Below are 115343 nucleotides of genomic sequence, written 5' to 3'. Positions count from 1 at the left end.
CAACGCAGGCGCACCTGCATGGCCACGCGCACGAATTCGGCGTCACGGCGGTTGTCGGTCAGTGGCGTACGGTTGCTGATGGTGCAGCTGCGGTTGCCCGGGCTGGCCATCGCCACCGCATCCTGCAGCTTCGCGCCCAGCGCAGCGGCCGCAGCTTCGGCGGTGGCTTCGCGCAGGAAGCCCGGCCGCTGCTGCAGTGCCTCGCGGGTGGCGCGCAGGCGCTGTTCGATCTGCGGCTGCTGCTGCAGCTGCGCCTGCACGCGCTGCTCGCGCTCGCGCAGGGCGGCCACGTCGGCGTCGATTTCGCGCAGTGGCTGGGTGAACCAGGGGTGCACCAGCAGCAGGTAGGCCAGGCCCAGCACTGCCAGCAGCAGCGCCAGTGCCAGCCAGCGGTCACGGCGTGCGCTTGGCATCGGCATCGGCCGCCTCCCGGGTCGGGGCCGCAGCCGGCAACGGCTGCAGTTCGGCGGTCATGGTGAAGCGGTCACGGCCACTGGCGGCGCCATCGGCCTGCAGTACGCCGGTCAGATTGACCTTGCGCCACTGCGGTGCGTCCTGCAGCAGCTGCACCAGCTGCGAGGCCTCGCGGCTGAGCCCGATCAGCTGCAGGTTGTTGTTCTCGATGGCCAGCTTTTCCAGGTAGGTGCCCTCCGGCAGGCGCCGGGTCAGTTCATTCCAGATTTCCACCGTTCCGGCGCGCTGGCTGCGCTGCTTTTCCAGGAATGCGGCACCATCGATCAGCGCCTGCAGCTGCGCGCGTTCGCTGGCGACACCACGCGCATTGCGTGCGCTGCGCTCGACCTGCGCACGCAGTTCGTCGGCGGCGGCGCGGCGGTTGTCGAGCAGCTGCAGGGCCGCCAGCACCAGCATCACCAGCGCGGCCACGGCCAGCAGCACATTCCAGCGCCGCGTCGGGTCTGCCCGCAGCTGGCGCTGCCCCGGTGGCAGCAGATTCACCTGCAGGGGTTCACCCTCGGTGTCGATGGCATCGACACCGGCCAGTGCATCGGCCCATTCGCCTACGCTGGCCCGCCACGCCTCAAGCTGGCGCAGTGGCCAGGCGATCAGTTCGACCTGCAGCTGGCCCTCGGCGGCGCCCCCGAGTTCACGCACGTCATAGCTGACCTGGCTGGATTCGAACGGCGTCTGGCGGTCAATCTCGAAACCGACCACGGCGCGCAGCCGGTCGGTCGCAGCCGCAGGCAGGCGCAGATGACGACGCAGTACCTCGCTGGCCGGCAGCAGCCACACCCGCGGCAGGCTGCGCAGTCGCGGTTCCAGCACGCGGTCCAGTTCGGCCGGCGACAGCGGCCATGGCACGCTGGCAACTGCTTCGCGGCGTTCTCCGGCCTCTCGCCAGACCTGCAGCTGCTCACCCTGGCGCTGCAGCAGCAGGCGCGCCTGTGCCCAGCCCAGTGCCCACTGCCAACGTGCCGGCACCCAGGCCAGCAGCGATTGCCGCCACCAGCGCAGGAAACGGCCGGCGCCAGGGCCGATCCGGCCCTGCACCTGCCGCACACTGTCCTGCCATGCCGTCATCTTGCTGTCATTCCCTGCTCCCAGCGAAGCACTGTGTAGGACCGCCCGGGAACCCCGCCCGAGCCATTGCGTACCACTGCCTGCAACACCGACCGGCGTCCACTGCCGTCGGTTGCACGAGACTCGATACTATAGGTGCCGCTGCTGCTGGCAAGCGTTGTCGCACCGCCAGCGGTATCTGCGTCACGCTCCTGCTGTGCGCGCTGCGCCAGCACGGTATCCGCATCCAGGCCCAGTGCGGTCAGCACCGGCGCGCTGGCGAACTGGGGATCCGGGCGTGCCTGGCGGCTGTACAGGGTCAGGTGCGGCAGCATGGCCTTGTACAGCGGGCCGCGCATGCCCAGTACCCGCTGCAGTTCACCGAGCGTCTCGAAACGCTTGTTGCGTGGGCCATACGGCAACCCCGCCGCCGCATAGTCCGGGGCTTCGGCACCGCCGCCCGGCTGCAGCAGGCTGTCTTCATCACGCCAGTCGACAATGGCACCGGCCAGCTGCCGGGCTGCCCCTTCGTCTTCGCCGAGCGCCTTGAGGAACGCGGTCAGCAAGGTCACGTCGGCCAGGTTCAGGTTGATCTTGCCGTTCTCGTCCAGCACCTTGATCTCGATGCTGGCGTCATCGAACTGCCAGCGGTAGGTTCGGCCATCAGCGCGCCAGGGCGCCCGCAGCGGATCGGCGGACAGGCGCAGCAGCGCGTACTCCAGGCCGGCGCGCGCCCGTTCCTGGCCGCGTGCATCGTCATCCAGCACCCGCTGCTGCAGATGCTCGACCCGTGCGCTCAGCGCGAACGCACCGACCAGCGCGGTCATCAATGCGATCAACCACAGCACCAGTACCAGTGCCGCACCGCGTTGCCGGTTCATCGCGCGCCTCCGCTGCCACCGTTGCGCGGCGCCACCACCAGCGTCGGCCAGGGCGCGCCCCTGGCCGGGACGATCTTGATCTCCACCAGCATCGGCAGGCGGCGGGTATCGTCCCAGCGCGGCATCCAGTCGCTCACCTGGCCGGTACTGGCATCGATGCCGCGATAGCGCAGTTGTACCGATTTCAGGTTTTCCACCAGCACTTCCGGCGGGCGCGGCGGGTTCTCGGCGATGCGCTCGCCTTCCTGCAGCAGCACCAGGTCCAGCAGCAGGCGCTGCTGGCCATCGCGGCCGTCCACCTGCAGCGCGTGCAGGTAGGGTCCGCCGCGGCCGAGGTAGCCCGGCAGATCGGCGGCGAACAACATGCGCTGCTCTTCGCCCTGGAAGAAGATCGGTTCGCGGGTGGGATCGGGCACTTCCAGCGGCGTGCGCAGCGCACCGGCCAGCTGCCGCCGCAACAGCGCCTGCACCGCGCGCATGCGCTCACTCTCGGCCGCGATCTGCTCGCCACGCTGACTGACCGCCATTGCCGAGCGGACGCTGGCGAACGCCAGCGCCAGGCCACCGGCCAGCAGCACCGTGGCCAGCATCACTTCAACCAGCGTGAAACCCGCGACGCGGCGCTTCATCGCGCGCTCTCCAGGTCCGGCGGCAGCAGGCGCAGGCTGCGCCAGCGCAGCTGCTCGCGTTCGCTGTCGCCCCAACGCACCTGCAGCTGCAGTTCGGCCAGCCAGGGGGCACCGGCCGACTGTGACTGCACGACGTTGCCGGCACGTGGCTCCACCCACGGCTGCACCTGCAGCTCCCAGTGGTAGCGTCCCTGTTCCCAGTCGCCCTGCTGGCTACCCACCTGCAGTGGCGTGGCGACACCGGTTTCGGCCAGCAGCGACTGCGCATGCAGTATCGCGCGCGTGCGCAGCTCGGCCTCGCGCACCTGCCTGGCACCACCGGACAGACTGCCCAGCAGCAGGGTCAGCGCCAGCCCGAGCAGGGCAAAGGCGATGATCACTTCCAGCAGGGTGAAGCCGCGAACGTGCCGCTTCATTGTGCCCGCCAGGGGCCGGAGCGGACCTCACCGGTCAGCCAGCCCACGTCGATGCGCCATTCGGCATCGTCACGCTGCAGCCGGATGCGGCCACCGCTGGAGCCACCATCGGGATGGAACTCGATCACGCCCTGCCCTGGCGCGGTGGCCAGCTGCGCAGCGCCTTCGAACTGCACCTGCAGCTGTGCCGGCACGTCACCATGGCGCTGGTTGGCACCTTCCCAGCGCCGCTTTGCCGGTTCGATGACAAAGCGCTGCGGCTCGCCGCGGGCGATCGCCTGCGCGCGTACCACCCGCAGCTGGTTGGCGATGTCCTTGCCGGCGCTGCGCAGCTGCATGCCGGCGAAGCCGCGCGACAGGCCGGCGGCGGTAATCAGGCCGATCGCTGCGATCAGCGCGATCACCAGCAGCATTTCCAGCAGCGACAGGCCCGCTGCGCGCCTGCCGTGCAGGCGCGGGCGAGGCAGCCGGCGCGGCAGGAAATACGTCATGCAGGATTACGGCTGGTAGCGGATGTCGGCATCGACGCTGCTGCCGCCGGCCTTGCCATCCTTGCCGAGGCTGATCAGCTCGTACGGCTGGCCTTCGCCCGGCGCACGGTACTCCAGCGCGTGGCCCCACGGGTCGTTCAGGTCAGCCGGCTTGGCATACGGCCCCAGCCAGCCACCGACACCCGCCGGTGCGGTCACCAGATCGTTGAGCGAGCCGGGCAGCTTGCCGGTATCGATCTGGTAGTTGTCGACCTTGGACGCAACGGTCTGCACCTGCGCCTTGGCGATGTTGGCCTTGCCGCGATCGGCGCCGCCCAGCACGCGGCTGGCGACCAGGGTCAGCACCGCACCGATCAGCACGATGACGATGATGATTTCCAGCAGGCTCATGCCCGACTGGTTGCGCGCGGCGGTGAAGGAAAGGCGGATCGGTCGACGGGAAGCAATCATGGTCGGTCCTTTCAGTTGCGGAGTATCGGGGTTGCGTAGGGATCCATCGTCAACCGATGGCATTGGTCAGGTCGTACAGCGGCACCAGCACGGCAACGATCACCGCACCGACCACCGAGGCCAGCACCAGGGTGATCGCCGGCACCATCGCCGCCAGCAGGCGGTCGATGCGCCGGGCGCTGTCCTGTTCGAAGGTATCGGCGGCTTTCAGCAGCATGGTATCGAGTGCACCGGATTCCTCGCCGACCTGGATCATCTGCAGTGCCAGGCGCGGGAAACGCTTGCCGCGCGACAGCGCCAGCGACAGGCCGGTACCGTTCTTCACTTCATCCGCGGCGGCTTCCACATCGGCGGCCAGCGCGCGGTTGCCCAGCACGTTGCGGGCGATGCCCAAGGCACCCAGCAGCGGCACGCCATTGCGCAGCAGCGTGCCCAGCGTGCGGGCCAGCCGCGCGGTTTCCAGTTCACCGAGCAGGCGGCCAATGCCGCGACGCTGCAGCAGCCAGCCATCCAGCGCCAGCCGGAAGGCCGGTTGCCGCGCCTTGCGTTCGAAGAACAGCGCAAGTATCCCTGGCACCACCAGCAGCAACACCCACCAGTCGCGCACGAACAGGCCCAGCTGCAGCACCGCGTTGGTGAACCACGGCAGCGCCACATCCAGGCTCTCGTACATCTGCGCGAACTGCGGCACCACGTAGCCGAGCAGGAACAGCAGCGCGCCGCCCACCACCACCAGCAGGATGGCCGGGTACACCAGCGCGTTGATCACCTTGCCCTGCAGCGCGCGGCTGCGTTCGAGGTAGTCGGCCAGGCGCTGCAGGGTTTCGTGCAGGCTGCCGCCGGCTTCACCGGCCCGCACCATGTTCACGTACAGGCGCGAGAACAACCCATGCTGGCGCTCCAGTGCGGTCGACAGCGGCGCGCCACCGCGCACCACATCGCGGATGTCGGTGATCGCGCGGCGCGAGCGTTCGTCTTCGGGCAACCCGAGCAGGATCGACAGCGCGCGATCCAGCGGCTGGCCTGCACCGAGCAGTGTCGCCAGCTGCTGGGTGAACTGCAGCAATGCAGCGCCCTGCAGCGGCCGTTGGCGGAACAGGTTGCGCCAGGTACTGCCACCGATCGCACCGCCATCGGCCAGCTGGGTCTCCATCGGCAGATGGCCCTGGTCCTGCAGGCGCGCGACCAGCTCGGCCTCGCTTGCCGCTTCCATCTGCCCGTCGAAGATCTCGCCGTGCGGATTCAGTGCCTTGTAACGGTAGGTCGGCATGTCAGCCCCGGCGTCCTGCGCGCATCAGCTTTCCTCGGTGACGCGCAGGACTTCCTCGATGGTCGTCTGACCACTGAGGGCCTTGGACAGGCCATCTTCGTACATCGTGCGCATACCGGCTTCGCGGGCAATGCGTTCGATCTCGCCCATGCCGTCGCGGCGCATCACCGCGCGCCGCAGCGCGTCGTTCATCACCAGGAATTCCATGATGGTGGTCCGGCCGAGGTAACCGGTCGGCGCCAGCGCGGAGGGCTTCGGGCGGTACAGGTAGATCGGTCCTTCCGGCTGCAGGCGGCGCAGCTCGAAGCGTTCGATCTCTTCCGGCGAGGCTTCATAGCGCTCGGCATGGGTCGGCTCCAGCCGACGCACCAGGCGCTGGGCCAGGATGCCGTTGATGGTGGAGGTAAGCAGGTAGTCTTCCACGCCCATGTCGAGCAGGCGGGTGATGCCGCCGGCTGCGTTGTTGGTATGCAGGGTGGACAGCACCAGGTGGCCGGTCAGCGCCGACTGGATCGCGATGCGCGCGGTTTCCAGGTCGCGCATTTCGCCGATCATGATGATGTCCGGGTCCTGGCGCACGATGCTGCGCAGGGCGTTGGCGAAGTCCAGGCCGATCTGCGGCTTGGCCTGGATCTGGTTGATGCCTTCGATCTGGTATTCCACCGGGTCTTCGACCGTGATGATCTTGACGTCGGCAGTGTTCAGCTGGCTCAGCGCGGTGTACAGCGTGGTGGTCTTGCCTGAACCGGTCGGGCCGGTCACCAGCAGGATGCCGTGCGGCTGTTCCAGCACCTTGCGGAACTGCGGCAGGAAGGCGTCAGTGAAACCGAGACGATGGAAATCGAACACCACCGTTTCGCGGTCCAGCAATCGCATCACCACGCTTTCGCCGTGCGCGGTCGGCACCGTGCTCACGCGCAGGTCCAGCTCCTTGCCCTGCACGCGCAGCATGATGCGGCCGTCCTGCGGCAGGCGGCGCTCGGCGATGTTGAGCCGGGCCATGATCTTGATGCGGCTGATCACCGCAGCAGTGAGGTTGGCCGGCGGGCTTTCGCCTTCCACCAGCACGCCATCGACGCGGTAACGCACCTTCAACCGGCTTTCGAACGGTTCGACATGGATGTCCGAAGCGCGCAGCTCCACTGCACGCTGGATCACCAGGTTGACCAGGCGGATCACCGGCGCTTCCGAGGCGAGGTCACGCAGATGCTCGATGTCATCGACCGCACCGCCCTCGCCATCGGCGGTTTCGACGATCGCGCCCATCGCGCTGCGGCCCTGGCCGAACCAGCGTTCGACCAGGTCATCAATTTCTGCGCGCATGCCCAGCACCGGTGTCACCGGTACACCCAGTGCCAGCTGCACGGCCTGCTGCGGATAAGGATCATGGGCATCGGCCAGCCACAGCCGGACCCCCTGTTCATCCAGCGCCAGCGGGCAGACATGGAACTGCTTGAGGAAGCGCAGCGACAACGGCAAGCCTTCCGCCAGCCCTTGTGGCGGTGCTTCCGGCAGCTGTTTGCCTTCCAGCAGCGGCAGCCCCAGCACTTCGGCGCTGGCCTGGGCCTGGTCACGCTCGGACACCAGCCCCAGCCGCACCAGCAGGCCCAGCAGGCTGCCGCCGGCCTCTGCATGCAGCGGCCGCGCACGTGCCAGATCGCCTTCCTTCAGCCGGCCGCGCGCCAGCAGCGCATCCAGGATGCGGCCTTCAGCGTCGTCGGCAGCGGCGGTAGCAGCAAGCGCGTTCACATGACTCTCCTGTCAATCGGCTCGACTTTAACAGTTAAGCCATGATTTCCGCCGCCCCTGCGCCACCTTTCGTAAAAAGACGAAGCCCGTCACATGGGATGACGGGCTTCGGCCATTCAACTACGACAGTTCAAGCTTACTGCGTGGCGAGAATGCTCACCCCGTTGTAGGCCGCTTCACCCACCACCTTGATGTAGTAGGTGGCCGCCACCGGCTTGGTCACCCGCACCGTCTCGGAGGTGCCCGGACGGGTCGACTTGGCGTCGTTGTCGCTGGCACTGGGCTCACGGCCTTCAGCCACGTAGACCGAAACGTTGCCGGTGCCACCGTAGGTGATCACGCTGAACTGCTTGCCGGCAGCCGCTTCGAAGCTGTAGAGCTTGCTGCTGCCGGCCGCACCGGACAGGCCACCGACGGCGGCCTTGTTGGTCAGCGGTGTGGCCACCGGCCCGCAGTTCTCGGTGCACGGTTCTTCCAGTGCCTTGGCCAGCGCAGCCTTGGCGTCGAGGATGCCGGTACCGATCGGGGTGGCCGCCGGGATGGCGACCGGGAACGGACGTGCGGTTTCCTTCAGCAGGGTACGCATCGCGGCCGGGGTCAACGGATCCTTGCCCTTGGCGATCAGCGCGCTCTGCACCAGTGCGGCAACGGCGGCCACATGCGGCGAAGCCATCGAGGTACCGCCCATGCCCATGTAACCCGGCGTGCCCGATTCCGGCGTGGTGGCCGCATTGGAGCCGGTCTGCCAGATGTAGCCACCCGGGTTGCCGTCGACACTGCCGCCGCCACCCGGACCGGACAGGTCCACGCGGGTGCCGTAGTTGGAGTAGTAGGTGATGCCGCCGGTGATGCGCGTGGCACCCACGGTCACCACGCCTTCGCAGCTGGCCGGACGGTACTTGGATGCGTTGTCGGCTTCATTGCCCGCCGCGACCACCACGGTGGTGCCACGCGAGATCGCGCCATTGATGGCGTCCTGGTAGGTGCTGCCGCAGGTACCGCTGCCGCCCAGGCTCATGTTGATGATCTCGGCCGGATTGGTGTTGGCCGGAATACCGGTCACCGTGCCACCCGATGCCCAGACCACCGCGTCAGCGATGTCGGACAGGTAACCGCCGCACTTGCCCAGCACACGTACCGGCAGCACCTTGGCCTTGTAGGCGACACCGGCCATGCCGACGCCGTTGTTGGTCTGCTCGGCCACGGTGCCAGCGACGTGGGTGCCGTGCCAGGAACTGTCCTCGGCCAGCGAGCCGTCATAGCACTCGTTGTCGTTCTCGACCCAGTCACCGTAGTCCTGCGCACCCGGCACACGATCGTTGGTCGGGCGCCGCGAGGTCTCCGCATCGCTGATGAAGTCGTAACCTTCCAGCAGGTTGCCGACCAGGTCCGGATGCTGCGGCAGGATGCCGGTATCGATCACCGCCACCACGATGCCCTCACCCTGCGAGACATCCCATGCCGCCGGTGCGTTGATGCCGCCGACGGCGTTGTGCAGGTGCCACTGGTTCTGCTGGTAGAAGGGATCGTTCGGCACCAGCGCAGGCTGTACGTCGCCGGCACGCAGCTCGGTGCGGCGCAGCTTGACGTCGGCTTCGGCGTACTGCACCGACGGGTCGGCCTGCAGTTCCTTCAGCACACGCTGCAGTTCGGCCGGGGCCAGGCGGCCCTGCACGCGGATCAGGTCCGCACCGGTAGCGAGCTTGCGTACCACCTGCGGGCCGAGGGTACTGGCACGTGAGGTACCGCCGGAGAGGCTGGCCCGGGTCAGCGCCGACTGCACGGTGGACAGCTTCGCCGAGCGGTCGGTGGCGGCGGCAGCGCCGGCCCGGTACTTGACGATGATGCGCTCGGCGCCCGGCTGGGCGGTGCTGGCCTGGCGCACCGGTTCGCGGGTCGGCAGGCCGGCGGCGTGGACGGCACCGACGGCCGTCATCGACAGCACGGCGGCGGCAAGCACATTGATGCGAAGGTTCTGCTTCTTGATCACGTCGAATTCCTCTTCTGGGTCATGGATCGAACCAACACTGCGGCCATCATTCCTTGACGACTCCCGGCCGGCCCAGCCGGGATTGCCGTGACCTCCCCCCAGGCCCTCATTGCAGGTGCTGCGCCGGCGTGGGTGGCCGCCGGCGCGATGGAGTGGCTTACCAGCCGAAGCCGGCACCGACGCCAACCGAGCTGTCGTCGCTGCTGAAAGCACCGCCGAAGGTCACCGTGGCGCGATCGCTGATCGCACGCTGGTAGCCCAGCGACAACGCCGACTCGCCGCCCTGGAAACCAATGCCGACGCCGACCCGGTTCTGGGTGCGGATACCGGCGGCACTGGTGGCCATGTTGAGCATCGCCGCGCTCATCGCACCCTGGCGGTCGATGCGGCGATCCATGTGGCGCAGGCGTCCGTCGATCTCGCCCTTGAACACATCGAAGCTGTCGGCGACGGCCTGGACGCGGCTGTCGGTGTAGCTGTTGGCTGTGGCCATGCCACGGTCGAGCTGGCCCTTGTTGACCGCATCGGTGGCCGTGGTACCCGCCGCCACATTGGTGACCTGGCGCTCGTTGCCTTCACTGCCCACCGAGACCGTGTTGGCACGATCGGCAACCGAGCCCTGGCCCAGCGCCACCGCGTTCGCCGCGGTGGCATTGGCGCCCTGGCCGATGGCCGTGGACGAAGCGCCACTGGCGACGGCGCCCTCGCCCATGGCGACGGCATTGAAGCCCGTCGCGGGAGTGCCAACCGGAATCCCGGCACCGGCGGCAGCAGCGGTCGGTGTGCCCTGCACACGCGCGGTGCTGGCCGGTGCCGCGTCGGCCGTTGCAGGTGCATCAGCGGTGCTTGCCAGCGGGCTCTCATCCAGCGAGGCACTCATCGCGCGCAGGTTGGCAGTCCCGGCACGCGAGCCACCGGCGGTTCTGCGGTCGATCTCGCTGACCTTGCGGTCCAGCGCGCCGAGCGCATCGCCGACGTTGCTGTAGGTGGCGCCCTGGATCACGTAGTTCGGGGCCACGAACACACCCTGCATGCCGACGCTGGCACCACCGCCGAGGAAGCTGGCGGCATCGCTGAGCGACTGGAACAGCTGGCCGCCGTTGATCGCCTGGCGACTGCCCGCGGCAATGCTGCCGGCACCGACGTTGTCGATGGTGGTGCCCTGGAAACCGGACAGGGTCAGGCGGTCACGGCTGGCGTCGTCGTAGCTGACCGCGCTGGCCGCGGTGGTTTCCACGGTGGCGATGCGCGAATCGAAATCGCCCACGCGCGTTTCCACCGCGCCCACCCGCTGGTTGGTGACGTTGAGCTGGGAGCCGGTGATGGCATCGCTGCTGCCGGCGGCGATGCGGCCATCGGCCACATTGACGATGCGGCGCGTGGCTGGACCATCGGTGCCATTGCCACCGCCGACCGACACCACGTTGGCATCGAGCGCACGCGAGCCCGCACCCAGCGCCACCGAGTTGGCACCAGACGCGCCGGCACTGTTGCCCAGTGCAAGTGCACCGTTGCCGATCGCCATCGCGTTGGCGCCCAGCGCATTGCTGCGTGCGCCGCTGGCACTGGCCGCCGAACCGATCGCGGCGGCATCACTGCCGCTGGCGCTGGCGATACCTGCGCCGGTGGCCTTGACGTAACGTGCCGTGCCATCGGCGGTCGCTGCGACCGCATCAAGCTGGCCGCGATTGACCGCATCGGTGCGCTCGGTACCGGCAGCGACGCGGGTGATCTGACGATCACTGGTGCTGCTGCCCACCGACACGGTGTTGGCACGGTCGGCCACCGAGCCTGCGCCCAGTGCGATGCTGCCGGCCGCCGACGCGTTGGCACTGACACCCACCGCAGTGGCATTGGCGCCGGTGGCCTTGCTGCCGTAACCCACTGCAGTGCCAAGGCGACCACTGGCTTCGGCATAGCTGCCCAGCGCCGAAGCGCCGTCGGCCGAAGCATTGGCGCGGAAACCACTGGCCTGCGACTGGGTGCCGCTGGCCGTGGCCTGCGCGCCGCTGGCAGTGCTGTAAGCGCCCTTGGCCTGGGCGCCGGCGCCGGTAGCACTGGCGCCGAGTTCGCTGGCGCTGGCGCCACTGCCCACGGCTACGCTGTCGACACCAGCAGCCTGCGCCGCGTTGCCGAGCGCCGCCGCATTGTTGCCGGTGGCGAGCGCATCGAAGCCCACGGCCGTGGCATTGGCGGCCATGGCGTTGGCACCGCTGCCCAGCGCGGTGGCGCCATTACCGATGGCGTTGGCCGCGTTGCCAGCAGCCAGTGCATTGTCGCCGTCAACGAGTGCACCGGCCTCGCCATCGGCATTGCCGCTGGCCTGGAACTGCCGGCTGGTCTTGTCGGCGACGCCGGCGACCGCATCCAGCTGGCCCTTGTTCACCGCATCGGTGGCTTCGGTACCGGCTGCGACATGGGTGACCTGGCGCTCACCGCCCGCCTTGCCGACGGCCACAGTGTTGTCACGGTCGGCCTTGGATCCGGCGCCGAGCGCGACGCTGTTGTTGCCATTGGCGGTGGCGTTGGCACCCAGCGCGGTGGCGCTGCTGCCTGCCGCCCACGAATTCCAGCCAATGGCGGTCGCGTAGTCTTCGGTGGCCCATGCACCGGCGCCGAACGCCGCGGCACCGGTGCCACTGGCACGCGACGGGATCAGGCCGAAGAAGGTGCTGCCGCCGATGGCCACGCTCTCCTCGCCACTGGCCTCGCTGGACTGACCCACGGCAACGGCACCGGTACCAGCCGCAGCGGCACCGAAACCGACTGCAGTGGTGTTGGCACCACTGGCTGCCGAGCCGTAGCCCAAGGCAGTGCCGAGGCGACCGCTGGCTTCGGCGTAGCCGCCGACAGCGGTAGTGCCATCGGCAGACGCGGCGCTGCGGAAGCCACTGGCCAGTGCCTGGGTGCCGCTGGCATTGGCTTCAGTGCCCGTGGCCGTGCTGTAGGCACCGCTGGCCTGCGCGCGCGCACCGACCGCGCTTGCACCGACCTCGCTGGCACCGGCACCGCTGCCCAGGGCCAGGCTGTCTTCGCCGGTGGCCTGTGCCGTGCTGCCCAGGGCCGCCGCGTTGCTGCCAGTGGCCAGCGCATCGATGCCCACGGCGGTGGCGTTGGCTGCCAGCGCATTGGCACCGCTGCCGAGTGCGGTGGCACCGTTGCCGATCGCATTGGCGGCGTCACCTGCGGCCAGCGCGTTGTCGCCCTCCACCAGCGCCCCGGTTTCACCATCGGCATTGCCGCTGGCCTGGAACTGCCGGCTGGTCTTTTCCGCTGCCGCGGCTACGGCATCGAGCTGATTCCTGTTGACCGCATCATTGCCCTGGGTGCCGTCGGCCACATTGGTGATCTGGCGGGTATTGCCACCGCCGCCCACCGACACGGTGTTGTCACGGTCGGCAATCGAGTCCGCACCCAGCGCCACGCTGTTGGCACCACGCGATTCGGCGGCGTTGCCCAGTGCGGTGCTGTTGATGCCCCCCGACCAGGCGCCACCACCCACCGCAGTGGAATAGTTACCCGACGCTTCGGTGGCCAGCACGCCAAACAGCGAGCCGCCGACGGCGACACTGTTGGTGCCGGTGGCCATGCTGCCCTGGCCGGTGGCTGTGCTGTAGGCGCCGGACGCTTCCGAGTCGCCACCCACGGCCACGCTGTTGGAGCCGGAGGCGTTGGCGAAGTTGCCGAACGCGGTGGCATTGAAGGCCGAGGCCTGTGCATAGCCACCGATGGCGGTGCTGTAACCGCCGCTGGCTTCGGCACCGATACCGAAGGCCGCCGACGCCGTACCACTGGCTACGCTCTCGCTGCCGACAGCGGTGGCCGCGTCGCCGCTGGCATTGCTGAAGTAGCCCACGGCCACGGCCTCTTCGCCGGACGCTTCGGACAGCACGCCATTGGCAGTGCTACCGGCGCCGCTGGCGATGCTGGCCGCACCGAACGCCGCGCTCTGCTCGCCGCTGGCTTCGCTTTCCGCGCCATGCGCGGTGGCGTACTCGCCCGTGGCCTGTGCGTTGGCACCAACAGCGCTGGCGTTGGCTGCGGTCGCCAACGCATTGAAGCCCAGCGCCTGTGCGTTGCTGGCCAGCGCGTTGGCGCCGCTACCCAGTGCGGTGGCGCCATTGCCGATGGCGTTGGCGGCATCACCGGCCGCCAGTGCGTTGTCACCTTCCACCAATGCACCGGCTACGTCGTCGCCGTTGCCGCTGGCCTGGAAGAAGCGGCTGGTGGTGGTGGCCGTGGTCGCCACCGCATCCAGCTGCGCCTTGTTCACCGCATCGGTGGCCTGGGTGCCGGCGGCGACGTTGGTGACCTGGCGTTCGTTGCCGGCGCTGCCCACCGACACCGTGCGCGCGCGGTTGGCGACCGAACCGGCACCCAGCGCGACCGTGTTGCTGGCGCTGGCATTGCTGCCGGCACCGAGCGCGATCGCACTCTCACCACCGGCCACCGTGTTGGTGCCGATGGCGATGCTGTTGATGCTGTTGCCCAGCGCCTGGAAACCCAACGCCACGCTGTTGTCGCCATAACCGAAGGCACCACGGCCGACCGCTGTGGAGCTGGCGCCGTTGGCCCAGCTGTTGTAACCGATGGACGTTGCGCCGCTGCCACTGGCCCAGGCCGCGTTGCCGAACGCCGAGGCATTGGTGGCAGTGGCCCATGCACCCGAACCGAATGCTGCTGCGCCACTGGCAGTGGCCCAGCTGTATCCGCCTACTGCGGTGCTGTCATCGCTGCTGGCGAATGCGCTGTCGCCGACCGCAACCGCATAGCTGCCGGTGGCGCGCGACTTGCCGCCTGCGGCGAAGCTGTTGTCACCACTGGCCTTGGCCGCGTTGCCGAAGGCGCTGCTGGCAGCCCCGGTGGCCTGCGCGCCGCTGCCGACTGCGGTGGCATCGGCAACAGCGGTGGTGCCCACCTGCTGCGCCGTGCCATCGGCACCGATGATCGGCTGGTTGAACTCGTCGTAGGCCTGGCCGAGGCCACCGATGGCGACACCGCCATTACCGGTGGCCGCGCTGTTGCGGCCCACGGCCACGCTGTCATCGCCGATGGCCGACGCGGCAGCACCCTGCGCGATGGCACCTGCGCCGATCGCATTGCTCGACGAACCTACAGCGATGGAGCCTTCGCCATCAGCCAGTGCGCCAGCATCACTGCCCGCCTCCGGCTGTGCCTGGAAGAAACGCGCGGTGGTGTCGGCAGTGCCGGCCACGGCGTCGAGCTGGGCCTTGTTCACCGCATCGGTGGCTTCGCTGCCCGCAGCGACGCTGGTGATCTGCCGCTCGTTGCCGGCGCTGCCGACGGCCACGCTGTTGGCGCGCACCGCTTCGGAGTTGGCCCCGAGCGCGACACTGTTGGCGCCGCGCGCAGTGGCGTAGTAGCCCACGGCCGTGCTCTGCGCACCGCTCGCCCAAGTCTGCGCGCCGAGGGCACTGGCGTTCTCGCCCGGTGCATAGGCGAAGTAGCCGACCGCGGTCGCTTCGGCGCCGGAGGCTTCGCTGAGGCTGCCGTTGGCCACGGCACGGTCGCCACTGGCGATGGCACCGGCACCGACGGCGGTGGCGGCTTCGCCACTGGCCTGGGTCTGCACGAAGAAGCCCAGGCCGGGGATCAGGTCAGCCGGACCACCGATGGCGACGCTGCTGGTGCCCGTCGCGTTGCTCTGCGTACCCAGCGCGGTGGAGTAGTCACCGATGGCATTGGCCACGGCGCCGAAGGCCGACGCCTGCGCACCGGCCGCATAGGCGCCGACGCCGTAGGACGACGCCGCAAAACCACTGGCTTCGGCACTGGCGCCGACCGCAGTGCCGCCGACGCCTGCGCTGGTTGCGCCGGTTTCCACCGGCACGCCGCCGCTGGTGATCAGCGGGTTGCCGTCGGCATCCACCGCCGCGCCACCCACGGCAACGCTGCCCGGACCGTTGGCCTGCGCGTTGTTGCCGAACGCGGCACTGTTCTGGCCCGAGGCCAGCGCGTTGTTGCCAACGGCAGTGGCGTTCTGCGCGATGGCGGTGGCGCCGGCACCGACTGCCGTGGTGCCGTTGCCGATGGCATTGGCGGCCTCGCCGGCCGCCAGCGCCTCGTCGCCCTCGGCCAGTGCACCGGCATCGCTGTTGCTGCTGCCGTTAGCCTGGAAGCGCTTGGCGGTGGCATCGGCCACGGCGGCAACGTCCTTCAGCTGACCGACATTGACTGCATCGTTGTCTTCGGTGCCTGCGGCCACGCTGGTGATCTGCCGGGTCAGGCCGTATTCGGCGGCACCAACGGACACGGTATCGACGCGGTCGGCCAGCGAGCCCGCGCCGAGCGCCACGCTGCCGGTGGCCACCGCCGCGGAATTCGAACCCAGCGCGGTGCTGTATTCACCGACGGCGGTGCTGAACGCACCCACCGCGATCGATGCTTCGTTGGCTGCGGTAGCGCCGCGGCCCAGCGCGGTGCTGCCCGGGCCCATCGCCACGGCACCGCCGCCAACAGCGGTGGCGCCATCGGCAGTCGCTTCGGACAGCGCACCCAGTGCGGTGGCTGCGCCGTTCTCGCTGGCGGCGGTCGCGCTTGCGCCAACCGCGGTGTCGCCGAGACCGAAGGCCGCAGCGCTCTGCCCGACCACCACGCTGGCATCGCCGATTGCCAAGGCGCCCTGGCCGAACGCGCTTGCGCCCAGGCCCGCGGCAATGGCCTGGGTACCGATGGCAGTGGTGGCATTGGCCAGCGACTGTGCGCCGGCACCGGCCGCGACTGCGCCCTGCCCGTCGATCTTCGCCGCGTCGCTGTCATCGCCTGCGCCATCGGCCTTGAAATAACGGTTGCCATCTGCGGCAACGTCGGCCAGCGCAGCCTGAGTGGCGCGCGCCTGCGCGTCCAGCTGCGCCTTGTTCACCGCATCGGTGGCCTGGCTGCCTGCGGCAACATTGGTGATCTGCCGTTCCTTGCCGGTATCACCCACGGACACCGTGTTGGCACGCGTGGCCTTGGAGCCGGCGCCCAGCGCTACGCTGTTGGCCGCACTGGCGCTGCTGTTGCTGCCGATCGCCACCGCGTTGCTGCCCTTGGCCGTGGCCGAGCCTTCGATCAGGCACTTTTCGAGCAGCTTGCCGCTGAATGCCACGCAGGTGGCGCTGCCGCCGATCTGCACCGACTGTGCTGCGGCGATACCGCTCATGCCCAATCCCAATACCAGGCCCAGTGCCATCGCCAACCTTGCGGGCGCAGCCTGCGTTGCATCGCGGCGCTGGTCGACGACCCCGCCGCCGCTGTCGGAGGAGGCCAGTTCCGAGGCCACCACCAACTGACCCAATGCTTTGTTCCAGACCTTGCGATAAATCCGATTCATCGGTACGGCTCCTGATTGGACTGGTTTTGGGCAAAGCAACGCCACCGCTGGGCTTTCCGGCCCAACGTCCCCTGGGGGCGTTTATTCGCGTGATTTACTGCGGGGTATTGCCGAACGGCGCGCAGCGACAGAAAACCGAGCGCGTGCGCCAAGCGGTTACTGCGAAATGAATGATTCTGAAACGGGGTTCAAGTGTTAACGGCAACTTTGCAGATCGTCAAGACTTTGACACAGCAAATCCTATTGCCGTGAAGCACATCACTATTTCACGTGTTTATGAAATGATTTTGTTATGCATGCGTGACGATTCCTCGACGCATGAAAATGCATGTAACTAGCGGTCGCGACTGGAGTTTCAAGCGCGCAAAGAAAAACCCGCCGATCAACGGCGGGTTTTTCCATACGCGATGGCATTGAGGCCTGCGCGATGCAGTGCGATCAGCCGCACCACACCCGCGCGTTGCGGAACATGCGCATCCACGGCGAATCGCCCTGCCACTCGGCCGGAGCCCAGCTCAGGTTGAGCGCGCGCGGGGTGCGTTCCGGGTGCGGCATCATGATGGTGACGCGGCCGTCACTGCTGGTCAGGCCGGTGATGCCGTCCGGCGAACCGTTCGGATTCAGCGGGTACTGGCTGGCGACGTTGCCATTGCCATCGATGTAGCGCAGCGAGACGCGTGCGGCGGCCTGGTCGACGGCGTTGTCGAACACCGCCTGGCCTTCACCATGCGCCACCGCCACCTGCAGGCGCGAGCCGGCCATGCCACGCAGCAGGATCGACGGCGATTCCACCACCTCCAGCAGCGCGGTACGGGCTTCGAACTGCTCGCTGGCGTTGCGGCGGAACTGCGGCCAGTGCTCGGCCCCCGGAATGATGCCCTTCAGCTGGCTCATCATCTGGCAGCCGTTGCACACGCCCAGCGCGAAGCTGTCCTCGCGGGCGAAGAACGCAGCGAAGGCATCACGCAGCGCGCTGCGCTCCAGGATCGAGGTGGCCCAGCCACGGCCGGCACCGAGCACGTCGCCGTAGCTGAAGCCACCACAGGCGACCAGGCCGGTGAAGTCCTGCAGGGCCACGCGGCCTTCGATCAGGTCGCTCATATGCACGTCGAAGGCGCGGAAGCCGGCACGTTCGAAGGCGTTGGCCATTTCAATCTGGCCGTTCACGCCCTGCTCGCGCAGCACGGCCACGCGCGGGCGCGCACCGGTGCTGATGAACGGCGCCGCCACGTCTTCGTTGAGGTCGAAGCTGAGCTTGGGCTTCAGGCCCGGCGCCGTGAAGGAACGCGCAATCTCGCGCTCAGCGTCGGCGTTGGCCGGGTTGTCGCGGCGCTTCTGCATCGCGTGGGTGACCGACCACCAGGCGTCGAACAGCGCGTCCCAGCGCCACTCGGCCAGGTTCTCGCCGCCCAGCGACACGCGCACCACCGGTGCGGTGGTCGGCTTGGCGATGCGCTGTGCGCATTCGGTCAGTGCGTGGCGTTCGACCAGGTCGGCGAACGCAGCACGGTCTTCGCGCGCGATCTGCACCACCGCACCCAGTTCTTCATTGAACAGGCTGCGGAACGGATCATCGCCCCAGGCATCGAGAGTGATGTCCAGGCCCAGGCGCGAGGTGAAGGCCATTTCGCACAGCGCAGCGAAGGCGCCGCCGTCGCTGCGGTCGTGATAGGCCAGCAGCAGGCCGGACTGGCGCGCATCGCGGATCAGTTCAAAGAAGCCACGCAGGCGCTGCGGGTCGTCCAGGTCCGGCGCGGCACCGGCGAAGGCCGGCAGATCGCCGTGGTCGGCATGCACCTGGGCCAGGATCGAACCGCCCAGGCGCTGCTTGCCGGCGCCCAGGCCGATCAGCCACAGCTCGCTGTCCACGTCGCGGTCGAGCAGCGGCGTCAGCTGCTGGCGCACGTCAGCCACCGGCGCAAACGCCGAGATCACCAGTGACACCGGCGACACACTCTTGTGCGCTTCGCCCTGGTCGTGCCACTGCGCCTGCATCGACAGCGAGTCCTTGCCCACCGGGATGCTGATGTCCAGCTGCGGGCACAGTTCCATGCCCACCGCCTTCACCGCGTCGTACAGCAGCGCGTCTTCGCCGGGGTGGCCGGCCGCGGCCATCCAGTTCGCCGACAGCTTGATTTCATCCAACGCATCGACCGGGGCCGCGCACAGGTTGGTCAGCGCTTCGCCCACCGCCATGCGTGCCGACGCAGCGGCGTCGAGCAGGGCCAGCGGGGTGCGCTCGCCGATCGACATCGCTTCGCCGGCCACGCCGTCGAAGTCGGCCAGGGTGATCGCCACGTCGGAAACCGGCAGCTGCCACGGGCCGACCATCTGTTCGCGTGCGGTCAGGCCGCCGACGCTGCGGTCACCGATGGTGACCAGGAAGTTCTTCGAAGCGACCGTCGGGTGCGCCAGCACGCGAAGGCCGGCTTCCTGCAGGTCCAGGCCGCCGGTCTTCAGCGCTGGCCAGCGCGGGGCCGGCGGGTGCGCGGTGTCGCGGTGCATCTTCGGCGGCTTGCCGAACAGCACGTCCATCGGCAGATCAATCGGCGCATCGGCCGGGGTGTGGCCCGGCACGGCACCGTAGGCCACCACCAGGTGTTCCTCGGCAGTCGCCACGCCAACCGCAGCGAACGGGCAGCGCTCGCGGGCACACAGCGCGGCGAACTCGGCCAGGCGCTCCTGGGCCACGCCGAGCACGTAGCGTTCCTGCGATTCGTTGCACCACAGCTGCATCGGCGACAGCGACGGGTCATCGGTGGGCACCTTGCCCAGGTCGATGACACCACCGACGTTCGAGTCGTGCAGCAGTTCGGGGATGGCATTGGACAGGCCACCTGCACCGACGTCATGGAAGAACTTGATCGGGTTGTTGGCACCCATTGCCACGCAGCGGTCGATGACCTCCTGGCAGCGACGCTCCATTTCCGGGTTGTCGCGCTGCACGCTGGCGAAGTCCAGGTCCTCGGCGCTTTCACCGGAGGCCACCGAACTGGCGGCGCCGCCGCCCAGGCCGATCAGCATCGCCGGGCCACCGAGCACGATGACCGCATCACCGGCCTGCAGCGGGATCTTGTCAACCTGTACGCGATCGATCGCGCCGAGGCCACCGGCCAGCATGATCGGCTTGTCGTAGGCGCGGACCAGATCGGCGCCTTCCGGCAGCTCGAAGCTGCGGAAGTAGCCGAGCAGGTTCGGGCGGCCGAATTCGTTGTTGAACGCAGCGCCGCCCAGCGGGCCGTCAGTCATGATTTCCAGCGCCGGCGCCATGCGCGGGTTCAGCGCGCGCGGCGCTTCCCACGGCTGCGGCAGTTCCGGAATGCGCAGGTGCGAGACCGAGAAACCGGACAGGCCCGCCTTCGGCTTGCCACCGCGGCCGGTTGCGCCTTCGTCGCGGATCTCGCCACCGTTGCCGGTCGATGCGCCCGGGAACGGCGCGATCGCGGTCGGGTGGTTGTGCGTTTCCACCTTGATCTGGAACGCGCTGGGCACCTGTGCTTCGCGGCGGTATTCGCCACTGGCCGGGTCCGGGCGGTAACGCGAGGCCGGATGGCCTTCAATCACCGCCGCATTGTCGCTGTACGCGCTGAGCGTGTGCTGCGGGGTCTGCTGGTGGGTGTTCTTGATCATCCGGAACAGCGAGCGGTCCTGCTCCTGACCGTCGATGGTCCAGCTGGCGTTGAAGATCTTGTGCCGGCAGTGCTCGGAATTGGCCTGCGCGAACATCATCAGTTCGACGTCGGACGGCGCGCGGCCCAGCGCGGTGAAGCGTTCGCGCAGGTAGTCGATCTCGTCCTGGGCCATGGCCAGGCCGAGGCGCTGGTTGGCGGCCTCCAGCTGGTCCACCGGCACGCGTTCCAGTTCGCCACGGGCCGGCGCCGAGAACAGCGCCTGGCCCTGCCCCACGGTCTCCAGCACCGACTGCGTCATCGGGTCGTGCAGCGCCTTGACCAGCGCCTGCTGGGCGGCGGCATCGGCCGGCCAGCCCTGCACGTCGATGCGCAGGCCGCGCTCGACCCGGCTCACCGGCTGCCCGGCACCACGGACCAGCTCGGTGGCCTTGCTCGACCACGGCGACAACGTGCCCAGGCGCGGCACCACGATGCGGCTGACCGCGCCTTCGGCCAGGGCCTCGGCCTGCGGCGCAGCTTCGAGGATGCGGCACAGCGTGGTCAGGTCGGGGGCGGAGCTGCCTTCGGGCTGCACGAAGTAGACGTGCCAGGCACCGCTGATGCGCAGGGAGGGCGCGATGGACTGCAGGCGGGATTCAAGACGTTCGCGGCGGAACGGCGACAGGGCGGGCGCGCCCTCGAGGACCATCATGTCCGGGGAACCGTAGTTGGGAAACGGGCCCGACATTGTACCGGAAGCGGGGGAAGGGCTTTGGCCGGGCGGCGCCCGGCACCCGCCTAGGCCAGGGCAACGGCAACAGCAACAGCAGTTGCCAAAGCAAAAACAGGATTTCCGTGGGATGGCGGGGTGGGTCCGGTGGCGGGGGACGCCGTAAACCCATCCCTGGGGGGGCTTGGCCGCGGCATCCATGCCGCGGACACCCCCGCCACCGGACCCACCCCGCCTTCGACAGATTTCCGCGATCTGCGGTAGATCCACGCCATGCGTGGACGCTCCCCGGTAGTGCCGGCCGCTGGCCGGCAACCAGGAAATGTCAGAAATCAGGCATTGAAGAGCGAAGCGACCGGCTTTTGCTTTTGATTTCTTGTTCTGTCTTTCGTGGCTGGCCGCGCAGGAACCTGTCCGTGGTCGGGCGGGTGGGCTCAGGCGGGGTGTCCGCGGCATGGATGCCGCGGCCAAGCCCCCATGGACGGGTTCACGGCGTCCCCGCCTGAGCCCACCCGCCCGGCCAACCCCCAGAAATCCGCTGTTCGCGGCAAGCCCCAGCCACGAGGGGGCTCCGCCGACGGCCGCCGACCGCGCGCCAGCGCCGCTTTCCGCCCAAATCCCCGAACCATGCGCTTGCTCACGGATTGACCACACGATTGATGACAACGTTGTCCCTACCTGGCGCCGGACTCTCTCCCCGGCCTCCCAGGTACCTCCGTCCGGCCCCTCCGTCGCCTTCCCGGGCGATGCCCGGACCTGCGTCACGCGCGGCGCCATCGGGGCCCGCGCGCCCTTTGATCGGAGACTTACCCATGTACGACCCGATTGTGCGCAGTGCCGAACGTTCGACCCGAAGCTGTCGTCCCCACCGCCTGGCCTGGCTGCTTGCCCTGGCCGCCGGTGCCGCCGCCCTGCCCGGCCTGGCGCAGGCCGCCAGCTGTGCCGGGGTGGCCCAATGGGACCAGGCCAAGATCTACCGGGCCGGCGATACCCTGCAGAAAGGAGGCGTCCTCTATCGGGCGAACCAGGACATCTGGAACGCGCCGCCGGACCATCCGGCCGGTGCGCCCTACTACACCAACCTCGGCGCCTGCGATGGCAGCGGCGCCAACCAGCCGCCGGTGGTCAGCCTGACCTCGCCGGCCAACGGCGCCACCTTCAGTGCCGGCAGCACGGTCAACGTGACTGCCAACGCCAGTGATCCGGACGGCAGCGTCGCCAAGGTCGAGTTCTTCCGCGATGGCAGCACGCTGGGCGTGGCCACCAGTGCGCCGTACGCGGCCAGCTGGGCCAATGCCAGCGCCGGCAGCCACACCCTGCGCGCGGTGGCCACTGACAACAACAACGCCACCAGCAGCACCGCGACCATCACCATCACCGTCAACGCCGCCGGTGGCGATACCACCGCACCGAGCGTGCCGGGCGGGCTGGCGGTCGGTACGAGCACCGCCAACAGCATCGCACTCAGCTGGAACCCGTCCATCGACAACACCGGCGGCAGCGGCGTGGCCGGCTACGACGTGTACCGCAACGGCAGCCTGGTCGGTTCACCGTCCAGTGCCAGCTATGTCGACGGCGGGCTGACTGCCTCCACCACCTACCGCTACCGCGTGCGCGCCCGCGACAACGCGGGCAATGCGTCGGCACAGGGCACCGAGATCAGCGCCACCACGCTGGCCGGTGACGGTGGCACCACCGGCAAGCGGGTCATCGGCTACTTCACCCAGTGGGGCATCTACGGCCGCAACTACCGGGTCAAGAACATCGACAGCAGCGGCTCGGCCGCACGCCTGACCCACATCAACTACGCGTTCGGCAACGTGCGCAACAACCGCTGCGAAGTGGGCATCACCCAGCCGTCGGATCCGAACAGCGGTGCCGGTGGCGACGCCTTCGCCGACTACACCAAGGCCTTCAGTGCCGCCGAGAGTGTCAGCGGCAGCGCCGATACCTGGGACCAGCCGCTGCGCGGCAACTGGAACCAGCTCAAGCAGCTCAAGGCCAAGTACCCGGGCATGAAGGTGCTGATCTCGCTCGGTGGCTGGACCTGGTCGCGCGGCTTCTCCAGCGCAGCGCGCCCGGAAAACCGCCAGGCCTTTGTCGCCTCGTGCATCGACGCCTACATCAAGGGCAACCTGCCGGTGACCGACGGTGCCGGCGGCGCCGGTGCGGCGCTGGGCGTGTTCGACGGCATCGACATCGACTGGGAATACCCGGTGGCCTGCGGCATCGAATGCGGCAAGCCGGAGGACAACGCCAACTTCACCGCGCTGATGGCCGAGTTCCGCCGCCAGCTCGATGCGGTGCGTCCGGGCCTGTTGCTGACGGTGGCGGTGGGTGCCGGCATCGACAAGATCCGCGTCACTGATCCGGCCGCGTACCACCCGTACCTGGACTACATCAACGTGATGACCTACGACTTCCACGGCGCGTGGGATGCGAAGACCAATCACCAGTCGGCGCTGTTCGATTCGCCGAATGATCCGTCCACCGGCGACCAGAAGCTCTACAACAGCAACGACGCCATCGAGGCCTTCATCAGCCGTGGCGTGCCCGCCGCCAAGCTCAACCTGGGCATCGGCTACTACGGGCGTGGCTGGACCGGTGTGACCAACGCCAACAACGGCCTGTACCAGACCGCGACCGGTGCCGCCCCGGGCACGTATGAAGCCGGCATCGAAGACTGGAAGGTGCTGAAGAACCTGGCGTGGCCGGGCTACACCGACAACACGGCCGGTGCCACCTGGATCTACAACGGCAGCACGCTGTGGAGCTTCGATACCCCGGCCAACATCACCCGCAAGATGGGCTACGTGAAGACCCAGGGCCTGGGCGGCGCGTTCGTCTGGGAGTTCAGCGGTGACGATGCGCAGGGCACGCTGACCAAGGCGGTCAGTGATGGCCTGAAATAAGAGAAAAGCCGGGGATGCGACACGCATCCCCGGCCTCGTTCGATTGATGCATCCGCCGGGCATGGCCCGGCGGCATTCCCGGTCAGCGCTTGGCCGACAGCTTTTCCAGCGCCGCACGCAGCTGCGCCGGCGGCAGGTAACCGCCCAGCTGGGTGCCATCCGGCGCGAAGATCGCCGGCGTGCCGTTCACGCCCAACTGCTGGCCCAGCGCGTACTGCATCGCCACCGGGTTGGTGCAGTTCTTGGCCGGCACACTGCCACCGCGCTTGGCGTTGGTCAGGGCCTGGCGGCGATCCGCTGCACACCAGACCGAAATCATGTCGGTGTAGTCCTTGCTGCCCAAGCCCATGCGCGGGAATGCCAGGTACTCGACCGAGATGCCGTTGCGGTTGAGCTCTGCGATGTCCTGATGCAGCTTGCGGCAGTAGCCGCACTCGATGTCGGTGAACACGCTGATGGTGTACTTGGCATTGGGCGCAGCGAATACGATGCGGTCGCCGTGGTTGGCCTTGGCCAGCAGATCGCGGCGGTAGCCGAGCAGGCCTTCGCTGTTGGCCGGGCCCTTGGCACGCGTGTCGTAGGGCTGCGACTGGAACAGGTAGCGGCCATCGTCGGACACGTACAGCAACTGGCCGGAGACCACGACCTCGCGGAAGCCGGGGAACGGCGCAGCGCCGATGTAGTCCACCTGGAAGCCGGGATTCAGGGCGGTCAGCGCGGCGCGTACGGCCTGGTCGGCCGAAGCGTTGGCGGCCGGGGCGGCCTTGGCCGCAGCCGCGGCGGGTGCCTTGGCGACCGGCGGAGCCGGCTGAGCGCAGGCGGTCAGGCTGAGCGCACCGAACACGGCGGCGATGGCAAATCGGAGCATGGAGCGGTCCGCGACAGAAGAAGACCCCGGATTCTGACACAGCCGCCGCTACCGGGCCGCGACACTGCCCACCGCCCGAGGCCGGGGTTCAGGCCGCTGCTCAGCCGCGCGGATGGTGGCGCGCGTGCAGCTTCTGCAGGTGTTCGCGGGCCACCAGGGTGTAGATCTGGGTGGTGGACAGCGAGCTGTGGCCGAGCAGCATCTGCAGCGCGCGCAGGTCAGCGCCACGGTTGAGCAGGTGGGTGGCGAAGCTGTGGCGCAGGCCATGCGGGCTGATCCGCACCGGGTCGATACCGGCCACCTGCGCGTGGCGCTTGACCAGGTGCCAGAAGGCCTGCCGGGTCAGCGCATGCAGCGTCGGCTCGACGAACAACGGCGTCTGCCCATCGGCCAGTGCCTGCACCCTGCCCCTGCCGACCAGCTGCGGCCGCGACTGCTGCAGGTAGCGTTCCAGCCAGTGCTGCGATTCCTCGCCCAGCGGCACCAGCCGCTCCTTGCTGCCCTTGCCCGTGACCCGCAGCACGCCCTGGCGCAGGTTGACTGCCGTGGCCGGCAGCAGCACCAGCTCGCTCACGCGCAGGCCGGCGGCATACATCAGCTCCAGCATGGCGCGATCGCGCAGGCCCAGCGGACTGTCGATGTCCGGCGCCGCCAGCAGTGCGTCGATCTGGCTTTCGGCCAGCGCCTTCGGCAACAGCCGCGGCAGCTTCGGCGGGTCCAGCAGTGCACTGGGGTCCTCGCTGCGTTCACCACGGCGCACGCCATCGGCGAAGAACGCGCGCAGCGCCGACAGCAGGCGCGCATTGCTGCGCGGCGACCAGCCATGCCGGGTGCGCCAGGCCAGGTAATCGAACAACCCCGGGCGCTCGATGCCGGCCAGGCCACCGTCGCGTCCATCCATCCAGCGCGCCAGCCCTTCCAGGTCGCGCCGGTAGCTGTCGAGGGTGGCGCGGGCCAGGCCGTTCTCGGCCCAGATCGCATCGAGGAAGCGCTGGATGCGCGCGCTGTCGTCGGCGCGCAGCTCGGGCAGTTGCTGCACCAGCTGGCGGCGTTCGGCGGGGGTGGAAACAAGGGCCATGGGTGCAGGATACGAGGGCCACTGCGGGCGCGGCCAGCTTTGCGTATGCTCGGCGCATGTCCCGCCCCGCCACCGACACGGCCCCTGCGGCCGCTACCGAAATGCCCCGCCCACGTGCCTTGTTGGCCTGGCGCGTGCTGGCGATGGTCTACGACGCACTGCCGGTGCTGGCGCTGTGGATGCTGGCCGGCACGCTGTTCACCCTCGCCTACACCTTCAGCGGCCACGCGCAGCGCGAGAACATCGCACCGTTCAGTGCCTGGCAGTGGCTGCTGTGGGCGGTGTGCTGGGGAATCACGGGGTGGTACGCCACGGCCAGCTGGCGCCGTGGCGGACAGACGCTGGGCATGCGACCGTGGCGGCTGAAACTGCAATCGAGCGATGGCACGCCGCTGCGGCGCGGCCAACTGTGGCTGCGCTTCGCGGTGGGCTCACTGTCGCTGCTGCTGGGTGGACTGGGGTTCTGGTGGGCATGGGTCGACCGCGACCGCCTGACCTGGCACGACCGCGCCAGCGGCACCCGCCTGATGCGCATGCCGAAGCGGTGATGCACCACGTGTAGAGCCGAGCATGGACTCGGCTCTACACGATCAACGCAGCGATCAGCCGGCTGGCGCCGGGTCCGGCAGGATCACCGCCGGCTGCGTCCAGAGGTCGAAGAAGGCGGACGCAAACGCATTGGCCTGCACATCATCGGCCACCGGCGACTGTCCGCTCAACTGCGCACGGGTCTTCACGAACTCCTGCCACAGTTTCAGGCTGGCCTTCTTCAGGCGCTTCTGCTCGCCTGCATCGGTTGCGGCAAGGTACTGCGCGTACAGCTCGCGCATCGGTTTGCCCTGGGCCTCATAGGCCGCCGGAAGCGGCGGCAGCTGGGCGGCAGTGAAAGCCACCGATGCTGCCGGCGGCCGGTAGCCATCCGGCCCGAAAGCCTCCTTCAGCTCGTCCCCGGCATCCAGGTATTCGAAGAAGCCAGGCACATTGTAGAGCTTGGTCCGGTAGTCGGACGAGGTATCCGGGCTGCTGGAGACCACCGTGTCAGGCAGTTCGTCCTTCAGTCCTGCGTCCCAACGGCGCGGAATGAAGAAGCCGGTCGCCTTCACGTAGGGACCCTCGATCTCCACATCGTTCAGTTCGATCTTCGATGCCAGGTTGCCGGTATTGGTTTTGCTGGTGACGTACTGCTCGGTGACGATCACGTACTCGGCCATGGCCGGGTTGATCAGCCCGCCGATCCCGTCGGCGTAGACAACCATGCGTACGCTGCCGATCTTCTCGCTCTGCAGCCGGTACTGGCCCGGCTCCAGGACCAGGGGCATGGAGGTATGCGGCGGCAGGGTATGCACCTGCTGGTCGACCGACAAGGTCAGCGGTGCATCCGTCGGGTTGTCGATCTCGAAGTCGACGGTGGACCGGCTGCAGCCGGCAGAAAGCAGCACGGCCGCGATGTACGGCAGAAAGCGTTGGAAGCTCATGTTCGTCCTTGAAGTGAAACGGAAACAGCCGGGCCTTGCCCGGCTCCCTGGGAATCAACCCGATTTGCGCCGGAACAGCAGTCCGGACACCGCCAGCATCACGATCGGTGGCAGCGCATAGGCAATGCGGTAATCGAACTTCAGCGCGCCGGCCATGCGGCCGAAGAACAGCTGCAGCAGCCAGAAGCCCAGCGCGAACAGGATGCCCAGGAACAGGCGCTTGCCCATGCCGCCGCTGCGCAGCGAACCGAACGCGAACGGCACCGCCGCCAGGCACAGCGCCAGCACGTTCAACGGGTAGAACCAGCGGCTCCAGTACACGTCCTCGAAGTCACGCGCGTCCAGCCCGTTGCGCTGCCGGTAGGTGATGCTGGTGCTCAGTTCGGCGAGGCTGAGGTTGCGCGGCTTGGCGATGCCGGTGGCCAATGCGGCCGCATCCAGCTTCGAATTCCACGGTTCGCGCGCCACTTCCTCACGCGTGGCCGAGCGTTCACCAAAGGTGTCCCGGCGCACGCCCGTCAATACCCAGCCATCCTTGTCATGCTCGACGGTGGCAGCATGGGTCAGCGAGGCGATCCGGCCGTCTTCAGCGATGTGATACAGGCGCACGTCGCGCAGGATCAGGCGCGTGCCCTTGTCGCCAACCAGCTGCTCCTCGCCGCTCTGCGCGTTGAGGAAGGTATCGCCCTCGCGTGCCCACAGGCCCGAGTAGCGGCTGGTGGCGATATCCCGCCCCCACTTGGCGCTGGACTTCAACGCATCGGCGCGGTCCTGGCCCCAGGGGCCCAGGGTCTCGGCGCTGAACACCATCACCGCGGTCAGCAGCGACAGCGCAATCGCCACTGAAACGCTCAGGCGCTTGCGCGACAGGCCCAGCGCACGCAGCGCGGTCAGCTCCGAGGTCGCTGCCAGCTGGCCCAGGCCCATCAGTGCACCGATCACCGCGGCGGTGGGGAACATGGTGTAGGCGCGGCGTGGCACCGTGTACAGCACCCATGCGGCGGCATGGCCCAGCGTGTAGCCGTTCTTGCCGATGTCCTTGAACTCGCCGGAGAACGCCATCACCACGTCCAGGCCAACCAGCACGGCCCAGGTCAGCAGCACCGTGGTGAACACCGACCGGCCCAGGTACAGGTCGAAACGCATCGGGCGCAGCCTCATGCGCGGGCTCCCTTCGGGCGGCCCAGGCGGCCATCACGTGCATACATCCAGATTGCCAGCGCCAGCAACGGCAGAGTCAACCACCACAGGCCGAGCGCTGGGGGGATCTTGCCGTTGGCGATCCAGCCGCTGCCGATGAACATCAGATTGGTACCGACCATGTAGGCCATCAGCGCCAGCATCATGCGGCCGTAGCGCTGCTGGCGCGGCGAGCTGCGGCCCAGCGGCACGGTCAGCAGGGCGAACGCCAGCGCGATCAGCGGCGGCGCCAGGCGGCGGTGCAGCTGCGCCTGCGCCTGCGGACGCTCATCGCCGATCAGCTGCAGGGTCGGCATCAGTTCCGGGTCATCCTCGGTGCGGGTCTGCGCGCCATCGGGCAGGGCCACGTCATTGCGGGCAAAGGTCGCCAGGCGGTAGTCCAGGCCACCAGCCACCGGCCCTTCCACCTGGTGGCCGTCATCCAGCTCCAGGAAGCGCTGACGGGTGCCCTCGAAGAACATGCGGCCGCCATTGGCCGACACCACCTCCAGGCGGTCATCCTTCTGGCGCTGCAGGAACACCTTGCCCAGCTGGGTGCCATCGGGCGAGATCGAGGACAGGTAGACCACGCCGCCATTGGGCAGCGGGGTGAAGCGGCCCGGCTCCAGACCGGCCATCAGCACGCTGCGGTTGGCCTCGATGATCATCTGCTCGGCCACCCGGCCGGCCCACGGGCCCAGCCACAGCGAGCAGGCGCCCACCAGTGCCACCACCGGCACCACCAGCATCAGCAGTGGCCGCAGCAGTCGCTTGGGGCCGACACCAATGGCGGTGATCACTGCCATTTCCGAGTCGCGGTACAGGCGCGCGATGGCCAGCAGCAGGCCCAGCATCAGCGCCAGCGGCAGGATCAGCGGCAGGTAGGCGATGAACTGCAGGCCCAGCTGCGAGAACAGCAGCTTGGCCGGCAGGCGCCCGTCGGCGATGTTGCCGAGGATGTCCACCAGCACGCCGCCCACGCTGACCACCAGCAGGACGATCAGGGTAGCCAGGAAACTCTGGACGAAATCGCCCAGCAGGTATCGGTCGAGCTTCAGCATGGGGCGGTGGTTTAAACTCTGGGGTTCGTTCGCGGTGCCGCCCAGTCTACTGTCTGGGCGTAAACGGCCTGCGATTGTACGGACTCGCCAATGGAATCTGCTCAATGGCCCTCGAATTCACCCTGAACCACGTTGCTCCGGCCGCCGCCACCGTCGATTGCCTGGTGGTTGGCGCGTATGCCGACCATACCCTGACCCCGGCCGCACAGGCCCTGGACGCCGCCAGCGGTGGCCGCCTGGCCGCCCTGGCCCAGCGCGGCGACCTGTCCGGCAAGACCGGCGCCACCACCCTGCTGCATGACCTGCCGGGCGTGACCGCCCCGCGCGTGCTGGTGGTCGGCCTGGGCGAAGCCGCCCGCTTCGGCGTGCCGCAGTACCTGAAGGCCGTCGGCGACGCCGTGCGCGCGCTGAAGGCCGGTGCTGCCCGCAGCGCACTGTTCACCCTGTCCGAAGTGGCGGTGAAGGACCGCGACGCGGCCTGGGCGATCCGCCAGGCGGTGATCGCCGCCGATCATGCCGCGTACCGCTACACCGCCACCCTGGGCAAGAAGAAGGCCGACGACGCCGGCCTGGCCCAGCTGGCCATCGCCGGTGACGACGCGCAGGCCCTGGCCCAGGGCCAGGCCATCGCCGCCGGTGTCGAGTTCGCCCGCGAACTGGGCAACCTGCCGCCGAACTACTGCACCCCGGCCCATCTGGCCGAGGTCGGCGTGAAGTTCGCCGGCGAGCACGACGGTGCCGAAGCCGAGATCCTCGACGAGCACCAGATGGAAGCACTGGGCATGGGCTCGCTGCTGGCCGTGGCCCGTGGTTCGGCCAACCGCCCGCGCCTGGTCGTGCTGAAGTGGAACAATGGCGGCGACGCCAAGCCGTACGTGCTGGTCGGCAAGGGCATCACCTTCGATACCGGTGGCGTCAACCTGAAGACCCAGGGCGGCATCGAAGAGATGAAGTACGACATGTGCGGTGGCGCCAACGTCATCGGCACCTTCGTCGCTGCGGTCAAGGCCAAGCTGCCGCTGAACCTGGTGGTGGTGGTGCCGGCGGTGGAAAACGCCATCGACGGCAACGCCTACCGCCCGTCCGACGTGATCACCTCGATGTCGGGCAAGACCATCGAAGTGGGCAACACCGACGCCGAAGGCCGCCTGATCCTGTGCGACGCGCTGACCTACGCGCAGCGCTTCGAGCCGGCCGCGCTGGTCGACGTCGCCACCCTGACCGGCGCCTGCATGGTCGCCCTGGGCCACCAGACCGCCGGCCTGATGAGCAAGCACGACGACCTGGCCAACGAGCTGCTGGCCGCCGGCGAGCAGGTGTTCGACCGCGCCTGGCGCCTGCCGCTGTGGGACGAGTACCAGCCGATGCTGGATTCGACCTTCGCCGACGTCTACAACATCGGCGGCCGCTGGGCCGGTGCGATCACCGCCGGCTGTTTCCTGTCGCGCTTCGCCGAAGGCCAGCGCTGGGCCCACCTGGACATCGCCGGCGTGGCCAGCGATGAAGGTAAGCGTGGCATGGCCACCGGCCGCCCGGTCGGCCTGCTGAGCCAGTGGCTGCTGGACCAGGTCGCCCGCGCCTGATGCCGTACCCGACCCTGGCCGGCGCCCGCCGGCCAGGGCCTCGCCCGGCACTGCCGGGCCCCTGCCTGACCCGGACCCTGCCATGCCCCGCGCCGACTTCTACCTGATCGCCAAGCCCCGCTTCCTGACCGAGCCGTTGCGCCTGGTCTGCGAGCTGGCGCGCAAGGCCAACGACGCCGGGTTGTTCACCCTGGTGCTGGCCCGCGACCAGGCCCAGGCCGAGGAGCTGGACGAACTGCTGTGGGCGTTCGACAACGATGCCTACATCCCGCACCAGATCGCCGGCGAGGACATGGACGAGGAAGAAGCCCTGGTGCTGATCGCCGTGCCTGGCACCGAGGCACCGGCGCGCCCGCTGGTGATCAACCTGCGTGATGAGCCCTGGCTGGGCGAGTGCGAGCGCGTGCTGGAAGTGGTTCCGGCCGACCCGGAAGCGCGCGAACCGCTGCGCGAACGCTGGCGCCAGTACAAGGCCGCCGGTTACGACCTGAACAAGCACGACATGTAAGTCCAGCGAGGACCCCTTGATGCGCCTGTTGATCGCCCTGATTCTTCCCTGGCTGTCCTTCTTCACCATCGGCCGGCCGTTTGCCGGCATTGTCTGCCTGATCCTGCAGATCACCCTGATCGGCTGGCTGCCCGCCGCCATCTGGGCCGCCTACGCGGTCAGCCAGTACCACACCGACCAGAAGATCCGGCGCGCCCTCGGGCCGCGCTGATCTCCCTTCCGCCTTGATTACCGGTTCCCCCGCATGACCCAACTCGCCTCCAGTTACGACCCGAAGTCCTTCGAGACCGACCTCTACGAGGCCTGGGAGAAGGCCGGCCACTTCAAGCCGTCCGGCACGGGCGAGCCGTACACCATCCTGCTGCCGCCGCCGAACGTGACCGGCACCCTGCACATGGGCCACGCCTTCCAGCAGACCCTGATGGACGCGCTGGTGCGCTACCACCGCATGCGCGGCTACGACACGCTGTGGCAGGTCGGCACCGACCACGCCGGCATCGCCACCGAAATGGTGGTCAGCCGCAACCTGGCGCTGGAAGGCAAGGGCGAGACCCGCGATTCGCTGGGCCGCGAAGGTTTCATCGGCAAGGTCTGGGAGTGGAAGCAGCAGTCCGGCGACACCATCGAACGCCAGATGCGCCGCCTCGGCACCTCCGCCGACTGGTCGCGCAGCACCTTCACCATGGACCCGCAGCCGTCGGCGGCGGTCAACGAGGCCTTCGTGCGCTGGTACGAGCAGGGCCTGATCTATCGCGGCCAGCGCCTGGTCAACTGGGACCCGGTGCTGAAGACCGCCATTTCCGACCTGGAAGTGGAAAGCGCCGAGGAAGACGGCTTCCTGTGGTCGATCGCCTACACGCTGGATGAGGGCCTGAGCTACGAGCACGTCGAGCGCGATGCCGACGGCGTGGAAACCCTGCGCGAAACCCGCGACTACCTGGTCGTCGCCACCACCCGCCCGGAAACCCTGCTGGGCGATACCGCGGTGATGGTGCACCCGGAAGACGCGCGTTATGCGCACCTGATCGGCAAGAGCGTGGTGCTGCCGCTGACCGGCCGCCGCGTCCCGGTGATCGCCGACGACTACGTGGACCGTGCCTTCGGCACCGGCGTGGTCAAGGTCACCCCGGCGCACGATTTCAACGACTATGAAGTGGGCGTGCGCCACAGCCTGCCGATGATCAACCTGTTCACCCCGGTGGCGGCGCTGAACGAGAACGCGCCGGAGCGTTTCCAGGGTCTGGACCGCTACGCCGCGCGCAAGGCCGTGCTGGCCGAGCTGGAAGACCTGGGCATCCTGGTCGAGACCAAGGCGCACAAGCTGCAGGTGCCGCGCGGCGACCGTACCGGCCAGGTGATCGAGCCATACCTGACCGACCAGTGGTTCGTGAAGATGGACGACCTGGCCAAGCGTGGCCTGGAGCTGGTCGAAGACGGCAGCATTTCCTTCGTGCCGCCGAACTGGATCAACACCTACCGCCACTGGATGAACAACATCCAGGACTGGTGCATCAGCCGCCAGCTGTGGTGGGGCCACCGCATTCCGGCGTGGTTCGACGAAGCCACTGGCAGCTGCTACGTCGGTCGCAGCGAAGAGGAAGTGCGGGCGAAGCACAACCTGGGCAGCGACGTGGTGCTGAACCAGGAAAGCGACGTGCTGGAGACCTGGTTCTCCTCGCAGCTGTGGCCGTTCTCCACCCTGGGCTGGCCGAACGAACAGGCCATGGCCGAGCGCGGCTTCGACCGCTACCTGCCGTCGTCGGTGCTGATCACTGGCTTCGACATCATCTTCTTCTGGGTGGCACGCATGATCATGGCCACCGACAACCTGGTCGGGAAGATCCCGTTCAAGGACGTCTACTTCACCGGCCTGATCCGCGACGGCCAGGGCCAGAAGATGTCCAAGAGCAAGGGCAACGTGCTCGATCCGCTGGACATCATCGACGGCATCACCATCGACGACCTGGTCGCCAAGCGCACCGGCGGCCTGATGCAGCCGAAGATGGTGGAGAAGATCGAGAAGGCCACCCGCAAGGAATTCCCGGACGGCATTGCTGCCCACGGTGCCGATGCGCTGCGCTTCACCATCGCCGCGCTGGCTACCCACGGCCGCGACATCAAGTTCGACATGAACCGCGCCGAGGGCTACAAGAACTTCTGCAACAAGCTGTGGAACGCCAGCCGCTTCACCCTGATGAACACCGAGGGTGCAGCGTTCACCGGCGTGCCGACGCCGCGCACCGATGCCGAGCGCTGGATCCTGGCGCGCCTGGCGGCGGTGTCCACCGAGGCGCAGGGCCACTACGCCAACTACCGCTTCGACCTGCTGGCGCAGTGCCTGTACGAGTTCGCCTGGAACGAGTTCTGCGACTGGTTCCTGGAGCTGAGCAAGCCGGCACTGAATGGTGCCGATGCCGCCGACGCCGAAAGCACCCGCCACACCCTGCTGTACGTGCTGGAAGCGCTGCTGCGCCTGCTGCACCCGCTGACCCCGTTCATCACCGAACAGCTGTGGCAGCAGCTGGCGCCGCGCCTGGGCCTGGCCGAAACCACGCTGTCGCTGCGCCCGTACCCGACCGCCGCCGAGTTCGAAGGCGATTTCGCCCAGGCCGAGGCCGACGTGGAATGGCTGAAGGCCGTGATCAGTGCCGTGCGCCGCGTGCGCAGTGAGCTGAACGTCGCGCCGTCCAAGCTGGTGCCGCTGCGCCTGCAGGCCGGTCTGGAGCAGGACCGCGTGCGCATCGAACGTTTCAGCGCCTCGCTGTCGTTCCTGCTGAAGCTGGACAGCATCCAGTGGCTGGCCGAAGGCGAAAGCGCACCGCCGGCCGCCGCGGCGATCGTCGGTGAGCTGAAGCTGCTGGTGCCGCTGGAAGGCCTGGTCGATCTCGATGCCGAGCGCGCGCGCCTGGACAAGGAGATCAAGCGCGTGGAAGGCGAGCAGGAGAAGAGCGAGACCAAGCTGGCCAAGTTCACCGACAAGGTGCCGCCGGCCGTGGTCGAGCAGGAGCGCGTGCGCCTGATCGACTGGAACACCCAGCTGGCCGGCCTGCGCGAGCAGCGCGCGAAGCTGTAAGTGCAGGGAAACGCCGGGTACTGCCCGGCGTTTCCTTTTGTAGAGTCGAGCCGTGCTCGACTCATGACAGCGGTCGAGCATGGCTCGACTCTACATTTCCCGCGCATGGCATCATCGGCGGATGCCGCTTTCCATCTTCCTGCTGGTTCTCGCCGCTGCAGCCCTGCACGCCAGCTGGAACGCGATCGTCAAGCGCGGGCCGGACAAGTTCCTCGGCACCGTACTGGTGACCGGCAGTGCCGCGCTGCTGTCGGCTGCCGCCCTGCCCTTCCTGCCATTTCCCGCCGCGCACAGCTGGCCGTGGCTGGGCGCGTCAGTGCTGCTGCAGGTGACCTACTACGGCCTGGTCGCACGCTGTTACCAGCAGGTCGACATGAGCCTGGCCTACCCGCTGATGCGTGGCAGCGCGCCGATCCTGGTCGCGTTGCCGGGCACCCTGCTGGGCGAGCAGCTGCCACCGGCAGCGTGGCTGGGCGTCGTACTGGTCAGCACCGGCATCCTGTGCATGGCATTGGGTGCACGTGGCGGCCAGCTGCGCCTGCCGCTGCTGACCGCGGCGATGATCGCCACCTACACCCTGGTCGATGCGCAGGGCGCGCGTCAGTCCGGCAGCGCACTCAGCTATACGTTGTGGCTGTTCCTGCTGTCGGGCATTCCACTGCCACTGTGGGCGCTGTACACGCGCCGCGGCGCGGTGTTGGACTATGCGCGACAGCACTGGCCGCTGGGGCTGGCCGGTGGCGTCGGCACCACCGCCTCGTATGCGATGGCGTTGTGGGCCATGACCCAGGCGCCGGTGGCGATGGTCTCGGCGTTGCGCGAATCGTCGATCCTGTTCGCGTTGCTGATCTCGGTGTTCCTGCTGCGCGAACGGATTCCGCGCGCGCGCTGGCTGGCGGCGGCGTTGATCGTCGGCGGTGTGTTGGCACTGCGGCTGGCGTGAGGAAAGCGTGCCAACCAAGGCTGGCACCTACCGGACAAGCCATTGCACGCCTTGGTAGCAGCCGACCTTGGTCGGCGCATTCCTGCCACCCCCGGTTGCCGGCTACCGGTAGTGCCGGCCGCTGGCCGGCAAACCTGCTCCGCTACAGCGGCGGCATCGCCTGCAGGTCGCCGTCGACCAGTTCGATCGCCATCACCACCGCGTCTTCGCGGCCCTGTGCGGCCGGGTAGTAACGCGGGCGGCGACCGATCTCGTTGAAGCCTTCGCTGTGGTACAAGGCCAGCGCGGGTGTGTTGGACGGACGCACTTCCAGGAACACACGCTGCGCACCCCGGTCGCCGGCCAGCTGTACCAGCGCGCGCAGCAACTGACGTCCGAGCCCACGCGACTGCGTCAGTGGATCGATGCAGACGTTCAGCACATGGGCCTCGTCGGCCGCGATGCTGAGCACGCCATAGCCGATCAGCTGGCCATCACGCTCCATGGCCAGGCCCGGATAGCCCGCACGCAGGCAGTCGACGAAGATGCCGCGGGTCCAGGGAAACGGATAGCCGCGTACTTCAATCGCCATCACCGCGTTGAGGTCGCTCTCGCGCAGCGCGCGCAGGCTGACCGGACCGGGCTGGCTGACCGCACTCATGGCGCGCCCCGCTTGCGCAGGGCGCGCAGCTGCGGCCACAGCGCGCGCTTGGCGGCCGGGTCCTGACGCAGCTGGTCCAGCGGCCAGCTGTCCATCAGCGCCTGCGTGGCCGGATCATTGGGATTGCAGCCGGACGCGCGCAGCAAGGCGATCTGCAGGCGATCCGGCAGGCGCACCACCGGCTGCCGGGCATTGCCGCCAGGCAGCGGCCGGGCAGCCGCGGGCGCGGTGTCCGGTGCGCTGACCGGGGTCTCGCGACGCGCTGGCGCCGGGCGTTCCTGGCGGGAAACCGGGGCGGCCGCAGCCAGAGGTTCGCGCGCGGGTGCGGTTGACGCCCGCGCCTGCTCCGCCGCTGGTGTGGCAGCCGCCTCGGCTTCGGCCACGCTCAGCTGCAGCGCGGCATCCAGCTCGGCGGCCAGCTGGCCGTCGTGATAGACGGTGTAGCCCATGGCCTGCAGCCAGGCCTGCTGGGCCGGTGACCACAGCACGGGCAGGTCCTCGCTCACGCGGCCTCGGGCTTCTTGCGCAGGCGCTGCACGGCCCACATCACCGGGCCCGACAAGGCGTACAGGATGCCCACCGCGAACAGCACGCGCGGCAGGTCGATGACCGCAATGGCGATCGCCACTGGCACCAGGGCCAGTACCAGGAACGGCACGCGGTCGGAGCGGGTGCCCTTGGCGCCGCCGCCCTTGAAGCTCCAGAAGCGGATGCGGCTGACCATCAGCAGCGCCGCGATGATCGTCACCGCCAGCGCCACGTAGCGCAGCTGGTTGCCGTCCCAGCCCAGGTTGCCATCGGCGAACGCCCAGACGAAGGACATCATCAGGCCGGCTGCGGCCGGGCTGGCAAGGCCGACGAACCAGCGCTTGTCGACCACCGCTACCTGGGTATTGAAGCGGGCCAGGCGCAGCGCCGCGCAGGCGGCATACAGGAACGCCACGGCCCAGCCGACGCGACCCAGCAGCGGGTCGTCGAACTTCAGCCACGACAGCGACCAGTGGTACATCACCAGCGCCGGGGCCATGCCGAAGCTGACCAAGTCGGCCAGCGAGTCGTACTGCACGCCGAATTCGCTGCTGGTGCCGGTCAGGCGCGCCACGCGCCCATCCAGGCCATCCATCACCGCCGCCACGAACACGGCGATGCTGGCGTTGACGAAGTCCCCGTTGGCCGCGGCGATGATCGCGTAGAAGCCGGCAAACAGGCCGGCGGTGGTGAACAGGTTGGGCAGCAGGTAAATCGTGCGCGAACGCGGCGGCGGTGTGATCGGGTCCATGGAATCCAGTTTAATCGACTTGCCAGTGCTCGGCGCCAATGCTGCAATCGGCGTTCTACGCCCATTCCGTGGAGTTTGCCATGCGTGCCCTGTCCTGCCTTGGATGCCTGCTGCTGTTGGCCAGTGCCAACGCCGTGGCCGGCCCGGTCTATAAATGGAAGGACGCCAATGGCGTGACCCAGTATTCGGAGACCCCGCCGGCGGGCAGGAAGTTCGAGACCCGGGCGCAGGCGCGCAGTCCCCAGGCGGCGGCCAGCGCCGAGACCCCGGCCGCGCCGGTGCCCGAGCAGTGCAGCACCGCCCGCGCCAACCTGGCCCTGCTGGACGGCGGCGGCCAGGTGATGCAGGACACCGATGGTGATGGCAAGGCCGATACCCCGTTGGCTCCGGAGCAGCGCAGCGCGCAGAAGGGATTGGCTGAAGCCGCCATCAAGGCCTACTGCCCGGCGGAGTGAGGGTTATCGGCAGGGCTTGCAGCCCTGCACCCGCAGAGGCAATGGCAAGGGCAACGTCAAAAGCGGGCATTCCGTGGAATGGCGGGGCGGTGTCGGATTGCGGGGACGCCGCAAGTACGTCCATGTAGGCTTGGCAGCCGCATCCATGCGGCTGACACCCCGCAACCCGACACCGCCCCACCCCCGACAGATTCCCGGTGGTCAGTAGATCCACGCCATGCGTGGATGAATCTCCATGGAAATCGAATAGTTCGAGAATTGTTCGAACAGCAGCCGAGCATGGCTCGGCCCTACAAAAGGGCGACAGATCGCGGAAAACTGTCGAAAGCGGGGTGGGTCCGGTTGCGGGGGCATGAGCGCCATGGATGGCGCGACCGAGCCACAGGGACGTATTTACGGCGTCCCCCGCAACCGGACCCACCCCGCCATCCCACGGGAAGCCCGCTGTTGCAGTTGCAGTTGACGTTGCTTGAGGCGGGTGCAGGGCGCAGCCCTGCCGATACCCCTCCCCCCGGCCGGGCTGGCAGAATAGGCGTCTCTGCCGTTATCCGAAGCCGACGATGCGCCTCTCCCAGTTTCACCTGCACACCACCAAGGAAACCCCCAGCGACGCCGAGCTGACCAGCCACCGGCTGATGCTGCGCGCGGGCATGATCCGCAAGCTGGCATCGGGCCTGTACACCTGGTCGCCGCTGGGCCTGCGCGTGCTGCGCAAGGTCGAGCGCATCGTGCGCGAGGAAATGGACCGCGCCGGTGCCGTGGAATTCCAGATCCCGACCATCCAGCCGAAGGAACTGTGGGAGCAGACCGGGCGCTGGCAGAAGTTCGGCCCGCAGCTGCTGAAGATCAAGGACCGCAAGGACCAGGTGTTCTGCTACAGCCCGACCGCCGAAGAAGCCGCCTGCGACTTCGCGCGCAGCGAGCTGTCCAGCTACAAGCAGCTGCCGGTCAACTTCTACCAGGTGCAGACCAAGTTCCGCGACGAGATCCGTCCGCGCTTCGGCGTGATGCGTTCGCGCGAGTTCCTGATGAAGGACGCCTATTCGTTCCACCTGCACGATGAGTGCCTGGTACGCGAGTACGAGAACATGAAGTCGGCCTACAGCCGCATCTTCACCCGACTCGGCCTGGATTTCCGCATGGTGCAGGCCGACTCCGGCGCGATCGGCGGTGATGCCTCGCAGGAATTCCACGTCATCGCCGATTCCGGCGAAGACGCGCTGGTGTTCTCCACCGGTTCGGACTACGCGGCCAACATGGAAGCGGCGATCGCTGCCGATCCGGCACCGCGTGCGGCCGCCAGCGAAGCCATGCGCAAGGTCGATACCCCCACCCAGAAGACCTGCGAGGATGTCGCGGCGCTGCTCGGCATCGACCTGCAGCGCACGGTGAAATCGGTGGCGCTGATCGCCGGCGAAGGCAAGGCACAGCAGTTCGTGCTGCTGCTGGTACGCGGCGACCATGAGGTCAACGAGATCAAGCTGGCCAAGGTTGCCGGCCTGGACGAACAGCGCTTCGCCAGTGAGGCGGAAATCGCCGAGCACCTGGGCAGCGTGCCGGGCTTCCTCGGCCCGGTCGCCCCGGCCAAGGCCATCCGCGTGGTGGCCGATCGCGAAGTGGCGGCGATGTCCGACTTCGTCGTCGGCGCCAACGAAGCCGGTTTCCACCTGGCTGGCGTCAACTGGGGCCGCGACCTGCCGGAACCGGAAGTGGCCGACATCCGCAACGTGCGTGCCGGTGACCGCGCGCTGGACGGTGGTGAACTGAAGATCGCCCGTGGCATCGAAGTCGGCCACGTGTTCCAGCTCGGCCGTAAGTACGCCGAAGCGCTGGATGCCACCGTTCTGGACGAGAACGGCAAGGCCGCGGTGATGGCGATGGGCTGCTATGGCATCGGCATCTCGCGCGTGGTGGCTGCCGCGATCGAACAGAACCATGACGATGCCGGCATCATCTGGCCGGACGCGATGGCGCCGTGGCAGGTGGTGGTATGCGTGATCAATCCGAAGGGCGACGCCGCCGTGGCCGACGCCGCGGCCAACCTGCTGCAGGAGCTGCGCGATGCGGGCCTGGACGCGGCACTCGACGACCGTGGCCTGCGCCCGGGCGCGATGTTCGCCGACATGGAACTGATCGGCATCCCGCACCGCGTGGTGGTCAGCGAACGTGGCCTGGCCGCCGGCACCTACGAGTACCGTTCGCGCCGCGCCAGCGAAGCGGAAAGCCTGGACAAGGCCACCCTGCTGCAGCGCCTGCAGGGTTGATCAGGAAAAGACCGGGGCATGCCCCGGTCTTTTTTTTGCCTGACGCCCATTTGAGCAATATTGCAGCGGACATAATCCGGTCAAAATCGACGCAATGCAGCCGGGATGCTGCCAGGCCATGACCGCTCTGCATTTGTGCTGGGATTAATTCATCTTTATTCTGTCCCGCGACGCCAGGGACTGGCTCGTCCCGTCCACTTATTAGTTTCCGGAGTAACCGTAAATGAGCATTGACCTGACCGGCCTGTCGGCACGCGAGCTGGGCGCCCTGATCCGCACCGCCAAGAAACAGCAGACCATCGTCGCCAAGCGCCGGCCGATCACCAAGGTCCGGGCACAGCTGACCAAGCTGGCCAAGACCGAGGGTTACACCATCGAGGAACTGTTTGGCGACGCCCCGGCCCCCCGCGCGCGCAAGGTGGCCAAGGCCGCCAAGGCACCGTCGAAGACCGCTGGCCGCAAGCTGGGCAAGGTTGCGCCGAAGTACCGCAACCCGGCCAATCCGAAGGAAACCTGGACCGGCCGTGGCAAGCAGCCGCGCTGGATGGCCGAGCTGACCGCCAAGGGCAACAAGAAGCCGGAAGATTTCCTGATCAAGAAGGCCTGAGGCCGGATCGGGATGCAATGAAAAACGCCGGCGAAAGCCGGCGTTTTTCATTCCCCGGAAAGGAAAGGTGTGTGGACCAACGGTCCACACCCACAGGAAGCAGCCCAGAGGGCGATTACAGGGTTTTGCGGGCCGGCATCAGCAGGTTGCCGAACAGCAGGCCAGCGACCAGCGCCATCACCACGTTGAGCACGGTGAGGAACACGCTCTGGCCGGCACCCACGTCCTGCTGCTGGACCAGGGTCAGCACGCCGCGCAGGCTGGTGCTGCCGGGCACCATCATGATGATGCCGGGCAGGCGGATGATTGCGCCCGGGCGGCCGACGAGGCGGCCGAACAGATTGCCACCGGCGGTCAGCAGCATCGCCGACAGGAAGATGCCAGCCGGCGCGCCCCAGGCGTGGCCACCGAACTTGGAGATGGCATAACCAGCCACCGAGGCGGCGATCACCCACGGATAATCGCGGCGGTTGGCCTTGAACAGCATCGCGAAGGCAAACGCTGCGGTCAGCAGTGAGCCCCACTCCACCCACGGCCCCTGCGGCCGCGTGGCGCGGATCACCGGATCGAGCCCGAGCACGTCGGCCAGGGTCACCGCGATCATCGCGCCGACGCTGAGCTTCATGATGGTGGTCAGCGCGCCGGCAAAGCGCGCGGTACCCGACACCCAGTGCTGGCTGGCCAACTCATTGACCGCATTGGTCAGCGACATGCCGGGCAGCAGCACCACCAGCGAGGCGATGATCACCGTGTTGAGGTTGAGCGCGCCGATGAAGGACGCCACCAGGGTGGCGACCAGGCCGGCCAGCAGCGCCGCCAACGCCTCGGCGGCTTCGCGGGTGGCCGGGCGACGGTCGGTGACCATGCCGAGCAGGCCGATCATCAGGCCGATGACACCGGCGGTGGCAATGTCCAGCCACGGCAGCTTCCACATGCCGGCCACACCGGCCGCGCCGAGGGTGAACGAAAGGATGGTGCGCAGCTTGCCGCGCCGGCCCGGATCCTTGTCCAGCTGGCGCAGCGCGGTGTGGCCCTGGGCGATGCTCATCCGCCCGTTGGCCACTTCCTCGGCGATATGATCGGCCACGCTGAGCTTGTGCAGGTCGTTCTCGCCGGGGGCCAGGCGGATCACGCGGGTGATGTCACTGGAGCCGATCGCCTGCGCAGGGTCGCTGAAGCTGAGGATGATACCGGTGGGATTCGACCACGGTTCACAATCCAGATCGAGCTGGCGGGCCAGTGCCACCACTGCCGTTTCCAGGCGCTGGGCCGTTGTGCCGTAGCTGTGCAGGCGTCCGGCGATCTCGGAAACGAAGGCCACGCGCTGCGCGTAGGTGGCCTGGGGCGTGGGGATCGTGTGAGCGTCTGCGGACATGCGCCGTAGTATTACCTAGGCTGGGCCTTACCGGAGAAATTCATCCGAGTTCGACGCGATGCCCAATACAGAACGGTTATGCTGCGACCCGAATGGCCCAAGTGACCCCGAACCACGCCCCCCAGCTCGAACAGGATGCCCATGACCCGGGCGTGATCCGCCTGTCCGGCACCTGGACCTTGAAGACCGCGCTGGCCGCGGCCGAAGTGCTGCGCGGCGTTCCCGACACGCTGACCGGCATCGATGCCACCGCCATCGAGAAGATGGATTCGGCCGGCGTGCTGCAGGTGCTGCGCGTGGCCCATCGCGCCGACCTCGGTGAGGACGCACTGAAGTTCCGCCCGGACCACCAGGCGCTGGTGTGCACCATCGAGGAAGTGGCCGACGACCGGCCCAAGCCCAAGCGCGATTTCGGCGTGCTGGCCGCGCTGGAACGGCTGGGTGTCAGCGTCCATGCCACCGGCCACAACATCAAAGCGCTGTGCAGTTTCCTCGGCGAGAACCTGGTCAAGGCCGCACGCCTGGTCAAGGAACCCCGCCGTTTCCGTCTGACCGCCACCGTGCACCAGATGGAGCAGGTCGGGCTGGATGCGGTACCGCTGGTGGCGCTACTGTCCTACCTGGTCGGCGCGGTGATCGCCTTCCTCGGCTCGACCATCCTGCGCGATTTCGGCGCCGAGATTTACGTGGTCGAGTTGGTCAACATCGCCTTCCTGCGCGAGTTCGCGGTGCTGCTGACCGCGATCGTGCTGGCCGGCCGCACCGCCAGCGCCTTCACCGCGCAGATCGGTGCGATGAAGGCGCGCGAGGAAATCGATGCGATGCGCACTCTGGGCCTGGATCCAATCGACCTGCTGGTGCTGCCACGGCTGCTGGCCCTGCTGGTCACCCTGCCCCTGCTGACCTTCATCGCCATGGTCGCCGGCCTGGCCGGCGGCATCACGGTGGGTGCGTTCGACCTGGATATTCCGCCGCAGATGTACATCGCGCGCATGCACGAGACGATGGAAGTGCGGCACATGCTGGTCGGCCTGTCGAAGGCGCCGGTGTTCGCGCTGGTGATCGGCCTGATCGGCTGCCTGGAAGGACTGAAGGTCGAAGGCACCGCGCAGTCGGTCGGCGAACGCACCACCTCCAGCGTGGTGCAGACCATCTCGCTGGTGATCATCATCGACGCCTTCGCGGCGTTGTGGTTCATGCACATGGACTGGTGACATGAGCACGCATGCGACGCCCGAAGAAATTCCCATGCAGGACGACAACGGCCACGAGCTGGCCATCCGCGTGCGCGGGCTGGTCAACCGCTTCGGCAGCCAGACCGTGCATGAGGACCTGGACCTGGATGTACGCCGCGGCGAGATCCTGGGCGTGGTGGGTGGTTCGGGTACCGGCAAATCGGTGCTGATGCGTTCGATCCTCGGCCTGCGCGTGCCCGATGCCGGGCAGATCGAAGTGCTCGGCCGCGACGCGCGTGCCGACGATGCTGAGAGCCGCCTGCACATCGAGCGCAACACCGGCGTGCTGTTCCAGGACGGCGCCCTGTTCTCCTCGCTGACCGTGGGCGAGAACGTGCAGGTGCCCTTGAAGGAACACCACCGCGAATTGCCCGAGCGCTGGCACTACGAACTGGCGCTGCTGAAAGTGAAGCTGGCCGGCCTGCCCGCCGATGCGATCAACAAGCTGCCCTCGCAGTTGTCCGGTGGCATGCGCAAGCGCGCCGGCCTGGCCCGTGCATTGGCGCTGGACCCGCCGCTGCTGTTCCTGGACGAACCGACCGCCGGCCTCGACCCGATCGGTGCGGCTGCATTCGACCGCCTGATCAAGACCCTGCAGGAAGCGCTGGGGCTGACCGTGTTCCTGATCACCCACGACCTGGACACGCTGTACGCGATCTGCGACCGGGTCGCGGTGATCGCCGACCGCAGGGTGGTGGCCAACGCACCCTTGCCTGACATCGAGAAACTGGATCATCCGTGGATCCAGGAATACTTCCACGGACCCCGCGCGCGCGCCGCGCGTGGCGAACAGATCGAGAGTGCCTGAGCCATGGAAACCAAAGCCAACTACGTGCTGATCGGCGCGTTCACCCTGATCACCGGCCTGGCCCTGCTGGCCTTCGGCCTGTGGGCCGCCAAGTACTCTTCCGACCGCACCTGGCAGGAATACCGCGTGGTGTTCCGCGAAGCGGTGACCGGGCTGTCGGTGGGCAGCCCGGTGCAGTACAACGGCATCGCGGTGGGCTCGATCACCGAACTGAACCTGGTACCGGACGACCCGCGCCAGGTGGTTGCGCGCATCCGCCTGAACTCCAACACACCGGTCAAGACCGATACCCGCGCCAAGCTGGCGATCACCAGCCTGACCGGCCCGTCGATCATCCAGCTCAGCGGTGGCACGCCGCAGTCGCCGGCGCTGACCACGGTCAACAAGGACCCGGCGCCGATCATCCCGACCACGCCGTCGGCGCTGCAGAACATCACCGACGTCGCCAACCGCATCGTCGAGCGCATGGACCAGATTCTCAGCGACCGCAACGTGGCTTCGATCAACGCGACACTGACCAACCTGGAAACCATCAGCGGTGGTCTGGCCGACCGTGACCAGGGCACGCAGGCGCTGCTGCTCAGCGCGCGCGACGCCGCCCGCAGCCTGGACACCACGCTGAAGACCACCAACGGCACCATCGAGCGCCTGGACAAGAACCTGGTGCAGCAGCTGCCGGGCATCATCGACAAGCTCGACGGCACTCTGGCCAAGCTTGATTCGGCCGCAGGCAACGCCGATTCGATCCTTGGCGAGAACCGCGCTGCCATCAACAGCTTCGCCAACGATGGCCTCGGCCAGCTCGGCCCGACGCTGACCGAACTGCGCGGCCTGATCCGCGACCTGCGCCGGGTCAGCGACCGCCTCGAGAACAACCCCGCGCGCTACCTGCTGGGCCGCGACGCACCGAAGGAGTTCGAACCCAAATGAGCCCGACCACCCTTCCGCGCCTGCTGCTGGCCGCTTCGATGGTCACCCTGCTGGGCGGCTGCTCCATCCTTGGCAGCAGCGAGAAAACCGCAGTGACGCTGTACTCGCCGTCCGTGCAGGTCAAGGCGGACCCGGCGTGGCCACAGGCCAGCTGGCAGCTGGTACTGGCCAAACCCAGCGCCGCGCGCATGGTCGACAGTCCGCGCATCAACGTGCGGCCGACGCCGTCGCAGCTGGAGATCTACAAGGGGGCCAGCTGGGCACAGCCGGCCACCGACATGATCGAGGACACCCTGCTGCGTGGCTTTGAGGACTCCGGCCGCATCCGTGGCGTGGCGCGCAGCAGTGCCGGCATCCGTGCCGACTACAAGCTGTCCACCGACGTGCGCCGCTTTGAATCGGACTACCTGGGCCAGGCCACGCCCACCGTGGTGATCGAGGTCAACGCCAAGCTGATCCATGTGGCCGACCAGCGCGTGGTCGCCGACCGTACCTTCCGCCAGGCGCAGCCGGTCGGCAGTACCGACGTGCCGGCGGTTGCCGCTGCGTTCGAGCGCGGCCTGCAGCAGCTGGCACAGGAGATGGTGGGCTGGACGCTGACAAGCGGACAGGCCGACCAGCAGACCGTCGCGCGCTGACCGGTCAGCGTGGCGTAATCCAGCGGAACGTCAGGTTGATCCGTTCACCCTGCACCCGTGCCATCTTCGGCAGCGCGTGCTGGTAGAACCGCTGTGTCTGCCCCGCCATCACCAGCAGATCGCCATGGCCGAGCAGGTACTCGGCCTTCCGCGCCGGGTCATCGCGCCGGCGCAGCAGGAAGCGGCGCGCCGCGCCCAGGCTCAGCGAAGCAATCACCGGGGTCGGCCCCAGCTCTGGCTCGTCATCGCTGTGCCAGCCCATGTAGTCGCCACCGCCGCGATAGCGGTTCAGCAGCACGCTGTTGAAGCGGCCGATGCCCTCCGCCTGCAGGCGCCCGCGCATGGCCTGCAACGCGGGTGGCCAGGGGTGCGGCACGAATTCAGCCCCGGAATAGCGGTAGCGCGCCTGCGGATCGCCGATCCAGCAGCTCAGCCGCGGCGAATCCACCCAGTTGCCGAACATGCGGATGCGATGGACCTCCCAAGGCACATCAGCCTGCAGCACGGACATCAGCGCGTCCGCGTCGGCCGGGGCCAGCCAACCCCGCAGGTGCTGGACGTCAGCATCAGGAAGATCGTCGGGGAACAGCATCGCGTGCCTTCCGGAAAGGGGCGGCCTGCAGCCGCCCCGGGACATCAAGCGCGCTGGAACGCAACGCCGGTCTTTTCCTTCAACTCGTCATCGTTGACACCGGGTGCGGCTTCCACCAGCAGCAACCCCTTGTCGGTGACATCGAACACGGCCAGGTCGGTGATGATGCGGTCGACCACGCCCACACCGGTCAACGGCAGCGTGCATTCGGTCAGGATCTTGTGCTCGCCGTTCTTGGCGGTGTGCTCCATCAGCACCACCACGCGCTGCACGCCGGCCACCAGGTCCATCGCACCACCCATGCCCTTGACCATCTTGCCGGGCACCATCCAGTTGGCCAGGTCACCCTTGTCGGTGACCTGCATGGCGCCGAGGATAGCCAGGTTCACATGGCCACCGCGGATCATCGCGAAGCTGTCGTGGCTGCCGAAATAGCTGGCACCGGCACGCGCGGTGACGGTCTGCTTGCCGGCATTGATCAGGTCGGCGTCCACTTCGGCATCGGTCGGGAACGGACCGATGCCGAGCAGGCCGTTTTCCGACTGCAGCCACACGTCCACCCCTTCGGGGATGTGGTTGGCAACCAGGGTCGGCAGGCCGATGCCCAGGTTCACGTACGCACCATCGGTCAGTTCGCGGGCGGCACGTGCCGCCATCTCATCGCGGGTCCACGCCATGTCAGTTGCCCTCCGCGCGGATGGTGCGCTGTTCGATACGCTTTTCAGGATGCGCGTTGTGCACGATGCGGTGTACATAGATGCCTGGCAGGTGCACCTGGTCCGGGTCGATGGCACCCACCGGCACCACCTCCTCCACTTCCACGATGCAGACCTTGCCGGCCATCGCGCAAGCCGGATTGAAGTTGCGCGCGGTCTTGCGGAACACCAGGTTGCCCGCTTCGTCGGCCTTCCACGCCTTGACCAGCGCCACGTCGGCGCGCAGCGCGGTTTCCATTACGTAGTGCTTGCCGTCGAATTCGCGGGTTTCCTTTCCTTCAGCCACCACCGTGCCGTAGCCGGTGGCGGTGAAGAACGCCGGAATGCCTGCACCGCCGGCACGCAGGCGCTCGGCCAGGGTGCCCTGCGGGTTGAATTCCAGCTCGAGCTCGCCGGCCAGGAACTGTCGCTCGAATTCCTTGTTCTCGCCCACGTAGGACGAAATCATCTTCTTGATCTGCCGGGTTTCCAGCAGCTGGCCCAGTCCGAAACCATCAACGCCGGCATTGTTGGAGATCACGGTCAGGCCCTTGACGCCACTGTCGCGCAGCGCGGCGATCAATGCCTCGGGAATGCCACACAGGCCGAAGCCGCCCACGGCCAGCGTCTGGCCATCGGCGACCACCCCTTGCAGGGCCTCCGCCGCACTGGCGAAGCGCTTGCTGCGCTTGCCGGTGGAAGTCGATTGCTGCATTGCTGTACTACCCTGCACGTTGAGGATGACCGCATTCTAGCTGGAGGGCGGCGAAGGGCCTGGATGCGCCGCAGCATTGCACGGGCATCGCACAGGGTTCCGTAGAATGCCGGGTTCCCCTGCCAATGGCCGGCCCCGTGCCCGCCCCACTCTCGTTGATGGCCCATACCTACACCGAAGAAGACCTGCTCCGCTGGATGGAAGGCCGGACGCTGGAAATGAGTGACCATGGCCTGTCGGAAGTCCACAGCATGCGTCTGTTCGGTGACATTCTGGTCGCTGAGGTAAAGATCCCGGCCAAGTACTCCTACCGGGTGGAGATCGACCTGGCCGCCAGCCTTCGCCATCCGCGCAGCCTGCTGCGCAACCGGTGTTCCTGCCTGCTCGGCCACGACTGCATGCACGTGGCGGCTGTGCTGGCGCAGATGCTGCAGCAGATCGACCATACGCCCCCCATGCCCGACGACAGCAGCACGCTGCCAACGCTGCTGATCCGTTCGATGACGCCCGTCCTGCGCCTGCACACGGTCGAGTTCCGTCCGCCGTGGCTCGGCCCCCGCGACCCTTCGCAATGGGCCGATATCGCGACCGTGGCCTTCGAATACGACGAGCACGTGCGGTTCCTGGATGATCCGAGCCTGTTCGCACACGATCCGGAGGGCCAGCTCGCCCTGCTGCCCCGCGACCTGGTTGAGGAGTCACGGCGCGAGGCCGAGCTGCGCACGGTGGGACTGCATCGCGACACGGAGCCACGGGCGCCATTGGACGGCGCAGGCCCGCAGTTCCAGCTGCGCACCCATGACTGGACACGGTTCCTGCTGGACGACGTGCCGCGCCTGGAAGCCCTGGGCTGGAAAGTGGAGACGGACGACGATTTCCGCCATCGCATCACCCGGGTGGATGAGATCGGCCTGGACATCCAGGCCGACCCGGCGGATGCGGGCTGGTTCAACCTGGGCCTGGACATCCAGGTGGAAGGCCGCAACGTGTCGATGGTTCCGTTGCTGCAGCAGGTGCTGCAGTCCGATCCCCGCTGGATGCGTGGCCAGCTGGACGCCATCGGCGATGACGAGAACATCCTGTTGATGGCAGGCGACAACACCCGCCTGGCACTGCGGGCCGCGCGACTGAAACCGATCATGGCCCTGCTGGCGGACCTGTTCGCCCAGCGTGGCGCGCCGCTGCGCTTGTCAGCGCTTGACCGTGGCCGCCTGCAGGCGCTGCGGGATACGGCGCGCCTGCAGTTCCGGGGGCGCAAGGACACCCAGGCACTGGTGCAGCGCCTGATGCAGGCACCCGCACTGGGTGAAGTGCCGCCACCGGCGGGGCTGGTGGCGACGCTGCGTCCCTATCAGCGTGAAGGCCTGTCGTGGCTGCAGTACCTGCGCCAGCAGGGTCTGGGCGGCGTGCTGGCCGATGACATGGGGCTGGGCAAGACCCTGCAGACGCTGGCGCATCTGCTGGTCGAGAAGGAAAGTGGCCGCTTGGACCGGCCGGCGCTGCTGGTGGTGCCGACCTCGCTGCTGCACAACTGGCAGAGCGAAGCCGCACGCTTCACCCCTGGCCTGCGGGTGCTGACCCTGCACGGACCGACGCGCGAAGCACTGTTCGAGGCGATTCCCGAGCATGATCTTGTGCTGACCACGTATCCCCTGCTGTGGCGCGACGAGCAGGCGCTGCAGGCACATGCCTACCATCTGCTGATTCTGGATGAAGCCCAGCAGGTGAAGAATCCGAAGTCACGTGCGGCCATTACCCTGCGCACGCTGCAGGCCCGCCATCGCCTGTGCCTGACCGGCACGCCACTGGAGAACCATCTGGGCGAGCTGTGGACGCAGTTCGACTTCCTGCTGCCCGGCCTGCTCGGCAGCGAAAAGCAGTTCAACCAGCATTGGCGCCATCCGATCGAACGCGGCAGCGACCACCGTCGCGCCACGTTGCTGGCGCAGCGTCTGCGTCCCTTCATCCTGCGCCGGCGCAAGGACCAGGTCGCGTCAGAGCTTCCGCCCAAGACCCTCATTACCCGTGCGGTGGACATGGAAGGCGGCCAGCGTGATCTCTATGAAACCGTGCGTGCAGCGATGGAAAAGCAGGTGCGCGAGGCCATCAGCGGCAGCGGGCTGGCGCGCAGCCATATCGTGGTGCTGGATGCCCTGCTGAAGCTGCGCCAGGTCTGCTGCGATCCGCGCCTGCTGCCGGGCGACACCCCGGCACGCAATGCCGGCTCGGCCAAGCTGGAGCTGCTGCGCGACATGCTGCCGTCGATGGTCGAGGAAGGCCGGCGGGTCCTGGTGTTCTCGCAGTTCACCGGCATGCTGGCACTGATCGCACAGGCGCTGGAGGAGCTCGGGCTGGCCTATGTGACCCTGACCGGCGACACCCAGGACCGGGCTACGCCGGTGCAGCGCTTCATGCAGGGCGAGGTGCCGGTGTTCCTGATCAGCCTGAAGGCAGGTGGCGTCGGGTTGAACCTGACCGCCGCCGACACCGTCATCCACTTCGACCCCTGGTGGAACCCGGCGGCCGAAAACCAGGCCAGTGACCGCGCCCATCGCATCGGCCAGCAGCAGCCGGTGTTCGTTTACCGGCTGATCGCCGCAGGCAGCATTGAAGAACGGATCGCCGAGCTGCAGGAACGCAAGGCCACGCTGGCCGACTCGATTCTGGAAGGCGGCGGCAGCACGGGGCCACGCTTCAGCGAGGAAGACGTGCAGGCGCTGCTGGCGCCGTTGCCGGGCCTGCCCGGCAAACGTTCCCGTAAAGCGGGCAAACGGTCGACGCGAGCCTGACCCCCGAACGCCAGTCAGGTGGCGTTCCCCGATGGAAACGATTCCCATACGGGACTGGGACTACAATTGGGGGCTGAGCTCACAAAGGATCTGATCGATGCCCCTGCCCGCCTTCAAGGCCTACGATATCCGCGGCCGTGTGCCGGAAGAACTGAACGAAGACCTGGCCCGCCGCATCGGCGTCGCCCTGGCCGCACAGCTCGCTCCCGGTCCGGTGGTCCTCGGCCACGATGTGCGCCTGACCAGCCCGGCGCTGCAGGATGCGCTGGCCGCAGGCCTGCGTGGTACCGGCCGCGAGGTGATCGACATCGGCCTGTGCGGCACCGAAGAGGTCTACTTCCAGACCGATCACCTCGGTGCGGCCGGCGGCGTGATGGTGACCGCCAGCCACAACCCGATGGACTACAACGGGATGAAGCTGGTCAAGGAGAATGCCCGTCCGATCAGCTCCGATACCGGCCTGTTCGCGATTTCCGACGCGGTCGCCGTCGATACGTCCGAGGCCCAGCCGCCGCGCGCCGGGCAGACCGCCCAGCATGACAAGAGCGCCTACATCCAGCACCTGCTCAGCTATGTCGATGCCAGCAAGCTCACGCCGCTGAAGCTGGTGGTGAATGCCGGCAACGGCGGCGCGGGCGCCATCGTCGACCTGCTGGCACCGCACCTGCCGTTCGAGTTCATCCGCATCTGCCACGAACCCGACGGCAACTTCCCCAACGGCATTCCCAACCCGCTGCTGCCGGAAAACCGTGCCGCCACTGCCGACGCCGTGCGCGAGCATGGTGCTGACTTCGGCATCGCCTGGGACGGCGACTTTGATCGCTGCTTCTTCTTCGATCACACCGGCCGCTTCATCGAGGGCTATTACCTGGTCGGCCTGCTGGCCAAGGCTATCCTCGCGCGCAATCCCGGCGGCAAGGTCGTGCACGACCCTCGCCTGGTCTGGAACACCGTGGAGATGGTGGAGCAGGCGGGCGGCGTACCGGTGCTGTGCAAGAGCGGCCATGCCTTCATCAAGGAAAAGATGCGCGCCGAGGATGCGGTGTATGGCGGCGAGATGAGCGCCCACCACTACTTCCGCGAATTCGCCTATGCCGACTCCGGCATGATCCCGTGGCTGCTGATCGCCCAGCTGATTTCCGAAAGCGGCCGCTCGCTGGCCGACTGGGTCGAAGACCGCATGGCGGCCTATCCGTGCAGTGGCGAGATCAACTTCAAGGTGGCCGATGCCAAGGCCGCTGTGGCCCGCGTCATGGCGCACTTCGCGGCGCAAGCGCCGGTACTGGACCACACCGACGGCATCAGTGCCGACTTCGGCGACTGGCGCTTCAACCTGCGCAGCTCCAACACCGAGCCGCTGCTGCGCCTGAACGTTGAAGCCCGCGGCGACGCAGGGCTGATGCAGGCCCGCACTGATGAAATTTCCCACCTCCTTCAGCAGTAACCAAGGACGACCATGAGCATCATCCAGCCCGTCATTCTGTCCGGTGGCTCCGGCACCCGCCTGTGGCCGCTGTCGCGCGAGTCCTACCCCAAGCAGTTCCTGCCGTTGGCCAGCGAGCTGACGATGCTGCAGGCCACCTGGCAGCGCGTCGCTCCCATCGCCGCGCATGGCCCGCTGGTGATCGCCAACGAGGAGCACCGCTTCGTCGCTGCCGAGCAGCTGCAGCAGGTCGGCGCCGAGCCGGCTGGCATCATCCTGGAGCCGGTGGGCCGCAATACGGCGCCGGCGATCGCGGTCGCAGCCCTGGAGGCCACCCGCGACGGCGCCGATGCGCTGCTGCTGGTGCTGCCCTCGGACCATGTGATCACCGATGAGGCCGCATTCCGCGCAGTCGTGCAGGCTGCAGCCAGCGCTGCCGAGGCCGGCAAGCTGGTGACCTTCGGCATCGTGCCGAGCGGTCCGGAAACCGGCTACGGCTATATCAAGGCCGCCGATGGGCAGGGCCTGCGTGCGGTCGAGCGCTTTGTCGAAAAGCCCGACCTTGAGACCGCCACCGGTTACGTCAGCAGCGGCCAGTATTACTGGAACAGCGGCATGTTCCTGTTCAAGGCCTCGCGCTACCTGCAGGAACTTGAGCACTTCCAGCCCGACATGCTGGCCGGCAGCCGCCAGGCCTGGCAGCAGGCCCGTCGCGATTCGGATTTCACCCGTCTGGACAAGGACGCCTTCGCTGCGGTTCCTTCCGACTCCATCGACTACGCGGTGATGGAAAAAACCGCAGACGCCGTGGTGATTCCGCTGGACGCCGGCTGGAACGATGTCGGCTCGTGGACGGCGCTGCGCGATGTCTCGCAGCAGGACGGCGATGGCAACGCCCACCAGGGCGATGTGATCGCCATCGACTGCCGCAACACCTATGCCTATGCACAGCGCCTGGTGGCACTGGTCGGCCTGGATGACGTGATCGTCGTCGAGACCGACGACGCGGTGCTGGTCGGCAAGGCCGATCGCATGCAGGAGGTCAAGACCGTTGTCGCCCAACTGAAGGCCGAAGGCCGCAGCGAGGCCGCCTGGCATCGCAAGGTCTACCGCCCGTGGGGCGCCTACGATTCAATCGATAACGGCGAGCGTTTCCAGGTCAAGCGCATCACGGTCAAGCCCGGCGGCACGCTCAGCCTGCAGATGCATCATCATCGCGCCGAACACTGGATCGTGGTCAGCGGCACCGCAGAAGTGACCCGCGGCGACGAAGTGATCCTGCTCAGCGAGAACCAGAGCACCTACATCCCGCTGGGCGTGACTCACCGCCTGCGCAACCCCGGAAAACTGCCGCTGGAACTGATCGAAGTACAGTCGGGCAGCTACCTGGGCGAGGATGACATCGTGCGGTTCGAGGATACCTACGGGCGCAGCTGAGGTGGGTTGCCAATCCTGCAACCGGCCAAGGGCGTTACAGAGAAAAGCCAGGGTCAATGACCCTGGCTTTTTCGTTGATCAGTTGCAAAGTTGAGACCACTAAGGGTGTGTCAGGCTGACAACCGAAAAAGCGACACTATTGGCACCGGTAGTCTTTGCTCATCTGACTGTCTCGGAATGGATCAGTAAGCGCATCGGTGTACTGACCCATCAACAGCCTATGAGTCGGCAGCAGATTCTTCCTGTAGAAACGACTGAAAGATGCCAACCTCTCACCGCGCTCCGTCAACTTCACGCAACCGCGCTGGATCTCGATGGTGCCGGACTGCAACTGCTCCGTCAGGCGCACTTCTACCAGGTGGTGCTCTCGCACGTACTCATCCGTAAAAACTTCACGGAACGCATCCTCCCGGATCCCTCCCCCTCGCTGCTGCAACTTCTCAAGAATGTAAAACGACAGCGAACGATCAATGACGGTCGGCACTGAAATTGCGAACAAGTACCCGCCAAGCAACCAGATCGTAGCGAGCTGAATCAACTCGAGCTTGCTGAATTCACTGAACCATTTGAATAAATGAAGCGTGCCAAACACGAGTACCAATGCGATCGCCGCATCAAGCACGCTGGCATAGAAAACTACGTTGACCCGGAAGTACCGCATATGGATGTAGTACGTGAGCAGCAGCGCAACAATGAAGACGGCAGTTGCCAAACCTGCCCGCAAGTACTTGTTCATTTGAACACCAAAAGTTTATTCGCTATGAAACTGAAAGCCATCTGCACCGCAGTTGCTATGAGAAATCCAATGCGATAGTCGTATCCCAATCGATCTGCCCAGATGTACATCACCAGGGCATGCAACGCTGCTATCGCAACATACACGACCAGGAACAGCGAGCCCTGCTTGAGCAGACTGCCCTGCTGACCGTGGAAGACGAAATAGCGATTACCGACGAAGGAGACAGCGATACCGAAAACTGCGGCTATCGCATTGGCAATGCCCGCGACAGGAATCTGGAGAACTTCAATATTGAAATGCAGCACCCCGTAGTGCACGACCGTAGCTACGACTCCGTTGATGACGTAGCGAACGAACTGGCCGGACAACAGTCGCTCACTGCCGGCCGGCATACTGAATCTCTGCAACGAACTCCCGGTAGCTCCCTGCAACCAAGACGCCCCCGCTACGGATCATGCCCGAAAGCATCAGAATGATCAGCGTCAACGCAGCGGTCTGCAGAAACACCAGCAAGAGGATTCCAAACGCAAGAGAAAACCAACCCGGAGTCGCAAACCCGAGAGCTTTAAGGAGCAGAGCAAGAACGCCACCGCAGACCGATAGTCCTGCAACCAGTGTGCACGCAATACCCACACGCACGAGCACGTCCTCCGCAAAGACCATCAGCGCACGGAAGCCATGCAATGCCAAACCGACGAAATTCATCTTGCTGCGGCCCGCATAACGCGGCCCCCGATCCAGCGAGCAGGTCTGCACCCGCAACTTCGACCCCAGCACAGCAGCAGCGACGTGAGTCCACAACTCCTGCATCGAGGCCAGTCGACGGACTGCAGGCATCTTGGCTGCCATGAAGTTGCCAAAACTGATCCGGCGCCCACTGAGAAGCGAGAACAGCATCTTGTATACAACATAGAAAGCCTTGAACTTCAAGGATTCCACTCGACTTTTCCGACTCGCGACGACCACATCCACCTCGGGCGAATCCAGCGCTGAAACCAGCTCGGTCATGCTTTCCGGCGTATCTTCGCCATCGGAATCCATGGCAACTACAACCACATCATCCCCGAAGTGCTCGGCTACATAACTAAGACCAATTGCGATCGCGCGTTGATGCCCTACATTGCGGCGCAACTTGATCACCACACCATCAAGGGCCGCAGCCCGAATTGCCGAAACATCAAGGGGCTGACGCACGGATCCGTCATCGACAGCCACGATGTAGGTGTCGAGCCCCTGCGTTCGGGCAATCTCAAGGAACAACTTGGATGACGCTTCCAAGTCCTCGTACACGGGCATCACCACGACCTTGCGCATCAGTTCTTCCTCATGCCTGCAGGCGGTGACGGAAATATGCGATGGTTTCCTTCAGGCCATCCTCAAGACAGACCTTCGGCTCCCAGTCGAACGTTGACTTTGCAAGACTGATGTCGGGCTGACGCTGTTTCGGATCGTCCGAAGGCAACGGGCGGAACTCGATGGTCGAGTGCCCGCCGACAAGGCGCAGAACCGTCTCAGCCAGCTCCAGCATCGTAAATTCGCCGGGATTGCCGATGTTGACTGGACCAGTGAAATCGGCGGGGGAATCCATCAGACGCAACATCCCCTCCACCAGGTCATCGACATAGCAGAAGCTACGGGTCTGTGTACCATCGCCGTAGATCGTAATAGGCTCACCTTTGAGCGCCTGTACAATGAAATTGCTCACCACCCGCCCATCACTTGGATGCATGCGCGGGCCATAGGTATTGAAGATCCGCATCACCTTGATCTCCAACTGATGTTGACGCCAGTAGTCGAAGAACAAGGTCTCCGCACAGCGCTTGCCCTCGTCATAACAGCTGCGGATGCCGATCGGGTTCACGCGTCCCCAGTAGCCTTCGACCTGCGGATGGATCTCGGGATCACCGTAGACCTCGCTGGTACTTGCCTGGAGGATGCGCGCCCCAACACGCTTGGCCAGGCCAAGCATGTTGATGGCTCCGTGGACACTGGTCTTGGTGGTCTGCACCGGATCGTACTGATAATGCACGGGCGAGGCGGGGCAAGCCAGGTTGAAGATGCGGTCCACTTCGACATACAGGGGAAATGTGACGTCGTGTCGCATCAACTCAAAGCGGGGATGGTCCAGCAGACCCTGAACATTGGCCTTGCTTCCGGTGTAGAAATTGTCCACGCAGAGAACATCGTGCCCAGCCTCGATCAGCCGATCGCAAAGGTGGGAACCGAGGAAACCGGCACCACCGGTAACCAGAATGCGTTTTTGCTCTTCAAGTTTCAAAGCTGACCTCGGCATTTTGAAGTTGCGACCATGGAGGCGAATGGGACTGTACACATGGATAGGCACAGACTGATCGCGGTGATTGTATGCGAAAACAAGGAGTCGCCTCCGGCAAACCGAGCGTACTCCCCACACCTCAGCCGTTGGCCGGTACCAGCTCAGTCATCACCCGCTTCAGGCCATCCTGCCAGGCCGGCAGCACGATGCCGAAATCCTGCTGCAGCTTGCGGTTGTCCAGCACCGACCAGGCCGGACGTTTGGCCGGGGTCGGATACTCGGAACTGGGAATCGCCTCGACCGACGGCGCCTTCGACAGCACGCCCGAAGACAGAGCCTCCGCGAAGATCGCCTCGGCAAAACCGTGCCAGCTGGTCTGGCCACTGGCGGTCAGGTGCCAGGTACCGGACAACGGATCCGGATACTGCAGCGCCTGCGCAGTGACATCGGCGATCAGCGCGGCCGGGGTCGGCGTGCCGATCTGGTCGGCCACCACACGCAGCTGGTCGCGCTCGGCGCCCACCCGCAACATCGTGCGCAGGAAATTGGCACCGTGCGAGGCATACACCCACGCCGTGCGGAAGATCAGGTGACGACCACCGGCGGCGCGCACGGCGTCTTCGCCATCCCGCTTGCTGGTGCCATAGACGCCCAGCGGCGCGGTCGCTTCGTCTTCGCGGTAGGGCGCACTGCCCTGACCGTCGAACACGTAGTCGGTGGAGTAATGCACGAAGGGCACGCCATGCGCCGCGCACCAGCGCGCGATCACACCCGGTGCCTGCGAGTTGGCCGCGAACGCGGCCTCGGCGTCCTGTTCGGCGCGATCCACCGCCGTGTAGGCCGCGGCATTGACCACCACCGACGGCCGCAGCCGGTCCAGCAGGGCTGTCAGGCTGTCAGGCTGGCCGAAATCAGCGGTTTCACAGGGGCTGCCATCAGGCAGGACGCCGCTACGGGTGGTTGCAACCACCTTGCCCAGGGGCGCCAGCGCGCGCAGCAGCTCCTGGCCGACCTGGCCGTTGCCGCCAAAGACCAGCACGGTCATGGCGCGTAAACCGGCAGGCGGTCTTCGGCAATGTCCTTCAGGAAGAGCGCGTTCTCGTCCTTGGCCGACAGCGTCGGTGCACTGACCGGCCAGTCCACGGCGATATCCGCATCGTTCCAGCGCACGCCTGCATCGAAGTCCTTCAGGTAGACCTCGGTGCACAGATAGCTGAACACCGCGCGCTCGGACAGTACGGCAAAGCCGTGGGCGAAGCCTTCCGGAATCCAGAACTGCTTCTTGTTCTCCGCGCTCAGCACCACCGCTTCCCACTGGCCGAAGGTCGGCGAGCCGCGGCGGATGTCCACGGCCACGTCATAGACCTCGCCTTCCAGCACGCTGACCAGCTTGCCCTGCGGGCGCGGCCACTGGTAATGCAGGCCACGCAGCACGCCCTGCGCCGAGGTGGACACATTGCTCTGCACGAAACGATCCGGCAGGCCCAGCGCGGCGAAACGCTCGGCATTCCAGGTTTCAAAGAAATAACCGCGGGCATCGCCGAACACGGCCGGCTCGATCACCACGCAGCCGGGCAACTTGGTTTCAATCACTTTCACGGAACGACTCCACGCTGGGCGAGCGTGTGCAGGTACTGGCCGTAGCCATTCTTGATCAACGGCGCAGCCAGCGCCTCCAGCTGCTCGGCATTGATCCAGCCTCGGCCGAACGCGATTTCTTCCGGGCAGCAGACCTGCAGGCCCTGGCGGGTCTGGATGGTCTCGATGAAGTTGGAGGCTTCCAGCAGCGACTGGTGAGTGCCGGTATCCAGCCAGGCATAGCCACGGCCGAGCGCTTCCAGGTGGAGGTTACCCTCGGCCAGATAGCGATTGTTGAGATCGGTGATCTCCAGCTCGCCACGCGGCGACGGCTTCAGTTCGGCGGCGTGCGCGCTGGCGTTGCTGTCGTAGAAATACAGGCCGGTGACCGCATAGTTCGAGCGCGGGTTTTCAGGCTTCTCCACCAGGTCGATGACCTTGCCGCTCTTGTCGAACTCGGCCACGCCGTAGCGTTCCGGGTCGTTCACCCAGTAGCCGAACACGGTGGCGCCATCCACGCGCTGGTCGGCACGCTTGAGCACGTCGCGCAGGCCGTGGCCGTGGAAGATGTTGTCGCCCAGCACCAGGCAGCTCGGCTTGCCGGCGACGAAGTCGCGGCCGATCAGGTAGGCCTGGGCCAGGCCATCCGGACTCGGCTGCACCGCGTACTGGATGTCCATGCCCCATTGCGAACCGTCGCCCAGCAGCTGCTGGAACAGCGCCTGTTCGTGCGGAGTATTGATGATCAGCACTTCGCGGATGCCCGCCAGCATCAGCACGCTGAGCGGGTAGTAGATCATCGGCTTGTCGTACACCGGCAACAGCTGCTTGCTGACGCCCTTGGTGATCGGATACAGCCGGGTGCCGGAACCGCCGGCCAGGATGATGCCCTTACGTTGCGTCATGTTATCTCCCGGCCTCAGGCGGCAGTGCCGATGCGCTGCAGGCGGTAGCTGCCATCCAGCACGCCGTTGACCCATTCCTGGTTGTCCAGGTACCAGTCGACGGTGAACGTGATGCCCTGCTCGAAGGTGTAGGCCGGTTCCCAGCCCAGGTCGTTCTTCAGCTTGGAGGCATCGATCGCATAGCGGCGGTCATGGCCGGGGCGGTCGGTGACGTAGGTGATCTGGCTGCTGCGCGGCTGTCCATCCGCGCGCGGGCGGCGCTGGTCCAGCAGCGCACAGATGGCCTGCACCACTTCGATGTTCTGCTTTTCCGAGTTGCCGCCGACGTTGTAGGTCTCGCCGACCTGGCCCTTGGCCAGCACGGTGCGGATCGCTTCGCAGTGGTCGGAAACGAACAGCCAGTCGCGCACCTGCTTGCCATCGCCGTACACCGGCAGCGGCTCGCCAGCCAGCGCCTTGGCGATCACCAGCGGGATCAGCTTCTCGGGGAAGTGGTACGGGCCATAGTTGTTGGAGCAGTTGGTGGTCAGTACCGGCAGCCCGTAGGTGTGGTGGAAGGCACGGACCAGATGGTCCGAAGCGGCCTTCGACGCCGAGTACGGCGAATTCGGGGCGTACGGTGTGGTTTCGCTGAACTTGCCGGTCTCGCCCAGGGTGCCGTACACCTCGTCGGTGGACACGTGCAGGAAGCGGAAGGCCGCGCCCTGTTCGTCCGGCAGCGCCTTCCAGTAGTCACGGACCGCTTCCAGCAGGCCCAGGGTGCCCACCACATTGGTCTGGATGAAGGCACCGGGACCGTCGATGGAGCGGTCAACGTGGCTTTCGGCGGCGAAGTTCACCACGGCATCCGGCCGGTGTTCGGCCAGCAGGTTCGCGACCAGGGCCTGGTCGCCGATATCGCCCTGCACGAACAGGTGGTTGGGGTTGCCGTCCAGGCTGGACAGGGTCTTCAGGTTGCCGGCGTAGGTCAGCACATCGAGGTTGATGACCTTGACGCCGCGCGCGACGGCCTCGAGAACGAAGTTACCGCCAATGAATCCGGCGCCGCCGGTGACAAGCCATGTGGGCACTACCTGTTCTCCTGATCGAAATTCACCCAAGGAGCGCCCATGAGCGCCCCGGCACAGCGGCACAGGATACATGCCGATGGCCTTCACGACTGCTTGCGTGACGTGAACACGAGCTCGCGAAGTGCATTTTTGCCGCGCCGCAACATAACCATACGCATTCGCATGGTCACCCCAAGCCAGCTAGAATCGGGGTCCCACCCCCGAACCGGTTGCTGTTCCAGGACCGGACGTTCTCCCTGTTACTGAAGGACCCCGTACCAGATGAAAATCCTCGTCGCGTACAAGCGCGTGGTGGACTACAACGTCCGCATTCAGGTCAAGCCGGACGGTTCCGGCGTGGTCACCGACGGCGTCAAGCTGTCCCCCAACCCCTTCGATGAAATCGCCCTGGAAGAAGCCTTGCGCCTGCGCGACAAGGGCATCGCCAGCGAAGTCGTGGTTGCCACCATCGCTCCGGCCGACGCCCAGGCGCACCTGCGCAACGGCCTGGCCATGGGCGCCAACCGCGCCATCCATGTCGTCACCGACCAGGCCATCCAGCCGCTGACCGCGTCGCGCATCCTGCTCAAGCTGATCGAGAAGGAACAGCCGGACCTGGTGATCCTCGGCAAGCAGGCCATTGACGACGACGCCAACCAGACCGGCCAGATGCTGGCCACGCTGTGGGGCCGCCCGCAAGCGACCTTCGCCAGCAAGCTGGAGATTGCCGACGGCAAGGCCACGGTGACCCGTGAAGTCGACGCCGGCCTGGAAACACTGGAAGTGGATCTGCCGGCCGTGGTCACCACCGACCTGCGCCTGAACGAGCCGCGCTTCATCAAGCTGCCGGACATCATGAAGGCCAAGGCCAAGCCGCTGGAAACCCTGCAGCTGGCCGACCTCGGCGTTGAAGCCGCCGACACCTTCAAGACCACCCAGTACGCCGCGCCGTCCAAGCGCAGCAAGGGTGTGATGGTCAAGGACGCGGCCGAACTGATTGCCGCACTCAAGCAGAAGGGGCTGCTGTAATGAGCAAGATTCTCGTCATCGCCGAGCACCACGACGGCAAGCTCAACGCCGCCACCGCCAAGACCGTCAGTGCCGCCGCCGCCATCAGCGGTGCCAGCATCGACGTGCTGGTGCTGGCCGCCGACCCGGCCGCCGTCGCCGCCGAAGCCGCGAAGATCGCTGGCGTCGCCAAGGTCCTGACCGTGGCCAATGCCGCCAACGCGCAGGCCATCGCCCAGGTACTGGCACCGCAGATCGCGCAGCTGGCCAAGGGCTATACCCATGTGTTCGGCCCGTCGACCACCTTCGGCAAGGACCTCATGCCGTGCGTGGCCGCCCTGCTCGGCGTCAACCAGGTCTCCGATCTGATGAGCGTCGAAGGCAGCCACACCTTCAAGCGCCCGATCTATGCCGGCAACGCGATCATCACCGTGGAAGCACCGGCCGACCAGATCGTAGTCGCCACCGTGCGCGCCGCGTCCTGGCCGGAAGCTGCCCAGGGCGGCAGCGCCGCCATCGAAGCAGCCAGCGTTGACGCTGCCCTGCCGACCCATACTCGCTTCGTCGGCCTGGCCGCCGGTGCCAGCGACCGCCCGGACCTGCAGAGCGCCAAGCGCGTGGTCTCCGGCGGCCGTGGTGTCGGTTCGGAAGAGAACTTCAAGGTCATCTTCCAGCTGGCCGACAAGCTCGGTGCCGCCGTGGGTGCCTCGCGTGCCGCGGTCGACGCCGGCTACGTGCCCAGCGACCTGCAGGTCGGCCAGACCGGCAAGATCATCGCGCCGGAGCTGTACGTGGCCGTGGGTATCAGCGGTGCCATCCAGCACCTGACCGGCATCAAGGATGCCGGCACGATTGTCGCGATCAACAAGGACGGCGACGCGCCGATCTTCGAGATCGCCGATATCGGCCTGGTGGGGGATCTGTTTGCGATCCTGCCGGAGCTGGAAAAGGCACTAAGCTGATGCTTTGGGCAGGGCACCCCCAGGGTGCCCTGCTTCCAGCAGATTCAGTTGTCTCCGAACAGGTCCCGGGTATAGACCTTGTCTGAGACGTCATCAAGTTCGGAAGACATACGATTGCTGATGATCACATCGGCCTCGCGCTTGAAGAGAGCCAGATCATTGACGACTCTCGACCGGAAGAATTCTGGATCCGGGCAGTTCGGTTCATGGACAATTACCTCTACTCCCTTGCTCTTTATGCGCTTCATCACGCCTTGGATGCTTGAAGAGCGGAAGTTGTCTGAACCGCTTTTCATGATCAGACGGTAGACGCCAACAACCTTGGGCTTGCGCTTGAGGATCTGCTCGGCAATGAAATCCTTTCGCGTGGTATTGGATTCAACAATCGCGCGGATCAGATTCTGAGGAACGCTGCTGTAGTTCGCCAACAACTGCTTTGTGTCCTTCGGAAGGCAGTAGCCGCCGTATCCGAAAGAAGGGTTGTTGTAGTGTCCACCAATGCGTGGATCCAGGCTTACGCCCCGGATGATCTGCTTGCTATCCAGCCCGTGGCTGACAGCATAACTATCCAGTTCATTGAAGTACGATACCCGCATGGCCAGGTAGGTGTTGGCAAAAAGCTTGATTGCCTCCGCTTCGGTTGGATCAGTAAACAGGATGGGAACATCCTTCTTGATCGCCGCATCGCTCAGTAGGGCCGCAAATATCTCCGCGCGCTCGGACTTCTCGCCAACGATGATCCGAGAAGGATGCAGATTGTCATGTAGAGCACGCCCTTCTCGCAGGAACTCTGGCGAGAAAATGATGTTCCGGGTCCCGAACTTGGCTCGCACACTCTCCACGTAACCAACCGGAATGGTGGACTTGATGACCATGGTAGCCTCAGGAGCAATCTGTAGCACCTGAGAAATCACCGATTCGATCGACGAAGTGTTGAAGTAATTTGTTTCGGGGTCGTAATCGGTAGGCGTGGAAATGATGACGAATGCTGCTCCAGCATACGCATCGACCGGATCCAGTGTCGCCCGGAAATCAAGCCCGCCGCCCTGCAATGCGGCCTCGAGCTCAGGGTCGGCAATCGGAGACACGCCTCTGTTGAGCAACTTGACTTTTTCTTCAACGACATCGACAGCAACAACTTCATGCTGGCGAGCAAGAAGCACACCATTGGACAATCCCACGTAACCCGTACCCGCAACCGCAATCTTCACAATAGTCTCTCTATCAGTATTGCCAAGCATCAGATGACCACGAGCATCCCAGGCACTCTCATGCCTTCGTCGTGGAACCAGAAGACCAACTCCTGAACCAAGCTTACTTCAAGCATGTAGTGATCGGGAGGCGCCTCAGCGTTGAAGGAAACATCTACCGCCTTCCCGGGCGATAGCTCAAGCGAAAGATCCTTGCGTGCGTCCCAACCCGGCGGCGCGCAATTACCTTCAACAGGCACCCAGCGCCAAGAAAGCCGAACATTTCACCCTTCAGTCTCGATGGTTTTCAAGATCGAATCTGAACCATTTCTTATCCGAACCCTAGCGCTGACACCACCGACCACTGGTGAACACTCCATGATAAGAAGCTCAATTCTGGCCGCCACATCCAGTGCAATTCGACCAGCGAAGGGAACTACATTGAAGTAGGGATCCGCGACGAAACCTTGTTTCAACTTGGAAATAAACACAACGTCCTCACCCGCCACCTGCTTCCGGAAATACTCTTCGTAGCCCCCTGAAAAGCACGAATCCGCGCAAATCGAACCGCCACGATAGTTGTCAAGAATGAACTCTGGTCTCGCATTATCATCTACAATGACCACGCGCTTTCGATAATCCGGTGGCATATCCAGCAACGCCATATCAAGTGGTGTCCTACTGACGGCCTTTATTGAAATCAACCGTCCACCCTTCAGATCAACTACAGACTCGATCGCGGATCTGTTTGCCAGCCCCCAGTAATCGACCTCAAATCGTCGCTTCCAATCAGAGCCCGCAAGAAGGTTGAAGTAGACGTTCTGCAGGGGGTGCACCATCACCATCCAACCGATCTGCACGGCGAATAAAGATAGGCGATCGCCAGTTCAATCCTCTCGCCCCGACGCACTATTTGGACCAACGCAGAAGCAGTACCAATCGCGGCCAGAACTAGGACTGCCGGCGGCGTGGTTATTGCTATCCAGACCGGGAGGTAGTGCCAAGGAAGATCAGTTGCTTGGTACACACGACCGAGGTAGAGGACCTCATTATCCCACCGGAGATGCGCCATTCGTTCAAAAGCGAAATGAAATTCCGAACAGGCGCCCCCCAGAGGAATGGAAACATTACGTAGACGGCAGCCACAGTGCAAAAGGTGTAAAGCAGGAACAACCTGAACACATGGCCGCCGGATCTCTTTGCCTGTACCATCTGAATAACAAGTAGAATAATAGTCAGGGGCAGAAGCACGACCCCCATGATTCGGATATCGATAGCAAACCCCGTGGCCACTCCATGGAGGACCATTGCTTCGACACGCCCGGAAATCAGCACCCTCGTCAACGTCCACGTCGATATGGCCATTGCAGCCATGAACGCAATATCCTTGGAATTGTAAAACGACTCAGCAAAAACTCTGGGAGAAAGCGCCATTAAAATCGCCGCTGCGAGCGCGACGGCCTGGTTCGCGTATGCAAGCCGGGCTGTTCGATAGATGGCGAAAACACCCAAGGCAGAGAGCAGGAATGTCAACAGATGCCTTAGCGGCCAGATCCGCTCCCCCTCTACCCCAGTCAACCGCTCTGCCGCGGCAAGCGGAAGCTCAAAGGCTACTGCATAATCTCTGTCCTGCCACGTTGAAAGGTCGGGTATCGATCTGAGCTCCTCCTGCAAAGCTCCCGAACCCACCACGCGATCAACATACTTGAGGTTGACCAGTCCATTCATCCGGGACGTTGGCTCATCCCAAGAGACAGCGTAATCCGAGTAAATCAGGACTCCCGCCAACAGGTAGACCACGAAAGCCGCTGCAGCGAAATACCTTCCTGAGACCCGCATCCCTCCTCCCCTGACCGCATGAATGAGGCCCGCAGAGGCTGGAGCCAACCGCGTTCCCTCAGCGGTTCAGCGGGGTTGAGGCAACCGTCATTCCCTCGTCGCTGAACCAGAAAACAGTCTCCTGAACCAAATTCGCCTGCAAGGTTCCTGCCCCACGGTTCAATCCACTGGCGTGGAATTCCACGTTGGCCGATTCACCCGGCGCCAACTGTAGCATCAAGTCCTGGCGGGTATCCCATCCCGGGGGTGCCTTGTCCTCACCGGGCTGCACGACCCGCCATGAGAGGCGAACATTGCGTCCAGCCACCTCAAGGGTACTGATGTCCTGGGAAGATCCGTTATGGATAGTTACAGTGACCCTCGCCCCGCCCTCATCATAGATCACACTTGCGATTGCAATGCTGACATTGCGCGCGACCCCTGCCGGGATCCGGCCCGAAAATCGTGCCAATCGTCCGCCAACGCATTCTTGCTTGGGAACCATCACGATCCTATCCAGAAGCTGCTGCGCCTGAGTCGCATTCACTCGCCCAAACTGAATCTGTGTGCGGACGAAACTCTCCGCGCTTTCACAGCTTCCAGCCACGCCAGCGCCAGGCGGCACGTAGCCGGAATATCCATTAATGGAAGCCATTCCATGATCCTGAGCATAGATCATCGCGTCCAGGTCATCGAGATATGGAGAATCTGATGATCGATCCGCCATGATCACGCTCCCGCGAACCGCCCCGGCAGGCACCCTCGATTCAAAGTTCGCCTGTCTGGCCCGCCAGGCAGCGAAGCTTGCGTTGCCCGCCTCAAAGGTACTTGACTCTGCAACCAGAAGAACGACCGCCAGCAGACCTCCAATGCAAAGACGAAGGGCACCGCGTCGCTCAAGAAGCGTGAGAACACGCTGGAAACCAATACCTGCAAGGATACCGAGAGGCACGACCATGACCAGCATCACACGGGTTACAGCTCGTATTGAGTCGATCCCAGGAACGTGCAGGAAGAGTCGATAGATGGAGAAATTACTAACATTCAGGGTTCCAGCCACCAGCAACAGTAAGGACACAAACGCCAACCGGCCAATATCGGTGTACTCGATCCTGCGAAGCGCAACCAGTGCACCCACCAAACAGAAGAGCAGAACGCCCACTCCGATGAAAAGCTGATGCTCATGCCGCATTGAAATGTCGGTGATCGATCCGCCGACAACATGGCTTAGCTTGGAAAAATCTGAAATCAGGTAGCTCCAGACCCTGGGGAGCATACCGAGAATCTCATCGCGAGGTCGCTCAAACCCATGGGCGAGCGTGACTTGCTTGTATTTTGCGAGCAATGCAAACACAGCCGCGCCGCACACAAGTACTACGGATGCAGATGCTAGCGTCCCAAACAAATTGGTTCTACTGACACTCTGCATGACGCTCCGGCGGATAGCCCCTGCCTTGCCCAGTAACAGCCAGCCGACAACCATCGCGATCAGAAGATAGACAGCGAAGACACCGGTATAGATTGCACAGTAGAACTGCGCCATGAGCCAGACGGCAGTCCACGCCAGAGATGACGTTTTTCCTGACTCCAACCAGGCATAGAAGGTGACAAATACCAACGGCACGAACATGCGAAACGCAAATTGCGCGTGGGCCTGCTGGGCCAGAACCGGGAGGGAGAACGCGAAGACAAACGCAGCAGCCGCGGCACCTGAATGCCTGAGCTTCAAACGTCTGAATGCGACGTATGCAAGCACATAGTTCAGAATACCTCCAAGCATCAACCAGAGCGCAAGCGCCGGCTCCCGCTCAAACCCAAGAAGGCGAAGCAGGGCATAAGGAAGAATAGAACCGAAATGGTTATCGCTGAGCGCCAGGACGTCCTTCACAGGATAGAAGAACCCCGGACTCCACAGAGACTCTACGTCTCCTCGCAGCCATTGATAGACGTGCTCAAGCACCACCGAGTTGAATCTTGCGTCGATCAGATCGCCCGGCACTGCCGTGAGATAAGAATTTGCCCTCAATTGATAGAAGGCGACACCAACAAACAGGAAAAGTGTGAATGCAATCAGGCCCCTAGCCTTCTCGCAACCGACCGAAATTGCATTCATCAAGAATCTCTCTTCGCTAACACACTTAGACTCTACGAATGGCGGAAATACACGTTGCATAAACTTTCAGGCAATCAAGCCCGACCAATGCAGTCCTTTAACCGCCTACCCACGGAGCAACGCGCCAGCGCACTCCTCCTCCGCAACTGTCAACGACGGCGCATGATTTTCATGAACCCGTTTCGAAAACTCGAATTTGAGTACTTGGCCACGCTCTGACGGGCCCTCTCGGCCAGTTCGATCTGCGCTCCGGTTCCGTACAGCGCCATCAAATCTCGGGTTTTCAAGCGCAGGTCATCCGCACTACGGAAGTGGAATCCGTCGACGCCATCTGTGACGATTTCCTTCGGCCCCCCCATAGGAACAACGATTGGGATTGCACCAGCAGCCATCGCCTCGCATGCTGTCATGCCGAAGTGCTCCAGCTTCTCCGGTTCGATAGTTTCCGACTCACCCCAGCCAGCACCATGCCAAAAGATCGAGGCCACGGAGTACTCCTCCAGCAACTCTCTGGCAGTAAGGTTGCCCATGATTCTGATAGGGTAACCGCGAGCAAGCTCATTCACCCGCTCAAAGTACTCTCGATGGGCGGCTGTATCCGCATGTACACTGCCCGCGAGGTGGTACTCCCACCCCTCTGGCACCATGCCAGCGTCGCACATACCCCTGAAGGCACCAATGAGTTCCACGTGCTTTTTGTTATGCCCACCGGCAAAGAAACGCCCGACGCTCAGGATTACCCTTTTCTTGCCGTCGAGTTCAATTCCAGCGAATCGTTCGGTATCGATCGGGGGCGGTAGAACATCCGCTTTACGCGCCCAACGCTTCTCTACCCAGGCAGCCGTGAATTCTGAATTGGCCAACGGTACATCGTAACTGTCGATAAAAGGGCGCAGGTCTTTCGAGACATGGCCTCGAACGAGCTTTCTTGCATTATTAGCAATACGCCCAAAGCGCGGAAATCCCTCGCGACTCAACTTTCCTGCCGCCCGCTGCAGGAAGCGAGCGACGCGTGAGCTTTCAACCAACTCGTGGGGGAAGAACACCAGATAGATCGACCTGGCTGCCTGCGAGACCATCGACGAACAATAGGTTGAATTGATGAACAAGTCATAATCAGCACTTCTGGGCGCGAGCTCGGCGCACGACTGTGCAGGCCAGTCCACCCATCGCGCGCCATCAAGCTTCAGATTCATACGCTGGCAGAACTCGACCTCATCAACTGGACCAACGCGAATCAGGTCAACCTCGTAGCCCTCAGACAACAATACTTCTGCGATGGTTCCGACGTGCTTCTCGCCACCACCCATCGTGGACCAATAGCGATTATAGATACCAACTTTCATCGTGCTCTAGCCCCAATCATATCAGTCGCGCGCAAGTATCCGGTCCAGCGGTGCAGCAAGGCCAGGGGGGCGAGCTTGAGCAATCCATACTGGATGCGAAGTCGAAGACGAAGCTCTGCATTGCATCTCTCGTTCCGGAATCCGCGCCGCACCGCAGCGACGGACGCCCGCAGGCACCGGGCGGACTCCCTCGCATATGCGGCTGCCGCTACATATACATGAGCATGCTTGATCTTGATCAAGACGTGGTTTCTCGACACATAAAAGATGAACGTCGGTGACCATTCGACACTGGACCCGGTATGTACATGACGAACTACACTATCAGGAACATAACGGAGACTGCCTCCCGCCTTGCGAAGACGCCAGCAGAGATCTGTATCCTCGTAATACATGAAGAAGCTGGAATCGAACAAGCCGGCCTCGATCAATGCCGATCGCCGCATCAGCATCGATGCACCACACAGCGCGTTGACGTTCTCAGCGGCGTCAAACTGGCCGGTGTCCACCTCGTAGATGCCACGATCGCCAGCTTCACCGCTGTCATTCAAGTTGGTTCCAGCATTGTTGATCACATCAAACGCCAGACCCGTCAGGAAGCTTGCATCACAGTCAAAAACGAATTCTTTGAAGCCTGTCTCAAGCCGCCCAGATGCCAGCTGACGCCCGCCTGCCTTGACAGTAAACTCGCCGCCCCCTCCCATCTCAGAGCCAGAGAGCACCAGCTTCAACTTGAAACTTCCGCCCGTCGGTTCTGGCGGCAAAGGGATTCGTAGCGTTGCGTCACCATTTGTCCAGTTGACCTTTCTGGAACCGTGATACTCCGGACCCCAGAAGCCGTCGGAATATATCAGCTTTCGGTAACCACTTCCGATGAAGCAACTCTCATCGTCAACAAGCACGCCAAGTTCTCGAGTGTCGCCCGAACCACCTGCTTCGCTCGGGCGGAATGCCCCGCTCTGGATGTTGAGCTCGACATACCGCCGGAAGAAAAGAATCTTCGATCCAGCAGCTGATGCCGCCGGATGGGACATCAGCTCCTCGACCAAAGCCGAGAGCCACAGCGGATCGACTACGGTATCGTTGTTGATCAGCCCAATCAGCTCACCATTTGCGTGGGTCATGCCAAGGTTGTTTCCACCTGCAAAACCCAGATTTTTCCTTGATTCGATGATGCGAACCCAAGGGAAGGCAGATCCAACATAGCCCACGGAGTCATCAGCCGACGCATTATCGACGAAAATTACTTCAAATCGGGGATACTCGAGCTTCTCGATGCTCTCCAAGAGCGGCTGCAGGAAACGCTTGCCATTGTAATTGACAACAATAAGGCTCACCAAAGGGAGAGATTTCTCGAACTGCGCCCTTTCAGCTTGTGACACCTCATTGAGATGACGCTGCGCCTTCTCTTCATGGACAGCATAATCACGCGCACCCTCCATACTCCGCAGCATCTCCTGATACTCAGCTGCGACCTTATTTACTTCAGCCTTCCAATCACTGTCCTTGGCCAGAAGCGCCTGGTCGCGCTCAATTGAGATTCGTTCAATCTCCATCCTATAATCTGCGGCGACCTGCTCAACTCGCTGTCCCCACGCCTGATCCTTGTCGACAAGCATCTGGTCGCGCTCAAGAGCTATCCTCGCAATCTCGCACTGATAGTCATTGGCCACCTGTCGAACGCGCGCCTCAACGTAGCCAGCAACCTCAAACACGGACTGAGGTAACCGCGGGATCTCCCCCGCAGACGCAAGCGCAACGAAATAGACGGGCTGGCGAGGCATCTGCGCATTCTGCGCTTCTTCAAGAAGCCCGCCCTCTTCGCTCCAGTAGTGGCGGATCGCATCGGCACGATCCGAAGCAACCGGGCTGATCGGCCTGATCCGCCCGATCATCGAAGCCATGGTGGTGCGCTGACCGTAAAGTTCGAAGGCTGGGAAGTACTGAAGAATCAACTCCTCGAGCTCGGCACGATCCAACTCCTTGACATGGAATTCATTGTGGAATGCCGGTTTCTCCGAATACTCGACACGATCCGGACTGGATATCATCAGCACTCCGTCGGGACGAAGGACACGGACGATTTCCCTCATCATTTCATGGTGCTGATCATGGTGCTCGATTGTCTCGAAACTGACGACGACGTCGACGCTAGCATCAGGCAAAGGGATTGCTGTGCAGGAGCCGCAATGGAATTCGAGATTGCCGGACCTGTATGCGTCACGAGCGTGGTCTACGGCACCAGGATCAATGTCAACGCCAATTACTTTCTGAGCATGTCGGGACATCAAGGCGGAGCCGTAGCCTTCTCCACATGCAATGTCCAGCACGTGCTTACCAGCAATGATTTCGCAAGCCAGGTGATATCGATGGTAATGTTCCATCTCGATCTCACCGGTCACACCCGGGATGAAGCGTTCTCCGGTGAAGTCCAGATGGTGTTCGGACATGGGCACAGAACCATTAATCACGACTTCATCTCCATTTCGATCCTGCGCATTGGTACGCCAAACAGGCCGAGACATACGGCACTCGATTGAACGTGGAGGATCAGGGCATCATGAATCCACTGGTGCTGGACATGATCAGCCTGGGTGCCTTCTGCGACCGCAGGTGAAATACTGTATTCCCCACCAGGTAATACCGGGAAGGTAAAATTGAAGGAGGCAACCAGCGTTGTTTCCGGTGGCACCTTCATATCCAGGTCTCGCTGTGACAGGTAAGTATTGTCCGCGAAGATGATCTGGCCCAGTTTATCCTTGACAACAAACCCGACAATCGGCCGATGAATCTCGTCCCTAGTCCGGACAGTGACCTGCAGAGTAACGTCCTGCCCTCCAACGGCCCAGTTAACCGGATTGCCACCAGCATCCAGCAGTTGCACAGAGGTGATGGTGGCGGCACCTGTTCCGAACGAGGCCCGGTTCTCGTCGAACTGGAAAACCTGAATGTCGTTGCGCAGATTGGACGCATCGATCAGCGACTGCCTCATGTCCACGTATTCAACAGGTGCGACCTCGACAAAGGCGTCGGTCGCAGCACGTGGCTTCTCCGCTGTTTCTTCCAACTCATCCAGAATAGGTTCAGCCGCAACCACCGGCGTGCCAGCAGATTCTGGCTCGAAAAGCGATGCAAGATACGCCTGGGACAGCTCCTTGGGCGCACCATTCATGCGGAGATCGCCCTTGTCCAACCAGATTGCGCGTTCGCAGAGATTGATGACAGCCCCCATATCATGACTGCAGAAAAGCAGAGTCCCGCGCTTCATGAATGACCGGAGGAATCTCATGCACTTCTGGGTGAAATAGGCGTCTCCTACGGACAACGCTTCATCGACGACGAGGATATCCGCATCGACATGTGCAATAACCGAGAATGCCAAGCGCACAACCATACCACTTGAATATGTCTTGACCGGCTGATCTATGAAATCGGAAATTCCGGAAAACTCAACGATGTCAGGGTAGCGACTCTCCATCTGTTCGGCAGTCAGTCCGAACAACGCGCCACTTAGCATTACATTTTCTTTCCCGGTGAACTCAGGGTTGAACCCTGATCCCAACTCAAGAAGCGCCGCGATTCGCCCGGTTGTTTTTACCTCACCCACAGACGGACTCAACGTGCCACAGACAAGCTGCAGCAGAGTCGACTTTCCCGAACCGTTGCGACCGATGATGCCAACGGTTTCGCCACGACGCACACTGAACGAGACATCCTTCAGCGCCCAGAATTCGCGATAGTAGTGCTTGGGTTCGCCACCCAGCGCTCGATCCAGCGCGGGCAGGACGAATTGCTTCAACCTATCCTTCGGATCTGCGTAGATTTCGTAAAACTTGCCGAGGCCTGATACATCGATCACTACTTCCGGCGACGGGTCGGGCGAATTGTCAGAGGACATCAGCGAAGCCTTTACGCATTTTTTGGAATACAGCGAATCCGATGAAAGCGAAAGCGGAGGCAATCATCAAATAGACGATCAGCCCCTTGAAGTCAGGCAACTTACCCCAGATCAACACCTGCCGGGATTGCTCCATGATGAAGGTCAGAGGATTCAACATGAACAGCTTCTGGTATTTTTCGGGCCACGCGGACTGCGGATAGAAGACCGGCGAAAGAAACAGCATTGCAGTTGTGATGAACGTCGTTGTCTGCTTCAAATCACGAATGAATACACCCAGCGCAGCGAGGATCCAGGCAATACCGACCGCAATGACAAGCAGGGGCGCCAGAACGACGGGAAAGAACACAGCCTGCCAATGCAAACCGCCGTTGCAGAGTACAAGACCCGCAAGCAGGACACATACGCTGGCAAGACAGTGAAAAAGGGCGGATCCGAGGCTGATGACTGGCAGCATCTCGAGCGGGAAAACGACCTTGGTCACATAGTTTGTATTCTCAAAAATGATACCCGGGGCGCGATTGATCACCTCGGCGAAAAGGCCATGGATAATCACGCCTACGAACATCACCAGTGCAAACTGCGCCCTGCTGTCGCCCACCTGACCATGCCAGCGCGCCTTGAAGATTACAGCGAAGACAAATGTGTAGATGAGCAGCATGAGCAGCGGATTGATGAAAGCCCAGAGCAGGCCTGCAAATGACCCCTTATATTTGCTCTGGACGTCTCTCTTTCCAAGCAACCACACGATTCCACGATTTGTCCAGAGCGAATTCAACAACGCTCCGGGAGAAATTCGATTCATCTGAAAATTTTCCCAATGAAGTCATGCGTAAGCACATGAAGTGACGCTACTGCGTTTCAACCCAGCGCCCGTTCCAGATCCACCTGCAGATCCCCCAGATCCTCCACGCCCACGCTCAGCCTTACCAGCGCATCACTGATGCCCAGCTGTTCGCGGCGTGCCACGGGAATCGAAGCGTGCGTCATCACCGCCGGGTGGTTGACCAGGCTTTCCACGCCACCCAGCGACTCGGCCAGGGTGAACAGCTCGGTCTTCTCGCAGAAGCGCTTGGCCGCCTCGAAACCGCCCTTGAGGACGATCGAGACGATGCCGCCGTAGCCGCCCATCTGGCGGGTCGCCAGCTCATGCTGCGGGTGCGACGGCAGGCCCGGGTAGATCACCTTTTCCACCGTCGGATGCTTTTCCAGCCACTGGGCCAGGGCCAGCGCGTTGGCGCAGTGCGCCTTCATGCGCAGCGGCAGGGTCTTCAGGCCACGCAGGGCCAGGAAGCTGTCGAACGGGCCCTGCACGCCACCCACCGAGTTCTGCAGGAAGGCCATCTGCTGGGCCAGTTCGGCGTTGTCGCCGACCACGACCATGCCACCGACCATGTCCGAGTGGCCATTGAGGTACTTGGTGGCCGAGTGCAGCACCAGGTCCGCGCCCAGCTCCAGCGGGCGCTGCAGCATCGGCGAAGCGAAGGTGTTGTCGACCACCACGATCAGGCCGTGGCGCTTGGCGATGGCGGCCACCGCAGCGATGTCCACGATCTTCAGCATCGGGTTGGTCGGGGTCTCGATCCAGACCATCTTCGTCTTCGACGTGATGGAGGCTTCAAACGCCGCCAGATCGGTCAGGTCGACGAAGCTGAAGTCCAGCCCGGCGGTGCGGCGACGCACGCGCTCGAACAGGCGGAAGCTGCCGCCGTAGATGTCGTCCATCGCCACCACGTGGCTGCCGGCGTCCAGCAGCTCGATCACGGTCGAGCTGGCCGCCATGCCCGAAGCGAAGGCGAAGCCACGGGTACCGCCTTCCAGCGACGCCACGCACCGCTCATAGGCGAAGCGGGTCGGGTTGTGGGTACGCGAGTACTCGAAGCCCTGGTGCTCGCCCGGGCTGGACTGGGCATAGGTCGAGGTGGCGTAGATCGGTGGCATCACCGCGCCGGTGCTGGGATCGGGCGACTGACCGCCGTGGATGGCCAGCGTGGCCAGGGCCAGGGCGCGATCCTGGGAAGTAGCGTTGGACATGTTCTTTCCTGAGGGGCGCCGACACGCGGCGCCATCGAAGGTGCGGAAGTCTACCAGCGCGGCCTTAACGACCTTTGACGCGGATAAACCGGGATTCAGCAGCGAACGTCTGCGATCAGCGGCTTACTGCACGCGACGGCGCAGATAGTTCAGCAGATCGATACGGGTGATCAGGCCCAGGAAAGTGTCGCCGTCCATCACGATCGCCACCTGGCCGCGGTCGAACACCGGCAGCAGCGCCTCGATCGGCGACTTCACGTCCAGCCGGTCCAGCTTGCTGACCATCGCGGTGGCGACGGTGTCGCGGAAGCGTGCCTCATCGCCATACACGTGCAGCAGCACGTCGCTTTCGTCGACGATGCCGACCAGCTGCTCGCCGTCCATCACCGGCAGCTGCGATACGTCGTACAGCTTCATGCGCTGGTAGGCAGTGGTCAGCAGGTCGTTCGGACCGATCACCACGGTGTCGCGCTGGCCGTACGGGCGCAGGATCAGGTCGCGCAGGTCGCCGTGCTGCGGGCGCTGCAGGAAACCGTTGTCCAGCATCCAGTAGTCGTTGTACATCTTCGACAGGTACTTGTTGCCGGTATCCGGCACCAGCACCAGCACCTTCTTCGGCGTGGTCTGCTCCTTGCAGTACTTCAGGCCGGCGGCCAGCAGGGTGCCGGTGGACGAGCCACCCAGGATGCCTTCCTTGCCCAGCAGTTCGCGTGCGGTGTGGAAGCTCTCGGCATCGCTGATGGCATAAGCCTTCTTGACGCGGCTGAAATCGGAGATCGACGGCAGGAAGTCCTCGCCGATGCCTTCCACCAGCCAGCTGCCCGATTTGTCGTTCAGATTGCCGTCGTTGATGTACTCGGCCAGGATCGAACCGACTGGATCGGCCAGCACCAGTTCGGTCTTCGGCGACAGCTTGGCGAAGGCACGCGACAGGCCGGTCATGGTGCCGGAACTGCCGCAGCCGAACACGATGGCGTCCAGATCGCCGCCCATCTGCTCCAGGATCTCCGGGCCGGTACCGAATTCATGCGCGGCCGGATTGTCCGGGTTGCCGAACTGGTTGATGAAGTACGCGCCCGGGGTCTGCTCGGCGATGGTCTTGGCCAGATCCTGGTAGTACTCGGGGTGGCCCTTGGCCACGTCCGAGCGGGTCAGACGCACTTCAGCGCCCATCGCCTTCAGGTTGAAGATCTTTTCCCGGCTCATCTTGTCGGGAACGACCAGAATGAGCTTATAGCCCTTCTGCTGGGCCACCAGCGCCAGGCCCAGGCCGGTGTTGCCAGCCGTGCCCTCGACCAGGGTGGCACCGGGCTTCAGGTCGCCGCGCTTTTCCGCCGCCTCGATCATCGACAGGCCGATGCGATCCTTGATCGATCCGCCCGGGTTGGCGCTCTCCAGCTTCAGGTAGAGCTCGCAGACGCCGGTGTCCAGGCGCTGGGCCTTGACGATCGGGGTCTGGCCGATGAGTTCGAGGACGGAAGAATGGATGGGCATTCGGAGGACTTTCGGTTCGCGCCGCACAGGGCCGGACCGATGATTATCCGACGGATGGCGATGAAAGTCAGGTCGGCAGGGCCGCAGCCCGTCCACCGTAAAAAGAGATGCGGACAGCCCCGGATCGACGAGGAGACCGGTACCGCCCGCATCGGTGAGCTGTGCCTGCAGGCCAAGGCACCACGGCCTGTGGTGCCTTGGCGCGGCCGCCTCATCGGCGGTGCCGCGATGCCGGGGCAGGAGCGCCCGGCGGGGCCATCGATGGCCGGGTCACGCCGTTCCGGGCGTGACGGGGTGCGTCAAAGCGTGGGGGACGTCATTGGGAGCGGTGTTTCGTACATTCGCAGAAGTCGTTGCTTGGCCAGCAGCTTCTCGCGCTTCATGCGACCCAGGGTGACATCATCGATCGGGAGTACACCCAACTCCGCGTCCATGCACTTCTTGTTCAACTTGCGGTGCTGGTCATGGAGTGCCCTGAACTCCGGATCACGCGCGCGACGGGCGTCGATCTCGCTCTGGGGCTGATCTTCAAACATGATGGACCTCCTTCGACAGATACACGAACGCCCCGGCCGCAAGGCACGGGGCGTTGTTCATGGAGGAGCGCCGGTCGATGCCCACCTGGACGCCTGCAACGACCTGCGGCACTGGCCTGCGCACGTCGATCTGCTGCGGTTCGCGCCCTGTTTGCATCGGCCCGGCCCTCCCATCGTCCGGTCCGCGGCATTGCGTCCCGGACGATTGACCCTACGCCTGCTCAAGGCGGGGTACAAGACCCCTGCGGCAAAAAGACCGAACCCCGCCGGGGCGGGGTTCAGGCTGAATGCTCATCGCAACGAAAAACAAACAATATCAAGCAATTACGGGGCGATGATGACCTCGGCCGAGCGTGCCCGGGTGGACGCCGCCTTCTTGCCGCTGAGCTGGATCCGGTTGCTCGCGACACCGGCCGCGACCAGGGCATCGCGCAGCGCTTCGGCGCGTTTCTGGCCTACGCCGTTGGCACTGTCGTAGGCCTCGATGCGCAGGCGGCCCTTCTTGCCGATGTTCAGGTACTCGGCCAGTGCCTTGGCCTGGTTGCGGGCGCCACCGGACAGGCTGGAGGCGCCGGCGGCGAATGCGTCACCACTGAAGGTGAAGACCTCGCCACGGCCATCGAACTTCGAGCCCGGCAGCTTCTGCCCGGACACCAGCTCGGCTTCCTCGCGGGCCAGCTTGGCGGCGTTCTGCTGGGCGGCGCTGAGGCGCTGCTGCTGCTTGCCGGCCACGCTGGTCAGAGCATTCTCGGCATCCTGGCGGGCCAGGGTCTCGGCCTCGGCGGCCTGGCGCAGGCGCTCAGCCTCCTCGGCCTGCATCTGCGCCTGCATGCGCAGCTGCTCGGCCTCCTGGCGGGCACGGGCGGCATCGCGGCGGCTGGCCTCGATCAGCAGATCACTGCGGGTGCGCTCGAGGCGATCGACCTCACGCGCGGCCAATGCGGCACGCACGGCAGTCTCGGCAATCTCCACCCGGCGCTCGGCCAGGTAGGTGGCCAGCTCCTGGTCGCGGCGCTTGGCCTTGTCCAGGGTGGCGATGGCCTGCTGGGCCTGCATGCGCTCGAAGGCGCCCAGCTCAGCCGTGTCGGGATTGGCCTGGATGGCCATCAGACGCTGGCTCAGTTGCGCCACCATCGGGTTGTCGGCGGCCAGGGCCAGGGTCGGCAGCGCCAGCAGCGCAGCCAGGGTTGCGGCAGTCATCGGCTTCACCGGCGGTCCTCCCCGGTGGACAGCTGGCGTTGCAGCTGGTTGACCTCGTTGCGGCGCAGCTGCAGCTGCGCGGTGACGGTGGCTTCCTCGCTGCGGGCGCGGGCCAGGTCGGCATCGGCAGCGGCGCGCAGGGCGATCGCCGGGGCGTTCTTGCGCTCGCGGCGGTCGCCGGCAGCACGCTGGGCCTGTTCCAGCCCCTGCCGGGCCAGCCCGATCAGGTCCGGGGCGTACTGGTCGGCGTCGGCTTGGGTGGCCTTGTCGACCGCCTGCCGGGCCTGGGCCAGTTCCAGTGCGCCGTCCTGCGCCCAGGCGGGGGCAGACAGTGCGAATGCAAACGCCATCACATACAGGCCATGGCGCATTCGTGCGAAGCTAAGTCGTTTCATTGGGGAGGCCGTACCGGTTGTCGGTTCACGGCCATTGTCGTCAAGCCGACACCGTGCTGGCAACGGGCGTCGGCCGTTTCGTTGGGGAAAATTCGCAATGGATATCGGCTACTTCCTGAAGCTGATGACCGAAAAGAACGCTTCGGACATGTTCCTGACCACCGGAGCACCGGTCTACATCAAGATCGAGGGGAAGCTTTATCCGCTGGGCAACACCGGCCTGCCGCCGGGCATGGTCAAGAAGATCGCCTACTCGCTGATGGACGAAGGCCAGGTGCCGCAGTTCGAGCGCGAGCTGGAGCTCAACATGGCCATCGCCCTGCCCGATGCCGGGCGCTTCCGCGTCAACGTGTTCAAGCAGCGCGGCGAAGTGGGCATGGTCATCCGCGCCATCCGCAGCCGCATCCCGAGCATCGAGGAGCTGAACCTGCCGCAGGTGCTGAAGGACGTCATCATGACCCCGCGCGGGCTGGTGCTGGTGGTGGGGTCCACCGGTTCCGGCAAGTCCACCTCGCTGGCGTCGATGATCGACCACCGCAACAGCACCACCACCGGTCACATCCTCACCATCGAGGACCCGATCGAGTACCTGCACAAGCACAAGATGTCGATCGTCAACCAGCGCGAGGTCGGGCTGGACACCCATGCCTTCCACAACGCGCTGAAGAACGCGATGCGTGAAGCGCCGGACGTGATCCTGATCGGCGAGATCCTGGATGCGGAAACGATGGAGGCGGCGATCGCCTTCGCCGAAACCGGCCACCTGTGCCTGGCCACCCTGCACTCCAACAACGCCGACCAGACCATCGAGCGCATCCTCAACTTCTTCCCGGAAAGCGCGCACAAGAACGTGCTGATGAACCTGGCGCTGAACCTGCGTGCGGTGATCAGCCAGCGCCTGGTGAAGAACAAGGAGGGCCGTCGCCTGCCGGCCACCGAGGTGCTGATCAACACGCCGATGATCCGTGACCTGCTGCGTCGCGGCCAGGTGCACGAGATCAAGGCGGCGATGGAAGGCTCGCTGGAGGAAGGCATGGAGAGTTTCGACCAGTGCCTGTTCCGTCTGGCCAAGGCCGGCATCATCGAGCAGGAGGAAGCGCTGCGCGCGGCCGACTCGCGCGATGGCCTGGCTCTGAAGTTCCGCCTGTCCGAAGGCAGCAGTGGCGAGCACGACCCGTACGCGGATTTCTCGGCCGGGCAGCCAAGCATCACCCACGGCTTCTGACCGCACGAAAAAGGGGACAGAGGGGATTAAGTCGTAAGTGCATTTACGACTTAATCCCCTCCGTCCCCTTTTCCTGAAGAATTCAGGGGCGGTCTCATCCAATGAGACCCCTCATCCGTAGGTTTCCTCAATGGAAACCATCCGCAAGCTGGCCATTCTGGCCGATGCCGCCAAGTACGATGCCTCCTGCGCCTCCAGCGGCTCGGGCAAGCGCGATTCGCGCGTCAGTGGCGGCATCGGCAGCACTGAGGGTATGGGCATCTGCCACAGCTATACACCCGATGGCCGCTGCGTTTCATTGCTGAAGATCCTGCTGACCAACTTCTGCGTCTACGACTGCGCCTACTGCGTGAACCGGGTCTCCAGCAACGTAGCCCGTGCGCGTTTCAGCGTGGACGAGGTGGTCGCACTCACCCTGGACTTCTACAAGCGCAACTACATCGAGGGGCTGTTCCTGTCCAGCGGCATCATCCGCAATGCGGACTACACCATGGAACAGATGGTGGAGGTGGCCCGGCAACTGCGCGAAGAACACCGCTACGCCGGCTACATCCACCTCAAGACCATTCCCGAGGCCTCGCCGGAGCTGCTGGCCAGCGCCGGGCGCTATGCCGACCGCCTGTCGATCAACGTGGAACTGCCGACCGAAGCCGGCCTGAGCGCCTTGGCGCCGGAGAAGACGGTGCATTCGATACGCGGCGCGATGGGCGAACTACGCTGGCGCATCGAGGAAGCCAAGGAGGCGCGCAAAGCCCCCGCAGCGATGGCACCGAGGGCCAGCCGCAGTCCACGCCCTCCCCGTTTCGCACCCGCCGGGCAGAGCACGCAGATGATCGTCGGCGCGGACGGGGCCAACGACCAACAGATCCTGGCCAGCGCCGATGCGCTGTACGGCAACTACCGCATGCGCCGGGTGTACTACTCCGCGTTCAGCCCGATTCCGGACGCCAGCCGGCAGCTGCCACTGCAACCGCCTCCGCTGCAGCGCGAACATCGCCTCTACCAGGCCGACTGGTTGCTGCGCTTCTACGGGTACGGCGTGGATGAGATTACCGATACCACCCAGGACGGCATGCTCGACCTGGATATCGACCCGAAAATGGCTTGGGCGATCCGTCACCCCGAGCGCTTTCCTGTGGATCTCAACCGCGCGCCGAAGGAAATGCTGCTTCGCGTACCCGGGCTGGGCGTGCGCAACGTGAAACGGGTGCTGATGACACGCCGCCACGGTCGCCTGCGGGTTGCCGATGTAGCACGCCTGAAGGCACCGATGAGCAAACTGCTTCCGTTTGTGCAGCTGGCTGACCACCATCCACGCAAATCGCTGGACGATCCGGCGGCGCTGCGCGCGCAGTTGGCCCCACCGCCTCGTCAGGGATCGCTGTTTGATGCACCGCCCGCCGCCTGACGCGCAGCGCTGGTCGCTGCGGGTGGACCCGCAGTGGTCGCTGCAGGCCTGGCGCGATGCTGCGCGCGAAGCGTTGCTGCGAGGCGTGGCCCCTCCTCAGCTGGACTGGCTGGAAGGGAGCGAAACGTCGTTGCTGGATGCGCCGGCCGTGCAGCGGGCGCCGATGCTGGCCGATGCCAGTACACCCAACGTGCCCCGCGATTTCCTGGAACTGGCGGCCACCTGCCTGTGCCATCACGACCCCCAGCGACTGGCCTTGCTGTATCGCCTGCTGTGGCGCATCGTCCATGGCGAGCGTTCGGTGCTGAGCAACCCCGCCGACGCCGATGTCCTGCGCGCAACGGCGCTCGCCCAGGCCGTCCGCCGTGACACGCACAAGATGAAGGCATTCGTGCGCTTCCGCGAGGTGCTTGGCCAGCCTGATGCGTTCATCGCCTGGTTTGAGCCACAGCACCACATTGTCGACCGGGTCGCGCCCTTCTTCGCGCGCCGCTTCACCGGCATGCGCTGGGCGATCCTCACGCCTTCGCGCAGCGTCGCATGGGATGGGCAGGCGCTTGCCTTCGGCCCCGGCGCACGGCGCGAGGATGCCCCGGCCGAGGATGCGCGCGAATCACTGTGGCAGACCTACTACGCCAGCATCTTCAATCCGGCGCGACTCAATACACGGATGATGATGCAGGAGATGCCGGCAAAGTACTGGCGCCACCTGCCGGAGGCCCAGCTGCTGCCACGCCTGGTGCGCGATGCGGCCGACCGCGTGCAGGGAATGCATGACCGTCCCGCGCAGGCGCCGCAGCGCAGGATCCCCCTGCGCGCAGGTGTTGCGATGCCAGCAGCGGATGCCAGCAGTCTGGAGAATCTACGCGAACAGGCCAGCACCTGCCGCCAGTGCCCGCTGTGGGAGCAGACCACGCAGACCGTGTTCGGGCAGGGGCCTGCAGACGCCCGCATGATGCTGATCGGGGAACAACCTGGCGACACCGAGGATCTGCGCGGACAGCCGTTCATGGGTCCTGCCGGTCAGCTACTGGACCGTGCGCTGACCGAATTGGGAATCGATCGCGCGGGGCTGTACCTCACCAACGCCGTGAAGCACTTCCATCATGAACGGCGTGGCAAGGTGCGACTGCACAAGCGACCGGAAAGCCGGCACATCCAGGCCTGCCGCCCTTGGCTGATGGGTGAGATCGCGCGCGTGCGGCCCCAAGTGATCGTGTGCCTCGGCGCGACAGCGGCAGCCTCGGTGTTTGGTCGTGGGTTCGACCTCTCACGCGACCGCGGACGCTGGCACACCCTCGAGGACGGCACCCGCGGCTATGCCACGGTGCACCCGGCATGGGTATTGCGGCAGACCGACGATGCGCGCCGCGAGGATGCCTATCGGCTGTTCCGCGATGATCTGGCCCGATTGCAACAAAAAGGGGACGGAGGGGATTAAGTCGTTTGTGCACTTACGACTTAATCCCCTCCGTCCCCTCTACTTTCAGGCGGCGTCGGGCTGGTTTTCCGGGCGTGCGCGGTCGAAGGCGTCCAGTGCCTGGCAGGCAGCTTCGATACGGCGCAGGGTCGGGTACAGCGCCAGGTCCAGACCGAAGCGATGCGCGTTGTACAGCTGCGGCAGCAGACAGATATCGGCCAGGCCGGGACGGTCACCGTGGCAGAAGGTGCCCGTCGCGCTGCTGTTGGCCAACATTGCCTCCATGGCAGCGAAACCCTCGGCGATCCAGTGCAGGGTCCACTGCGTGCGGGCGTCGGCCGGCACCTGCAGGGTGCGCTCCAGGTACTGCATCACCCGCAGGTTGTTGATCGGGTGGATGTCGCAGGCCACCAGCTGGGCCAGCGCACGCACCCGCGCACGGCCGGCAGCATCGGCTGGCAGCAGCGGCACCTGCGGGAAGCGCTCATCCAGATACTCCAGGATCGCCAGCGACTGGGTCAGCGCATGCCCTTCATGCAACAGGGTTGGCACCAGCTGCTGCGGATTGAGCGCGCGATAGGCGTCAAGGTGCTGCTCGCCACCTTCGCGCACCAGGTGCACCGGCCGGGCTTCCCAGGCCAGGCCCTTCAGCTCCAGGCCGATGCGCACGCGGTAGGCGGCGCTGGATCGCCAGTAGGTGTACAGCACGATGCCGTCGTCGACCGGGATCTCCATCGCCGCCTCTCTGCTCAGGGCCTGGTCGCCTGTTCGATGCGCTGCTCGATCGCACCGAAGATGCTGTTGCCGGCGGCATCGAGCATCTCGATGCGGACCACGTCGCCGAAGGACATGAACGGCGTGCTCGGCTTGCCGTCGCGCAGGGTCTCCACCACGCGCTGCTCGGCGAAGCACGAGGCACCCTTGCTGGTGTCTTCGTTGGCGATGGTGCCCGAGCCAACAATGGTGCCGGCGCTGAGCGGACGGGTCTTGGCCGCATGCGCGACCAGCTGGGCGAAGTTGAACTGCATGTCCACGCCGGCTTCCGGCGCGCCGAACCACTGGCCGTTGATGTGGGTCAGCAGCGGCAGGTGCACCTTGCTGTCCTGCCACGCGGCGCCCAGCTCGTCGGGGGTGACGAACACCGGCGACAGCGCCGAGCGCGGCTTGGACTGCAGGAAGCCGAAGCCCTTGGCCAGCTCGCCCGGAATCAGGTTGCGCAGCGAGACATCGTTGACCAGGCCGACCAGCTGGATATGGCCTGCGGCCTGTTCCGGGGTGGCGGCCATCGGCACGTCGTCGGTGATCACCACGATCTCTGCTTCCAGGTCGATGCCATAGTCCTCGCTGACCACCTTGACCGCGTCGCGCGGACCGTAGAAACCGGCGCTGGTCGCCTGGTACATCAGCGGGTCGGTGTAGAAGCTCTCCGGCACCTCGGCGCCACGGGCGCGGCGCACGCGCTCGACATGCGGCAGGTAGGCGCTGCCATCGACGAACTCATAGGCACGCGGCATCGGCGCGGCCAGCGCCTGCGGGTCCAGGTCGAACACGCCATCGGCGTCGCCCGCGTTGAGCGATTCGTACAGGGCGTTCAGGCGCGGCGCGATGTGGCTCCAGTCCTCCAGGGCCTGCTGCAGGGTGGCGGCAATGCCGGTGGCGCGCACGCCGTGGCGCAGGTCACGCGAGACGACGATCAGGGTGCCGTCGCGGCCGCCTTCCTTCAAAGAACCAAGCTTCATGGGTGGGTGTCCGGAGTCGTGGGCAAACAAGTTTCAAGTGTAATCAAATCTGCGTCGACGCCAAGCTGCAGCGCGGCATCGGCCCACCCTACCGTAGTGGGGGGTTCGGCAGGGCTTGCAGCCCTGCACCTGCTTCAAGCCAGGGCAACGTCAACAGCAACAGCCGGCTCTGGGTTGTCTGTGAGCTGGGCGGGACGGTGTGGGTGGGCAGGACACGCCGTAAACCCGTCCCTGGGGGCTCGATGGCGCCATCCATGGCGCCAACGGTCCTGCCCACCCACACCGTCCCACCCCTGACAATTTCCCGATGACGGATCGAACATCCACATCATTCATCGTCGAAATCCGTCAGATATCGAAATTGATCGAATGAGATTCGACAGATCGCGGAAAACTCTCGAAGGCGGGGTGGGTCCGGTTGCGGGGGCGTGAGCCGCATGGATGCGGCGACCGAGCTTACATGGGTGAGGGCGCTTTGCTTGCGAAGCACCGCTTCGCAAGCACCCGAACGCACAGCCGCCAGCGGCTGGGCCGGGCCTCGGAGGGGTACTTGCAGCGCCCCCCGCAACCGGACCCACCCCGCATCCCTCAGGAAACCGGCTTTTGACGTTGACGTTGACGTTGCTTCGGCCTCTGCGGGTGCAGGGCGCAGCCCTGCAGAGAGCCCCCTACCTGAACAGGCCTTTTTGCGTGAAGTCTCAAACATCGTTTAGACTTGCAGGGTCTGCAGCGGCCGTCCGTTTCCCTCCGGGACCGCCGGCGACCAGGGTCCGCCCTCTTCGCCCGCCCCCACTCCGACGCCGTTCGTCACGCATTCCAGCCTGCGCTTCGTGCCGGCTGCACCCAATTCTCGCAGCGCGGTTCACGGGAACGCTCCGAGTCAGCCGATCAGTTTGATCTGCCCCCGTCTGTCCGTTCGGACAGGCGTTTCTTGTACTTGGAGCAATCTCAATGTCTTTTGAATCGCTGGGCCTGGCGCCCTTCCTGCTGCGTGCGCTTGCCGAGCAAGGCTACGAAAACCCGACCCCGATCCAGCAGCAAGCGATCCCGCTCGCGCTGGCCGGTCGCGACCTGCTGGCCGGCGCTCAGACCGGCACCGGCAAGACCGCCGCCTTCGGCCTGCCGCTGCTGCAGCACCTGGGCACCGCCTCGCAGGAAGTGCGCAGCGGCCCGCGCAAGCCGCGCGCGCTGATCCTGGCCCCGACCCGCGAACTGGCCACCCAGGTGCATGACAGCCTGCGCGGCTACAGCAAGTACCTGCGCATCCCCAGCGCCTGCATCTACGGCGGCGTCGGCATGGGCAACCAGCTGGACATCCTGCGCCGTGGCGTGGACCTGCTGGTGGCCTGCCCGGGCCGCCTGATCGACCACCTCGAGCGTCGCAGCATCGACCTGTCCGGCATTGAACTGCTGGTGCTGGACGAAGCCGACCGCATGCTCGACATGGGCTTCCTGCCGTCGATCAAGCGCATCCTGGCCAAGCTGCCCAAGCAGAACCGCCAGACCCTGCTGTTCTCGGCCACCTTCGAGGACAACATCCGCCAGCTGGCGCTGGAATTCATGCGCAACCCGGAGCAGATCCAGGTCACGCCGAAGAACACCGTCGCCGAAACCATCACCCATCGCGTGCACCCGGTCGATGCCGGCCGCAAGCGCGACCTGCTGCTGCACCTGCTGGCGCAGGACAGCCGCGAGCAGACCCTGGTGTTCGCCCGCACCAAGCACGGCAGCGACAAGCTGGCCACGTTCCTGGAAAAGTCGGGCATCAAGACCGCGGCGATCCACGGCAACAAGAGCCAGGGCCAGCGCCTGCGTGCACTGGGCGACTTCAAGGCCGGCCGCGTGACCGTGCTGGTGGCCACCGATATCGCCGCGCGCGGCATCGACATCAACGAGCTGCCGAAGGTGATCAACTTCGACCTGCCGATGGTGGCCGAAGATTATGTGCACCGCATCGGCCGCACCGGCCGCAACGGCGCAACCGGCCAGGCGATCTCGCTGGTGGCGCAGGATGAAGTGAAGCTGCTGCGCGCGATCGTGCGCCTGCTGGGCCGCGACATGGACATCCGCGATGTGCCGGGCTTCGAGCTGCAGACGCCGATCCGCTGGGGCAACAGTGCGCCGGGCAAGGCCGAGCACGATACCGGCGAGCGCGCACCGCGCAAGAGCCACGCGCGCCGTCCGCACGGTGATGCACCGCGCCACGCGCATGCCGGCCCGAAGAAGGCCGGTGGTGGCCGTCGTGAGGGCGGTGGCAATGGCCAGCAGCGTGCAGGCGCAGGCGCCGGTCAGGGCCAGCGTCGTGGCGGTGGCGGCAATGGTGGCGGCCGTGGCCGTGGCCAGGGTGGCAACGGCGGCGGTCGCGCCGGCTGATCCCAGCTGACAGCTGTTGTGCTTCCCGCTGCGCGGGAAGGCTATCGAGGGACGGCGCTGACGCGCCGTCCTTTTTTGTTGCTGGCTACCGGGTGATGAAGCACGCGGTGGCAGTACCGAGGGCGGATGGGCACGGGGGCAGCGCAGAGCACGCTGTAAATACGTCCATGTAAGCTCGATGGCGCCATCCATGGCGCCAACGGTTCTGCGCTGCCCCCATGCCCATCCGCTTCAAGCATTGCCTGCGCCTTCTTCTCCCGCCGGGTAGCCGGGAGAAGAAAGATCAAATTCAAATTCAAATTCAAATTCAAATTCAAATTCAAAGGCAAAAGCCGAAGTCGCAATTCCTGGCTTTGCTTTTGCTTTTGCCCTTGCTCCCGCCTTGGGGTTCGATGCGTCCGCGCCCGCAGGAAACTGTCGAGGGGAGGCCGGGCGGGCTGCGCAGGACCGTGAGGCGCATGGATGCGCCGATCGAGCTTACACGGACGTATTTACAGCGTGTCCTGGCTGAGGCCCCCTGCCTCCCAAACTCAGCAACAACTCGGCGCCAAACGCCTCAACCCCGCGCTTTACTCGGATTCACCAGATTCCCGAAGAAGATCGCGTTGATCAGCAGTCGATCCGTCCCGTGCCAGTACTTGCGATGCGCCGGATCATCGGCAAACAACACCACGTTGCCCTGCCCCTGCGCCGACACCAGCAGCCACGCACTACCCGCCACCCGCGTGCGATTGCGCTCGGACAGATAGCCATTCACCCGCGGCGGCGTGTCGATGCGCACCACCGTCGAGAACGGGTTCGTGCTCGGCTGCAGCGTTACCGTGTTCTCCTTGTTGATCGCCAGCTGCCGGCGCGGCACACCGAATGCCAGCGGATGGCTGGTATCCACATCAGCGCTGAGGATGTTGCCGCTGACGCGCTCGATCGCTGCGATGTCGCGCTGATCGCCGAATGCACGGCGGCTCTCGTCAGCGGTTTCTTCTTCCTTGCCAAGCTTCTCGCCGTCGGCCAGCTTCTGTTCGATTGCCCACTTCGAGGCACTGCCGTAGGTCACCAGCGAACCACCGGCCTGCACCCAGCGCTTCAGCGCGGCCACTGCCGTTGCATCGACGCCGGTGTAGGTACCACCGGACAACACGATGGTGGTGTAGCGGTCCAACGGCACTTTGCCCAGCTGCTGCGGATCCAGCTTGCTGGCCGGCAACCGCAGCTGCTGGTCCAACAGGAACCACGCCGATCCGATTTCGGTGGCGGCCACGCCCTCGCCCATCACGAGTGCCACCGCAGGCTTGCGCAGCGCCTTGACGCCGTCACTGCCGAGGTCGATGCCTTCGCGGCTGCGGCCACTGGACAGCGCGTGCACCTGCACACCTGCCTCGCGTGCGGCGGATGTCACTGCCTCAAGCAGCGCCGCACCCTGCAGCGACTGCCCAGTGACCGGAATGACCAGGCTGCCGGCGGCGAAGCTGACCTCGCCCTGCGCGGTCGCGGTGGTGAACGGCTGGAATGCCGCGCGTGCATTCACGCCCTTGCCCTGCAGCGCGGCCAGCGTGCGCCCGGCATTGTAGTCGCGCCAGTCGATCGCGTAGGCGAATCCTGCCTGGCCGCCCAGCACGGTGCCCTGCTCCGCCGGCAGCGCCGCCACGCGTGCGCCGCCGTCGATGCGGCTGCGGCTACCGGCGAAGGCCACGCCGTAGGCCGGTGCAATCGCGTAGCTGGTGCTGCCATAGAACACATCGCCCTTGATCGGCGGCGTCTCGGCAAAGATCGAATGCACCAGGCGGAACTGCGCCTGCTGCACCGGCACCACGTAGGCGCTGCCGGCATCGAAGCGCTGGCCATCGACACTGACGTCACGTTCCAGCGCGCGCACCTCGATGCGATGCAGCAGCAACAGTTCCAGCAAACGACGGGTCAATGCGGGGTCATGCGCATCGCCGAATACGAAGCTCTTCACCGGCTGCTGTGCGGCCTGCTTCAACGCGCTCTGGAAGAACTGCTTCTGCAGGTCGAACAGGCCGCTGCGCTCGGCTACCGCGCCGCGCACCGTGCCCAGCCCGGTAGCCACCTGGTTGCGGATGGTGAACGGGAACGTCAGCAGACCATTCACCGACTCCTGCACGCGGCCCCGCGAGCTGGCCTGCTCGACGGTAACGCCGACGGCACCGTGGAAATCAGGATAGGTCGAGCCGTACACCGGCGAGAAGTTGTCGAAGTTCTCGCCGGTGTAGTACAGCGAGCCCAGCGCATCCAACGCCTGCGCGTGGTACTTGGCCAGGGTCTTGTTGAATTCATACGACGCCGCTGGGATCAGCGGGCTGTGCATGCTCTTCGGCGACGGTTCGAAGTAGTAGGTGCTGTCCTTGCCCATCTCGTGGAAATCGATCTGCACGTTCGGGTACCACTGGTGGAACACCTCCACCTTCGGCCGCGAGTCCTGCTGGGTCAGGGCCAGCCAGTCGCGGTTGAGATCGGTGAAGTAGTGGTTGGTGCGGCCCTGCGGGAACGGCTCGACGTGTTCCTTGTCGGCCGGGTCGGCCGAAGCCGGATCGGAGGCCCACGCGTTGTGCCAGTTGGCGGCACGATCACGGCCGTCCGGGTTCTGCGCCGGGTCGAACAGCACCACCGCCTGCTGCAGCCACTGCTGGGTTTCGGCACTGCGGTTGGCCACCAGGTAGTACGCCGTCAGCATCGCCGCTTCGGCACTGGATGTCTCGTTGCCATGCACGCTGTAGCCCAGCCACACCACAACCGGGCTGTCGCCCGCCGCGCTGCGCGGCTGTGCCGGATCGGCCAGGGTCGCGTGCTGCTGGCGGATCTGCTCCAACCGCGCGTGGTTGCGTGCGGCAGTGACGGTGGCGATCAGCAGCGGACGGCCTTCATAGCTGCGGCCGATCTCGCGCACGCTGATCTTGTCCGAGTGTCTGGCCAGTTCCTGGAAGTACGCCACCAGCTGATCGTGCCGGGTGTAACGGCTGCCGATCGGATAGCCGAGGAACTGCTCCGGCGTGGGCACGGCGGTATCGAACGCCGCTGCGTCGGCCGCCTGCGGAAAGAAGTAGGCGCTCTGTGCCTGCACCGGCGGCGATGGGGACAGTGCGGTGGCGGCGGCGATCAGCAATGGAAGAACGGCACGACGATGCAAGGACACGGTGACTCCCCTGGAACACAACGGCAGGCGGTCGCGCGGCCGGCTCCCTGGGGAGACCGGCCGCCGCAGATGGATCAGAAGCGGTAGTCGAAGCCTAGCGTGAAGTAGCGGCCACGCAGGTCGTACTGGCTGAAGTCGTACGGCGCGCGGATGCCCGGGAAAGAGGCGTCGTACGGCGGCGTCTTGTCGGCCAGGTTCTGCACCTTGGCGTACACGGTCAGCTTGTCGATGCCGGTGTAGGCCAGGTACAGGTCGTACTGGCTGTAGCTGCCGACACGCTGCTGCACGGCCTTGGCGGCGGTACTGGCTTCCTGGCGGTAGCTGCTGGTGTAGTACCAGGTCACGGCTGCGTTGAAGTCGCCGTACTTCCAGTCCAGCGCGGTGGTGGCCTTGTCCTTGGGCAGGGTTGCGCCCAGGTTGCTGCCGGCGTAGTCCACCAGTGGGCCACCGACCACGGTCGGGCGACGGTAATCGCGCACGTGGGTATAGGCCGAAGACACGGTGAAGTCACCGAACGCAGCGGTCGGGATGCGCTGGCGCAGCTCGACGTCGATGCCCGAGGTCTTCAACTCGCTCAGGTTCTGGTAGCGGTTGTAGACCGCCTGCAGCTTGCCACGCTCATCGCGCTGCACGGCACCGGCGACATTGTCGTTGACCAGGGTCTGGGTGTTGTTGGTACCGACCAGGTTGTCCAGCTGGATGCGGTAGTAGTCCACGCTCAGGTTGGTGTTGGCCCACGGCGACAGCACCACGCCGAAGTTCACGCTCTTGGTGCGCTCGGGCTTCAGTTCGTTGTTGCCGACGGTGAAGAAGGTCGGGTTCTGGCGCGAGCCCGGCACGTCCGGGTCACGCGGATCGACCACGCTGCCGTAGGCGATGCTGGTGCTGTTGGAGTTCTCCGACAGCGACGGCGCGCGGAAGCCCTTCGAGGCCGAGGCACGCACCAGCAGGAAGTCGAGCGGCTGCCAGCGCAGGCCGATCTTCGGCGAGAACGCATCGCCGAAATCATCGTAGTGATCGGCGCGCGCGGCAGCGGACAGCTCCAGCGTCGATGCCAGCGGCACGTTCACTTCGGCGTAGGCCGCACTGACCTGGCGCTTGCCGTGCACTTCGGCGATGGCCGGGCGCACCTGCAGGCCTGCGTCGATCTGCCACGGGTTGTTGGAATCGAGCTTCTCGCGGCGCCACTCGGCACCGGCGGCGAAGCCGATCTCGCCGGCCCAGGTATGGCCCAGGCTGCCGGAAATCTTCGCATCGATGCCCTGCAGCTTGGACTCGGCCGGACGCAGCGTGGCGATGTTGATCGAGTCGCGCACCGACTGCGGGGTGGCGGCCGGGTTCAGCAGGTTGTAGCTGCCCGTTGCCAGCGCATCGGCCAGCGCCCAGCGGTTGGCGAAACCGCCAGAGACACTCTCACGCTCGCTGCTGCGCGCGCCGAACGCGGCCACTTCCCAGTCCCACTTCGCGGTGGTGCCACGCAGGCCGAATACGCCGCGGTAGGCGGTGGAGCGGTTGGTCTTGAGCGTGCCGCCCAGGTCGAAGAAGGTGTATTCGATCGGGATCGCACGGCCGTACGGGTTGTACGGATTGTTGGCCGGCAGCAGCGACGACACCGGCTCGGCCAGGCCACTGTCCGCGTTCAGTGCAAAGCGGCCGCTCTCCAGGGTGAAGAACGGGCTGCTGCCGAACCACGCGGTGCTCTTGATCTGGCTGTACAGCACTTCGCCGAAGGCTTCGACATTGTCGTTCAGGCGGAAGGTGCCGTTGGCATAGGCCTGGTAGCGCTTGGTCGAGGGAATCAGCGTGGTGAACGGCGCCTGGTTGAAACCGCAGGTATCACCGGCCAGGCCGTCGATCGGCGCGCTGGCAACACGGGTGGTACCGGTCGGGCAGTTGCCGTTGGCATCGAGCATCGGCACCGACACGCCGTTGACCAGGTAGCGCGCGCCCTTGGCCGACCAGCCGTTCCAGCGGCCGCCGGGCTTGTCGGTGTAGATGCCGCTCTTTGTCAGGTTGCGTTCGTCCTGATCCAGGCGTTCGCGGTTGTAGCCCTGCAGGCTGAAGAGGATGTTGTAGCCATCGGTATCGAGATCACCGAGGCCGCCGACGAACTTCAGGTTCTGCTCGTGCAGGCCGCCCTGGTCGCCGCCGCCGAAGCTGCCGCCGATCTCGGCGCCTTCGAAGTTCTGCCGGGTGATGATGTTGACCACACCGGCCACGGCGTCGGAGCCGTAGACCGCCGAGGCGCCATCCTTGAGCACTTCGATGCGTTCGACCGCGACCAGCGGAAGCGCGTTGAGATCGACAAAGGTGTCGGACAGGCCACCGGCCGGGAAGCCGTAGTTGGCCAGGCGACGGCCATTGAGCAGCACCAGCGTGTTCTTCTGCGACAGGCCACGCAGGCCGATGCCGGCCGAGCCGGAGGCCCAGCCGTTGTTGGTGGTTTCGTTGCTGGCGTTGCCGGTGTTCGCCGAGATCGAGCGCAGCACATCGGCCACGGTGGCCTTGCCGGTCTGTTCCAGCTGCTGGCGGCCGATCACCTGCACCGGGTTGGAGGCCTCGGTATCGGTGCGCTTGATGTTGGAACCGGTGACGCGCACGGCGGCCAGGGTGCTGGCTTCGCCACTGGCGTCGGCGGAGGTTTCGGCGGCGGCGGACAAAGGCGCGGCCAGAGCGACGGCCAGGGCCGCCACGAGCAGGGTGTGCTTGGGCATGACGATGTGGGGGAGGTGGTAAGGGCGACGAAGTTCCGCAGTAGTCCATGCCTGGCCGGGGTCCGGCCAATAACATCTCTTCATACGGATATAAGAGAAACTATCATCTCTTCATCCGGATGGAAAGACTTGCTTCACGAAAGTCCAACATCCGCTCAGGCTGGCCGGCCACCTGCGGCGTACAATCGCGTCATGGAAATCTTCAAAGTCTTCATGCTCGAGGCGGCGCACCGCCTCCCCAACGTGCCGCCGGGGCACAAGTGCGCACGCCTGCACGGCCACTCGTTCCGGGTGGAACTGAAGGTCGAGGGCGAGCCGGGTGCGCAGACCGGCTGGATCATGGATTTCGGCGACGTGAAGGCGGCCTTCCAGCCGATCTACGACCGCCTGGACCATCATTACCTCAATGACATCCCCGGCCTGGAGAACCCGACCAGCGAGAACCTGGCGGTGTGGATCTGGAACGAGCTCAAGCCGAGCCTGCCGGCGCTGAGCGAGATCACCGTGCACGAAACCTGCACCTCGGGTTGCCGTTACCGCGGCCCAACAGCCTGATCAACCCATTGATCTGAAAGGTGTTTCAAAGGCGCCCTGGGCGCCTTTGTTATTTTTGTTGCATTGCCGCATCAACGGCGTATGCTGCACTGCATCAAGCCACTCCCTTATGCCCCCATGGCCACCGCCTTCAGCGATCGCTTCAGTGATGCCACCCGCCAGCTCGCCGCCGCGGCAACGCGCGCGAACCGGTTGGCGTTGGAGAACGCGGAAAGCATGTTCGGGGTGCAGCTGAAGGCGATGGAGCGCAACCTGACCGCGACCGGCGGCTGGCTCGGCGAGCTGGCCCGCAGTGACGACGCGGCCGGGGTGCTCAACAAGGGCGCCCAGCTGTGGCAGGACAACCTGCAGCGGCTCGGCCAGGCCCAGCAGGACGTGGTCGGGCTCGGCCTGCAGGCCGGCAAGGCCTGGTCCGAACTGGTGCAGGGCTACAACGAATCAACGGCGGACGCGAACAACCACTGACGCGACGCAACGCTCATTGCGTGGGTCCCTCCCCCCACGCAATCCGGACCCGGCAGATCCCTCCCTCTGCCGGGTCTTTTTTTTGCCTGGCGTTCGGATTCCAAAGCGCTTCCTCGTCTGGACTCTCTGCGAGCTGAGGGGCCCCGCCGGGGCGGGCAGGGGCCTGGGCAAATGTCCCCCGGCGCCGGCCGTTGGCCGTCACCTCCTCCTTTACTTTGCCCAGACCCCTGCCCACCCCGACGAGGCTCGGCGTGCGGTGCGCAAGGCGCAGCGCTCGCGGCAACCTCTCAATGAGGCGCCGACAAACTCCGAACGCAGGGCGGAGGCCCTTGCGTACGAAGTAAAGGGGGAGGTGACGGCCAACGGCCGGCGCCGGAGGACATTCGTACGCAAGGGCCTCCGCCCTGCGCCACGCTGAACAAACCGCCACAAGCGCGTCTTCGTCCGGATTCGCCGCGAACTGAAGGGCCTTCCCGGGGTGGGCAGGGGCCTGGGCAAATGTCCCCCGGCGCCGGCCGTTGGCCGGCACCTCCTCCTTTACTTTGCCCAGCCCCCTGCCCGCCCCGACGAGGCTCGGCGTGCGGTGAGGAGAGCGCAGCGCTCGCGACAGCGTCTCAATGAGGCGCCGACGAACTCCGAACGCGGGGCGGATGCCCTTGCGTACGAAGTAAAGGGGGAGGTGACGGCCAACGGCCGGCGCCGGAGGACATTCGTACGCAAGGGCATCCGCCCCGCGCCACGATGATTCAATCCGCCGCACGCGATGCAGAAACCGCTCAGCGCCCGCGACCACCGTGCCAATGCTGGTGCCACGCCTGGAACATCAGCACGTTCCACAGGTGCGTGTGCCACTTGCGCTCGCCACGCAGGAACGCCTCCCAGATACCGCGCACGCGTGCCACATCGAAACACCCCTGGTTGCGCAGCAGTTGCGGATCCAGCAGCGCCTCCGCCCAATCGCGCAGCGGGCCGGCCAACCAGCGCGCCATCGGCGGACCGAAACCGCGCTTGGGGCGGTACACCAGCGGTTCCGGCAGGTAGCGCGCCAGCAGGTGCTTCAGAATCCGCTTGTGCTCGCCATCGTGGTACTTCAGGTGCTGCGGCAGGCGCCAGGCCAAGCGCACCACCTCCATGTCCAGCAGCGGCGCACGCGTCTCCACGCCCGCCGCCATGCCCGCGCGATCGACCTTGGCGAGGATGCCCTCGGCCAGATCCATGCGGAAATCCAACAGCTGGATGCGCGCCTCGGCCGGCAGCGCGGTGTCCTGCTGCTGGAAGATCGTCATTGGTTCGCGCGCGCCCAGCACCACCTGTGCCGGCTGCCGCCAGCGGGTCACGCGCTGCAGGTAATGGCCTTCCACGTCGTTGGCGGCGACTTCCGCCACCAGTGCGCGCCAGCCGCCCAGGCGGCCGCGCTCGACATTCATGCGGTTGCCACTGCGCCGCGCCAGATCACGCACCCAGTCCGGCAGGCCACCGCACAGGCGCGCATTGCGCAGCGCGCGGCCATAGCTGGGGTGGCCGAAGAACAGTTCATCGCCACCGTCGCCGGTGAGGGCCACCGGCTTGCGCGCGCCCAGCAGTTCACTGGCCAGCAGGGTCGGCAGCTGCGAGGCATCGGCGAACGGTTCGCACCAGACCTGCGGCAGCCGCTGCAGCAGATCCAGGCCTTGTCGCGCGTCCATCCGGTGCAGGTGGTGTTGCACGCCCAGATGCCGCGCGACCTGCGAGGCCCAATCGCTCTCGTCGTGGCCGGGATCGTCGAAGCCGACCGTCCAGGCCTCGATCGGCAGCGTCGACTGCGCCTGCATCATCGCGGTCACCAGCGACGAGTCGGTGCCGCCGGACAGGAACGCACCGCAGGCCAGCGGCGAATGCATGCGTGCCGCGATCGCCTTCTGCAACACCACTTCCAGCTGGTCGGTGGCCTGTTCCAGGCTGGGCGCCGGCTGCAGGGGTTCCTGCAGCGCACTCTGCATCGCATCGCGTGCGCACCAGTAGCGCGCGCCCCCTTCCGCCGCCTGGCTGGAACCGCCGGCAGCGTGGTCATCCAGATCGACGCGCAGCACCGCGCCGGCCACCAGCTTGTGGATGCCGCGGTAGATGGTGTGCGGCGCCGGCACATAGTCGTGGCGCAGCAGCAGGCTCAGCGCATCCTGGTCGATGCTCGGCGCGAAGCCGGCGAAGGCCTGCAGCGCCTTCATTTCCGAGGCGAACAGGAACTGGCCCTGGAACCAGCCGTAATACAGCGGCCGCTCGCCCACCGGATCACGCGCCAGCCACAACTCACGCGATTCGCGGTCCCACACACTGAAACCGAAGGCGCCCTCAATGCGCGACAGCGCCCGCTCTACGCCCCATTCAACGATCGCCTGCAGCAGCAGCCGGGCGTCACTGCAGCTGCGTGGCAGCTCGCGCAGCTGCGCCTGCAGGTCGGCGCGGTTGTACAGGCGGCCGTCCAGGCACAACACGTAACGGCCGCAGTCCGAGCTCAGCGGCTGCAGCGGGGTATCGGTCGGCGCCCGGCAATGGCCCAGCGCGAGGCCGGCCTCGGCGTCGGTCCAGTAACCGATGCGGCCCCGGCCACGCTGCTGCAGGGCGCGCAGCATCGGTGCCAGCTGCTGCAGCAGATGTTCGTCCTCGGCGGGCGGCAACCAGGCCCCGACCACGCCGCTCATCGGGCACCTCCGCAGCGGCAGCGGCGGGACGGGTTCAGCAGGCAGGCGGCGGCGGGCGACATGGGAGCGACACGCGGAGCGGAGGAGACTCCATGCTCGGCCCGCCCCCGGCCCTGCGTCAGTCGCTTTGCTGTCAGCGATGGTCACCGTGCGTATCACGCAGGTAACGTTTTGTAACAGCATCAGGCTATGCTGGACGCCAAGTTGTTGCCAGGCCTGAGGCCCGGCCCGTGCGCCAGCAACCCCGGCTGAATGGCGCCCGCCCCCGGGACCCGGGCGGCCCGAAGGCTGGGATAGCATCGCCGCGCTCGTGCCGTGGCGGTACGTGTGCGTCCACGGAGGCCTTGAAAATGCTGGATATCGTACTGGTTGAAGACGATGCCCGCCTGGGTACGATGGTCAGCGACTATCTGCAGCGGCATGGCTACCAGGTGGCCCACGAGCGCAGCGGTGAGCGTGCGGTGGCCCGGATCCTGGCCGACAAGCCCGCCCTGGTCCTGCTCGATGTCGGCCTGCCCGACCAGGATGGTTTCGAAGTGTGTCGGCAGATCCGCCCCCACTATGACGGCATCATCTGCGTGCTGACCGCCCGCACCGACAACATCGACCAGGTGCTGGGACTGGAACTGGGCGCCGACGATTACATCGGCAAACCGATCGAACCACGGGTGCTGCTGGCCCGCCTGCGCGCCCACCTGCGCCGCCACCGCCGGGTCGAACCACGCGACGGCAGCCTCCGCTTCGGCGAGCTGAGCATCGACCCGTCCACCCGCAACGTGCACCTGCAGGGCGCGCTGCTGGAGCTCACCACTGCCGAGTTCGACCTGCTGTTCCTGCTGGCCAGCAATGCCGGCCAGATCCTGGACCGCGATGCGCTGCTGCGCGGCCTGCGCGGGATCGCCTTCGACGGCCTGGACCGTTCCATCGATGCACGCATCTCGCGCCTGCGCCGCAAGCTGGGCGACAACCCTGAACAACCGGAGCGGATCAAGACCGTACGTGGCCGCGGCTACCTGTTCAGCCGCTCGGCATGGGGATGAAGCGCACGCCCTCGGCGATGCGCGGCCACGCCTTCCACTTCCTGCGCTACGGCATCGGCTTCCTGGTCGCCCACCTGCTACTGATCGTGCTGGGCCTGTGGGCCTGGGATGCGCTGCTGGAAGACCGCACCGAAGCCGGACTGCTGGCCGAGATGCGCGGTACCCATGCCCTGCTGCAGCACCGCTTCGCCGAAACCCCGCGCGAGCAGTGGCCGACGCTGGCGCGCGAACTGGACGCCGACTTCGCCTATGCCCTGCGCATGGTGCCGTTGGCAGAGGCGATGAAGGCGCTGCCGGCCAGCCAGCGCCCCCCCTTCAGCAACGGCCGGGTGCAGATCGACCTGGAGCACATGCGCAGCCTGCAGCGGATCGGCGACAGCGACTACGCGGTGATGCTCGGGCCGTTGGACGAAGCGCTGCCTGACGAGGGCTGGCAGGACAGCGAAGTGTCAGGCGTGGCGATCCTGCTGCTGATCCTGATGGTGGTCGTGGCGCTGCCGATGTATGTGATGGTCTACCGCCTGTGGCGCGACGTCTCGCAGCTGGCCCAGGCCGCCCGGCAGATGCGCGATGGTCAGCTGGACACGCGTGCGCCGCGCGCCGGCACCGCGCTGGTGCGGCCGCTGGCCAATGCCTTCAACCACATGGCCGAGCAGCTGCAGCAGCTGCTGGAAAGCCAGCGCGTGCTGGCGCAGGCGGTGGCGCACGAAGTCCGCACGCCGTTGGCGCGGATGCGCTTCGGCCTGGCCGACCTGGAGGACACCGCGCTGGACGAGATACAACGCGATGCGCTGGGCGGGCTGCGCACCGATGTCGATCGGCTGCAGCACCTCACCGATGCCGGCGTCGAATACGCCGCACTCGGTCGTTGCCATCAGCTGACCCGCCAGCGCCTGCAGCTGGCGGCACTGGTCCGTGGCGTGGTGGCCCAGTTCGCACCGCTGCCGCTGCCGGTACAGCAGGTGCTGTCGCCAGCAGGCCTGGTCAATGTCAACCGGCATATGCTGGAACTGGCGCTGCGCAACCTGCTCGGCAATGCCCTGCGCTATGCGCGGCGGCAGATCCGCATCGCCAGCACGGTCAACGATGGCTGGCTGTGCCTGCAGGTGGAGGACGACGGCCCCGGCATCGCGCCCGAACTGCGCGGCCAGGTACTGCAACCCTATGTGCGGCTGGACCCGGGCAGCCCCGGTTTCGGCCTCGGCCTGGCGCTCGTGCAGGTGGTGGCCGACAAGCATGGCGGCCACGTTGAAGTGACCGATTCGGAGCTGGGCGGTGCCTGCATCCGCCTGCACCTGCCGCAGGAAAGCGGCGGTGCCGTGGAGAGCGAGGCGGCCTGCTAGACCGCCGGTTCCGCGCGCGGCAGGGCAAACACGAACAGCGCGCCACGCTCACTGTCACGTAGTTCGATGCGGCGGCCATGCAGCTGCACGATCCGCTGCACGATCAGCAGGCCAAGCCCACCGTTCTCGCCACGCCGTGCGCCCAGCGCGGCCGGCGCCTGGAACAACTGTGCGCGCAGCGCCGCTGCCACGCCGGGGCCATCGTCGGCAACGCTCACCTCAACGCTGTCCTGCGTCGCGCGCAGGCGCACCTCGATCTGGCCACCCTCGGGCGCATGCCGCAGCGCGTTGTCGAGCAGGTTGGTCAGCACCCGCTCGACCAGGCCCAGATCGGCGCGCACCAGCGGCAGGCCGGGCGGGAAGTCCGCGTGCAGGTACTGGTTGCGAGCCTGCGCCGCCAGCTCGAATTTCTGCAGCACGTCCTGCAGCAGCTCCGGCAATGCGAACACCTCCCACTCCAGGCGCACTTCGCCATGTTCCAGCCGCGCCAGCTCGAACAGCGCACGCGCAAGCCGGCCAACCTTGGCGCTCTGCGCCAGCGCTATACCGAGGTAGCGGCGGCGCTCGTCCGGCGACAGCGTGGCGTCCTTCAGCGCCAGCGTTTCCAGATAGCCGTGCAGCGACGACAACGGCGTGCGCAGGTCGTGCGAGATGTTGGCGACCAGCTCGCGGCGCTGCAGGTCCTGCTGGCGCAGCTGCTGCCACTGCTCGCCGAGCCGCTGCGCCATCTGCGCGTGTGCGTGTTCGAGGATCACCAGCTCGTCGCGCTCACCGGGACGCAGCGGCTCCGGCGGCGGTAACGGCGTGGGTGCGTCGATGTCGAAGGCCTGGATGCGCCGGGTCAGCCGCCGCAGCGGGCGCGTCACCCAGTAGAAGGCCACCAGCCCGGCCAGCAGGCCCAGGCTGCCGACCAGCATCACCGACCACAGCGTGGTGTTCCACTGGCTGCCCGCCGCCAGGTCGTCGGCGAGCATCTGCCGGTGTTCGCCGACCAGCACCACGTACACATAACCGGCCTGGCGGCCCTGCACGATCAACGGTGCAGCACTGAACACCTTGCGGCCATCGGCGCTGCGCGGGTCATCGCCGAGGATCGGCAGTGGCGCACCCGACAGCAGGCGGCGCAGCGGTGCCACGTCCACCTTGTTGCGCACCAGATGGCCGCTGGGCGCGTCGTGGCCGAGAATGCGGCCCTGGTCGTCCAGCAGGTAGACCTCGACGCTGGGATTGACCGCCATCAACTGACCGAACAGCGCGCGCACCGCCGCATCGCGCATGCCGCTGGTGTCCATCAGTTCGCTGCGCTGGGCGATGTGCTCGGCCAGGCCCAGCGACAGCCGCTGCACCACTTCCTGCTCATGGCGGGTATTGGCGCGCATCTGCAGCGCCAGCAGCGCCATGCAGCACATCAGCATCAGCGCGGCGATCACCGCCGCCAGCTTCTGCCATAGATTGGGCTTGATCATGCCGCCGCCCCGGCCGGGTCGACCAGCTTGTAGCCGCGCCCCCACACCGTCAGCAGCCGCCGCGGGTTGGCCGGATCCGGCTCGATCTTGCTGCGCAGGCGATTGATGTGGGTGTTGACCGTGTGCTCGTAGCCATCGTGCTGGTAGCCCCAGACCTGATTGAGCAGTTCCATGCGCGCGAACACCTGGTCCGGATGACGGGCGAAGAACAGCAGCAGGTCAAACTCGCGCGGGGTCAGCTCCAGCGCATTGCCATCCACCGACGCGGTACGCGCGACCGGGTCCAGCTGCAGACCACCCAGCTCGATCGCGCCGGCATCGATGCGCGCGCTCTGCGCCATCGCCTCGGCCCGGCGCAGCAGCGCACGCACGCGGGCCACCAGTTCCGGCATCGAGAAGGGCTTGGCCAGGTAATCATCCGCACCCAGTTCCAGGCCGACGATGCGCTGCGTTTCGCTGCCACGCGCACTGATGATGATGATCGGCACATAGCGCGCCATCGCGCGTGCACGCTGGCACACCTGCAGGCCGTCCACGCCGGGCAGCATCACGTCCAGCACCAGCGCATCCCATGGCCCTTCCTGCTCGAGCAGGCGCAGGCCGGCATCGCCGCTGGCGGCATGGGCGACGTCGTAGCCCTCATCGCCCAGATGCATGCGCAGCAGGTCGGCGATGTGGGCATCGTCTTCAACGATCAGCACGCGTTTGGTGGACATCGGCAGCTCGGGGCCAGTGGGGAGGCTGGCTGCATTGTGGCGCGGGATGGCCGCCGATACCTCACGAAAAATTGAATCCTGCGTGAGGATTCGTTGACCCGGGCGGGCGCAGCATGGCCCCGTCGCCCCTTCCCGGAGTCCGCCATGTCCCTTACCCGACGCCATCTGCTGGGCCTGGGCGGTGTTGCCACCGCCGCCGGCCTGCTCGGCCTGGGGGCCTGCAGCCGTGCCGCCCCGGCCGCCGCTGAAGCGCGCCCGTCGCGACAGTTCGAGGTCATGCGCAGCGATGCCGACTGGCGCCAGCGCCTGACCCCGGCGCAGTACGCAGTGCTGCGCCAGCAGGCGACCGAGCGCCCGTACAGCAGCCCGCTCAACAAGGAACACCGGCAGGGCACGTTTGCCTGCGCCGGCTGTGCGCTGCCGCTGTTCTCCTCCTCCACCAAGTTCGAGAGCGGCACCGGCTGGCCCAGCTTCTGGGCACCGCTGCACAACGCCATCGGCGAAGACCGCGACGTCACCTTCGGGATGCTGCGGGTGGAGGTGCACTGCCGCCGCTGCGGCGGCCATCTCGGCCATGTGTTCAACGATGGGCCACGCCCGACCGGGCTGCGCTACTGCATGAACGGTGCGGCGATGGTGTTCGTTCCCGGTGCCCCTGCTGGCACTGCCGACGGCTGGCGGGTGCCGGTCGGTTCTTCCCCTGCTTCCGGAGCCTGACGATGCTGCTGTTGCTGCTTGCCTATCTGGGGGGCGCGCTGACCCTGCTCAGCCCCTGCATCCTGCCGGTGCTGCCGTTCGTGTTCGCGCGTGCCGATCGCCCGTTCCTGCGCAGCACGCTGCCGTTGCTGCTGGGCATGGCGCTCACCTTCACCGTGGTCGCCAGCCTGGCCGCGGTGGGCAGCCAATGGGTGGCGCAGGCCAACCAGGTTGGACGCTGGATCGCCCTGCTGCTGATGGCGCTGTTCGCGATCGCGCTGCTCTGGCCGCGGCTGGCCGACCACCTGCTGGCACCGTTCCAGCGCGTGGGTGCCCGCCTGAGCGCACGCGCCGATGCGGCGGATGCCGCGGGGCACGGCGGCGCGTGGACCTCGCTGCTGATCGGCATCGCCACTGGCCTGCTGTGGGCGCCGTGCGCCGGGCCGATCCTCGGCCTGGTGCTGACCGGTGCTGCCCTGCATGGCGCCAGCGTCGGTACCAGCACCCTGCTGCTTGCCTATGCATCGGGTGCGATCACCGCGCTGGCGCTGGCGGTGTGGGTCGGCGGCCGGGTGTTCCGTGCGCTGCAGGCGCGGCTCGGCCTCGGCGATGTCCTGCGCAAGGTGCTGGGTGTAGCCGCGCTGCTGGCCGTCGTAGCGATCGGCCTCGGCTGGGATACCGGCCTGCTGACCCGTCTTTCGACGGTCAGCACCGCGCGCATCGAGCAAAGCCTGCTGGACGCAGTACCCGGCGCGCAGCCGGCGGCACCGCCGATGATGATGATGGCCGGCGCCAATGCAGGTGCCGATGCACCGCTGCCGGTGGAAGGCACCCTGCCCGCGCTGGAGGGTGCCACCGGCTGGCTCAACAGCCCGCCGCTGAGTGCACAGCAGCTGCGCGGCAAGGTGGTGCTGGTCGATTTCTGGACCTACTCCTGCATCAACTGCCTGCGCGCGATGCCGTTCGTGCACGAATGGGAACGTCGCTACCGTGACCATGGGCTGGTGGTGCTCGGCGTGCACACGCCGGAGTTCGCCTTCGAACGCAACCCGAGCAATGTGATGAAGGCGGTGCAGCAGCTGAAGGTCGAGTACCCAGTGGTGCTCGACAACCAGTACACGATCTGGCGCGCCTTCAACAACCGCTACTGGCCGGCGCAGTACTTCGTCGACGCGCAGGGCAACATCCGCGGCCATCAGTTCGGCGAGGGCAACTATGCGCGCTCGGAACAGATGATCCGTCGCCTGCTGACCGAAGCCGGGCAGACCAACCTGCCACCACCGGCCGATCCCGCTGCCGCCGACCTGAAGGGCGTGGCCGTGCAGGCCGACATGGGCAACCTGCGTTCGCCGGAAACCTACCTGGGCCACGCCCGCGCCGAGCAGTTCGCCTCGCCCGGCGGGCAGCGCAGCGACACCGCGTTCGACTACACGCTGCCCACCACTCTGGCGTTGAACCAATGGGGACTGTCCGGGCGCTGGACCGTCACCGACGAAGCCGCACAGCTGCAGCAGGCCGGTGGCCGCATTGCCTTCCAGTTCCATGCGCGCGACCTGCACCTGGTGCTGGCACCGAGCGAGGACGGCAAGCCAGTGCGCTTCCGCGTCTGGCTGGATGGCAAGCCGCTGCCCGCCGCCGATGCCGGCAGCGATGTCGGCGCCGATGGCAGCGGCGTGGTCAACGAACACCGCTTGTACCAGCTGGTGCGCCAGCGCGGCACGGTCGGCCCGCATCGCTTCGAGATCGAATTCCTCGATGCGGGCGTGCAGGCCTATGCCTTCACCTTTGGTTGAAACGGGAGGACATGATGAAACTCTCCTTTGAACAGGGCGTCGCCGCCGGTGTCGCCGGCCTGGTGGCCACCGCTTTGATCGCCGGCGTGCTGCTGGTCGATCACGGCGCGGTCGCGGCGCCGGTCGAGGCCAGCGCGCAGGTCAAGGCGCTACCTGCGCCCAGCGGCGACGCCGCGTTCCACGATGACGCCACCCATGCCAGCGTGGTGTTCGCCGGCGGTTGCTTCTGGGGCGTGCAGGGCGTGTTCCAGCACGTCAAAGGCGTGAGCAATGCGGTGTCCGGCTACATCGGTGGCAGCGCGGCCAATGCGCGCTATGAGCGCGTCAGCGGTGGCCAGACCGGTCATGCCGAAGCCGTGAAGATCGACTACGACCCGCGCCAGGTCAGCTATGGCCAGCTGATGCAGGTGTTCTTCTCGGTGGTGCACGACCCGACCCAGCTCAATCGGCAGGGACCGGACCAGGGCAGCCAGTACCGCTCGGCGATCTTCAGTGATGACGCACGCCAGCAGGCGGCCAGCCGCGCCTACATCGCCCAGCTCGGCCAGGCCGGCAGCTACCGCGCACCGATCGTCACCCAGCTGGTCAGCGGCCAGCACTTCTACCCGGCCGAGAGCTACCACCAGAACTACATGACCAACTACCCGCAGGCGGCCTACATCCGCTACTACGACGCACCGAAGCTGGCGGCACTGGGCAAGCAGTTCCCGGCGCTGTACCGGCGCGACGCGGCGCTGGTGCCGATGCGGTAACGACCCGGGTAGTGCCGGCCGCTGGCCGGCTCCTGCGGATCTGGGGATCGCCGGCCAGCGGCCGGTACCACCTCCCAAAAAAAGACGCACGGCCATCCAGCCGTGCGCTTGGGAAGTATCGGCCGTGCCCCGATCAGGCCCGTCCGACGATGACATGCTAGGCTCGCCATCATCATGGGTACAGCACCAGATGGCGGGAAGTTCGATGGATACAGATGACCAGAGCGCGATGATCCCACCCCGCTACCAACGGCTGTCCGATGAACTGGCCGAAGCCATCCACGGCGGACGCCTTCCGGTCGGCAGCCGCCTGCCTTCACTGCGGCAGATGGCTCTGCAGCGAAGGCTCAGCCTGAACACGGTGATCGCGGCCTATCGCCAGCTGGAGGACGCCGGCCTGGTCATTCCGCGGCCCAAAGCCGGCTTCGAGGTCGCGCCGCGATTGTCGGTGCCAGAGCGTTCGCTGCGTGATACCCCGTCCGCCCCCACCGCACCACTGCAGCAGGTGCTGATGGCGCGCGTGCTGGAGGCACAACGTCGCTCCGGAGTGATCGACCTGGCCTTCGCCGGTCCGCGCGGTCGCCAGTTCTATCCGGGCGCACAGCTGGCCCGTCACACCGCGCAGGTGCTGCGTCACGGCCAGCAGACGGTGGAGACCTACGCGCGCCCCAACGGTTCACCCCGGCTGCTGGCGCAGATCGTGCGCCGTGGTCCACGCATGGGCCTGCACACCCACAGCGAGCGGCTGCTGCTGACCCACGGCGCGATGGAGGCCCTACAGCTGGCACTGCGCGCGGTCACCCAGCCCGGTGATGCGGTCGGCATCGAGGCGCCGTCCTACTTCAACCTGTACCCGTTGCTGGCCAACCTCGGCCTGCGGGCCATCGAGCTGCCCACCCACCCGCAGCACGGCCTGGATGTCGATGCACTGGAAGCGATGCTGGAGCACACGTCGCTGGCCGCACTGGTGGTGATGCCGACCGTGCACAACCCGCTGGGCTGCACCATGCCGACACCCGCCAAACAGCGCTTGGCCGAACTGGTCAACGCACGGCAACTGCCGCTGATCGAAGATGCGGTGTATGCCGAGCTGCAGTTCTGCGAACCGCCGGCGCCCTTGCTGAAGGCCTTCGATCGCGATGGCTGGGTGATGGTGGTCGGTGGGTTTTCCAAGACACTGGCGCCGGATTACCGTATCGGCTGGCTGGATGGCGGCCGCTTCGCCGAGCGCATCGCGCTGCTGAAATTCCAGTCCACCGGTGGCGAGCCTCAACTGCTCGGCGATGCGGTGGCGGCGTATCTGGAAGCCGGCAGCTACGAGCACCACCTGCACCGCATGCGCCGGCTGTATCGCGAACAGGTGGGACGGCTGCGCCAGCTGGTGGCCGAACACTTCCCGGCCGGCACCCGTGCCACCGAGCCACAAGGCGGCTTCCTGCTGTGGCTCGAACTGCCGGGCGTGGATACGCGTGAGCTGTTCGAGCGTGCGCTGGCAGAGGACATCGTGTTCATGCCCGGCCAGGTGTATTCACGTGGTGCGCGCTATCGCCACTGCCTGCGGCTGTCGTGCTGCCAGACGCTGGATGCGCGCTTCATCGGTGCGGTTGAGCGGCTCGGTGCGATCGCGAAGGAGCTGGCGGCTGCGGCACGGTAACGCCGGCCGCTGGCCGGCAACCTCGGGATCGCCGGGTGGATGCAGTTGCCGGCCAGCGGCCGGCACTACCCAGGATCACTCAAGCAGGTGCACGCCCAGCGCTTCGCCATCCGCTCCCGGCAGATACGGCAGCCGCCCCCAGCACGGCATCGGCAGGCGCTGCTGCAACGTCGCAATGGAACGACTGGGTGCGATTGCGCGGGAGCTGACAGCTGCAGCACGGTAGTGCCGGCCGCTGGCCGGCAACCTCGGGATCGCTGAGTGGATGCAGTTGCCGGCCAGCGGCCGGCACTACCCAGGGTCACTCAAGCACGTGCGCGCCCAGCGCCGCGTGTACTCGCGCGGCGCACGCTACCGCCACTGCCTGCGGCTGTCGTGCTGCCAGACGCTGGATGCGCGCTTCATCGGTGCGGTGGAGCGGCTCGGTGCGATCGCGAAGGAGCTGGCGGCTGCGGCACGGTAACGCCGGCCGCTGGCCGGCAACCTCGGGATCGCCGGGTGGATGCAGTTGCCGGCCAGCGGCCGGCACTACCCAGGATCACTCAAGCACGTGCGCGCCCAGCGCCGCGTGTATTCGCACGGCGCGCGCTACCGCCACTGCCTGCGGCTGTCGTGCTGCCAGACGCTGGATGCGCGCTTCATCGGCGCGGTGGAGCGGCTCGGTGCGATCGCGCGGGAGCTGGCAGCTGCAGCACGGTAGTGCCGGCCGCTGGCCGGCAACCTCGGGATCGCCGGGTGGATGCAGTTGCCGGCCAGCGGCCGGCACTACCCAGGGTCATTCGAGCAGGTGCGCCGACAGCGCTTCGCCATCCGCTCCCGGCAGATACGGCAGCCGCCCCCAGCACGGCATCGGCAGGCGCTGCTGCAACGTCGCGATGTTCTCATCCTGGCGCTGCATCACCGGGTCGATGTGGTTGCCGATCCAGCCCAGGCACTCCACGCCACTGGCCTGCAGCGACTGCGCAGTCAGCCGTGCGTGGTTGACGCAGCCCAGCCGCATGCCGACCACAAGTACTACCGGCAGATGCAATGCACGCACCAGGTCAAGCTGGTCCAGCGTGGTCGAGACCGGCGCCAGCCAACCGCCAACACCCTCCACCACCACGACATCGGCCTGCGCACGCAGGCGCGCGAACGCGGCCACGATCTGCGCCAGCTCCACCTGCACGCCATCCTCGGCTGCGGCCAGCTCCGGCGCCAGCGGCTGCCGCAGCGCGTACGGATTCAGGTCGGCATAGTCCGGCACCGGCCAACTGGCCGCCTGCAGCGCCAGCGCGTCCTCGTTGCGCAGGCCCTGCCCCAGATCTTCACTGCCACTGGCCACCGGCTTCATGCCGACTGCGCGCAGGCCGCGCCGGCGCAGTGCATGCAGCAGCGCGGTGCTGGCCGCGGTCTTGCCGATCTCGGTATCGGTGCCGGTGACGAACAGGGCAGGCGGCAGCGTGGCGGGCAACGGCATCGATAAGCTCCAGCGGGGCAACAGAGCCTGCATTATCGCCGGCCCGGCGCGCTTGCTAGACTGCGGGCATGTTCGCCAATGCCTCGCTTACCGGCAGCAAGCCGGAACAATACGCCCAGCTGCTGGAACAGGCCCGTGGCCTGGTCTACGCCGAGTCCGACCGCATCGCCAACGCGGCCAACCTCTCCGCACTGGTCTATCACGCTCTGCCCGACCTGAACTGGGTGGGCTTCTACCTGTACGACGGCAAGGAGCTGGTGGTCGGCCCGTTCCAGGGCCTGCCGGCCTGCGTGCGCATCCCGCTGGACAAGGGCGTGTGCGGTGCCGCCGCCAGCCAGCGCGTGACCCAGCGCGTGGAGGACGTCTATGCCTTCCCCGGCCACATCGCCTGCGATTCGGCCTCGCGCTCGGAACTGGTGGTGCCGTTGCTGCGCGGCGATGAACTGATCGGCGTATTCGACATCGACAGCCCGAAAGTCGGCCGCTTCGATGCCGACGACCAAGCCGGCCTGGAAGCCATCGCCCGCGTGTTCGTCGAGGCGCTGGGATGAGCGCACCGAAGCTGCGCAACATCGGCCCGAAGAGTGCGGCGTGGCTGCGTCAGGTCGGCCTGCGCAGCCGCGAGGATCTGGTTGCGATCGGCGCGGTCGGTGCCTTCGTCAAGGTCAAGCGCGCCGGCTTCAAGCCCAGCCTGAACCTGCTCTATTCACTGGAAGGCGCGTTGCTGGACTGCCATTGGCAGGAACTGAGCGAGCCGCAGCGTGAGGCGCTGGTGCAGGATTACGAAGCGCGCATCGCTGCGCATCCGCTGAAGGCGGCCGGCCCCGCTTCGGGCCCGGTGCATGAGCAGCGCTTCGATGCTGACGACGACGCTGAGGACAGCGTGGCCGAGCGCGCGGACGAGGATTGAGGCCTCCGCGTTCCTGGGGATGCCGGCCAGCGGCCGGCACTACCACTGTGATGCGGGATCGGTAGCGCCGGGTCATGCCCGGCGACTGCGGTCAGGGCTGCTGCAGCTCCAGCAGCTCACCCACCAGCCCGATCTCGCCACGCTCCAGCCACACCCGCAGGCGCGTGCCGTGGTCGATGCGCAGCGCCCAGCACAGCGACATCGGCAGACCGCAGACCTGCGACAGCACCATGCGCAGTGGGCCGCCGTGGCTGACCACCAGCGTCGGCACCGGATCGTCATCATCAAGCAGGCGATCCAGCGCGCGCGCGATACGCCGCTCGAAGTGGCCCCAGCTTTCGCCGTTCGGCGGCGGGAATGCATGCGGGTCGGCATGGAAGGCCGCCAATGCATCCTCCGGCAGGTCGAACAACGACTGTCCGTCCCAATCGCCGAAATCCAGCTCTTCCCATTCCTCGTCCGCTTCCACGTCCAGCCCGCGCGGGGTGGCCAGGGCCATCGCCGTGTGCAGCGAGCGCAGCCGCGGCGAACTGATCACCCGCTCCCAGGGCTGCGCAGCGTAGGCGTCGACCAGTTCCTGCGGCAGGCGGGCCAGCTGCGGTGGATCACTGCGGCCATCGAGGAACTCATCGCGACCGTTGCCGGCATGGCGGACCAGGTCGAGGATCATGCGTGCGTCCTGTACAGGCAACGCGGGAACAGCGGAAAACGGGCGGACATCGGCAACGGCACCACGGGATCGAGGGACCATTCTAAGGGCACAGCAAAGGCAGTCGAGCAGGCTCGACGCTACGGGCCGCCTGCGATGCCGTAGACTGCGCGCACTTCCAGGTGACCTGCGGCCACGGCCGGCAGGTTGAAACGGGAAGCCGGTGACGCGTGGATCCACGCCAGGCCGGCGCTGCCCCCGCAACGGTAAGCACGTCAGTTCCAGGCAACAACGCCACTGTGCCGCAGGCATGGGAAGGCGCCTGGACGGTGGCCTCGCGCCACCCGGCGGCAAGCCCGGAGACCGGCCAGGAAGCCTCAGGTCGCGATGCGGTGGGCATGGCGCTGGATGACCGCAGCCTGCGCTGCGGCGTCGGCGCATGCCTGCCCTCGCGGCTCCTCCCCTTCGCCACGCGGGCGTGCGTGGCACCTGGAGTCCCCCATGAAGCTGCAGTCCCGAATGCTGTCCCTGGCCGTGCTGGCCGCCCTGCCCGCGCTGGCCCAGGCCGCCGATGACACCACCGCGCTCGACCAGATCCTGGTCACCGCCACCCGCACCCCGATCGCCCTGCAGGACAGCATCGCGCCGGCCCAGGTGATCGACCGCGCGCAGATCGAATCCAGCCAGGCCACGTCGCTGCAGGAACTGCTGCGCGGCCGCGCCGGCATCAACCTGACCAACTCCGGCGGCCTCGGCAAGCAGAGCTCGCTGTTCCTGCGCGGCACCAACTCGGGCCACACCGTGGTGCTGGTGGATGGCGTGCGCATCAACAGTGCCGACCTCGGCCTGGCCATGTACCAGGACCTGCCACTGGCGCAGATCGAACGCGTGGAAATCGTGCGCGGCCCGCAGTCCAGCCTGTACGGTGCCGACGCCATTGGTGGCGTGATCCAGATCTTCACCCGCCGCAACCAGGGCGATTTCGCTCCGCACTTCCAGCTCGGCGGTGGCAGCAACGGCCTGCGCGAAGCCAGCGGCGGCATCGGCGGTGGCACCGAACGCGGCTGGTTCGGCGCCGACATCGCCTACCAGCATTCCGACGGCATCGATGCCTGCCGCGGCTCCGCCTCGGTGTTCACCGCGGGCTGCTTTGCCGACGAGCACGACCGCGACGGCTACCGCAACCTGTCCAAGAGCCTGCGCGGCGGCTACAGCTTCAACGACCAGTGGACCGTGGAAGGCAGCGCACTGCGCGCCGACGGCAAGAACCACTACGACGGTTACTACAACTATTCGGAAACCCGCCAGCAGGTGCTCGCTGGCAAAGTGCGCTACACCCCGTCTGAACGCCTGGCGTTCACAGCCAACGTCGGCCGCAGTGACAACGAGTCGGACAACTTCGGCGCACCGGGGGTGTTCGGCAGCGCGCAGACCCATCGTGACAGCGCCTCGCTGCAGGGTGACTTCGGCGTGGCCGAGGGCCAGCTGCTGAGTGCAGGCGTGGATTGGAGCGAAGACAACCTGGATGGCAGCAGCGCGGGTTACCTCGTCGACAGCCGCCGCAACACCGGCGTGTTCCTGCAGTACCAGGGCCGCTTCGGCCGCCACCAGCTGCAGGCCAGTGCGCGCAACGACGACAACCAGCAGTTCGGCAACCACGCCACCGGCAGCGTGGGCTGGGCGATGGAACTGGAGCACGGCCTGCGCGTCAATGCCAGCTACGGCACGGCGTTCAAGGCGCCGACCTTCAGCGACCTGTACGACCCGTGGAGCGGCGTGCCGACGTTGAACCCGGAGAAGTCCAAGAGCGCCAACCTTGGCGTTTCGCAGCAGGGCCAGGGCTGGCACTGGGGCCTGGACGTGTACGAGACCCGCATCGATGACCTGATCACCTACGATGCCTCCACGATGAAGATGCGGCAGGTGGAGAAGGCGCGCATCCGTGGTGCCGAGCTGACTGGTGGCATGCTGCTGGCCGGCTTCGACATCAATGCGCAGCTGAGCTATACCGACCCGCGCAACCGCACCCACGGCAGCACCCAGTTCGACAACTGGCTGCCGCGCCGCGCGCAGCAGACCGCGCGCCTGGACGTCGACCGCCGCTTCGGTGACGTCCGCGCCGGCCTGACCGTGCAGGGTGCGGGCAAGCGCTATGACAACGCCAGCAACTCGGTGAAGGTTGGCGGCTACGGCACGCTGGACCTGCGCGCCGAGTACGCGCTGACGCCGTCGTGGTCGCTGCTGGCGCGCGCCGCCAACGTATTCGACCACACGTATGAAACCGTGGCGTGGTTCAACCAGCCCGGCCGCGAGTACCAGCTGAGCGTGCGTTACCAGCCGAAGTGACCGCGACGGTCATGGTAGTGCCGGCCGCTGGCCGGCAACATCATGACCTTCGGCAGCGCATCCCGGGTTGCCGGCCAGCGGCCGGCACTACCCAATGCGCCGATCCGGGATTGCCGGCCAGCGGCCGGCACTACCCATTGCGTCAGCCCGGGTTACCGGCCGGCGACCAGGGATGTCCGTTGCATCAGCCCTGCAACCCCGGCAACTCACGCAGGTCGTCGATCACCGCCACCGCATGCGCGGTGGCCAGGTCCAGGCCACGCGGATAGCCGTAACGCACCAGTGCGATCGGCATGCCCGCATCTTCGGCGGCGCGGTAGTCGGTCAACGAATCACCCACCATCAGGCATGCGTCCACCGGCAGCCCAAAGTGCGCGGCGACGTGCCGCAGCGGTTCACCACTGGGCTTGCGCTGCGGCAGGGAGTCGCCACCCAGCACCAGCGCGAACGCATCACCAATACCCAGATGCTGCAGCAGCGGTGGCACCAGCGCTTCGGGCTTGTTGGTGCAGATCGCCAGCGGCACGTTGCGCGCACGCAGCTGCGTCAGCGCTTCGGCCACGCCATCGAACAGGCGCGGGCTGCGCAGCAGGCACTCACGGTAGTGCACCATGAACACCGGCATCACTTCGGCCAGGTCCACCTCGCGGCCGGCCGCATGCACGGCCTGTTCAACCAGGCGGCGCACACCGTCGCCGATCCAACCGAGCACCGTGGTTTCCGGCACGCGTGCCACACCGATGTCCTCCAGCGTGCGGTTCAGTGCTTCGGCGATATCAGCTGCGCTGTCGACCAGCGTGCCATCAAGGTCGAACACGACCAGCGGATAGGGATACGACAAGGGACGGCACCTGCATGACGTGGGGCCGTCCATTGTACGCCGCTGGTTTTTGCGCCGATCCGCCTCAGCCGATCCGGCGCGCGCGGGTCGCCAGGAAGGTGGGCAGATAGCGGTCGATCAGGAAGCGCGGCTGCGGCTGCCAGTCTTCCATGAAGCGATCGATGACGAAGCCGGCATCGAGCTGCCCACCGATCAGTTCGGTCAGGCTGTGGCCGAAGGTCAGCGCATCGCCGCGTGCCAGCTTTGCCTCGCGCTCGGCTGGCGCCAGGTCTTCCAGGTCCGAATAGGGAATGGCGTACTGCGGCCGGATCAATCCCTGTGCATCGAGCTGCGGATCACGCGCACCGACGAACAGCACCGGGTTGTAGAAGCTCGCCATCAGCATCCCGTCGCGTGCCAGCACACGGCGGCATTCGGTCCACACCGGGCGCACGTCGGGCACGTACAGGTTGGAGATCGGATGGAACACCACGTCGAAACTGTCGTTGGCAAACACGTGCAGATCGCGCATGTCACCCTGCACCGTGCGCAGCTGCAGGCCATCACGCGCAGCGACCTGGCGGTCCTGTTCCAGCTGCCCGTCGGAGAGATCGAACACGGTGACGTCAGCGCCCGCAGCGGCCAGCACCGGTGCCTGCTGGCCACCGCCCGAGGCCAGGCACAGGATGCGACGGCCCCGCACATCACCCATCCAGTCCAGTGGCAACGCGCGGGGCGTCAGGTGCACCTGCCAGCGGCCTTCGCGCGCGGCGGCAATCGTTGAACTTTCCACCGGGCGCGACCATTCGCGCACTTCGCTGGCCTGGCGGTCCCAGGCAGCACGGTTGTGGTCGATCAAGGCCTGTCCATGGTTCATGTGTTCTCCTTGCCCGGTGGGCGCCAATCCAGATCCTGGAAGGCCGGGCTGGCGAAACACTCGCCCAGGAAATCCAGGAATCGCCGCATGATAGCGGGCTGCTGGCGCCGTGACGCGTACACGGCATGAATGCCGAGTTCGTCCAGGCTGAATTCGGGCAGCAGTTCGATCAGCTCGCCACTGCGCAGCAGCGGCGCCACCTGGTAGGTCGGCAGCATGGCGATGCCGGCACCGGCGCGCACCGCCTCCAGCAGCAGCGAGGCCTCGTTGGCGCTGATGTTGCCGCCCACCGCCACCGACAGCGAACGCCCATCGCGGTGCAGCTGCCACAGGCTCTTGCCGACGTAGTGGTGGGTCAGGCAGTTGTGCGCGGCTAGGTGCTCGGGGGCGGTCGGTGTGCCACGCGCCTGCAGGTAGGATGGCGTCGCGCACAGCACCGAGCGGCAGGTGGCCAGCCGCCGTGCGATCAGGCTGGGATCGATCTGGCGCGCGATGCGCACGGCCAGGTCCACCCGCTCCTCCACCAGGTTCACCGTGCGGTCGACCAGCAGCAGCTCGATGCGCGCCGCCGGATGGCGCGCGACGAAGCCGGCCACCGCCCGCGCCAGGTGGCTCTGCCCGAATGAGACGCTGGCGGTCACCCGCAGCGTCCCGTGCGGCTCGGGATCATCACTGGCCAGCTCGCCCTGCAGTTCTTCGCCGATCGCCAGCATCTGCCGGAAGCGCGCCAGCGCCGCCTCACCGGGGCCGGTCAGGCTGACCCGGCGCGTGGTCCGGTGCAGCAGGCGAGCGCCCAGCCAGCTCTCGACCTCGGCCAGGTAGCGGCTGACCATTGCCCGCGACATGTCCAGCACCTCGGCGGCGGCGGTGAGGCTGCCGCGCTCGGCCACCTCGACGAACACGGTCATGGCGGTCAATCGGTCCATATGCTCGATCCATGCAACAAACAAGCGCGTTATACGCTGTTTTTCGAGCAACTGCAGCAGCCTAGAGTGGCCCCATTCCCACCCCACACCGCCCCACGGAGTCATGCCATGAAAATCGCCCTCGTTGGTTCCACCGGCAACATCGGCCGCCAGATCGCCCGCCACGCGCTGGCCCGCGGCCACGAACTCACTGTCATCGTGCGCAGCGCGCAGGACCTCCCGGCCGAGCTGGCCGGTGCCCATCCGGTGATCGCCTCGCTGGATGACCAGGACGCGCTGGTTGCCGCCATCACCGGCCACGACGTGCTGGCCAGTGCCTACGGCCCGCGCCCGGGCGATGACATCGGCCGCGTCGGTGAAGTGGCCGCGCAGCTGGCGGCCGCCGCACGCAAGGCCGGCGTGCCGCGCCTGGTGGTGGTCGGTGGCGCCGGCAGCCTCGAAGTCGCACCCGGCGTGCAGCTGGTCGATACCCCCACCTTCCCGGAGGCCTACAAGCCGTACGCGCTGGCCCACCGTGAGGCGTTCAACCGCCTGCAGGCAGTGGATGACCTGGACTGGACCTTCTTCTCGCCGGCCGCCGAAATCGGCCCGGGTGAAGAGCGCGGCCAGTACCGCGTGCAGCCCAAGGCGTTCCTCGCCGACGCCAGCGGCCACAGCCGCATCAGCTACGCCGACTACGGCGCCGCCTTCGTCGCCGAACTGGAGACGCACGCGTACCCGAAGCAGATCATCACCGCAGCGTATTGATCCACGCACGTCCCTTGTAGAGCCAAGCCCGCGCTCAGCTCTACGCGAACCTGCGGCCGGGCAATGGCCCGGCTCTACACAAGGAATTCCCATGCGTACCGCTGCCCTGCTGCTTCCCCTCGCCCTGGCCGCCAGCTTCACCAGTGCGCCGCTGCTGGCCGCACCGGCCACCGCGGCGCCGGCCACGGCCACGAAATCCCAACTGCACCTGCAGACCTTCCATCCCGGCCCGCAGGCGATGTTCTCGGTGTCCTCGGTGCTGATCGAAGGCCGCCACGACGCGATCCTGGTCAATGCGCAGTTTGGTGCCAGCGACGCGCGCAAGCTGGTCGAGCTGATCCGCGCCAGCGGCAAGCAGCTGACCACCATCTACATCAGCCACGGCGATCCGGACTACTACTTCGGCCTGGCCACGCTGCAGGACGCGTTCCCGCAGGCGCGCATCGTCGCCACTGCGCAGACCGTCGCCCACATCCAGCAGACCCAGGCCGGCAAGCTGGCCTACTGGGGACCGAAGATGGGCGCCGACGTGCCGGCGCGCATCGTGGTGCCGCAGGTGCTGGACGGCGATGCCCTGCAACTGGAAGGCCAGCGCCTGCCGCTGATCGGCCTCGATGGCCCGACCCCGGACCGCACGGTGCTATGGGTGCCGTCGCTGCGCGCGATCGTCGGTGGCATTCCGGTGGTGGCCGGTGAACATGTGTGGATGGCCGACACGCAGACGCCGAAATCACATGCCGACTGGCTGCAGACCCTGCAGCGGCTGCAGGCGCTGAAACCGAAGGTGGTAGTGCCGGGGCACTACGCGCCGGGCGCGGCGCTGGATGCCAGTGCGCTGCGCTTCACCGCGGACTACATCCGTGCGTTCGATGTTGAGGCGGCAAAGGCGAAGGACAGTGCGGCACTGGTGAAGGCGATGCAGGCGCGCTACCCGAAGCTGGCGGGCGTGGAGTCGCTGGAGTTGAGTGCGAAGGTGGCCAAGGGCGAGATGCAGTGGCCATGAGGTAGGGAGTTTTCTTTTGCAGGGCTGCGCCCTGCACCTGCTCAATGCAACGGCAACAGCCGAAGCAACAGCAACAGCTGGCTATCCGTGGGATGGCGGGGTGGGTCCGGTTGCGGGGGACGCTGCAAGTACGTCCATGTAAGCTCGGTCGCCGCATCCATGCGGCTCACTGATCTGGCCCCCCGTCAGCGGACGCCAAGAAGCGATACTTTGATCGCACTTGGAGGTCCCTTATGTCCCGTATC

General features: G+C 65.9%; 95 protein-coding genes, 1 pseudogene and 1 riboswitch (1 of these 97 running past the window's edge). Of the genes and pseudogenes, 38 read left to right on the top strand and 58 right to left on the bottom strand.

Annotation, left to right across the window (positions count from 1 at the left end; all coding sequences use genetic code 11):
• The 12 genes from gspM to purL all read right to left on the bottom strand — a co-directional run.
• A protein-coding gene (gspM, locus tag ACX9OT_RS18645; protein WP_049424965.1) for a type II secretion system protein GspM crosses the window boundary here: on the bottom strand, positions 1-419 show its 5' portion. The gene continues 301 nt to the left of window position 1, outside the view; 419 of the gene's 720 nt are visible here — the first part of the coding sequence; the start codon lies at positions 417-419; its stop codon lies off the left edge, out of view.
• Complete coding sequence (locus ACX9OT_RS18640) at positions 394-1539, bottom strand: PilN domain-containing protein (protein WP_423164278.1); 1146 nt, start codon at positions 1537-1539, stop codon at positions 394-396. Before ACX9OT_RS18640 ends, gspM begins: the two co-directional genes overlap by 26 nt.
• The gene (locus tag ACX9OT_RS18635; RefSeq protein ID WP_049398127.1) at positions 1536-2399 is read right to left on the bottom strand and encodes a type II secretion system minor pseudopilin; all 864 of its coding nucleotides are present in this window, start codon (positions 2397-2399) and stop codon (positions 1536-1538) included. Before ACX9OT_RS18635 ends, ACX9OT_RS18640 begins: the two co-directional genes overlap by 4 nt.
• Positions 2396-3028, bottom strand: a complete 633-nt coding sequence (locus ACX9OT_RS18630) for a type II secretion system protein J (RefSeq protein ID WP_134951789.1) — start codon at positions 3026-3028, stop codon at positions 2396-2398. Before ACX9OT_RS18630 ends, ACX9OT_RS18635 begins: the two co-directional genes overlap by 4 nt.
• Complete coding sequence (gene xpsI / locus ACX9OT_RS18625) at positions 3025-3444, bottom strand: type II secretion system protein XpsI (protein ID WP_346486333.1); 420 nt, start codon at positions 3442-3444, stop codon at positions 3025-3027. The genes ACX9OT_RS18630 and xpsI overlap by 4 nt, the downstream gene beginning before the upstream one ends.
• Positions 3441-3935 (bottom strand): type II secretion system protein XpsH, encoded by a 495-nt coding sequence (gene xpsH, locus ACX9OT_RS18620; protein ID WP_032130132.1) that lies wholly within the window; start codon positions 3933-3935, stop codon positions 3441-3443. Before xpsH ends, xpsI begins: the two co-directional genes overlap by 4 nt.
• A gap of 6 nt (positions 3936-3941) precedes the next feature.
• Positions 3942-4385, bottom strand: coding sequence for a type II secretion system major pseudopilin GspG (gene gspG / locus ACX9OT_RS18615; protein ID WP_004142831.1), 444 nt, complete (start codon positions 4383-4385; stop codon positions 3942-3944).
• Positions 4386-4434: 49 nt separating this feature from the next.
• Positions 4435-5655 (bottom strand): type II secretion system protein XpsF, encoded by a 1221-nt coding sequence (gene xpsF / locus ACX9OT_RS18610; RefSeq protein WP_032130133.1) that lies wholly within the window; start codon positions 5653-5655, stop codon positions 4435-4437.
• A 24-nt stretch (positions 5656-5679) separates the two neighbouring features.
• Positions 5680-7404, bottom strand: a complete 1725-nt coding sequence (gspE, locus tag ACX9OT_RS18605) for a type II secretion system ATPase GspE (protein WP_032130134.1) — start codon at positions 7402-7404, stop codon at positions 5680-5682.
• Between the two features lie 136 nt (positions 7405-7540).
• Positions 7541-9394, bottom strand: coding sequence for a S8 family peptidase (locus ACX9OT_RS18600; protein WP_125894942.1), 1854 nt, complete (start codon positions 9392-9394; stop codon positions 7541-7543).
• Between the two features lie 157 nt (positions 9395-9551).
• Positions 9552-16730 carry an ESPR-type extended signal peptide-containing protein gene (locus tag ACX9OT_RS18595; protein WP_459003126.1) on the bottom strand — a complete coding sequence of 2393 codons (7179 nt, stop codon included), beginning with the start codon at positions 16728-16730 and terminating at the stop codon, positions 9552-9554.
• 438 nt (positions 16731-17168) lie between these two features.
• Positions 17169-21053, bottom strand: a complete 3885-nt coding sequence (purL, locus tag ACX9OT_RS18590; protein ID WP_459003124.1) for a phosphoribosylformylglycinamidine synthase — start codon at positions 21051-21053, stop codon at positions 17169-17171.
• 830 nt (positions 21054-21883) lie between these two features.
• Between purL and ACX9OT_RS18585 the strand changes: the two genes are divergently transcribed.
• Positions 21884-23983 (top strand): glycosyl hydrolase family 18 protein, encoded by a 2100-nt coding sequence (locus tag ACX9OT_RS18585; RefSeq protein WP_459003122.1) that lies wholly within the window; start codon positions 21884-21886, stop codon positions 23981-23983.
• 82 nt (positions 23984-24065) lie between these two features.
• On the opposite strand, the gene ACX9OT_RS18580 is transcribed toward ACX9OT_RS18585, so the two are convergent.
• Positions 24066-24851 (bottom strand): DsbC family protein, encoded by a 786-nt coding sequence (locus tag ACX9OT_RS18580; RefSeq protein WP_423163239.1) that lies wholly within the window; start codon positions 24849-24851, stop codon positions 24066-24068.
• A gap of 100 nt (positions 24852-24951) precedes the next feature.
• Positions 24952-25929 carry a site-specific tyrosine recombinase XerD gene (gene xerD / locus ACX9OT_RS18575; protein WP_423163240.1) on the bottom strand — a complete coding sequence of 326 codons (978 nt, stop codon included), beginning with the start codon at positions 25927-25929 and terminating at the stop codon, positions 24952-24954.
• A 56-nt stretch (positions 25930-25985) separates the two neighbouring features.
• Here xerD and ACX9OT_RS18570 point away from each other — a divergent pair, with 56 nt between their 5' ends.
• On the top strand, positions 25986-26477 hold the full coding sequence (locus ACX9OT_RS18570) for an RDD family protein (protein ID WP_049461829.1): 492 nt from the start codon (positions 25986-25988) through the stop codon (positions 26475-26477).
• A gap of 54 nt (positions 26478-26531) precedes the next feature.
• On the opposite strand, the gene ACX9OT_RS18565 is transcribed toward ACX9OT_RS18570, so the two are convergent.
• Genes ACX9OT_RS18565 through lptF form a run of 3 tightly spaced genes read right to left on the bottom strand, consistent with a single transcriptional unit; the run spans position 26532 to position 29644 of the window.
• Positions 26532-27404: a hypothetical protein gene (locus ACX9OT_RS18565; RefSeq protein ID WP_100437852.1), complete on the bottom strand. Its 873-nt coding sequence runs from the start codon at positions 27402-27404 to the stop codon at positions 26532-26534.
• Between the two features lie 54 nt (positions 27405-27458).
• A complete protein-coding gene (gene lptG, locus ACX9OT_RS18560) occupies positions 27459-28565 on the bottom strand; it encodes an LPS export ABC transporter permease LptG (RefSeq protein WP_459003118.1) in 1107 nt (368 codons plus the stop codon).
• Positions 28562-29644 (bottom strand): LPS export ABC transporter permease LptF, encoded by a 1083-nt coding sequence (gene lptF / locus ACX9OT_RS18555; protein WP_032128008.1) that lies wholly within the window; start codon positions 29642-29644, stop codon positions 28562-28564. Before lptF ends, lptG begins: the two co-directional genes overlap by 4 nt.
• 104 nt (positions 29645-29748) lie before the next feature.
• Here lptF and ACX9OT_RS18550 point away from each other — a divergent pair, with 104 nt between their 5' ends.
• The 5 genes from ACX9OT_RS18550 (at position 29749) to ACX9OT_RS18530 (ending at position 35751) form a co-directional block, all read left to right on the top strand.
• Complete coding sequence (locus ACX9OT_RS18550; RefSeq protein WP_423163241.1) at positions 29749-31227, top strand: leucyl aminopeptidase; 1479 nt, start codon at positions 29749-29751, stop codon at positions 31225-31227.
• Between the two features lie 82 nt (positions 31228-31309).
• Positions 31310-31735 (top strand): DNA polymerase III subunit chi, encoded by a 426-nt coding sequence (locus tag ACX9OT_RS18545; RefSeq protein ID WP_049400292.1) that lies wholly within the window; start codon positions 31310-31312, stop codon positions 31733-31735.
• A 19-nt stretch (positions 31736-31754) separates the two neighbouring features.
• Entirely contained in the window at positions 31755-31946 is a 192-nt protein-coding gene (locus ACX9OT_RS18540) for a YqaE/Pmp3 family membrane protein (RefSeq protein ID WP_012510005.1), read from the top strand.
• A gap of 33 nt (positions 31947-31979) precedes the next feature.
• The gene (locus ACX9OT_RS18535; RefSeq protein WP_423163242.1) at positions 31980-34808 is read left to right on the top strand and encodes a valine--tRNA ligase; all 2829 of its coding nucleotides are present in this window, start codon (positions 31980-31982) and stop codon (positions 34806-34808) included.
• A 121-nt stretch (positions 34809-34929) separates the two neighbouring features.
• Positions 34930-35751, top strand: a complete 822-nt coding sequence (locus tag ACX9OT_RS18530) for an EamA family transporter (RefSeq protein ID WP_423163244.1) — start codon at positions 34930-34932, stop codon at positions 35749-35751.
• 142 nt (positions 35752-35893) lie between these two features.
• Here the strand turns inward: ACX9OT_RS18530 and rimI are convergent, their stop codons facing one another.
• From rimI to pssA, 3 genes are read right to left on the bottom strand one after another with little or no spacing between them, the layout of a single operon-like run.
• Positions 35894-36391: a ribosomal protein S18-alanine N-acetyltransferase gene (rimI, locus tag ACX9OT_RS18525; protein WP_032128003.1), complete on the bottom strand. Its 498-nt coding sequence runs from the start codon at positions 36389-36391 to the stop codon at positions 35894-35896.
• Positions 36388-36897 (bottom strand): hypothetical protein, encoded by a 510-nt coding sequence (locus ACX9OT_RS18520; RefSeq protein WP_423163245.1) that lies wholly within the window; start codon positions 36895-36897, stop codon positions 36388-36390. Before ACX9OT_RS18520 ends, rimI begins: the two co-directional genes overlap by 4 nt.
• Positions 36894-37670, bottom strand: a complete 777-nt coding sequence (gene pssA / locus ACX9OT_RS18515; RefSeq protein WP_019660986.1) for a CDP-diacylglycerol--serine O-phosphatidyltransferase — start codon at positions 37668-37670, stop codon at positions 36894-36896. The genes ACX9OT_RS18520 and pssA overlap by 4 nt, the downstream gene beginning before the upstream one ends.
• Positions 37671-37750: 80 nt before the next feature.
• Between pssA and ACX9OT_RS18510 the strand changes: the two genes are divergently transcribed.
• The 3 genes from ACX9OT_RS18510 to ACX9OT_RS18500 all read left to right on the top strand — a co-directional run bounded on the left by ACX9OT_RS18510 (position 37751) and on the right by ACX9OT_RS18500 (position 40996).
• Positions 37751-38125, top strand: coding sequence for a DUF4124 domain-containing protein (locus ACX9OT_RS18510; protein ID WP_100437948.1), 375 nt, complete (start codon positions 37751-37753; stop codon positions 38123-38125).
• Positions 38126-38685: 560 nt separating this feature from the next.
• Entirely contained in the window at positions 38686-40389 is a 1704-nt protein-coding gene (locus ACX9OT_RS18505) for a proline--tRNA ligase (protein WP_032128001.1), read from the top strand.
• A gap of 223 nt (positions 40390-40612) precedes the next feature.
• Complete coding sequence (locus ACX9OT_RS18500; RefSeq protein ID WP_049398421.1) at positions 40613-40996, top strand: H-NS histone family protein; 384 nt, start codon at positions 40613-40615, stop codon at positions 40994-40996.
• Between the two features lie 115 nt (positions 40997-41111).
• Here ACX9OT_RS18500 and ACX9OT_RS18495 read toward each other — a convergent pair whose 3' ends face one another.
• Positions 41112-42371 (bottom strand): threonine/serine exporter family protein, encoded by a 1260-nt coding sequence (locus tag ACX9OT_RS18495; RefSeq protein ID WP_049398420.1) that lies wholly within the window; start codon positions 42369-42371, stop codon positions 41112-41114.
• Between the two features lie 92 nt (positions 42372-42463).
• On the opposite strand from ACX9OT_RS18495, the gene ACX9OT_RS18490 reads away from it, so the two are divergent.
• Genes ACX9OT_RS18490 through ACX9OT_RS18475 form a run of 4 tightly spaced genes read left to right on the top strand, consistent with a single transcriptional unit; the run spans position 42464 to position 45982 of the window.
• Entirely contained in the window at positions 42464-43585 is a 1122-nt protein-coding gene (locus ACX9OT_RS18490; RefSeq protein ID WP_032127999.1) for an ABC transporter permease, read from the top strand.
• A 1-nt stretch (position 43586) separates the two neighbouring features.
• The gene (locus tag ACX9OT_RS18485; protein ID WP_121504842.1) at positions 43587-44414 is read left to right on the top strand and encodes an ABC transporter ATP-binding protein; all 828 of its coding nucleotides are present in this window, start codon (positions 43587-43589) and stop codon (positions 44412-44414) included.
• Between the two features lie 3 nt (positions 44415-44417).
• Positions 44418-45344, top strand: coding sequence for an MlaD family protein (locus ACX9OT_RS18480; protein WP_459003113.1), 927 nt, complete (start codon positions 44418-44420; stop codon positions 45342-45344).
• Positions 45341-45982 (top strand): ABC-type transport auxiliary lipoprotein family protein, encoded by a 642-nt coding sequence (locus ACX9OT_RS18475; protein ID WP_459003111.1) that lies wholly within the window; start codon positions 45341-45343, stop codon positions 45980-45982. The genes ACX9OT_RS18480 and ACX9OT_RS18475 overlap by 4 nt, the downstream gene beginning before the upstream one ends.
• 4 nt (positions 45983-45986) lie before the next feature.
• Here ACX9OT_RS18475 and ACX9OT_RS18470 read toward each other — a convergent pair whose 3' ends face one another.
• From ACX9OT_RS18470 to ACX9OT_RS18460, 3 genes are read right to left on the bottom strand one after another with little or no spacing between them, the layout of a single operon-like run.
• Positions 45987-46574: an alpha-ketoglutarate-dependent dioxygenase AlkB family protein gene (locus ACX9OT_RS18470; RefSeq protein ID WP_010480687.1), complete on the bottom strand. Its 588-nt coding sequence runs from the start codon at positions 46572-46574 to the stop codon at positions 45987-45989.
• A 44-nt stretch (positions 46575-46618) separates the two neighbouring features.
• Positions 46619-47251 carry a CoA transferase subunit B gene (locus ACX9OT_RS18465; protein ID WP_010480686.1) on the bottom strand — a complete coding sequence of 211 codons (633 nt, stop codon included), beginning with the start codon at positions 47249-47251 and terminating at the stop codon, positions 46619-46621.
• Position 47252: 1 nt separating this feature from the next.
• Positions 47253-47984 carry a CoA transferase subunit A gene (locus ACX9OT_RS18460; protein WP_111097810.1) on the bottom strand — a complete coding sequence of 244 codons (732 nt, stop codon included), beginning with the start codon at positions 47982-47984 and terminating at the stop codon, positions 47253-47255.
• Positions 47985-48142: 158 nt separating this feature from the next.
• Here ACX9OT_RS18460 and ACX9OT_RS18455 point away from each other — a divergent pair, with 158 nt between their 5' ends.
• The 3 genes from ACX9OT_RS18455 to ACX9OT_RS18445 all read left to right on the top strand — a co-directional run bounded on the left by ACX9OT_RS18455 (position 48143) and on the right by ACX9OT_RS18445 (position 53633).
• Positions 48143-50773 (top strand): DEAD/DEAH box helicase, encoded by a 2631-nt coding sequence (locus ACX9OT_RS18455; RefSeq protein ID WP_049410546.1) that lies wholly within the window; start codon positions 48143-48145, stop codon positions 50771-50773.
• A gap of 97 nt (positions 50774-50870) precedes the next feature.
• Positions 50871-52217: a phosphohexomutase domain-containing protein gene (locus ACX9OT_RS18450; protein ID WP_049410544.1), complete on the top strand. Its 1347-nt coding sequence runs from the start codon at positions 50871-50873 to the stop codon at positions 52215-52217.
• A gap of 12 nt (positions 52218-52229) precedes the next feature.
• A complete protein-coding gene (locus tag ACX9OT_RS18445) occupies positions 52230-53633 on the top strand; it encodes a mannose-1-phosphate guanylyltransferase/mannose-6-phosphate isomerase (protein WP_049410542.1) in 1404 nt (467 codons plus the stop codon).
• A gap of 136 nt (positions 53634-53769) precedes the next feature.
• Here the strand turns inward: ACX9OT_RS18445 and ACX9OT_RS18440 are convergent, their stop codons facing one another.
• The 8 genes from ACX9OT_RS18440 to rfbB form a co-directional block, all read right to left on the bottom strand.
• The gene (locus ACX9OT_RS18440) at positions 53770-54369 is read right to left on the bottom strand and encodes a hypothetical protein (RefSeq protein ID WP_049410539.1); all 600 of its coding nucleotides are present in this window, start codon (positions 54367-54369) and stop codon (positions 53770-53772) included.
• On the bottom strand, positions 54366-54740 hold the full coding sequence (locus ACX9OT_RS18435) for a GtrA family protein (protein ID WP_225792004.1): 375 nt from the start codon (positions 54738-54740) through the stop codon (positions 54366-54368). Before ACX9OT_RS18435 ends, ACX9OT_RS18440 begins: the two co-directional genes overlap by 4 nt.
• A gap of 7 nt (positions 54741-54747) precedes the next feature.
• Positions 54748-55686 (bottom strand): glycosyltransferase, encoded by a 939-nt coding sequence (locus ACX9OT_RS18430; RefSeq protein ID WP_049410534.1) that lies wholly within the window; start codon positions 55684-55686, stop codon positions 54748-54750.
• 10 nt (positions 55687-55696) lie between these two features.
• Entirely contained in the window at positions 55697-56650 is a 954-nt protein-coding gene (locus tag ACX9OT_RS18425; RefSeq protein WP_312543459.1) for a UDP-glucuronic acid decarboxylase family protein, read from the bottom strand.
• Between the two features lie 136 nt (positions 56651-56786).
• Positions 56787-57692 (bottom strand): dTDP-4-dehydrorhamnose reductase, encoded by a 906-nt coding sequence (gene rfbD, locus ACX9OT_RS18420; RefSeq protein ID WP_049410530.1) that lies wholly within the window; start codon positions 57690-57692, stop codon positions 56787-56789.
• Positions 57689-58246, bottom strand: coding sequence for a dTDP-4-dehydrorhamnose 3,5-epimerase (gene rfbC, locus ACX9OT_RS18415; protein WP_049410527.1), 558 nt, complete (start codon positions 58244-58246; stop codon positions 57689-57691). The genes rfbD and rfbC overlap by 4 nt, the downstream gene beginning before the upstream one ends.
• A complete protein-coding gene (gene rfbA / locus ACX9OT_RS18410; protein ID WP_049410525.1) occupies positions 58243-59130 on the bottom strand; it encodes a glucose-1-phosphate thymidylyltransferase RfbA in 888 nt (295 codons plus the stop codon). The genes rfbC and rfbA overlap by 4 nt, the downstream gene beginning before the upstream one ends.
• 14 nt (positions 59131-59144) lie before the next feature.
• On the bottom strand, positions 59145-60200 hold the full coding sequence (gene rfbB / locus ACX9OT_RS18405; RefSeq protein WP_049410522.1) for a dTDP-glucose 4,6-dehydratase: 1056 nt from the start codon (positions 60198-60200) through the stop codon (positions 59145-59147).
• A 261-nt stretch (positions 60201-60461) separates the two neighbouring features.
• On the opposite strand from rfbB, the gene ACX9OT_RS18400 reads away from it, so the two are divergent.
• Positions 60462-61208 carry an electron transfer flavoprotein subunit beta/FixA family protein gene (locus tag ACX9OT_RS18400; protein WP_049410518.1) on the top strand — a complete coding sequence of 249 codons (747 nt, stop codon included), beginning with the start codon at positions 60462-60464 and terminating at the stop codon, positions 61206-61208.
• The gene (locus ACX9OT_RS18395) at positions 61208-62149 is read left to right on the top strand and encodes an electron transfer flavoprotein subunit alpha/FixB family protein (protein WP_049410517.1); all 942 of its coding nucleotides are present in this window, start codon (positions 61208-61210) and stop codon (positions 62147-62149) included. The genes ACX9OT_RS18400 and ACX9OT_RS18395 overlap by 1 nt, the downstream gene beginning before the upstream one ends.
• 44 nt (positions 62150-62193) lie before the next feature.
• Here the strand turns inward: ACX9OT_RS18395 and ACX9OT_RS18390 are convergent, their stop codons facing one another.
• From ACX9OT_RS18390 to ACX9OT_RS18330, 13 genes are all read right to left on the bottom strand, one after another.
• Positions 62194-63360 (bottom strand): nucleotide sugar dehydrogenase, encoded by a 1167-nt coding sequence (locus ACX9OT_RS18390; protein ID WP_049410588.1) that lies wholly within the window; start codon positions 63358-63360, stop codon positions 62194-62196.
• A gap of 263 nt (positions 63361-63623) precedes the next feature.
• Entirely contained in the window at positions 63624-64175 is a 552-nt protein-coding gene (locus ACX9OT_RS18385) for a hypothetical protein (RefSeq protein ID WP_197608322.1), read from the bottom strand.
• Between the two features lie 142 nt (positions 64176-64317).
• Positions 64318-65139, bottom strand: a complete 822-nt coding sequence (locus ACX9OT_RS18380; protein ID WP_191850609.1) for a glycosyltransferase family 39 protein — start codon at positions 65137-65139, stop codon at positions 64318-64320.
• Between the two features lie 97 nt (positions 65140-65236).
• Entirely contained in the window at positions 65237-67270 is a 2034-nt protein-coding gene (locus tag ACX9OT_RS18375) for a hypothetical protein (protein WP_151458211.1), read from the bottom strand.
• Positions 67271-67419: 149 nt separating this feature from the next.
• Positions 67420-68616 (bottom strand): glycosyltransferase family 4 protein, encoded by a 1197-nt coding sequence (locus tag ACX9OT_RS18370; protein ID WP_100050639.1) that lies wholly within the window; start codon positions 68614-68616, stop codon positions 67420-67422.
• Positions 68613-71066 carry a methyltransferase domain-containing protein gene (locus ACX9OT_RS18365; protein WP_459003101.1) on the bottom strand — a complete coding sequence of 818 codons (2454 nt, stop codon included), beginning with the start codon at positions 71064-71066 and terminating at the stop codon, positions 68613-68615. Before ACX9OT_RS18365 ends, ACX9OT_RS18370 begins: the two co-directional genes overlap by 4 nt.
• Positions 71067-71083: 17 nt before the next feature.
• Positions 71084-72514 (bottom strand): ABC transporter ATP-binding protein, encoded by a 1431-nt coding sequence (locus tag ACX9OT_RS18360; protein WP_049410498.1) that lies wholly within the window; start codon positions 72512-72514, stop codon positions 71084-71086.
• The gene (locus ACX9OT_RS18355; protein ID WP_049410495.1) at positions 72504-73319 is read right to left on the bottom strand and encodes an ABC transporter permease; all 816 of its coding nucleotides are present in this window, start codon (positions 73317-73319) and stop codon (positions 72504-72506) included. Before ACX9OT_RS18355 ends, ACX9OT_RS18360 begins: the two co-directional genes overlap by 11 nt.
• Before the next feature lie 56 nt (positions 73320-73375).
• Positions 73376-74548, bottom strand: coding sequence for a cystathionine gamma-synthase (locus ACX9OT_RS18350; protein ID WP_191850605.1), 1173 nt, complete (start codon positions 74546-74548; stop codon positions 73376-73378).
• A gap of 123 nt (positions 74549-74671) precedes the next feature.
• Positions 74672-76042: a pyridoxal-phosphate dependent enzyme gene (locus tag ACX9OT_RS18345; RefSeq protein ID WP_032127973.1), complete on the bottom strand. Its 1371-nt coding sequence runs from the start codon at positions 76040-76042 to the stop codon at positions 74672-74674.
• Between the two features lie 299 nt (positions 76043-76341).
• A complete protein-coding gene (locus tag ACX9OT_RS18340; protein ID WP_004154075.1) occupies positions 76342-76578 on the bottom strand; it encodes an HP1242/YdcH family protein in 237 nt (78 codons plus the stop codon).
• Between the two features lie 324 nt (positions 76579-76902).
• Positions 76903-77787: an OmpA family protein gene (locus ACX9OT_RS18335; protein WP_423163253.1), complete on the bottom strand. Its 885-nt coding sequence runs from the start codon at positions 77785-77787 to the stop codon at positions 76903-76905.
• A complete protein-coding gene (locus ACX9OT_RS18330; RefSeq protein WP_049398394.1) occupies positions 77784-78149 on the bottom strand; it encodes a DUF4398 domain-containing protein in 366 nt (121 codons plus the stop codon). The genes ACX9OT_RS18335 and ACX9OT_RS18330 overlap by 4 nt, the downstream gene beginning before the upstream one ends.
• Positions 78150-78270: 121 nt before the next feature.
• Here ACX9OT_RS18330 and ACX9OT_RS18325 point away from each other — a divergent pair, with 121 nt between their 5' ends.
• The 3 genes from ACX9OT_RS18325 to ACX9OT_RS18315 all read left to right on the top strand — a co-directional run bounded on the left by ACX9OT_RS18325 (position 78271) and on the right by ACX9OT_RS18315 (position 82247).
• A complete protein-coding gene (locus ACX9OT_RS18325; RefSeq protein WP_032127971.1) occupies positions 78271-79398 on the top strand; it encodes a PilT/PilU family type 4a pilus ATPase in 1128 nt (375 codons plus the stop codon).
• A 130-nt stretch (positions 79399-79528) separates the two neighbouring features.
• Entirely contained in the window at positions 79529-80806 is a 1278-nt protein-coding gene (locus ACX9OT_RS18320; RefSeq protein WP_134951925.1) for a putative DNA modification/repair radical SAM protein, read from the top strand.
• Positions 80787-82247: a UdgX family uracil-DNA binding protein gene (locus ACX9OT_RS18315; RefSeq protein ID WP_423163254.1), complete on the top strand. Its 1461-nt coding sequence runs from the start codon at positions 80787-80789 to the stop codon at positions 82245-82247. The genes ACX9OT_RS18320 and ACX9OT_RS18315 overlap by 20 nt, the downstream gene beginning before the upstream one ends.
• Positions 82248-82292: 45 nt before the next feature.
• Here ACX9OT_RS18315 and maiA read toward each other — a convergent pair whose 3' ends face one another.
• Together maiA and ACX9OT_RS18305 are read right to left on the bottom strand one after the other, a co-directional pair.
• Positions 82293-82961, bottom strand: a complete 669-nt coding sequence (gene maiA, locus ACX9OT_RS18310; RefSeq protein WP_100437811.1) for a maleylacetoacetate isomerase — start codon at positions 82959-82961, stop codon at positions 82293-82295.
• Positions 82962-82975: 14 nt separating this feature from the next.
• The gene (locus ACX9OT_RS18305) at positions 82976-83965 is read right to left on the bottom strand and encodes a fumarylacetoacetate hydrolase family protein (protein ID WP_032127967.1); all 990 of its coding nucleotides are present in this window, start codon (positions 83963-83965) and stop codon (positions 82976-82978) included.
• Between the two features lie 951 nt (positions 83966-84916).
• On the opposite strand from ACX9OT_RS18305, the gene ACX9OT_RS18300 reads away from it, so the two are divergent.
• Positions 84917-86338, top strand: coding sequence for a DEAD/DEAH box helicase (locus ACX9OT_RS18300; RefSeq protein ID WP_100437810.1), 1422 nt, complete (start codon positions 84917-84919; stop codon positions 86336-86338).
• A 556-nt stretch (positions 86339-86894) separates the two neighbouring features.
• Here ACX9OT_RS18300 and ACX9OT_RS18295 read toward each other — a convergent pair.
• Complete coding sequence (locus ACX9OT_RS18295) at positions 86895-89489, bottom strand: M14 family zinc carboxypeptidase (protein ID WP_459003095.1); 2595 nt, start codon at positions 89487-89489, stop codon at positions 86895-86897.
• A gap of 74 nt (positions 89490-89563) precedes the next feature.
• Positions 89564-92203 (bottom strand): TonB-dependent receptor plug domain-containing protein, encoded by a 2640-nt coding sequence (locus ACX9OT_RS18290; RefSeq protein ID WP_459003093.1) that lies wholly within the window; start codon positions 92201-92203, stop codon positions 89564-89566.
• A gap of 192 nt (positions 92204-92395) precedes the next feature.
• Between ACX9OT_RS18290 and queD the strand changes: the two genes are divergently transcribed.
• Positions 92396-92758 (top strand): 6-carboxytetrahydropterin synthase QueD, encoded by a 363-nt coding sequence (gene queD / locus ACX9OT_RS18285; RefSeq protein ID WP_005407953.1) that lies wholly within the window; start codon positions 92396-92398, stop codon positions 92756-92758.
• Positions 92759-92875: 117 nt separating this feature from the next.
• Complete coding sequence (locus tag ACX9OT_RS18280; protein WP_100437947.1) at positions 92876-93223, top strand: phasin family protein; 348 nt, start codon at positions 92876-92878, stop codon at positions 93221-93223.
• A gap of 776 nt (positions 93224-93999) precedes the next feature.
• Here ACX9OT_RS18280 and asnB read toward each other — a convergent pair.
• Entirely contained in the window at positions 94000-95901 is a 1902-nt protein-coding gene (gene asnB / locus ACX9OT_RS18275) for an asparagine synthase (glutamine-hydrolyzing) (RefSeq protein ID WP_423163258.1), read from the bottom strand.
• A gap of 350 nt (positions 95902-96251) precedes the next feature.
• Here asnB and ACX9OT_RS18270 point away from each other — a divergent pair, with 350 nt between their 5' ends.
• Both ACX9OT_RS18270 and ACX9OT_RS18265 read left to right on the top strand, forming a co-directional pair.
• Entirely contained in the window at positions 96252-96941 is a 690-nt protein-coding gene (locus ACX9OT_RS18270) for a winged helix-turn-helix domain-containing protein (protein WP_005407950.1), read from the top strand.
• Entirely contained in the window at positions 96938-98284 is a 1347-nt protein-coding gene (locus tag ACX9OT_RS18265) for an ATP-binding protein (protein WP_459003090.1), read from the top strand. Before ACX9OT_RS18270 ends, ACX9OT_RS18265 begins: the two co-directional genes overlap by 4 nt.
• Here ACX9OT_RS18265 and ACX9OT_RS18260 read toward each other — a convergent pair.
• Positions 98281-99750: a sensor histidine kinase gene (locus ACX9OT_RS18260; RefSeq protein WP_459003088.1), complete on the bottom strand. Its 1470-nt coding sequence runs from the start codon at positions 99748-99750 to the stop codon at positions 98281-98283. The genes ACX9OT_RS18265 and ACX9OT_RS18260 overlap by 4 nt on opposite strands.
• Positions 99747-100466 carry a response regulator transcription factor gene (locus ACX9OT_RS18255; RefSeq protein WP_005407947.1) on the bottom strand — a complete coding sequence of 240 codons (720 nt, stop codon included), beginning with the start codon at positions 100464-100466 and terminating at the stop codon, positions 99747-99749. Before ACX9OT_RS18255 ends, ACX9OT_RS18260 begins: the two co-directional genes overlap by 4 nt.
• Positions 100467-100610: 144 nt before the next feature.
• On the opposite strand from ACX9OT_RS18255, the gene msrB reads away from it, so the two are divergent.
• The 4 genes from msrB (at position 100611) to ACX9OT_RS18235 (ending at position 105361) form a co-directional block, all read left to right on the top strand.
• Complete coding sequence (gene msrB / locus ACX9OT_RS18250; RefSeq protein ID WP_459003086.1) at positions 100611-101183, top strand: peptide-methionine (R)-S-oxide reductase MsrB; 573 nt, start codon at positions 100611-100613, stop codon at positions 101181-101183.
• 2 nt (positions 101184-101185) lie between these two features.
• Positions 101186-102955 (top strand): cytochrome c biogenesis protein DipZ, encoded by a 1770-nt coding sequence (locus ACX9OT_RS18245; RefSeq protein ID WP_459003084.1) that lies wholly within the window; start codon positions 101186-101188, stop codon positions 102953-102955.
• Positions 102956-102969: 14 nt separating this feature from the next.
• Positions 102970-103707: a peptide-methionine (S)-S-oxide reductase MsrA gene (gene msrA / locus ACX9OT_RS18240; protein WP_459003082.1), complete on the top strand. Its 738-nt coding sequence runs from the start codon at positions 102970-102972 to the stop codon at positions 103705-103707.
• 205 nt (positions 103708-103912) lie between these two features.
• Positions 103913-105361 carry an aminotransferase-like domain-containing protein gene (locus tag ACX9OT_RS18235; protein ID WP_134951881.1) on the top strand — a complete coding sequence of 483 codons (1449 nt, stop codon included), beginning with the start codon at positions 103913-103915 and terminating at the stop codon, positions 105359-105361.
• A 75-nt stretch (positions 105362-105436) separates the two neighbouring features.
• Here the strand turns inward: ACX9OT_RS18235 and ACX9OT_RS18230 are convergent.
• Positions 105437-105541 (bottom strand): annotated as a pseudogene (locus ACX9OT_RS18230) (dethiobiotin synthase); the annotation flags it as partial.
• A gap of 85 nt (positions 105542-105626) precedes the next feature.
• Here ACX9OT_RS18230 and ACX9OT_RS18225 point away from each other — a divergent pair.
• Both ACX9OT_RS18225 and ACX9OT_RS18220 read left to right on the top strand, forming a co-directional pair.
• A complete protein-coding gene (locus ACX9OT_RS18225; protein WP_100437800.1) occupies positions 105627-105824 on the top strand; it encodes a hypothetical protein in 198 nt (65 codons plus the stop codon).
• Between the two features lie 39 nt (positions 105825-105863).
• Entirely contained in the window at positions 105864-106061 is a 198-nt protein-coding gene (locus tag ACX9OT_RS18220) for a hypothetical protein (protein ID WP_459003080.1), read from the top strand.
• A gap of 75 nt (positions 106062-106136) precedes the next feature.
• On the opposite strand, the gene bioD is transcribed toward ACX9OT_RS18220, so the two are convergent.
• Complete coding sequence (bioD, locus tag ACX9OT_RS18215; protein ID WP_459003078.1) at positions 106137-106820, bottom strand: dethiobiotin synthase; 684 nt, start codon at positions 106818-106820, stop codon at positions 106137-106139.
• Positions 106821-106888: 68 nt separating this feature from the next.
• Here bioD and ACX9OT_RS18210 point away from each other — a divergent pair, with 68 nt between their 5' ends.
• On the top strand, positions 106889-107371 hold the full coding sequence (locus ACX9OT_RS18210) for a GAF domain-containing protein (protein ID WP_459003076.1): 483 nt from the start codon (positions 106889-106891) through the stop codon (positions 107369-107371).
• Positions 107368-107730: a TfoX/Sxy family protein gene (locus ACX9OT_RS18205; protein WP_032128727.1), complete on the top strand. Its 363-nt coding sequence runs from the start codon at positions 107368-107370 to the stop codon at positions 107728-107730. The genes ACX9OT_RS18210 and ACX9OT_RS18205 overlap by 4 nt, the downstream gene beginning before the upstream one ends.
• A 91-nt stretch (positions 107731-107821) precedes the next feature.
• Here ACX9OT_RS18205 and ACX9OT_RS18200 read toward each other — a convergent pair whose 3' ends face one another.
• Positions 107822-108400 carry a histidine phosphatase family protein gene (locus tag ACX9OT_RS18200; RefSeq protein ID WP_100437797.1) on the bottom strand — a complete coding sequence of 193 codons (579 nt, stop codon included), beginning with the start codon at positions 108398-108400 and terminating at the stop codon, positions 107822-107824.
• A 142-nt stretch (positions 108401-108542) separates the two neighbouring features.
• A riboswitch (cobalamin riboswitch) is annotated at positions 108543-108765 on the top strand.
• 115 nt (positions 108766-108880) lie between these two features.
• Between ACX9OT_RS18200 and btuB the strand changes: the two genes are divergently transcribed.
• Positions 108881-110725, top strand: a complete 1845-nt coding sequence (gene btuB / locus ACX9OT_RS18195) for a TonB-dependent vitamin B12 receptor (protein ID WP_100437796.1) — start codon at positions 108881-108883, stop codon at positions 110723-110725.
• Between the two features lie 184 nt (positions 110726-110909).
• Here the strand turns inward: btuB and gph are convergent, their stop codons facing one another.
• The 3 genes from gph to ACX9OT_RS18180 all read right to left on the bottom strand — a co-directional run bounded on the left by gph (position 110910) and on the right by ACX9OT_RS18180 (position 113348).
• The gene (gph, locus tag ACX9OT_RS18190) at positions 110910-111566 is read right to left on the bottom strand and encodes a phosphoglycolate phosphatase (protein ID WP_049398350.1); all 657 of its coding nucleotides are present in this window, start codon (positions 111564-111566) and stop codon (positions 110910-110912) included.
• A 64-nt stretch (positions 111567-111630) separates the two neighbouring features.
• Positions 111631-112422, bottom strand: coding sequence for a class I SAM-dependent methyltransferase (locus tag ACX9OT_RS18185; protein WP_049398349.1), 792 nt, complete (start codon positions 112420-112422; stop codon positions 111631-111633).
• A complete protein-coding gene (locus ACX9OT_RS18180) occupies positions 112419-113348 on the bottom strand; it encodes a LysR family transcriptional regulator (protein ID WP_049398348.1) in 930 nt (309 codons plus the stop codon). Before ACX9OT_RS18180 ends, ACX9OT_RS18185 begins: the two co-directional genes overlap by 4 nt.
• 108 nt (positions 113349-113456) lie before the next feature.
• Between ACX9OT_RS18180 and ACX9OT_RS18175 the strand changes: the two genes are divergently transcribed.
• Both ACX9OT_RS18175 and ACX9OT_RS18170 read left to right on the top strand, forming a co-directional pair.
• Entirely contained in the window at positions 113457-114095 is a 639-nt protein-coding gene (locus ACX9OT_RS18175) for an NAD(P)-dependent oxidoreductase (protein ID WP_100437795.1), read from the top strand.
• Positions 114096-114186: 91 nt separating this feature from the next.
• Positions 114187-115098 carry an MBL fold metallo-hydrolase gene (locus ACX9OT_RS18170; RefSeq protein WP_100437794.1) on the top strand — a complete coding sequence of 304 codons (912 nt, stop codon included), beginning with the start codon at positions 114187-114189 and terminating at the stop codon, positions 115096-115098.
• Positions 115099-115343 lie beyond the last annotated feature (245 nt).

This window comes from Stenotrophomonas genospecies 3, assembly GCF_054473855.1.
This window is presented reverse-complemented; position numbering and strand designations above follow the sequence as displayed.

Coding starts and splice junctions, on each gene's coding strand:
- ACX9OT_RS18640 (WP_423164278.1), bottom strand. CDS start 1,539: ATGACGGCATGGCAGGACAGTGTGCGGCAGGTGCAGGGCCGGATCGGC.
- ACX9OT_RS18635 (WP_049398127.1), bottom strand. CDS start 2,399: ATGAACCGGCAACGCGGTGCGGCACTGGTACTGGTGCTGTGGTTGATC.
- ACX9OT_RS18630 (WP_134951789.1), bottom strand. CDS start 3,028: ATGAAGCGCCGCGTCGCGGGTTTCACGCTGGTTGAAGTGATGCTGGCC.
- xpsI (WP_346486333.1), bottom strand. CDS start 3,444: ATGAAGCGGCACGTTCGCGGCTTCACCCTGCTGGAAGTGATCATCGCC.
- xpsH (WP_032130132.1), bottom strand. CDS start 3,935: ATGACGTATTTCCTGCCGCGCCGGCTGCCTCGCCCGCGCCTGCACGGC.
- gspG (WP_004142831.1), bottom strand. CDS start 4,385: ATGATTGCTTCCCGTCGACCGATCCGCCTTTCCTTCACCGCCGCGCGC.
- xpsF (WP_032130133.1), bottom strand. CDS start 5,655: ATGCCGACCTACCGTTACAAGGCACTGAATCCGCACGGCGAGATCTTC.
- ACX9OT_RS18595 (WP_459003126.1), bottom strand. CDS start 16,730: ATGAATCGGATTTATCGCAAGGTCTGGAACAAAGCATTGGGTCAGTTG.
- purL (WP_459003124.1), bottom strand. CDS start 21,053: ATGATGGTCCTCGAGGGCGCGCCCGCCCTGTCGCCGTTCCGCCGCGAA.
- ACX9OT_RS18585 (WP_459003122.1), top strand. CDS start 21,884: ATGTACGACCCGATTGTGCGCAGTGCCGAACGTTCGACCCGAAGCTGT.
- ACX9OT_RS18580 (WP_423163239.1), bottom strand. CDS start 24,851: ATGCTCCGATTTGCCATCGCCGCCGTGTTCGGTGCGCTCAGCCTGACC.
- xerD (WP_423163240.1), bottom strand. CDS start 25,929: ATGGCCCTTGTTTCCACCCCCGCCGAACGCCGCCAGCTGGTGCAGCAA.
- ACX9OT_RS18570 (WP_049461829.1), top strand. CDS start 25,986: ATGTCCCGCCCCGCCACCGACACGGCCCCTGCGGCCGCTACCGAAATG.
- ACX9OT_RS18565 (WP_100437852.1), bottom strand. CDS start 27,404: ATGAGCTTCCAACGCTTTCTGCCGTACATCGCGGCCGTGCTGCTTTCT.
- lptG (WP_459003118.1), bottom strand. CDS start 28,565: ATGAGGCTGCGCCCGATGCGTTTCGACCTGTACCTGGGCCGGTCGGTG.
- lptF (WP_032128008.1), bottom strand. CDS start 29,644: ATGCTGAAGCTCGACCGATACCTGCTGGGCGATTTCGTCCAGAGTTTC.
- ACX9OT_RS18550 (WP_423163241.1), top strand. CDS start 29,749: ATGGCCCTCGAATTCACCCTGAACCACGTTGCTCCGGCCGCCGCCACC.
- ACX9OT_RS18545 (WP_049400292.1), top strand. CDS start 31,310: ATGCCCCGCGCCGACTTCTACCTGATCGCCAAGCCCCGCTTCCTGACC.
- ACX9OT_RS18540 (WP_012510005.1), top strand. CDS start 31,755: ATGCGCCTGTTGATCGCCCTGATTCTTCCCTGGCTGTCCTTCTTCACC.
- ACX9OT_RS18535 (WP_423163242.1), top strand. CDS start 31,980: ATGACCCAACTCGCCTCCAGTTACGACCCGAAGTCCTTCGAGACCGAC.
- ACX9OT_RS18530 (WP_423163244.1), top strand. CDS start 34,930: ATGCCGCTTTCCATCTTCCTGCTGGTTCTCGCCGCTGCAGCCCTGCAC.
- rimI (WP_032128003.1), bottom strand. CDS start 36,391: ATGAGTGCGGTCAGCCAGCCCGGTCCGGTCAGCCTGCGCGCGCTGCGC.
- pssA (WP_019660986.1), bottom strand. CDS start 37,670: ATGGACCCGATCACACCGCCGCCGCGTTCGCGCACGATTTACCTGCTG.
- ACX9OT_RS18510 (WP_100437948.1), top strand. CDS start 37,751: ATGCGTGCCCTGTCCTGCCTTGGATGCCTGCTGCTGTTGGCCAGTGCC.
- ACX9OT_RS18505 (WP_032128001.1), top strand. CDS start 38,686: ATGCGCCTCTCCCAGTTTCACCTGCACACCACCAAGGAAACCCCCAGC.
- ACX9OT_RS18500 (WP_049398421.1), top strand. CDS start 40,613: ATGAGCATTGACCTGACCGGCCTGTCGGCACGCGAGCTGGGCGCCCTG.
- ACX9OT_RS18495 (WP_049398420.1), bottom strand. CDS start 42,371: ATGTCCGCAGACGCTCACACGATCCCCACGCCCCAGGCCACCTACGCG.
- ACX9OT_RS18490 (WP_032127999.1), top strand. CDS start 42,464: ATGGCCCAAGTGACCCCGAACCACGCCCCCCAGCTCGAACAGGATGCC.
- ACX9OT_RS18485 (WP_121504842.1), top strand. CDS start 43,587: ATGAGCACGCATGCGACGCCCGAAGAAATTCCCATGCAGGACGACAAC.
- ACX9OT_RS18480 (WP_459003113.1), top strand. CDS start 44,418: ATGGAAACCAAAGCCAACTACGTGCTGATCGGCGCGTTCACCCTGATC.
- ACX9OT_RS18475 (WP_459003111.1), top strand. CDS start 45,341: ATGAGCCCGACCACCCTTCCGCGCCTGCTGCTGGCCGCTTCGATGGTC.
- ACX9OT_RS18470 (WP_010480687.1), bottom strand. CDS start 46,574: ATGCTGTTCCCCGACGATCTTCCTGATGCTGACGTCCAGCACCTGCGG.
- ACX9OT_RS18465 (WP_010480686.1), bottom strand. CDS start 47,251: ATGGCGTGGACCCGCGATGAGATGGCGGCACGTGCCGCCCGCGAACTG.
- ACX9OT_RS18460 (WP_111097810.1), bottom strand. CDS start 47,984: ATGCAGCAATCGACTTCCACCGGCAAGCGCAGCAAGCGCTTCGCCAGT.
- ACX9OT_RS18455 (WP_049410546.1), top strand. CDS start 48,143: ATGGCCCATACCTACACCGAAGAAGACCTGCTCCGCTGGATGGAAGGC.
- ACX9OT_RS18450 (WP_049410544.1), top strand. CDS start 50,871: ATGCCCCTGCCCGCCTTCAAGGCCTACGATATCCGCGGCCGTGTGCCG.
- ACX9OT_RS18445 (WP_049410542.1), top strand. CDS start 52,230: ATGAGCATCATCCAGCCCGTCATTCTGTCCGGTGGCTCCGGCACCCGC.
- ACX9OT_RS18440 (WP_049410539.1), bottom strand. CDS start 54,369: ATGAACAAGTACTTGCGGGCAGGTTTGGCAACTGCCGTCTTCATTGTT.
- ACX9OT_RS18430 (WP_049410534.1), bottom strand. CDS start 55,686: ATGCGCAAGGTCGTGGTGATGCCCGTGTACGAGGACTTGGAAGCGTCA.
- rfbD (WP_049410530.1), bottom strand. CDS start 57,692: ATGACCGTGCTGGTCTTTGGCGGCAACGGCCAGGTCGGCCAGGAGCTG.
- rfbA (WP_049410525.1), bottom strand. CDS start 59,130: ATGACGCAACGTAAGGGCATCATCCTGGCCGGCGGTTCCGGCACCCGG.
- ACX9OT_RS18400 (WP_049410518.1), top strand. CDS start 60,462: ATGAAAATCCTCGTCGCGTACAAGCGCGTGGTGGACTACAACGTCCGC.
- ACX9OT_RS18395 (WP_049410517.1), top strand. CDS start 61,208: ATGAGCAAGATTCTCGTCATCGCCGAGCACCACGACGGCAAGCTCAAC.
- ACX9OT_RS18375 (WP_151458211.1), bottom strand. CDS start 67,270: ATGAATGCAATTTCGGTCGGTTGCGAGAAGGCTAGGGGCCTGATTGCA.
- ACX9OT_RS18370 (WP_100050639.1), bottom strand. CDS start 68,616: ATGAAAGTTGGTATCTATAATCGCTATTGGTCCACGATGGGTGGTGGC.
- ACX9OT_RS18365 (WP_459003101.1), bottom strand. CDS start 71,066: ATGTCCGAACACCATCTGGACTTCACCGGAGAACGCTTCATCCCGGGT.
- ACX9OT_RS18360 (WP_049410498.1), bottom strand. CDS start 72,514: ATGTCCTCTGACAATTCGCCCGACCCGTCGCCGGAAGTAGTGATCGAT.
- ACX9OT_RS18355 (WP_049410495.1), bottom strand. CDS start 73,319: ATGAATCGAATTTCTCCCGGAGCGTTGTTGAATTCGCTCTGGACAAAT.
- ACX9OT_RS18350 (WP_191850605.1), bottom strand. CDS start 74,548: ATGTCCAACGCTACTTCCCAGGATCGCGCCCTGGCCCTGGCCACGCTG.
- ACX9OT_RS18345 (WP_032127973.1), bottom strand. CDS start 76,042: ATGCCCATCCATTCTTCCGTCCTCGAACTCATCGGCCAGACCCCGATC.
- ACX9OT_RS18340 (WP_004154075.1), bottom strand. CDS start 76,578: ATGTTTGAAGATCAGCCCCAGAGCGAGATCGACGCCCGTCGCGCGCGT.
- ACX9OT_RS18330 (WP_049398394.1), bottom strand. CDS start 78,149: ATGCGCCATGGCCTGTATGTGATGGCGTTTGCATTCGCACTGTCTGCC.
- ACX9OT_RS18325 (WP_032127971.1), top strand. CDS start 78,271: ATGGATATCGGCTACTTCCTGAAGCTGATGACCGAAAAGAACGCTTCG.
- ACX9OT_RS18320 (WP_134951925.1), top strand. CDS start 79,529: ATGGAAACCATCCGCAAGCTGGCCATTCTGGCCGATGCCGCCAAGTAC.
- ACX9OT_RS18315 (WP_423163254.1), top strand. CDS start 80,787: ATGCACCGCCCGCCGCCTGACGCGCAGCGCTGGTCGCTGCGGGTGGAC.
- maiA (WP_100437811.1), bottom strand. CDS start 82,961: ATGGAGATCCCGGTCGACGACGGCATCGTGCTGTACACCTACTGGCGA.
- ACX9OT_RS18305 (WP_032127967.1), bottom strand. CDS start 83,965: ATGAAGCTTGGTTCTTTGAAGGAAGGCGGCCGCGACGGCACCCTGATC.
- ACX9OT_RS18300 (WP_100437810.1), top strand. CDS start 84,917: ATGTCTTTTGAATCGCTGGGCCTGGCGCCCTTCCTGCTGCGTGCGCTT.
- ACX9OT_RS18290 (WP_459003093.1), bottom strand. CDS start 92,203: ATGCCCAAGCACACCCTGCTCGTGGCGGCCCTGGCCGTCGCTCTGGCC.
- queD (WP_005407953.1), top strand. CDS start 92,396: ATGGAAATCTTCAAAGTCTTCATGCTCGAGGCGGCGCACCGCCTCCCC.
- ACX9OT_RS18280 (WP_100437947.1), top strand. CDS start 92,876: ATGGCCACCGCCTTCAGCGATCGCTTCAGTGATGCCACCCGCCAGCTC.
- asnB (WP_423163258.1), bottom strand. CDS start 95,901: ATGAGCGGCGTGGTCGGGGCCTGGTTGCCGCCCGCCGAGGACGAACAT.
- ACX9OT_RS18270 (WP_005407950.1), top strand. CDS start 96,252: ATGCTGGATATCGTACTGGTTGAAGACGATGCCCGCCTGGGTACGATG.
- ACX9OT_RS18265 (WP_459003090.1), top strand. CDS start 96,938: ATGAAGCGCACGCCCTCGGCGATGCGCGGCCACGCCTTCCACTTCCTG.
- ACX9OT_RS18260 (WP_459003088.1), bottom strand. CDS start 99,750: ATGATCAAGCCCAATCTATGGCAGAAGCTGGCGGCGGTGATCGCCGCG.
- ACX9OT_RS18255 (WP_005407947.1), bottom strand. CDS start 100,466: ATGTCCACCAAACGCGTGCTGATCGTTGAAGACGATGCCCACATCGCC.
- msrB (WP_459003086.1), top strand. CDS start 100,611: ATGTCCCTTACCCGACGCCATCTGCTGGGCCTGGGCGGTGTTGCCACC.
- ACX9OT_RS18245 (WP_459003084.1), top strand. CDS start 101,186: ATGCTGCTGTTGCTGCTTGCCTATCTGGGGGGCGCGCTGACCCTGCTC.
- msrA (WP_459003082.1), top strand. CDS start 102,970: ATGAAACTCTCCTTTGAACAGGGCGTCGCCGCCGGTGTCGCCGGCCTG.
- ACX9OT_RS18235 (WP_134951881.1), top strand. CDS start 103,913: ATGGATACAGATGACCAGAGCGCGATGATCCCACCCCGCTACCAACGG.
- ACX9OT_RS18225 (WP_100437800.1), top strand. CDS start 105,627: ATGCAGTTGCCGGCCAGCGGCCGGCACTACCCAGGGTCACTCAAGCAC.
- ACX9OT_RS18220 (WP_459003080.1), top strand. CDS start 105,864: ATGCAGTTGCCGGCCAGCGGCCGGCACTACCCAGGATCACTCAAGCAC.
- bioD (WP_459003078.1), bottom strand. CDS start 106,820: ATGCCGTTGCCCGCCACGCTGCCGCCTGCCCTGTTCGTCACCGGCACC.
- ACX9OT_RS18210 (WP_459003076.1), top strand. CDS start 106,889: ATGTTCGCCAATGCCTCGCTTACCGGCAGCAAGCCGGAACAATACGCC.
- ACX9OT_RS18205 (WP_032128727.1), top strand. CDS start 107,368: ATGAGCGCACCGAAGCTGCGCAACATCGGCCCGAAGAGTGCGGCGTGG.
- ACX9OT_RS18200 (WP_100437797.1), bottom strand. CDS start 108,400: ATGATCCTCGACCTGGTCCGCCATGCCGGCAACGGTCGCGATGAGTTC.
- btuB (WP_100437796.1), top strand. CDS start 108,881: ATGAAGCTGCAGTCCCGAATGCTGTCCCTGGCCGTGCTGGCCGCCCTG.
- ACX9OT_RS18185 (WP_049398349.1), bottom strand. CDS start 112,422: ATGAACCATGGACAGGCCTTGATCGACCACAACCGTGCTGCCTGGGAC.
- ACX9OT_RS18180 (WP_049398348.1), bottom strand. CDS start 113,348: ATGGACCGATTGACCGCCATGACCGTGTTCGTCGAGGTGGCCGAGCGC.
- ACX9OT_RS18175 (WP_100437795.1), top strand. CDS start 113,457: ATGAAAATCGCCCTCGTTGGTTCCACCGGCAACATCGGCCGCCAGATC.
- ACX9OT_RS18170 (WP_100437794.1), top strand. CDS start 114,187: ATGCGTACCGCTGCCCTGCTGCTTCCCCTCGCCCTGGCCGCCAGCTTC.